103 protein-coding genes, 2 tRNA genes and 2 pseudogenes (1 of these 107 cut by a window edge) are annotated in these 113,866 nt (G+C 72.3%); 45 read left to right on the top strand and 62 right to left on the bottom strand.

Annotation, left to right across the window (positions count from 1 at the left end; all coding sequences use genetic code 11):
- Both Q5425_RS35130 and Q5425_RS35125 read right to left on the bottom strand, forming a co-directional pair.
- Positions 1-699, bottom strand: the start of a protein-coding gene (locus tag Q5425_RS35130; RefSeq protein WP_308676690.1) for a GAF domain-containing protein. Its footprint begins 804 nt before the window's first position; 699 of the gene's 1,503 nt are visible here — the first part of the coding sequence; its start codon is at positions 697-699; its stop codon lies off the left edge, out of view.
- Positions 700-865: 166 nt separating this feature from the next.
- Entirely contained in the window at positions 866-1,273 is a 408-nt protein-coding gene (locus Q5425_RS35125; RefSeq protein ID WP_308676667.1) for a pyridoxamine 5'-phosphate oxidase family protein, read from the bottom strand.
- Between the two features lie 238 nt (positions 1,274-1,511).
- Here Q5425_RS35125 and Q5425_RS35120 point away from each other — a divergent pair, with 238 nt between their 5' ends.
- From Q5425_RS35120 to Q5425_RS35110, 3 genes are all read left to right on the top strand, one after another.
- On the top strand, positions 1,512-2,129 hold the full coding sequence (locus Q5425_RS35120) for a sigma-70 family RNA polymerase sigma factor (RefSeq protein WP_308676666.1): 618 nt from the start codon (positions 1,512-1,514) through the stop codon (positions 2,127-2,129).
- 33 nt (positions 2,130-2,162) lie between these two features.
- The gene (locus tag Q5425_RS35115) at positions 2,163-2,681 is read left to right on the top strand and encodes an AAA family ATPase (protein ID WP_308676665.1); all 519 of its coding nucleotides are present in this window, start codon (positions 2,163-2,165) and stop codon (positions 2,679-2,681) included.
- A gap of 460 nt (positions 2,682-3,141) precedes the next feature.
- A complete protein-coding gene (locus Q5425_RS35110) occupies positions 3,142-4,572 on the top strand; it encodes a DUF1996 domain-containing protein (protein ID WP_308676664.1) in 1,431 nt (476 codons plus the stop codon).
- Here the strand turns inward: Q5425_RS35110 and Q5425_RS35105 are convergent.
- Positions 4,520-5,269, bottom strand: coding sequence for an HAD family hydrolase (locus tag Q5425_RS35105; RefSeq protein ID WP_308676663.1), 750 nt, complete (start codon positions 5,267-5,269; stop codon positions 4,520-4,522). The two genes, Q5425_RS35110 and Q5425_RS35105, sit on opposite strands and share 53 nt — an antisense overlap.
- A 38-nt stretch (positions 5,270-5,307) precedes the next feature.
- Here Q5425_RS35105 and Q5425_RS35100 point away from each other — a divergent pair, with 38 nt between their 5' ends.
- Positions 5,308-6,132: a protein phosphatase 2C domain-containing protein gene (locus tag Q5425_RS35100; RefSeq protein WP_308676662.1), complete on the top strand. Its 825-nt coding sequence runs from the start codon at positions 5,308-5,310 to the stop codon at positions 6,130-6,132.
- Here the strand turns inward: Q5425_RS35100 and Q5425_RS35095 are convergent.
- The 3 genes from Q5425_RS35095 to Q5425_RS35085 are packed head-to-tail and all read right to left on the bottom strand — an operon-like array spanning position 6,093 to position 8,789.
- A complete protein-coding gene (locus Q5425_RS35095; protein ID WP_308676661.1) occupies positions 6,093-6,566 on the bottom strand; it encodes an NUDIX hydrolase in 474 nt (157 codons plus the stop codon). The genes Q5425_RS35100 and Q5425_RS35095 overlap by 40 nt on opposite strands.
- Positions 6,563-7,831: an MFS transporter gene (locus Q5425_RS35090; protein ID WP_308676660.1), complete on the bottom strand. Its 1,269-nt coding sequence runs from the start codon at positions 7,829-7,831 to the stop codon at positions 6,563-6,565. Before Q5425_RS35090 ends, Q5425_RS35095 begins: the two co-directional genes overlap by 4 nt.
- A gap of 4 nt (positions 7,832-7,835) precedes the next feature.
- Entirely contained in the window at positions 7,836-8,789 is a 954-nt protein-coding gene (locus tag Q5425_RS35085; RefSeq protein ID WP_308676659.1) for an NAD-dependent epimerase/dehydratase family protein, read from the bottom strand.
- Positions 8,790-9,234: 445 nt separating this feature from the next.
- Between Q5425_RS35085 and Q5425_RS35080 the strand changes: the two genes are divergently transcribed.
- A complete protein-coding gene (locus tag Q5425_RS35080) occupies positions 9,235-10,377 on the top strand; it encodes an N-acetylmuramoyl-L-alanine amidase (protein WP_308676658.1) in 1,143 nt (380 codons plus the stop codon).
- A gap of 70 nt (positions 10,378-10,447) precedes the next feature.
- On the top strand, positions 10,448-11,497 hold the full coding sequence (locus Q5425_RS35075; RefSeq protein ID WP_308676657.1) for a phospholipase effector Tle1 domain-containing protein: 1,050 nt from the start codon (positions 10,448-10,450) through the stop codon (positions 11,495-11,497).
- Between the two features lie 136 nt (positions 11,498-11,633).
- On the opposite strand, the gene Q5425_RS35070 is transcribed toward Q5425_RS35075, so the two are convergent.
- The 9 genes from Q5425_RS35070 to Q5425_RS35030 all read right to left on the bottom strand — a co-directional run bounded on the left by Q5425_RS35070 (position 11,634) and on the right by Q5425_RS35030 (position 21,669).
- The gene (locus Q5425_RS35070) at positions 11,634-12,392 is read right to left on the bottom strand and encodes a hypothetical protein (protein ID WP_308676656.1); all 759 of its coding nucleotides are present in this window, start codon (positions 12,390-12,392) and stop codon (positions 11,634-11,636) included.
- 106 nt (positions 12,393-12,498) lie between these two features.
- On the bottom strand, positions 12,499-13,938 hold the full coding sequence (locus Q5425_RS35065) for a glycoside hydrolase family 3 N-terminal domain-containing protein (RefSeq protein ID WP_308676655.1): 1,440 nt from the start codon (positions 13,936-13,938) through the stop codon (positions 12,499-12,501).
- A gap of 3 nt (positions 13,939-13,941) precedes the next feature.
- Positions 13,942-14,772, bottom strand: a complete 831-nt coding sequence (locus Q5425_RS35060; protein ID WP_308676654.1) for a carbohydrate ABC transporter permease — start codon at positions 14,770-14,772, stop codon at positions 13,942-13,944.
- The gene (locus tag Q5425_RS35055) at positions 14,769-15,755 is read right to left on the bottom strand and encodes a sugar ABC transporter permease (RefSeq protein ID WP_308676653.1); all 987 of its coding nucleotides are present in this window, start codon (positions 15,753-15,755) and stop codon (positions 14,769-14,771) included. Before Q5425_RS35055 ends, Q5425_RS35060 begins: the two co-directional genes overlap by 4 nt.
- Positions 15,752-17,053, bottom strand: coding sequence for a sugar ABC transporter substrate-binding protein (locus tag Q5425_RS35050; protein ID WP_308676652.1), 1,302 nt, complete (start codon positions 17,051-17,053; stop codon positions 15,752-15,754). The genes Q5425_RS35055 and Q5425_RS35050 overlap by 4 nt, the downstream gene beginning before the upstream one ends.
- A gap of 685 nt (positions 17,054-17,738) precedes the next feature.
- Positions 17,739-18,110 (bottom strand): hypothetical protein, encoded by a 372-nt coding sequence (locus Q5425_RS35045; protein WP_308676651.1) that lies wholly within the window; start codon positions 18,108-18,110, stop codon positions 17,739-17,741.
- The gene (locus tag Q5425_RS35040; RefSeq protein ID WP_308676650.1) at positions 18,111-18,887 is read right to left on the bottom strand and encodes an FHA domain-containing protein; all 777 of its coding nucleotides are present in this window, start codon (positions 18,885-18,887) and stop codon (positions 18,111-18,113) included.
- 234 nt (positions 18,888-19,121) lie between these two features.
- Positions 19,122-21,221, bottom strand: coding sequence for a (Fe-S)-binding protein (locus Q5425_RS35035; RefSeq protein ID WP_308676649.1), 2,100 nt, complete (start codon positions 21,219-21,221; stop codon positions 19,122-19,124).
- A gap of 31 nt (positions 21,222-21,252) precedes the next feature.
- A complete protein-coding gene (locus tag Q5425_RS35030; RefSeq protein ID WP_308676648.1) occupies positions 21,253-21,669 on the bottom strand; it encodes a hypothetical protein in 417 nt (138 codons plus the stop codon).
- Positions 21,670-21,890: 221 nt separating this feature from the next.
- Here Q5425_RS35030 and Q5425_RS35025 point away from each other — a divergent pair, with 221 nt between their 5' ends.
- Together Q5425_RS35025 and Q5425_RS35020 are read left to right on the top strand one after the other, a co-directional pair.
- Positions 21,891-22,553 (top strand): nitroreductase family protein, encoded by a 663-nt coding sequence (locus tag Q5425_RS35025; protein ID WP_308676647.1) that lies wholly within the window; start codon positions 21,891-21,893, stop codon positions 22,551-22,553.
- Positions 22,554-22,573: 20 nt separating this feature from the next.
- Positions 22,574-22,696, top strand: a pseudogene (locus tag Q5425_RS35020) (transposase); the annotation flags it as partial.
- A 60-nt stretch (positions 22,697-22,756) separates the two neighbouring features.
- Here the strand turns inward: Q5425_RS35020 and Q5425_RS35015 are convergent.
- Positions 22,757-24,856 carry a diguanylate cyclase domain-containing protein gene (locus Q5425_RS35015; RefSeq protein WP_308676646.1) on the bottom strand — a complete coding sequence of 700 codons (2,100 nt, stop codon included), beginning with the start codon at positions 24,854-24,856 and terminating at the stop codon, positions 22,757-22,759.
- 385 nt (positions 24,857-25,241) lie between these two features.
- Positions 25,242-28,193, bottom strand: coding sequence for a glycoside hydrolase family 3 C-terminal domain-containing protein (locus Q5425_RS35010; protein WP_308676645.1), 2,952 nt, complete (start codon positions 28,191-28,193; stop codon positions 25,242-25,244).
- A gap of 350 nt (positions 28,194-28,543) precedes the next feature.
- On the opposite strand from Q5425_RS35010, the gene Q5425_RS35005 reads away from it, so the two are divergent.
- The 5 genes from Q5425_RS35005 to Q5425_RS34985 all read left to right on the top strand — a co-directional run bounded on the left by Q5425_RS35005 (position 28,544) and on the right by Q5425_RS34985 (position 34,701).
- Positions 28,544-29,557, top strand: coding sequence for a LacI family DNA-binding transcriptional regulator (locus tag Q5425_RS35005; RefSeq protein ID WP_308676644.1), 1,014 nt, complete (start codon positions 28,544-28,546; stop codon positions 29,555-29,557).
- 129 nt (positions 29,558-29,686) lie between these two features.
- Complete coding sequence (locus Q5425_RS35000) at positions 29,687-30,928, top strand: sugar ABC transporter substrate-binding protein (protein ID WP_308676643.1); 1,242 nt, start codon at positions 29,687-29,689, stop codon at positions 30,926-30,928.
- Entirely contained in the window at positions 30,925-31,866 is a 942-nt protein-coding gene (locus tag Q5425_RS34995) for a sugar ABC transporter permease (protein ID WP_308676642.1), read from the top strand. The genes Q5425_RS35000 and Q5425_RS34995 overlap by 4 nt, the downstream gene beginning before the upstream one ends.
- Complete coding sequence (locus Q5425_RS34990) at positions 31,863-32,678, top strand: carbohydrate ABC transporter permease (RefSeq protein ID WP_308676641.1); 816 nt, start codon at positions 31,863-31,865, stop codon at positions 32,676-32,678. Before Q5425_RS34995 ends, Q5425_RS34990 begins: the two co-directional genes overlap by 4 nt.
- Before the next feature lie 22 nt (positions 32,679-32,700).
- On the top strand, positions 32,701-34,701 hold the full coding sequence (locus Q5425_RS34985; RefSeq protein ID WP_308676640.1) for a glycoside hydrolase family 31 protein: 2,001 nt from the start codon (positions 32,701-32,703) through the stop codon (positions 34,699-34,701).
- Here Q5425_RS34985 and Q5425_RS34980 read toward each other — a convergent pair.
- On the bottom strand, positions 34,688-35,635 hold the full coding sequence (locus Q5425_RS34980) for a pentapeptide repeat-containing protein (protein ID WP_308676639.1): 948 nt from the start codon (positions 35,633-35,635) through the stop codon (positions 34,688-34,690). The genes Q5425_RS34985 and Q5425_RS34980 overlap by 14 nt on opposite strands.
- Before the next feature lie 44 nt (positions 35,636-35,679).
- Between Q5425_RS34980 and Q5425_RS34975 the strand changes: the two genes are divergently transcribed.
- Positions 35,680-36,285 carry a TetR/AcrR family transcriptional regulator gene (locus Q5425_RS34975; protein ID WP_308676638.1) on the top strand — a complete coding sequence of 202 codons (606 nt, stop codon included), beginning with the start codon at positions 35,680-35,682 and terminating at the stop codon, positions 36,283-36,285.
- A gap of 21 nt (positions 36,286-36,306) precedes the next feature.
- Here Q5425_RS34975 and Q5425_RS34970 read toward each other — a convergent pair whose 3' ends face one another.
- A complete protein-coding gene (locus tag Q5425_RS34970; RefSeq protein WP_308676637.1) occupies positions 36,307-36,864 on the bottom strand; it encodes a YceI family protein in 558 nt (185 codons plus the stop codon).
- 107 nt (positions 36,865-36,971) lie between these two features.
- Here Q5425_RS34970 and Q5425_RS34965 point away from each other — a divergent pair, with 107 nt between their 5' ends.
- From Q5425_RS34965 to Q5425_RS34945, 5 genes are all read left to right on the top strand, one after another.
- A complete protein-coding gene (locus tag Q5425_RS34965) occupies positions 36,972-37,448 on the top strand; it encodes a MarR family winged helix-turn-helix transcriptional regulator (RefSeq protein ID WP_308676636.1) in 477 nt (158 codons plus the stop codon).
- Between the two features lie 8 nt (positions 37,449-37,456).
- The gene (locus Q5425_RS34960) at positions 37,457-38,449 is read left to right on the top strand and encodes a glutathione S-transferase C-terminal domain-containing protein (protein ID WP_308676635.1); all 993 of its coding nucleotides are present in this window, start codon (positions 37,457-37,459) and stop codon (positions 38,447-38,449) included.
- 157 nt (positions 38,450-38,606) lie between these two features.
- Positions 38,607-39,560, top strand: a complete 954-nt coding sequence (locus tag Q5425_RS34955; RefSeq protein WP_308676634.1) for a carbohydrate kinase family protein — start codon at positions 38,607-38,609, stop codon at positions 39,558-39,560.
- Between the two features lie 122 nt (positions 39,561-39,682).
- On the top strand, positions 39,683-42,220 hold the full coding sequence (locus tag Q5425_RS34950) for a tetratricopeptide repeat protein (protein WP_308676633.1): 2,538 nt from the start codon (positions 39,683-39,685) through the stop codon (positions 42,218-42,220).
- 148 nt (positions 42,221-42,368) lie between these two features.
- On the top strand, positions 42,369-43,853 hold the full coding sequence (locus Q5425_RS34945; protein WP_308676632.1) for a helix-turn-helix domain-containing protein: 1,485 nt from the start codon (positions 42,369-42,371) through the stop codon (positions 43,851-43,853).
- A 69-nt stretch (positions 43,854-43,922) separates the two neighbouring features.
- Here Q5425_RS34945 and Q5425_RS34940 read toward each other — a convergent pair whose 3' ends face one another.
- The gene (locus tag Q5425_RS34940) at positions 43,923-44,435 is read right to left on the bottom strand and encodes a lytic polysaccharide monooxygenase (protein WP_308676631.1); all 513 of its coding nucleotides are present in this window, start codon (positions 44,433-44,435) and stop codon (positions 43,923-43,925) included.
- Positions 44,436-44,709: 274 nt separating this feature from the next.
- On the opposite strand from Q5425_RS34940, the gene lexA reads away from it, so the two are divergent.
- Positions 44,710-45,369, top strand: a complete 660-nt coding sequence (lexA, locus tag Q5425_RS34935) for a transcriptional repressor LexA (RefSeq protein ID WP_308676630.1) — start codon at positions 44,710-44,712, stop codon at positions 45,367-45,369.
- 6 nt (positions 45,370-45,375) lie between these two features.
- Here the strand turns inward: lexA and Q5425_RS34930 are convergent, their stop codons facing one another.
- Positions 45,376-46,581 (bottom strand): cytochrome P450, encoded by a 1,206-nt coding sequence (locus Q5425_RS34930; RefSeq protein WP_308676629.1) that lies wholly within the window; start codon positions 46,579-46,581, stop codon positions 45,376-45,378.
- Between the two features lie 137 nt (positions 46,582-46,718).
- Here Q5425_RS34930 and Q5425_RS34925 point away from each other — a divergent pair, with 137 nt between their 5' ends.
- Positions 46,719-48,170 carry an MFS transporter gene (locus Q5425_RS34925; protein WP_308676628.1) on the top strand — a complete coding sequence of 484 codons (1,452 nt, stop codon included), beginning with the start codon at positions 46,719-46,721 and terminating at the stop codon, positions 48,168-48,170.
- Positions 48,171-48,304: 134 nt separating this feature from the next.
- On the opposite strand, the pseudogene Q5425_RS34920 reads toward Q5425_RS34925, so the two are convergent.
- Both Q5425_RS34920 and Q5425_RS34915 read right to left on the bottom strand, forming a co-directional pair.
- Positions 48,305-48,418 (bottom strand): annotated as a pseudogene (locus Q5425_RS34920) (DUF4287 domain-containing protein); the annotation flags it as partial.
- 77 nt (positions 48,419-48,495) lie between these two features.
- The gene (locus tag Q5425_RS34915) at positions 48,496-49,278 is read right to left on the bottom strand and encodes a class I SAM-dependent methyltransferase (protein WP_396135310.1); all 783 of its coding nucleotides are present in this window, start codon (positions 49,276-49,278) and stop codon (positions 48,496-48,498) included.
- Positions 49,279-49,356: 78 nt separating this feature from the next.
- Here Q5425_RS34915 and Q5425_RS34910 point away from each other — a divergent pair, with 78 nt between their 5' ends.
- Entirely contained in the window at positions 49,357-49,956 is a 600-nt protein-coding gene (locus Q5425_RS34910) for a TetR family transcriptional regulator (RefSeq protein ID WP_308676627.1), read from the top strand.
- A gap of 165 nt (positions 49,957-50,121) precedes the next feature.
- Here Q5425_RS34910 and Q5425_RS34905 read toward each other — a convergent pair.
- Positions 50,122-50,193: transfer RNA gene (locus Q5425_RS34905), tRNA-Val, on the bottom strand.
- 37 nt (positions 50,194-50,230) lie between these two features.
- Positions 50,231-50,305 (bottom strand) — tRNA-Val (locus Q5425_RS34900).
- 168 nt (positions 50,306-50,473) lie between these two features.
- Here Q5425_RS34900 and Q5425_RS34895 point away from each other — a divergent pair.
- Positions 50,474-51,922: a DHA2 family efflux MFS transporter permease subunit gene (locus Q5425_RS34895; RefSeq protein WP_308676626.1), complete on the top strand. Its 1,449-nt coding sequence runs from the start codon at positions 50,474-50,476 to the stop codon at positions 51,920-51,922.
- Between the two features lie 443 nt (positions 51,923-52,365).
- Here the strand turns inward: Q5425_RS34895 and Q5425_RS34890 are convergent, their stop codons facing one another.
- The 14 genes from Q5425_RS34890 to Q5425_RS34825 all read right to left on the bottom strand — a co-directional run bounded on the left by Q5425_RS34890 (position 52,366) and on the right by Q5425_RS34825 (position 70,876).
- Positions 52,366-55,677 carry a serine hydrolase gene (locus Q5425_RS34890; RefSeq protein ID WP_308676625.1) on the bottom strand — a complete coding sequence of 1,104 codons (3,312 nt, stop codon included), beginning with the start codon at positions 55,675-55,677 and terminating at the stop codon, positions 52,366-52,368.
- Positions 55,674-56,630 carry an ABC transporter ATP-binding protein gene (locus tag Q5425_RS34885; protein WP_308676624.1) on the bottom strand — a complete coding sequence of 319 codons (957 nt, stop codon included), beginning with the start codon at positions 56,628-56,630 and terminating at the stop codon, positions 55,674-55,676. Before Q5425_RS34885 ends, Q5425_RS34890 begins: the two co-directional genes overlap by 4 nt.
- Entirely contained in the window at positions 56,627-58,510 is a 1,884-nt protein-coding gene (locus Q5425_RS34880) for a dipeptide/oligopeptide/nickel ABC transporter permease/ATP-binding protein (protein ID WP_308676623.1), read from the bottom strand. The genes Q5425_RS34885 and Q5425_RS34880 overlap by 4 nt, the downstream gene beginning before the upstream one ends.
- A 1-nt stretch (position 58,511) precedes the next feature.
- Entirely contained in the window at positions 58,512-59,492 is a 981-nt protein-coding gene (locus Q5425_RS34875; RefSeq protein ID WP_308676622.1) for an ABC transporter permease, read from the bottom strand.
- Positions 59,489-61,081 carry an ABC transporter substrate-binding protein gene (locus Q5425_RS34870; protein ID WP_308676621.1) on the bottom strand — a complete coding sequence of 531 codons (1,593 nt, stop codon included), beginning with the start codon at positions 61,079-61,081 and terminating at the stop codon, positions 59,489-59,491. The genes Q5425_RS34875 and Q5425_RS34870 overlap by 4 nt, the downstream gene beginning before the upstream one ends.
- Positions 61,078-61,968, bottom strand: a complete 891-nt coding sequence (locus tag Q5425_RS34865) for a serine hydrolase (protein WP_308676620.1) — start codon at positions 61,966-61,968, stop codon at positions 61,078-61,080. The genes Q5425_RS34870 and Q5425_RS34865 overlap by 4 nt, the downstream gene beginning before the upstream one ends.
- Positions 61,965-63,350, bottom strand: a complete 1,386-nt coding sequence (locus Q5425_RS34860) for a serine hydrolase domain-containing protein (protein WP_308676619.1) — start codon at positions 63,348-63,350, stop codon at positions 61,965-61,967. The genes Q5425_RS34865 and Q5425_RS34860 overlap by 4 nt, the downstream gene beginning before the upstream one ends.
- An 18-nt stretch (positions 63,351-63,368) precedes the next feature.
- On the bottom strand, positions 63,369-64,472 hold the full coding sequence (gene menC, locus Q5425_RS34855; RefSeq protein ID WP_308676618.1) for an o-succinylbenzoate synthase: 1,104 nt from the start codon (positions 64,470-64,472) through the stop codon (positions 63,369-63,371).
- Positions 64,469-65,359 carry a GNAT family N-acetyltransferase gene (locus Q5425_RS34850; protein WP_308676617.1) on the bottom strand — a complete coding sequence of 297 codons (891 nt, stop codon included), beginning with the start codon at positions 65,357-65,359 and terminating at the stop codon, positions 64,469-64,471. Before Q5425_RS34850 ends, menC begins: the two co-directional genes overlap by 4 nt.
- Before the next feature lie 23 nt (positions 65,360-65,382).
- Positions 65,383-66,504 (bottom strand): M20 family metallopeptidase, encoded by a 1,122-nt coding sequence (locus Q5425_RS34845; RefSeq protein ID WP_308676616.1) that lies wholly within the window; start codon positions 66,502-66,504, stop codon positions 65,383-65,385.
- On the bottom strand, positions 66,501-68,018 hold the full coding sequence (locus Q5425_RS34840; protein WP_396135308.1) for an amidohydrolase family protein: 1,518 nt from the start codon (positions 68,016-68,018) through the stop codon (positions 66,501-66,503). Before Q5425_RS34840 ends, Q5425_RS34845 begins: the two co-directional genes overlap by 4 nt.
- A 248-nt stretch (positions 68,019-68,266) precedes the next feature.
- A complete protein-coding gene (locus Q5425_RS34835) occupies positions 68,267-68,908 on the bottom strand; it encodes a TetR/AcrR family transcriptional regulator (RefSeq protein ID WP_308676614.1) in 642 nt (213 codons plus the stop codon).
- A 52-nt stretch (positions 68,909-68,960) separates the two neighbouring features.
- Entirely contained in the window at positions 68,961-69,851 is an 891-nt protein-coding gene (locus tag Q5425_RS34830; protein ID WP_308676613.1) for an alpha/beta hydrolase, read from the bottom strand.
- Positions 69,848-70,876 carry an SDR family NAD(P)-dependent oxidoreductase gene (locus Q5425_RS34825; protein WP_308676612.1) on the bottom strand — a complete coding sequence of 343 codons (1,029 nt, stop codon included), beginning with the start codon at positions 70,874-70,876 and terminating at the stop codon, positions 69,848-69,850. The genes Q5425_RS34830 and Q5425_RS34825 overlap by 4 nt, the downstream gene beginning before the upstream one ends.
- A gap of 124 nt (positions 70,877-71,000) precedes the next feature.
- On the opposite strand from Q5425_RS34825, the gene Q5425_RS34820 reads away from it, so the two are divergent.
- The 3 genes from Q5425_RS34820 (at position 71,001) to Q5425_RS34810 (ending at position 73,179) form a co-directional block, all read left to right on the top strand.
- Positions 71,001-71,414, top strand: coding sequence for a DUF6010 family protein (locus tag Q5425_RS34820; protein WP_308676611.1), 414 nt, complete (start codon positions 71,001-71,003; stop codon positions 71,412-71,414).
- A 1-nt stretch (position 71,415) separates the two neighbouring features.
- Positions 71,416-71,616, top strand: a complete 201-nt coding sequence (locus Q5425_RS34815) for a hypothetical protein (protein ID WP_308676610.1) — start codon at positions 71,416-71,418, stop codon at positions 71,614-71,616.
- A gap of 66 nt (positions 71,617-71,682) precedes the next feature.
- A complete protein-coding gene (locus Q5425_RS34810) occupies positions 71,683-73,179 on the top strand; it encodes a hypothetical protein (RefSeq protein ID WP_308676609.1) in 1,497 nt (498 codons plus the stop codon).
- Positions 73,180-73,254: 75 nt separating this feature from the next.
- Here the strand turns inward: Q5425_RS34810 and Q5425_RS34805 are convergent, their stop codons facing one another.
- The 3 genes from Q5425_RS34805 to Q5425_RS34795 form a co-directional block, all read right to left on the bottom strand.
- Positions 73,255-74,502, bottom strand: a complete 1,248-nt coding sequence (locus Q5425_RS34805) for a hypothetical protein (RefSeq protein WP_308676608.1) — start codon at positions 74,500-74,502, stop codon at positions 73,255-73,257.
- 81 nt (positions 74,503-74,583) lie between these two features.
- Positions 74,584-76,794, bottom strand: a complete 2,211-nt coding sequence (locus Q5425_RS34800) for an FtsX-like permease family protein (protein ID WP_308676607.1) — start codon at positions 76,792-76,794, stop codon at positions 74,584-74,586.
- Between the two features lie 424 nt (positions 76,795-77,218).
- Entirely contained in the window at positions 77,219-78,076 is an 858-nt protein-coding gene (locus tag Q5425_RS34795) for an NAD(P)H-binding protein (RefSeq protein ID WP_308676606.1), read from the bottom strand.
- Positions 78,077-78,156: 80 nt separating this feature from the next.
- Here Q5425_RS34795 and Q5425_RS34790 point away from each other — a divergent pair, with 80 nt between their 5' ends.
- Together Q5425_RS34790 and Q5425_RS34785 are read left to right on the top strand one after the other, a co-directional pair.
- Positions 78,157-78,819, top strand: a complete 663-nt coding sequence (locus Q5425_RS34790; RefSeq protein WP_308676605.1) for a TetR/AcrR family transcriptional regulator — start codon at positions 78,157-78,159, stop codon at positions 78,817-78,819.
- Positions 78,820-79,085: 266 nt separating this feature from the next.
- Entirely contained in the window at positions 79,086-81,332 is a 2,247-nt protein-coding gene (locus Q5425_RS34785; protein WP_308676604.1) for a PQQ-dependent sugar dehydrogenase, read from the top strand.
- Between the two features lie 31 nt (positions 81,333-81,363).
- Here Q5425_RS34785 and Q5425_RS34780 read toward each other — a convergent pair whose 3' ends face one another.
- Positions 81,364-82,695, bottom strand: a complete 1,332-nt coding sequence (locus tag Q5425_RS34780; protein WP_308676603.1) for a sigma-70 family RNA polymerase sigma factor — start codon at positions 82,693-82,695, stop codon at positions 81,364-81,366.
- 317 nt (positions 82,696-83,012) lie between these two features.
- Between Q5425_RS34780 and Q5425_RS34775 the strand changes: the two genes are divergently transcribed.
- The 5 genes from Q5425_RS34775 (at position 83,013) to Q5425_RS34755 (ending at position 88,308) form a co-directional block, all read left to right on the top strand.
- Positions 83,013-84,413, top strand: a complete 1,401-nt coding sequence (locus tag Q5425_RS34775; protein ID WP_308676602.1) for an alpha/beta hydrolase domain-containing protein — start codon at positions 83,013-83,015, stop codon at positions 84,411-84,413.
- 137 nt (positions 84,414-84,550) lie between these two features.
- The gene (gene surE, locus Q5425_RS34770) at positions 84,551-85,528 is read left to right on the top strand and encodes a 5'/3'-nucleotidase SurE (RefSeq protein ID WP_308676601.1); all 978 of its coding nucleotides are present in this window, start codon (positions 84,551-84,553) and stop codon (positions 85,526-85,528) included.
- 131 nt (positions 85,529-85,659) lie between these two features.
- On the top strand, positions 85,660-87,270 hold the full coding sequence (fadD8, locus tag Q5425_RS34765) for a fatty-acid--CoA ligase FadD8 (RefSeq protein WP_308676600.1): 1,611 nt from the start codon (positions 85,660-85,662) through the stop codon (positions 87,268-87,270).
- Positions 87,271-87,354: 84 nt separating this feature from the next.
- Positions 87,355-87,744, top strand: a complete 390-nt coding sequence (locus Q5425_RS34760) for a nuclear transport factor 2 family protein (RefSeq protein WP_308676599.1) — start codon at positions 87,355-87,357, stop codon at positions 87,742-87,744.
- Between the two features lie 6 nt (positions 87,745-87,750).
- The gene (locus Q5425_RS34755) at positions 87,751-88,308 is read left to right on the top strand and encodes a PadR family transcriptional regulator (protein ID WP_308676688.1); all 558 of its coding nucleotides are present in this window, start codon (positions 87,751-87,753) and stop codon (positions 88,306-88,308) included.
- Positions 88,309-88,311: 3 nt separating this feature from the next.
- Here Q5425_RS34755 and Q5425_RS34750 read toward each other — a convergent pair whose 3' ends face one another.
- The 4 genes from Q5425_RS34750 to Q5425_RS34735 are packed head-to-tail and all read right to left on the bottom strand — an operon-like array spanning position 88,312 to position 90,525.
- A complete protein-coding gene (locus tag Q5425_RS34750) occupies positions 88,312-88,956 on the bottom strand; it encodes a response regulator transcription factor (protein ID WP_308676598.1) in 645 nt (214 codons plus the stop codon).
- Positions 88,953-90,074, bottom strand: coding sequence for a histidine kinase (locus tag Q5425_RS34745; protein WP_308676597.1), 1,122 nt, complete (start codon positions 90,072-90,074; stop codon positions 88,953-88,955). The genes Q5425_RS34750 and Q5425_RS34745 overlap by 4 nt, the downstream gene beginning before the upstream one ends.
- 5 nt (positions 90,075-90,079) lie before the next feature.
- Positions 90,080-90,235 (bottom strand): hypothetical protein, encoded by a 156-nt coding sequence (locus Q5425_RS34740; protein ID WP_308676596.1) that lies wholly within the window; start codon positions 90,233-90,235, stop codon positions 90,080-90,082.
- Between the two features lie 56 nt (positions 90,236-90,291).
- Entirely contained in the window at positions 90,292-90,525 is a 234-nt protein-coding gene (locus Q5425_RS34735; RefSeq protein ID WP_308676595.1) for a PLDc N-terminal domain-containing protein, read from the bottom strand.
- Between the two features lie 153 nt (positions 90,526-90,678).
- On the opposite strand from Q5425_RS34735, the gene Q5425_RS34730 reads away from it, so the two are divergent.
- The 4 genes from Q5425_RS34730 (at position 90,679) to Q5425_RS34715 (ending at position 93,738) form a co-directional block, all read left to right on the top strand.
- Positions 90,679-91,869 carry a hypothetical protein gene (locus Q5425_RS34730; protein WP_308676594.1) on the top strand — a complete coding sequence of 397 codons (1,191 nt, stop codon included), beginning with the start codon at positions 90,679-90,681 and terminating at the stop codon, positions 91,867-91,869.
- A 120-nt stretch (positions 91,870-91,989) separates the two neighbouring features.
- On the top strand, positions 91,990-92,859 hold the full coding sequence (locus Q5425_RS34725; protein WP_308676593.1) for a helix-turn-helix transcriptional regulator: 870 nt from the start codon (positions 91,990-91,992) through the stop codon (positions 92,857-92,859).
- A gap of 77 nt (positions 92,860-92,936) precedes the next feature.
- Positions 92,937-93,386 (top strand): MBL fold metallo-hydrolase, encoded by a 450-nt coding sequence (locus Q5425_RS34720; protein WP_308676592.1) that lies wholly within the window; start codon positions 92,937-92,939, stop codon positions 93,384-93,386.
- Positions 93,387-93,477: 91 nt separating this feature from the next.
- Positions 93,478-93,738: a GlsB/YeaQ/YmgE family stress response membrane protein gene (locus Q5425_RS34715; protein WP_308676591.1), complete on the top strand. Its 261-nt coding sequence runs from the start codon at positions 93,478-93,480 to the stop codon at positions 93,736-93,738.
- A 41-nt stretch (positions 93,739-93,779) separates the two neighbouring features.
- On the opposite strand, the gene Q5425_RS34710 is transcribed toward Q5425_RS34715, so the two are convergent.
- Positions 93,780-94,886, bottom strand: a complete 1,107-nt coding sequence (locus Q5425_RS34710; RefSeq protein WP_308676590.1) for a S1 family peptidase — start codon at positions 94,884-94,886, stop codon at positions 93,780-93,782.
- A gap of 424 nt (positions 94,887-95,310) precedes the next feature.
- Here Q5425_RS34710 and Q5425_RS34705 point away from each other — a divergent pair, with 424 nt between their 5' ends.
- Together Q5425_RS34705 and Q5425_RS34700 are read left to right on the top strand one after the other, a co-directional pair.
- Complete coding sequence (locus Q5425_RS34705; protein ID WP_308676687.1) at positions 95,311-95,592, top strand: hypothetical protein; 282 nt, start codon at positions 95,311-95,313, stop codon at positions 95,590-95,592.
- Positions 95,593-95,679: 87 nt separating this feature from the next.
- Entirely contained in the window at positions 95,680-96,084 is a 405-nt protein-coding gene (locus Q5425_RS34700; RefSeq protein WP_308676589.1) for an ATP-binding protein, read from the top strand.
- On the opposite strand, the gene Q5425_RS34695 is transcribed toward Q5425_RS34700, so the two are convergent.
- The 6 genes from Q5425_RS34695 to Q5425_RS34670 form a co-directional block, all read right to left on the bottom strand.
- A complete protein-coding gene (locus Q5425_RS34695; RefSeq protein WP_308676588.1) occupies positions 96,081-96,707 on the bottom strand; it encodes a hypothetical protein in 627 nt (208 codons plus the stop codon). The two genes, Q5425_RS34700 and Q5425_RS34695, sit on opposite strands and share 4 nt — an antisense overlap.
- Positions 96,704-97,831 (bottom strand): hypothetical protein, encoded by a 1,128-nt coding sequence (locus Q5425_RS34690; protein WP_308676587.1) that lies wholly within the window; start codon positions 97,829-97,831, stop codon positions 96,704-96,706. The genes Q5425_RS34695 and Q5425_RS34690 overlap by 4 nt, the downstream gene beginning before the upstream one ends.
- Positions 97,828-98,163: a hypothetical protein gene (locus Q5425_RS34685; protein ID WP_308676586.1), complete on the bottom strand. Its 336-nt coding sequence runs from the start codon at positions 98,161-98,163 to the stop codon at positions 97,828-97,830. Before Q5425_RS34685 ends, Q5425_RS34690 begins: the two co-directional genes overlap by 4 nt.
- 11 nt (positions 98,164-98,174) lie before the next feature.
- Positions 98,175-98,669 carry a YbaB/EbfC family nucleoid-associated protein gene (locus tag Q5425_RS34680; RefSeq protein WP_308676585.1) on the bottom strand — a complete coding sequence of 165 codons (495 nt, stop codon included), beginning with the start codon at positions 98,667-98,669 and terminating at the stop codon, positions 98,175-98,177.
- A gap of 88 nt (positions 98,670-98,757) precedes the next feature.
- Positions 98,758-99,060, bottom strand: a complete 303-nt coding sequence (locus Q5425_RS34675) for a DUF1905 domain-containing protein (RefSeq protein WP_308676686.1) — start codon at positions 99,058-99,060, stop codon at positions 98,758-98,760.
- On the bottom strand, positions 99,057-99,662 hold the full coding sequence (locus Q5425_RS34670; RefSeq protein ID WP_308676583.1) for a hypothetical protein: 606 nt from the start codon (positions 99,660-99,662) through the stop codon (positions 99,057-99,059). The genes Q5425_RS34675 and Q5425_RS34670 overlap by 4 nt, the downstream gene beginning before the upstream one ends.
- 138 nt (positions 99,663-99,800) lie before the next feature.
- Here Q5425_RS34670 and Q5425_RS34665 point away from each other — a divergent pair, with 138 nt between their 5' ends.
- Entirely contained in the window at positions 99,801-101,462 is a 1,662-nt protein-coding gene (locus tag Q5425_RS34665; protein ID WP_308676582.1) for a glutamate--tRNA ligase family protein, read from the top strand.
- A gap of 25 nt (positions 101,463-101,487) precedes the next feature.
- On the opposite strand, the gene Q5425_RS34660 is transcribed toward Q5425_RS34665, so the two are convergent.
- Positions 101,488-101,883, bottom strand: coding sequence for a hypothetical protein (locus Q5425_RS34660; RefSeq protein ID WP_308676581.1), 396 nt, complete (start codon positions 101,881-101,883; stop codon positions 101,488-101,490).
- A 151-nt stretch (positions 101,884-102,034) separates the two neighbouring features.
- Between Q5425_RS34660 and Q5425_RS34655 the strand changes: the two genes are divergently transcribed.
- Positions 102,035-102,427, top strand: a complete 393-nt coding sequence (locus Q5425_RS34655) for a hypothetical protein (protein WP_308676580.1) — start codon at positions 102,035-102,037, stop codon at positions 102,425-102,427.
- A 24-nt stretch (positions 102,428-102,451) separates the two neighbouring features.
- Here the strand turns inward: Q5425_RS34655 and Q5425_RS34650 are convergent, their stop codons facing one another.
- Positions 102,452-102,856 (bottom strand): ChaB family protein, encoded by a 405-nt coding sequence (locus Q5425_RS34650; RefSeq protein WP_308676579.1) that lies wholly within the window; start codon positions 102,854-102,856, stop codon positions 102,452-102,454.
- A gap of 517 nt (positions 102,857-103,373) precedes the next feature.
- Here Q5425_RS34650 and Q5425_RS34645 point away from each other — a divergent pair.
- Positions 103,374-105,356: an amino acid transporter gene (locus Q5425_RS34645; protein WP_308676578.1), complete on the top strand. Its 1,983-nt coding sequence runs from the start codon at positions 103,374-103,376 to the stop codon at positions 105,354-105,356.
- A 462-nt stretch (positions 105,357-105,818) separates the two neighbouring features.
- On the opposite strand, the gene Q5425_RS34640 is transcribed toward Q5425_RS34645, so the two are convergent.
- Positions 105,819-106,100, bottom strand: a complete 282-nt coding sequence (locus tag Q5425_RS34640) for a hypothetical protein (RefSeq protein ID WP_308676577.1) — start codon at positions 106,098-106,100, stop codon at positions 105,819-105,821.
- 254 nt (positions 106,101-106,354) lie between these two features.
- Here Q5425_RS34640 and Q5425_RS34635 point away from each other — a divergent pair, with 254 nt between their 5' ends.
- Entirely contained in the window at positions 106,355-108,382 is a 2,028-nt protein-coding gene (locus Q5425_RS34635; RefSeq protein ID WP_308676576.1) for a glycosyl hydrolase family 65 protein, read from the top strand.
- Here the strand turns inward: Q5425_RS34635 and Q5425_RS34630 are convergent.
- From Q5425_RS34630 to Q5425_RS34610, 5 genes are all read right to left on the bottom strand, one after another.
- Positions 108,379-109,170: an FkbM family methyltransferase gene (locus tag Q5425_RS34630; RefSeq protein WP_308676685.1), complete on the bottom strand. Its 792-nt coding sequence runs from the start codon at positions 109,168-109,170 to the stop codon at positions 108,379-108,381. The genes Q5425_RS34635 and Q5425_RS34630 overlap by 4 nt on opposite strands.
- Positions 109,171-109,349: 179 nt before the next feature.
- Entirely contained in the window at positions 109,350-110,159 is an 810-nt protein-coding gene (locus tag Q5425_RS34625; protein ID WP_308676575.1) for a cytochrome c oxidase assembly protein, read from the bottom strand.
- Complete coding sequence (locus Q5425_RS34620; protein WP_308676574.1) at positions 110,156-110,599, bottom strand: DUF2243 domain-containing protein; 444 nt, start codon at positions 110,597-110,599, stop codon at positions 110,156-110,158. The genes Q5425_RS34625 and Q5425_RS34620 overlap by 4 nt, the downstream gene beginning before the upstream one ends.
- Before the next feature lie 47 nt (positions 110,600-110,646).
- A complete protein-coding gene (locus Q5425_RS34615) occupies positions 110,647-111,108 on the bottom strand; it encodes a hypothetical protein (RefSeq protein WP_308676573.1) in 462 nt (153 codons plus the stop codon).
- Positions 111,083-112,006, bottom strand: coding sequence for a DMT family transporter (locus Q5425_RS34610; protein WP_308676572.1), 924 nt, complete (start codon positions 112,004-112,006; stop codon positions 111,083-111,085). The genes Q5425_RS34615 and Q5425_RS34610 overlap by 26 nt, the downstream gene beginning before the upstream one ends.
- A 109-nt stretch (positions 112,007-112,115) precedes the next feature.
- Here Q5425_RS34610 and Q5425_RS34605 point away from each other — a divergent pair, with 109 nt between their 5' ends.
- Complete coding sequence (locus Q5425_RS34605; RefSeq protein WP_308676571.1) at positions 112,116-113,108, top strand: SDR family oxidoreductase; 993 nt, start codon at positions 112,116-112,118, stop codon at positions 113,106-113,108.
- Positions 113,109-113,144: 36 nt separating this feature from the next.
- On the top strand, positions 113,145-113,866 hold a 722-nt coding region (locus Q5425_RS34600; RefSeq protein ID WP_396135306.1), incomplete at its 3' end, for a DUF2231 domain-containing protein.

Here is a 113,866-nt window from a genome sequence, read left to right as displayed (position 1 = left end):
GATCGCCGAGTCCAGGTCCTTGACCATCGCCGGCATCGGCCCGGCGTGGTTGCGCTGCTGCTCCTGCACGTGCTCGCCGTAGTCGCGCACCACGACCGGGCGCCGGGTGGTGAACGCCATCCCGGTGGCGGTGCCCTCGGCCGGCACGGTCAGCCCGGTGAGGCGGTCGGCGTCCTCGCCCGGTGGCTCGACGACGTCGAACACGAGCCGGCCGGGTCCGTCGGGCCGCGCGATCGCGCCGGCCGTCCCGCCGGCGACGACGCGGGCGCGCTCGGCGACGAGCCGGAGCGTGGCCCGCAGGTCCTGGGCCGAGAGCAGCGCGCGGGTGACGTCGTAGGACGCCTCGAGCCAGCGTTCGCGGCGGCGCATCCGGTCGACGAGCAGGGCCTTCTCGACGGCCATCCCGGTGGCCGCGGCGAGCGCGCCGAGCACCTCGCGTTCGCGGCGGCCGAACCCGCCGCCGTCGCCCGGTGCCACGGCGAGGGTGCCGAACGTCCGGTCTCCCACGCGGACCGGCAGCTCGACCGCGCCGTCGCCGAGCGGACCGCGGCCGTACTCGGCGGTGCCGTCGCCGGCCAGGTCCAGCCGGCCGCGCGGGGCCCCGAGCAGCTCGCACGTCGCCGTGACCGCGCGGTCCAGCAGGGCGGGCAGCTCGAGCTCGCGGGCGATGCCGCCCACCGCCGCGAGGATCGCCGGCATGCTGAGTTCGTCCGCCACTTACCGTCGACCCCGCTGGTTCCGCCCGAATCCCGGGCCTGCCCCGGGCCGTCAAGGGTCCCACAGGCCACTGCCCGTGCCGGCCCAATCCGGTTCGTCCATCCGGTGGGTCGATGGCGGGCGCCGCTCCGTTACGGCGATCGCGGGCTCACTCGGCGTGGCAGGCGATGCGGTGACCGCTGATGGTCTCCGCGGGGACGCGCAGGTAGCGGCGGCCCGTCCCGCTGGGCGCCGGGCACGCGCAGCTGAGCTCGCCGAGGTCGACGGCACCGGATTCGGTGGCGCGGCCCAGCAGGCTGACGTACCAGCCGGCGCCCAGATCGGCGGCGAATTCGTCGACCTCGAACGCGACGACGGCGTCACGCGCGCCCGCGTACAGCGGGCTCCCGGCCGGCACGGCGAACACCACGGCGTCGTCGACGACGGTGAAGCGCACCGGACGCACGGCCGGCATGGCCCGGTGGGTGAAGATCACCCGTCCGAGGCTCGCCGTCCGGAGCAAGGCGAGGCACTGCTGCCGGTCCAGCAGCAGCCCGAAGCCCACGTCGTCCACCATCGCGTCCCTGTGTTTCTCCTGTGAAATCCCCGGTCACCAGCGTGATCGGTTCGCCCGGTTCGCCGATAGGGCCGTTCGGCCCGGCCAGGGCCGCGGGCCCGGCACACACATCCCGGCGCGGCCCGCCAGGGCCGGAAGACCCGGTTCGCGACGGCCGCCCGGCCGGTGTGACGGCCACGCGCTGTGACCTAGCGTCGTGACCGTCCGTTGCTGCAAAAAGAAAGAGGGGGTGAGCCCGATGCCGCCGCACTCCGCCGACGGTGGTTCCGCATCCACGGCGACGTTCTCCCTCGACCCGGCGCTCGTCCGGTCCGCGGTGCAGGGCAACCGCGCCGCGGTGGCCGGGCTGCTGCGCGCGCTGCGGCCGATCGTGTTCCGCTACTGCCTCGGGCGGCTGCGCACCTGGCAGGACGGTTCGTCGGACGCCGAGGACTGCGCCCAGGACGTGCTGCTCGCGATCGTCGGCGCCCTGCCGGGGTACCGCCTCACCGCCGACGGCTTCGTGCCGTTCGTCTTCGGCATCGCCGCGCACAAGGTGGCCGACTTCCACCGCCGCCGGGCGCGCGACCGCACCAACCCGGTCGCCGAACTCCCCGCCGGCCGGGCGGGCGGCGGGGACCCGACGAGCGAGGAGGTCGAGCGGTCCGCCGCGCTCGACTGGTCGTCCGGGCTGCTCGACACGCTCCCGCCGCGCCAGCGCGAGATCCTCGTTATGCGCATCATCCTCGGCATGACGGCCGAGGAGACGGCCGCCGCGGTCGGCCTCGGCAGCGCCGGCGCGGTCCGCGTCGCCCAGCACCGCGCCCTCGCGACCTTGCGGCGCAGCCTGGCCGGCCACAAAGAGGCGGCTTCCTGAGGCTTGCGGCGCAGCGCGTGCGACGATGCCCCGATGACCCCGCTGCTGATCGTCGTCGGCGGTCTGCCCGCGACCGGGAAAACGACGGTCGCCGCGGAACTGGCGCGCCGCACCGGCTTCGCCTTCCTGCGCGTCGACACGATCGAGCAGGCGATCCTGCGCAGCACGGAGCTCGGCCGGCCGCTGGGGCCGGCCGGCTACGTCGTCGCCCGGGAGGTGGCCGCCGACGTGCTCCGCACCGGGGTGAGCGTGATCGCCGAGTGCGTCAACCCGCTCGCCGTCACCCGGGACGCCTGGCGGGCGACGGGCACCGACGCCGGGGCCCGGGTGCTGGAAACCGAAATCGTCTGCTCGGACCCGGTCGAACACCGGCGGCGGGCGGAAACCCGCGATAGCGGCATCCCGGGGCTCGTTCCGCCCACCTGGGCGGAGATCGTCGCCCGCGAGTACGAACCGTGGAGCCGCGACCGGCTCGTCGTCGACACTGCGGGGCGGACGGTCGGCGAAGCGGTGTCGATCGTCGCCGCGGCTTTCGGCGATCCGAAAGCCTGAATGGGCGCGCGAAGCCGCCATTCTTCCCATTCCGAGGCAATTCCCGGCACGCCTCCGGCCCACAGGCATTCACCAGGCCTCACCGAGGGATACGGACGCCGGTTCACTTCGGTTCAAACTTTTTTCGACGAACCTCTCGACCCAGGAGAACTCGCAGGTCAAGGCCGCCTTTCGTCACGGAAACGCCAACCCGGCCTGACGGTTCGTAACGACCGAAAAGAACATCTTGCCCGGTGTCAAACGCCCGTGTAGCGTCCATAACGGAACGATAACCAGCCGGTTGACGGCGCGGCCACGGGCAGGTGACCGTGCGACCACTGATGTCGGGTCAGTGGACCAGCCGGACGTCGTTCCTTGCCGACGTAATCTCGCTAGAACCCCGCCTGTCCGGGACGAGCCTGGGCTCGTACCCGTTCAGTGTCGCGCGTTCCCGCCAGCCCGACACCCGGAGGATTTTCCCATGTCCCGCACCCAAGGACGGCATCGTCTTTCCCGCAGAACGAAGATCGCGACCGGCGGCCTCGCCCTCGCGATCGCGGTCGGCGGCATCGTCGTCGCGACGACCACCGGCAACACCGGGGAAGCCAGCGCCGACGAAGCGAACCCCGCCTTCTTCGTCGACATCCTGAAGGTGAAGCCGAACCAGTTCGACCCGCGCCCGGTCACCGGCGCGGCGACGGGCACGTTCACCGTCGACTGCGGCCGCAACGAGAACCAGCACTTCAACCCGGACAACTTCATCGCCCAGCCCGGCGTCCGCAACGGTGCCCAGCACCTGCACGACTACGTCGGCAACCTGTCGACGAACGCCGACTCGAACAACAAGAGCCTGGTGAAGGCCGGGACCACCTGCCGGAACGGCGACAAGTCCGCCTACTTCTGGCCCGTGGTCCGCATCGACACCGGCGAAGAAGAGGAGAACGAGCCCGCCAAGGTGCCCGACGGCGACCGGGCGCAGGCCGACCGCGAGGCGAAGACCGCCCAGGTGGCGTGCCCGGACGTCGCCAGCAAGCTGGCCGACATCCCCGACCAGGCCATGGCCGAGGTCGACGGCAACCTGGACCAGCTCGACTCCCAGACCGACGAGGCCAACCAGCGCATCGCCGCGACGCAGGGCCAAGGCGGCCAGGACTTCGTGCGCAACGCGATCCTGAACCCGCTCAAGGACCGGCGCAGCGCCATCATCGACCGGATCGCCACCGCGATCGGCCGGTTCACGCAAAAACCGCGTGACCTCGGCGACCTCGCGCCGTGCGCGACGAAGCCGGGCAAGGACACCGGAACGCCGACGCCGCCGCCGAGCACCACGGCCGGTGGCGCGCTGCCCGGGCAGGACGAGAACAACGAGCTGCCCGGCAACGACGGCCAGATCCTGCGGCCGCAACGGGTCCAGCTCACCTTCCGCGGCAGCCCGGTCGGGAAGGTCGTGGCGATGCCGCGCTTCCTGCGCGTGCTCTACGGCGACGCGAAGGTCTCGACCAACGGGCCCGCCAACGCCAAGGCGAGCTGGACCTGCACCGGCTTCGAGAACCGCCTGGTCGACAAGTACCCGATCTGCCCGGAGGGCAGCAAGGTCAAGCGCGTCCACACGTTCCCGAGCTGCTGGGACGGCAAGAACACCGACAGCGCCAACCACCGCACGCACATCGTGTTCCCGGACCGGTTCGGCCGGTGCGGCAACGGGTTCAAGGCGGTGCCACAGCTGCAGATCTCGCTGACCTACGACATCCCGCGGGACATCCAGCTCAAGAAGCAGTACAAAGTGGACGCTTTCCCGCAGGAGAAGCACAACCCGCTGTCCGACCACGACGACTTCGCCAACGTGATGTCGCAGCGGATCATGAACGGCCTGGTGAACTGCGTGAACCGCGGACGGACCTGCCGGGCGTGACCCCGGCTCCGGCGGCGCACCCGGGGATGGTGCGCCGCCGGCCCGCGGCCAGTGCGACCTCGACCGCCTCTCCCAGTCCGGCGACGACCGGCACGGACCGGGCGTCGAGGCTTTCCCTCGTGTGCAACGCATCCTCTCCGGCGTCGTAGAGCACACACCTCGCGCCGCATTCTTCCGCGGCCACCGCGTCGTCGACGCTGTCGCCGATCAGCAGCACTTCCGCCGGATCCACCCCGAGCCGCCCGAGATGACGCGCCAACCGAGGCGCCTTGCGGCCGGGGCCCGGTTCCCGCGCCCCGTCGATCAGGACGAAGAACTCCGCAATGCCCTTCTCCGCCGTGAGGCGCAGCAGTTTCCCGTGGTCGTACAGCGACAGCAGCGACTGGCTCCGTCCGGTTCGCTGCCAGCGGGACAACGCGGCGGCGGCGTCCGGAGCCAGCTCGGTCCGGCCGAGGTATCCGGTGTACCGCCGGCGGAAGTCCCCGAGCAGCCGCTCGTGCTCGGCCGCGGTGAGCGTCCGCCCGGCCAGCCGCTCGAAGAACACGTTCACCGCCTTGGTGTGGTGCTGCCGGTAAAGCGTTCTGGTGACCGGGAACCCCGCGGCGGCGAAAGCTTCGAGCGTCGCTTCGATCAGCGCGCGGTTGTCCGCGAACAGCGTCCCGTTCCAATCCCAGACGAGGTGGGAGATCCCGTTCACGCGCGGCCCCTCCCCCGGCGGGCCGATAGGATCACGGCATGCCCGAAATTCGTGTGGCCGAAGGTTCCGGTGTCGGGGTGCTCGGTCAGGGACGTCCCAGTGAAGACCGCGTCGTGGTGCTCGACGACGCCGTTGTCGTCCTCGACGGCGCCACCAACCTCACCCCCGGGCTGCCCAGCGGCGGCTGGTACGCCGACCGGCTCGCCGAGCAGCTCGGCGCCGGCCTGCGGGCGGCACCGGACCGCGATCTCGCCGCACTGCTCGAAGACGCGATCCGCGAAGTGGCGACGGCGCACGAGCTGGTGCCCGGCGCGTCGCCCTCCAGCACGGTGGCGATCGCGCGGTGGACCCAAGACCGGGTGGACGCGCTCGTGCTGGCCGACAGCCCGGTCGTCGCGTTCGCCGGCGGGCAGGCCCGGCCCCTCGTCGACGACCGGCTGAGCCGGCTGCCCGCCTCCCGGCACACCTATCCGCAGCTGCTGCGCAGCGGCGCGGGGTACGGGGAAGAACTCGCCGGCGCGCTGCGCACCGGGATGGCCACGACCGCCCAGCGGTACCGCAACCGCGAGCACGGCTTCTGGGTGGCCGAAGCCGATCCGGCGGCCGCGGGCCAGGCCGTGCAGGCGAGCTGGGACCGCCGCGAGCTCGACGGCCTGCTGCTCGCCACGGACGGGGTGTCCTGCGGCGTCGACGAATACGGCCTGTTCGACTGGCCGGAGGCGTTCGCGCTGGCGCGGGCCGAAGGGCCCGGCGCGGTGCTCGCCGCCGTCCGGCACGCCGAGCTCGAGGACCCCGACGGGCTCCGCTGGCCCCGCCCGAAGCGTCACGACGACCAGCTGCTGGTCCTGGTCGACGGGCTCTGATCCGGCGCCGCGCCCAGCACCGTACGGCCGTCGTGGGCGCGGACGCGCACGTCCGATCCGCCCAGCGCGTCGAAGACGCGCACCGCGAACACCTCGGTGAGCAGCGCCGGGACTTCCTCCGGCCGGATCCACCGGAAGTCGCGGACCTCGTCGTTCACGGTGAGGGTGCCGCCCGCGGGCCGTCCGCGGAACATCAACGCCACCACGGCCGCCTCCATGTGCTTGTAGACGCCGGTGAGCCGCTCGACGTCGAGGTCGAGACCGGTCTCCTCCCGCACCTCGCGGCGCACGCCGGCGTGGATGTCCTCGGCCAGTTCCAGCACCCCGCCCGGGGGTTCCCACGCTCCGTTGTCGCGCCGCTGCGTCACCAGGATCCGGCCGTCGGGCCGCACGATCGTCGCGGCCACGCTGACCGAGTGCCGGGGAGTCGTCACCGGGGAGCCTCCTGTTCTGCCGGGGAAGGTTCCGGCGGGGACTGTTCTGCGGGGGACATCGGGACGTCGCCGGTCCTCGTGATGCCGGCGGCCAGCACGAGGAGCAGGGCGGCGAACGTCAGGAAGGCCACGGTGAGCCCGGCGACCTGCGCGGCGAGCCCGCCCAGCAGGGAACCGCCGAACTGGCCGGCGAAGGCGAAGATGAAGTAGACCGCGAGCAGGCGGCCCCGCGTCCCCGCCGTCGAACGGGTGTTGACGGTGGAGTTGGTGATGCTGATCGCGCCCAGCCAGCCTGCCCCGCACAAGGCCGCGGCGACCAGCGCGACGACGACGTGCGGGGCGAACGCCAGCAGCGCCATGCCCCCGGCGGCGGTGACGCTGCACAGCGCGATGAACCGGTTGTAGCCGGTCTTGGCGGCGAGACCGGCGACGAACGGCCCGGCCAGGATCGCGCCCAGGCCGAACGCGCTGAGCAGGCCGCCGAACGCCAAGGCCCCGCCGTGGAGCGAGTCCCGTGCCGCGATCGGCAGCAGGGACATGGCCGGCATCGCGAAGAGCGAGAACAGGAACGCGGTGCCGTAGAGCTTGCGCATCACCGGCAGGCGCAGCGGCTTGACCGGCTCCGCGACCTTGGTCCCCGGCTTCGACGGCGGCAGCAGCCGCCAGACGAGCGCCGCCATGACGGCGAAACTCGCCGCGTCGACGAAGAACGCCGTCGGCGCCCCGGCGGACACCAGCAGCCACGCCCCGATGGTCGGCCCCAGTGTCCGCGCCGCGTTGTAGCCCGTGCTCACCAAGGCGACGGCGCCGTGGACGTCGGCGTCGGGCACCTGGCGGGGCACGGTGGACTGCCACACCGGGTTGTCGAGCGCGACGAAGGCCCCCAGCAGGGCGGTGAGCAGGAACAGCACCGGGATCCGCAGGTGGCCCACCGCGGCGAGGACGCCGAGCGTGCCCGACACGACCATCAGGCCGAGGTTGATGGCGACCAGGACCTTGCGGCGGTCGCGGGTGTCCGCGAGCTTCCCGGCCGTCACCGACAACAGCACGATGGGCAGGGCCTGCAGCGCGTCGACCACGGTGACCAGGAACGGCGAGCCGTCCTGGCTCGCGACCGTCCACCGGGCGGCGACGTTGTGGATCCACGTCCCGAAGAACGACACCACGCCGACCGCCCACAGCCAGCGGAACCGGCTGTGGCGCAGGGGGCGCAGGCCCACCGGCAGGCGGTGGCGCGGTGGCTCGGGACGGTTCGGGGCAGGCATCGGCTCAGCGGCCGGCGGACGCCGTCGCCCGGGACCGCTCGCGCCATTCGACGAGGCTGCGCAACCCGTCCTCGAGCGAAACGCCGGTGGAGAAGCTGAGGAGGTCGGCCGACTTGTCGGGCCCGCCGATGCGCTTGGTCACGAGGTTGGCGGGAATGGCGGCTTCCCGGTATTCCGGCTCGATGTGGATGCCCGTCAGCCTGCTGAGCATGGCCACCACTTCGCGGATCGTCGTGCCCACCCCGGAACAGACGTTGAAGAACCCGCTCGCCACGTCGGACTCCATGGCCCGCACGTTCGCCTTGGCGACGTCGGTGACGTGCACGAAGTCCATCATCTGCGAGCCGTCACCGAAGATCACCGGTGGCTCGCCCGCCTCCAGCCGGTCGAGGACCTTGTGCAGCACGGAGGTGTAGGCGCCCTTGGAGTCCTGACGGGGGCCGTACACGTTGAAGTACCGCAACGCGGCCCACTCCAGCGGGTCCAGCTCGCCGCACGCCAGCAGCAGGTGCTCGGCGGCGATCTTGTTGGCGCCGTACAGCGTCCGGTTGTGGTACGGGTGTTCCTCCGTCATCGGGACGATCTGCGGCTGCCCGTAGACGCTGGCGGACGAGGAGTGCACGATCTTGCGCACCCCGGCGCGGGCCGCGGCGCGGAAGACGTTCCAGTTGCCGGTCACGTTGATCGTGAAGGCGTCTTCCGGCGATTCGTTGCTGGCCACGATGCCGATCGCGGCCAGGTTGAAGACGCCGTCGACCCCGGTCATCGCCGCCGAGAGGCGGTCGAAGTCGCGGATGTCCGGGTGGTCGTCGAGCACCGTCAGCCGCGGATCGGCCGAAGCCTCCGCCAGGTTCCGCAGCGAGCCGCGGACGAGTGAGTCGTAGACGACCACTTCGGCGACCTGCGTCTTCAACAGCCGGTCGACGACGTGGCTTCCGATGAATCCCGCCCCGCCCACGACAAGAATTCGCTTACCCGTCAGATCCATGGCTGTCCCAGCCCTCCCAGTCGGATTGCTTCCCCCGTGATCCCGTCACGCCTACCCCGTTTCCGGGTCGCTAAACATGGGATTCGGAAGTTTTTTCGGCGGCGGATTCGCCGCCCGGATATCCGAGGATACCGGCGCCTATTCCCGCTCTGTCAAGCCGATTCCGGTCCGGCGAAACGTTTCGGCCAGGACATCAACATAGCCCGTACGCAGTAGTGTTACGACCTTGTGTCACCGCTCCAGGCAGCCTCCTTCACCGTTTCAGCCGTATCCGGACCCCTGCACCCCGTCGTCTCTCACCGAACGTGAACACAGTCCCGCAATGCCGAGACATCGATTACCCGAACGCCTGTGCGGTCGGTCCGATTTGTGTTAGAACTAATCGGGCCTCGGTGCCGAAACAAGGGGGAAACACATGCGGATGCTTCGCCGCGGCGACATGGGAGCCGATGTCGCCGATATCAACGCACTGCTGCAGGCGCTGGGGCTCCTCGGCCCGGACGGTGAAAAGGACGGTCCCGCGGTATTCACCGCCGAAACCGAACGCGCGGTGCTCGCTTTCCAGCAGGAACGCGGCCTCCGCGCCGACGGCACGGTCGGCCGCGCGACGTACCAGGTGCTGCGGGGCGCCCAGTTCCACCTGGGCAGCCGCCCCCTCGCCTACATCTTCTCCGCACCCCTGTACGGCGACGACGTCCTCGCCCTGCAACGGCAGCTCAACGGGCTCGGGTACGACCTCGGCCGGTGCGACGCGTGCTTCGGTCCCCGGACGCTGAGCGCGGTGCGCCGGTTCCAGCACGACACGGGCCTGGACCCGGACGGCGTGTGCGGGGCCGAAACCGTGCGCGCCCTGCGCCGCCTGGTCCGCGCGCCGGCCGGCGGCGGGCGCCCGGTCCTGCTGCGGGAACAGGAAAAGCTGCGGACCTCCGGCCGCCGCCTGCGCGGCAAGCGGATCATCATCGACCCCGGCCACGGCGGCCCGGACCCCGGCGCGGTGCACGGCAGCACCACCGAGGCGGACCTGATGTGGGACCTGGCCAGACGGCTCGAGGGCCACATGGTCGCGGTCGGGATGGACGCGCTGCTCTCGCGCGGCCCCCGCAACTGCCCGCCGGTCGCGAACCGGGCCGAGCTGGCCAACGCGGCCGACGCCGACCTCCTGCTGTCGCTGCACTGCGACAGCAACGAGTCGGCGAAGGCGAGCGGGGTGGCCGGCTTCTACTTCGGCACCGGCGACGTGACGACCGCGACGGCGGGCGAGCTCCTGGCCCGGTTCGTCCAGCGCGAGCTGGTGGCCAGGACCGGCCTGCCGGACTGCGGCACCCACCCCAGGACGTGGGACATCCTGACGCGCTGCCGGTGCCCGGCCCTGCGCGTCGAGATCGGCTACCTGTCCAACCCCCTGGACCGGGCCCGCCTCGAGGACCCCGCCTTCCGCGACCTCGTGGCCGAAGGGATCCTCGTCGCGGTGAAACGGCTGTACCTGATGGACGCGGTGGACCAGCCGATGACGGGAACGTTCACCGTCGACGACGTCCTCCGCCACGAACTCGCCTGACCGGGCGGCTCCCCGGCGTAACGCGGCACCGGACTGAGGCGACTCACGAAGGTCCGACCGGGGAGGAAGCATGGCGAAACGTCTGGTGATCTGCTGCGACGGCACCTGGAACACCCTTCGCCAGCCGGCGCCGACGAACGTGGGGCAGGTCCGGAAGGCCGTCGCGCCCGCCGACCCGGCCGGGGTGGAGCAGCGGGTGTACTACCGCGAAGGAGTCGGTACCGGGAAGCTGTGGGACCGGCTCATCGGCGGCGCTTTCGGCGTCGGGCTCTCCGCGAACGTGCAGGACGCCTACCGGTTCGTCGTCGACCACTACGAGCCCGGCGACGAGCTCTTCTTCTTCGGCTTCAGCCGCGGCGCCTACACCGCGCGCAGCACCGTGGGCTTCATCCGCAACTGCGGCGTCCTGCGCCCCGCCGAGGCCGGGCGGCTCGAGGAGGCCTACCGGCTCTACCGCGACCGCGACCGGATCGCCTCCGGCCCGGACAGCCCGCGGGCTCGTGACTTCCGCGCGAAGTACGCCCGCGAAGACCGCACGCCCATCCGGTTCGTCGGCGTGTGGGACACCGTCGGCGCGCTGGGCATCCCCCTCAGCGGCGGCCGGCTGATCCACCGGCTGAACAAGCGCTGGCAGTTCCACGACATGGAGCTGACCTCGATCGTGGAAGCGGCCTTCCAGGCGCTGGCGGTGGACGAGCACCGGAAGTCGTTCAGCCCGGCCGTCTGGCACCCGGCGAAAGCGGCCGGCGGCCGGATCCGCGAACAGGTCTGGTTCGCCGGCGCCCACTCCGACGTCGGCGGCGGATACCGCCAGCCGGCCCTGTCCGACCTCGCTCTGCGGTGGATGGTGGACCGCGCCGAGCGGTGCGGCCTCGCCTTCGCGCCGGACGCCTTCGCGCACCTGGCCGCCCGCGACGAACTCGGCGAGCTGCACAATTCGCTCAAGGCGCTCTTCCGGTGGTTCGGCTCGGCGGACCGCGAGCTCGGCCGGGTGGACCCGGCGACGGAGTTCGCGGGGTCCTGCGCGCTGCACCGCCACGAGCAGATGCAGCCGCCGTACCGGCCCGGGAACCTGCTCGGCTACCTCGCGGATCCGGCGCACCAGATCATGAAGGTGTGACCCGGAATTCGTCGTCGGTCCGATTCGGACGTCCGTTGTGGACCAAGACGGCTATGTGTTCGGCTCCTGCTCGCCGGGGCACGCGAACCGGCCCCTGTCCGGGAGAGGTGGACAGGGGCCGCGCGCGTTCAGGTGATCAGTGGTTCACCTTGAACCACGGCTGCGACCAGCCGAGGTAGGTCTGGCCCCACTTGCTCTTGATCTGCGCGATCGTCGTCTCGGTGTAGCTGCCCGTGCCGTTGATGTCGTTCGACAGGAACTTGCCGTCGCCGATCGAGATCATCGTGTGGCCGGCGCCGCTGCTCTTGAAGAAGGCGAGCCCGCCTGCCGGGACCTGGTAGTCACCGGCGTGCTTGAACGAGGCCGGGATCTGGGTCCAGTGGATGTAGGCCGTCTCCGAGCCCGAGGCGGGGAAGCCGTAGTTCTGGGCGTTGATCCGGTCGCACCAGCCGTCGTACGAGTCGATGTTGCCGGTGTGGACGCGGGTCTTGGCGTACGCCACGGCCTGCGCGCAGGTCTTCGGGGTGCCGGTGCCCGCGGTGGTGCAGGACAGCGTGGAACCCTCGCAGTCCGGGGCGACCCGGCCGTCGGAGCCGGTGTAGACGTAGGCGTCGCTGACGTAGCCGTCGCCCACCTTGTCCCAGATGTCCGAGGTGCCGTACTTGCCGTCGACCGTGGATCCGTTGGTCTGGCAGGTGATGGTCACCGCGGCGCCGTCGGCGATGCTGCCGACCGAGCCCGCGGTGGCGCTCGGGCTGGACCGCACGGTCAGCGCCGCACCCGAATCGGTGTGCACGGTGCCCGTGGCCGCGAACGCCGGACCCGCTCCGACGACCACGATCGCCGCGGCGATACCGGCCGCCCCGGCCATCCGTTTCACGATCCCCATGTTCATTCTTCCGTCCTCCAGTTTTGCGGTGTGCGGACAGAATGGCGGCCGCCGGTACAAGCCGCGTACAAAAGCCGGTGCGGCGCATGGAGATGCGGCAAAGCGGACGAAATCAGGCCAGGTGCTCGGCCGCGGCGCGCAGGCTGACGTACGAGCCGCTGAAGGTGTCGATCCGGGGACCGGCGTCGCCTTCGGGACCGGGCACCCCGGTCTCCACGCGGATGAAGTCCAGTCCCGACAGCGCCGCGAGCAGCTCACGCACCCGCGGGTGCCGGTGCGCCTCCCGCGTGACCACGACGACGCTGCGGAACCCCCGTGCCGCCGCCAGCACCGCATCGGCGTCGTCGGGGGTAGCGGTGAGCGCCCGGGTGCCGGGGACGAGCTCGGCCAAGTGCGCGCCGAGGCCCCACGGCATCGGCCCGGCCGCGATGGTCGGCTCCGTCTGGACGTCGACGACCAGCGGCGGGCCGGCCAGCCGGGGCTCGCCGCGCACCCGCAGCGCCTTGCGGGCCGCTTCCAGGCCGAGCCGCCGGTCGACCGGGCCCAGCTTCGCCGGCGCCGGGTCGGTGCCCAGCGCCGCCGTCCGCGAAGCCGCGTCTTCGAGCCGTTCCAGCGGCAGTTCTCCCGCGGCGACCGCGGCCACGATCGCCGCCACGCACGCGTCCAGGTGCTCGGCCTCGAAGGCCGCGCCGCCCAGGCACAGCGCGTCCGCGCCCGCGGCCAGGGCCCGGACGGCCGAGCGGCCGAGGCCGTCGTGCTTGCCGTACGCGCCCGAGACCGCGCCCATCTCCAGTGCGTCGGTGATCACCGCGCCGGTGAAGCCGAGCTCGCCGCGCAGGACGTCGGTGAGCGCGGTGCGGTTGAGCGTGGCCGGCTCGTCGCCCCAGGCCCGGACGACCAGGTGACCCGACATGACCGAGCGCACGCCGGCCCGGATCGCCGCGGCGAACGGGACCAGCTCGATCTCCCGCAGCTCTTCGACGGTCCGCGGCAGCACCGGCAGCGCCACGTGGGAGTCCTCGGTCGCCGCGCCGTGGCCCGGGAAGTGCTTGGCGCACGCCGCGACGCCGTACTTCTGCAGCCCGGTCACGTACGCCGCGACGTGCGGCGACGCCTTCACGGGGTCGGAGCCGAACGCCCGGACGCCGATGATCGGGTCCTCGGCGGCCAGGGTCAGGTCCGCGCAGGGCGCGAGGTTCACCGTGACACCGCAGGCGGCCAGCCGTTCGCCGAGCGCGGCGGCGACGGCCGCGGTCAGCTCCGGGTCGTCCGCCGCGCCGAGGGCCAGGGGCCCCGGCACGAACGACCCGGTGTTCACGTCGAGGCGGGTGACGTCGCCGCCCTCCTCGTCGATCCCGACCACAACACCGTCGCGCTCACCGCGCAGCTGCCCGGTCAACGCGGCGACCTGCTCGTCGTCGACGACGTTGCGGCCGAACAGGACCACCCCGCCCAGGCCGCCGGCGATCCGGCGGCGCAGCCAGTCGGGCGCGGTCGTCCCGGCGAACCCGGGCAGGAGGACGGCTTCGGCGAGCTTCTCGGGCGAGGACAACGGCTACCCCTTCACGGCGCCGGCGGTCGTGCCGGCCACCAGCTTGCGTTGCACGAGCAGGAAGAAGATCAGCGCCGGGACGGCGTAGATGACCGAAGCGGCCATCACCCCGCCCCAGTCGGTGGCGAACGCCGTGCGGAACGACGCCAGCCAGACCGGCAGGGTCTCCTTCGGCTTGTCCCGGATGAAGACCAGCGCGAACAGGTACTCGTTCCAGGCGGTGATGAAGCTGAACACCGAGGTGGTGACCAGGCCCGGGCCGAGCAGCGGCAGCGTGACGCGCCGGAAGGCGCCGGTCTGGCTGCAGCCGTCGATCATCGCGGCCTCTTCCAGCTCGTACGGGATCCCGTTGACGAAGCCGTAGAGCATCCACACCGTGAACGGCAGCGTGGTGGCGAAGTAGATCAGCAGCAGCGACGGCAGGGTGTTGAGCAGCCCGGCGTCCCGCATGAGCAGGAACAGCGGGATGAACAGGGCCGACACCGGCGCCAGCTGCGCCACCATGACCAGGACCAGGAAGCCCTTGCGGCCGGTGAACCGCAGCCGCGACAGCGGGATCGCCGCCAGCGTCCCGGCGACCAGCGCGCACAGCACGGACCCGACCGTGACGATCAGGCTGTTCATCAGGTAGGTCGGGAAGTTGTCCTTGCCCAGCGCGGTGGCGAAGTTGCCGAACGAGAACGACGTCGGGATCAGGTCGTAGTCGGGCGACAGGATTTCGCCGGGCGTCCGCAGCGAGGTGACGAACATCCAGTACGTCGGGAAGAGGATCAGCAGCGCCACGACCACGCCGACGACCGAGAGCGCGATGCGCTGCGGCAGCGACTTCCTCACTTGAGATCACCTTCCGGGGTCCGGACCAGCAGCTGGATGTACCGCCCGGTGATGAGCGCGAGCACGATCAGCATCAGGGTCGCGATCGCGCCCGCCGCGCCGAAGTGGTTGCCCGCGATGCCCTTGAGGTACAGCACGACGGCCAGCGTGGTGCTCCCGCCGTCCGGGCCGCCTTCCCGGATCGCCCAGATCTGCGCGAAGGCGTTGAAGTCCCACAGCACCGACAGGAACGTCACCATCGTGGTGATCGGCCGGATGGCGGGCCAGGTGACCGCGCGGAACGTCTGCCACGCGCTGGCGCCGTCGATGCCGGCGGCCTCGTACTGCTCGCGCGGGACGCCGATGATGCCCGCGTACAGCGAGAACGTCACGAACGGCACGGCCTGCCACACGATGAGCAGCCCGATCACGGTCAGCGTGCTGGCGCCGCTGGAAAACCACGAGAACCCGATGAAGCTGTGGAAACCGAGCCGGTCCAGGGTCTTGTTGAGGATGCCGTACCGCTCGTCGAAGATCCACTGGAACACCGTCGTCGTGGCGATCACCGGGGTCGCCCACGCGAGCACCAGCGTCACCTGGACCATGATCCGCACGACCGGGCCGAGGTGGCGCATCAGGATCGCCAGGAGCAGGCCGCCCACGATGGTGGCGGCCACGATGGCGGCGGTGAAGACCAGGGTCCGGAGGGTGATCGCCCAGAACTCCGGGTCGGAGAGGGTGTTCGTGTAGTTGTCGAACCCGATCCAGATGGTCTTGCCCGAGACGAGCTGGCCGATGTCGAGCTTGCGGAAGCTGATCGCGAGCACCTGGACCAGTGGCCAGGCCAGCAGGACGAGAATCGCGGCGAGCGCGGGCAGGAGGAGCACGTACGGGAGCACCCGGTCGCCGAACCGGCCGCGTTTGCGCCTCTTGACCCGCGTGTCGCGCGGCGATGCCGGCGGGGTCGCCCCCGCCGGCATCGTCACATTCGCGGTCGCGGTCATCCGCCGATGAGCTTGTTCAGCGCTGCGTTGGCGTCGGCGGTCGCCTGGTCGAGCGTCTTCTTGCCGGTGAGGTAGGCGGTCAGCATGTCCTTGACCGGGTTCTGGCCGGACTCGACGTCACCCCACTTCGGGCTGGCCGGGACGGCCTTGCCGTTGGCCGAGGCCTTCGCCATCACGCTGCCCAGCGGGTCCTTGTCCAGGCCGGTGAGGTCGGTCGACGTGCCGGGCACGACGCCGGCGGCGGCGAGCTGGCTCTGGTACTTCGCGCTGGAGAGCAGCTTGATGTACTCCTTCGCCGCGGCCACGTTCTTGCTGTTGGCCGGGATGGCCAGGTTCGACCCGCCCAGGAAGACCGGGGCGCTCTGGCCGGCGGTCTTGCTCGGGATGGCGAAGGCGCCGGTCTTGCCGGTGAGGCTCGCGTCGGTCTTGGCCGCGGTCGCCAGCTCCCACGGGAGGCCGATCATCATGGCCACCTTGCCGGCACCGTAGACGGTCGCCTGCTGGGGCTTGGCCTCGTCGGCGTCCTTCGGCGCCTTGGTGCCGGAGGTGTCAACGAGCTTCTTGTAGAACTCGAGGCCGGCCTTGGCCTCGGGGGTGTCCAGGCTGGCCTGGTAGTTCTTGCCGTCGGCCTTGGCGATGTCCCCGCCGTTGTCCCAGACGAACGACAGCAGCGCGTACCAGTTCTGGCCCGGCATGTACAGCGCCTGGAAGTCGGGGTCGGAGCCGAACTTGGTCTTCAGCTTGCCGATCGCGTCGATCCACTCGTCGTTCGACGCCGGCGGCTTGGCGATGCCGGCCTGCTCGAACATGTCCTTGCGGTAGATGACCTCACGGTTGGCCGCGTAGAACGGGACGCCGTAGGTCTTGCCGTCGTAGCTGCCGGAGTCCGCGAGACCCTTGAGCCACTGCCCGCCGTTGAAGCTGTCCTTGTCGGCGGTCAGGTCGGTCAGCACGCCCTCCTGCGAGGCGAACGCCGCGGTCTGGGTGTTGCCGACCTCGATCACGTCCGGCGGCGCGCCACTGGCCAGCGCCGTGGTCAGCTTCTGCTGGATGCCGTCCCACTGCTGGATCTCGTACTTGACCTTGACGCCGGGGTGCGCGGTCTCGAACTCCTTGTTCAGCGCGTCGGTCAGGGTGGCCGGCGCGGAGCCGGTCATCAGCCAGACCGTGACGGTCCCGCTCAGCGGTGCGTTGCCGCTCGACGAGGCCGCGGTGTCCGAGCCGCTGGAGCCCGCGCAGCCTGCCGTCGCGAGCGTGAATGCGGCGGCGCCCGCCGCCAGCTTGAGCCAGCGTTTCACTCGATGCCGTCCTTTCCATGCCCGGCCACCGTGGCCAGGCGCCCCAAATGGTGTAGACCAATGTTGGGGTTAGAGTGGTACGTACCACAGGCGCTGTCAAGGCGGTTGCCGGAACGTTGTAAACGCATGCGGGGAGTAGCCGGTCGGTTACGCGCGACCGGAAGGGCGTGGTGGAAGTCGTCCGAATAGGAAGGCGTCCCGCGCGTTTTTCACCGCCGGAGAACCGGAATCCCCGCGCCGGCCGTGGCCCGCCACGACAAAAACCGTCCCGGGAAAGACTTCCTGGGGCGGTGATGGTGATCAGGGCGGTGTTTTCCCCGGCGGGGCCGCATGTCGCCGGGCGCGGGAGGGGCGGGCGTCCGCACCGGCGCGTCGGCGCCGCGGTACCAGCCGATCCCCCGGCCCGAGGATGGTCCAGCAGCGGTGCGCCCGCGCAGGCGAACGCCACGTGCTGCGGTTCGGGGACCGTCGGCGCCCGTTCGCCACGGCGGGCTCCAGCGTCAGCCGGACCGCCCCCGCCACCACCGGGCGGCTGCGCGCTCTTCGCGGTTTCCCGCTGTCTGTTAACTAACTAGCCCGTACATCGCTTCTGCTCGCCCCGGTCCTGCTGGTCGTGCTCCGCCTGCTCCAAGGCCTTTCGGCGGCCGGCCGGCGCGTTGTCGACCAGCTTCACCATGAGCGGCAGTCAGAACGGCACCCCCACCGCGGCGGCGAGCGCCCGCACCGCGGTCCACAGCCCGGCGCCGGCGGTCGCGAGGCCGCCGGCGTCCCGGAGCAGGTCCCGGGCCCGGCGCACCTTCGCGCCCGCACCCGGCCCGCCGTGCACGACGTCCCGGTCGACTTCGTCGAGGGCGCCGTGCACGGCTTCCTTCGTGGCCGGCGGCAGCCGGGCCGCGTCCAGCTCGCCGCGGACCGCCCGGACCAGCTCGGCGACCTGCCGCGCGTCCAGGCCGCGGCGGATCTCCTGGTGGCCACCGCGGACGGTGTTGATGTCGCCGCGGACGGCGTTGTTGACCGTCCCCGCCCGGACTTCGCCGTGGAAGTGGATGCCGTCCATCTAACGCCTCCCGCTCCGGCGCCGCCGTTCGCGCGCCGCTTTGGCCATCACCAGCCCGATCGACGAGACCACGCCGCCCAGCACGAAGAGCCCGAAGCCGAGCGCACCCAGCGGCACGCCGCCGAACACCTCCGGCCCGAGCAGCGACGGCGGCGCGGTGAACGAACCCGCCGACATCGCTTCCGAGCCCGCCTTCATGAACCGGAAGACCACCGACGCGAACAACCCGAACCCGACCAGGCTCATGAGCGTCCCGAGGAGCATGATCGGCCGGCCGAGCCCCTTCCCCGTCGCCATGAGGGAAAGCGCCTCGCCTTCCGGCGTGGTGAACTCGTACCGGTGGTGCTGCCGGTTGTCGTAGCTGTTGTTGACGTCGCGCCCGGCGTTGTTGATCGTCCCGGCCGAGACATCGCCGAAGGCAACACCGCCGGACGAGGAACGCTGCCAGGTCCTGGTGTACGCGGCACCGGAATCCCCGTCGGAGTAGACGGCACCGACCGGCCCGAATTCGAGCCGGTCACCGTGGCGCAGGGGGTGGTCCTGCCCGGCGGCCAGCCGCCGGCCGTTCACCCAGGTCCCGTTGCGCGAACCGGCATCGGACACCCAGGTGCCCCGCGCATCACGACGGACCCAGGCGTGCCGCAGCGACACCTGGTCCGAGTGCAGCCGCAGGTGCGCATCGGGCCCCCGCCCGACCAGCCACGAGCCCCGCCGCACGGCCAAGCGCGCCACGGCACCGTCGACCGTCTCGATCCTCGCCTCGCCCGCCCCGGCCATCGGCACTCCTCCCGCCGCACGGCGCTGTGCTCCTCCAAGGAAGAGCCGCCCGGCGGCCCGGGGATATAGAGCGAACGGGTGAACCCGTTCAGACCTTCGGCGCCGCAGCCGGCCTCACACACCTCCCTGGTACTCGACCCACGAGGGGACGTGACCGTTCCCGGTCCGCACCTCGCCGCGACCTAGCCGTGCTGTGGTGGGGCGCCTTCGTGCACTTCGGCCGCTAGCGGCTGACTAGACCTTCGGCGAGGGGTCCGGCGTCTTCACCCGCTCCAGCAGCAGCTGTGCCACGTCGCGGACGTCGACGTTCTCCGCCTTCTGCTCGCTCTGGCGCTGGACCAGCCCGTCGGTCAGCATCACGCGGCAGAACGGGCAGCCCGTTACGATCGTCTCCGCGTCCGTGGCGATCGCCTCGTCCACGCGCTCCAGGTTGATGCGCTTGCCGATCTGCTCCTCCATCCACATCCGGGCTCCGCCGGCGCCGCAGCACAGGGCGCGGTCCGCGTGGCGGGGCATCTCCGCCAGCGAAGCGCCCGTGGCGCCGACCAGCTCGCGGGGCGGGGTGTAGACCTTGTTGTGCCGCCCGAGGTAGCAGGGGTCGTGGTAGGTGACGCGGGGGCCGTCTTCGACCGGCTTGACCGGGGTCAGCCGGCCGCCGCGGACCAGGCGGTTGAGCAGCTGCGTGTGGTGGACCACCTCGTAGTGGCCGTCCAGCTGGGGGTATTCGCGGCTCAGCGTGTTCAGGCAGTGCGGGCAGGTCGTGACGATCTTGCGCAACCGGGGCTCGCGGCCCTCGAACACCGCGTTGAGCGTCTCGGCCGTCTGCTGGGCCATCATCTGGAACAGGAACTCGTTGCCCGCCCGGCGCGCCGGGTCGCCGGTGCAGCTCTCCTCCTTGCCGAGGACCACGTACTTCACGCCGGCGATGTGCAGGAGCTCGGCCGTGGCGCGGACCGTCTTGCGCGCCTGGTCGTCGAACGCGCCCGCGCAGCCGACCCAGTACACGTACTCGACGTCCTCGGCCAGCTCGCCGTCGAACACCGGAACGTCGAAGCCGATGTCCTTGGTCCAGGTGAGGCGCTCGGCGTTGTTCTGGCCCCACGGGTTGCCCTTGGTCTCCAGGTTCTTGAACAGCCCGCCCAGCTCGGTCGGGAACGCCGACTCGATCATCACCTGGTAGCGGCGCATGTCGACGATGTGGTCGACGTGCTCGATGTCCACCGGGCACTGCTCGACGCACGCGCCGCAGGTGGTGCAGGACCACAGCACGTCCGGGTCGATGACGCCGCCGTCGTCCTCCGGCCCGACCAGCGGGCGCGCGCCTTCGTGCTCGGTGCCCGCGAGGATGTAGGGCGCCTCCTCGAACAGGTTGTCGCGGAGGTTCATGATGACCAGCTTGGGCGACAACGGCTTGCCGGTGTTCCACGCCGGGCACTGCGACTGGCAGCGGCCGCACTCGGTGCACGTGGTGAAGTCCAGCATGCCCTTCCACGTGAAGTCGCCGATCTTGCCGCGGCCGAACGTGTCGTCCTCGCCCGGGTCCTCGAAGTCGATCGGCTTGCCGGCGGACTCCATCGGCAGCAGTGGGCCGAGCGCGTCCGGCAGCCGCTTCGCCGAGACGTTGATCGGTGCCACGAAGATGTGCAGGTGCTTGGAGTAGAGCACGATCGACAGGAACACGAGCATGACGCCGATGTGCAGCAGCAGGCCGACCGTCTCCAGCACCTCCGTCGCCGAGTGCCCGAGCGGCTCCAGGAGGTTCCCGACGCCGAGCGAGACGTACGCGCCCGAGTCGTACGGGAAGTTGCCGGACGCCGAAGAGGCGCCGCGGAAGAAGAACATCGTCCAGACGACGTTGAAGATCATCAGCAGGATCAGCCACGCGCCGCCGGTGTGCGAGCCGTAGAACCGGGACGCGCGGTCCTTGCGCGCGGGGGCGTTCCGGATCCGGATCATCGTGAAGACGCCGAGCGAAACGGCCACGGCGACGGCGATGAAGTCCTGCAGGAACCCGAGCACCGCCCAGTGGCCGATCCACGGGATCGCGAACTTCTCGTCGAACAGCGCGCCGTACGCCTCGAGGTACACCGAAGCGAGGATCACGAAGCCCCAGAACGTGAAGAAGTGCGCCAGGCCGGGCACGGACCACTTCAGGAGCTTGCGCTGGCCGAAGACCTCGCGCACCTGCGCGAAGACCCGGGCCCCGAGGTTGTCGGACCGCTTGGCGTCGGGCTGGCCCGCCTTGATCAGCCGGTACAGGAAGGCCACGCGCTTGCCGGCGACGGCGAGGCCGACGACGGTCATGAGCAGGCCGAGGATGAGACGAACGAGCACGAGTCCTCCGCGTCGTGATGGAAGGACCGGCTCAGTGCGAGCCGGTGTAGTACCGGCACGCCTTGCACGCGTACCGCATCTTCGCGACCCGCCAGTGTTTCCGGTACAGATCGAGGTCGGGCGACCGCCGGACGCCGAGGCGCTGGTAGCGCCCGGGCCGCCGGCCGGTTTCGTACTGCTCGGTCGCGCGGCCGAGGTGGGCGCGCCGCAGCACGCACCCCCGCGTCCGGCAGCGGCCGAGCGCACTGCGGCAGAACCGGTGCAGCAGCACGAGTTCGCCGCGCACTTCTTCGACCACGCCGTACCCGGGGTGGTCGCCCGGGCCGGCCAGCCGCACCGGCAGCGCGCAGTACGCGCACTTGAGCGTGCAGGGAAGGCAGCCGGTGAGGTGCCGGATCCGCAGTTCGCGCCGCTCTTCCGAGCCGGGTCCCCGGACGCGCGACGCCATGAGGCCTCCTGGAACGACTGTGATCGGCACCACTGTCTGCTACTGGAGGGTAATGAGGAGATCACTTCGTGCGACAGGACCGGACGGCCGAGTTTCCCTGGGCTGTTCAGGGCAATTTTCTAAGCAAGGATGACCTTACTGTCCGTAGATCGGACGCTCAACACCGCGAATCGTACGTTCGGCCCTGCTGCGGCCTCCGTGTTCCCCGCCAGAATCCGGGCATGACCTACCACCCGGTCCCCTACCGGCCAGCGCGGCTCTCCGACGACGAAGCACTCGCCCGGGCGGCGGTGTTGCGGCGGCGGATGGAAGCCCGGCGCTCGGTGCGCATGTTCTCCTCCGACCCGGTCCCCGAACGTGCGGTGCTGGACGCGATCGCGGTGGCCTCCACCGCGCCGAGCGGGGCGCACCAGCAGCCGTGGACGTTCGTTCTCGTCACGGATCCGGCGGTGCGCCGCAGGATCCGTGAAGCCGCCGAAGCCGAGGAACGGATTTCCTACGAAGGCCGGCTCGGCGACGCGTGGCTCGCCGCGCTCCGGCCGCTCGGCACGGACGCGGTCAAGCCGCACCTGACGGACGCGCCCTACCTCATCGTCGTGTTCCAGCAACGGTTCGCCCTCGACGACGACGGCGGCGTCCGCAAGCACTACTACGTCGACGAGTCGGTCGGCATCGCGGTCGGCATGCTGCTCACGGCGTTGCAGGTCGCCGGCCTCGCCGCGCTGACGCACACGCCGTCGCCGATGCGGTTCCTCGGGGAGGTGCTGGGCCGCCCGCGCAACGAAAAGGCGTTCGCGGTGATCCCGGTGGGCTACCCGGCCGACGACTGCGTGGTACCGGACCTGCAGCGCAAACCCCTGGACGAGGTCCTCGTCCGGATCTGACAGTGACAATGGGGAGGACGGGGTCGCCCTCCGACCGGCTCCACAGCGATCCCGCCTTCGCCAATCTCTGCGGGGTGGCACCGCTTCCCGCCAGCAGCGGCAAAACCACCGGCCGCCACCGGCTCAACCGCGGCGGCGACCAAACGCTACGTCGCCCGCCAAGTCCGTCATGCCCTCCTGGCTTGACGATCCAGAGGAGCATCTCAGCAGGCGGGCAAGCCGTCCGGGACGTCGGGGAACGCCGGGCCCGTCAGCAGGTCCGCGCCCCGGTCCTGCCACCACGCCGCCTCGTCCGGGGTCCGCACCCCGGCGACCGAGACCGAAGCTCCGGCCGCGTGGGCCGCGTCGACCAGCGCCGACAGCGGCCCCGTCACCAGCGGGTGTTCCCGCTTGGCGGCCAGGTTCGCCGCGATCCGGACGGTGTGGGCCGCGAACTCCGTCAGGCACGTGACGTCGCCGAAGCCGTGGATCTCCGCGCGGACGCCGATTTCCGCCAGCACCTTGAGGTTGTCGGCCGCGTCGGCGGTGGCTGCCAGGGCCGCGGCCGGGAAGCCGGGCCGGAGGCGATCCGGCGCCAGGCCCGTGTCTCCCAGAACGCGGCGGATCTCGCCGACCAGCTCGGGGTCCGCGGCCTGCTGCGCCGTCAGCTCGACGACCAGCGGCACGCCGATCCCGGACGCCGCCAGCCGCTCGGCCGCCGTGCGCAGGAGCCACGTGCCCAGCGGCAGGGCCAGCCCGGCCTCGGTGGCCAGCCGCACGCACGCCTCGTGCGTCAGCACGCCTTCGGCCGGGTGGTTCCAGCGCAGCCGCGCCTCGACGGCCTCGATCGCACCGCCCGTCGAGGACACCAGCGCGCGGTAGCCGGCTTGGACCTCGCCGGTCTCCCACGCGCCCGCCATCGACGCCGCCAGGCCGAAGTCGTGCCGGTCGCGCCGGTCCTGCTCGCGGTCGAACAGGCCCCACTGGTTGCCCGTCCGCTGTGCGCGCCGCAGGGTCAGGTCCGACGCGCGGAGCAGCTCCGCGGGCGTGATGTCCCGCGGCGGGCGGTGGACGACACCGACGGCGGCCGACACCGCGACGCCGCGCTGCCCGTCGACGTACTCCGCTTCGGCGAGCTCGTGGGTGATCCGGCGGACGAGCGTCACCACGCCCGGGGTGTCGGCCGTGTTCTGCACCAGCACGCCGAATTCGTCGCCGCCGAGGCGCGCCACGAGCGCCTTCTCGTTTTCGAACACCGTCTTCAGCTTCGCGGCGACCCCGCGCAGCACCCGGTCGCCGAGTTCCTGGCCGAGGCCGCCGTTGATCTGCGAGAAGCCGTCGAGGTCGAGGTGGAACAGGGTGACCCCGCGGCCCGGGTCCGCGTCGCGCAGCAGGGTTTCGAGGCGGGTGCCGAAGAACTGCCGGTTCGGCAGCCCGGTGAGCACGTCGTGCAGGGCCTGGTGGCTCAGCCGCCGCTGCAGCAGCGACACCTCGGTGTCGTCGTCGACGATCGTGAGCAGCTGCCGGGGCGCGCCGACCGCGTCGCGGATCACCGACGCGGCGAACGTCGCCCACATCGGCTCGCCGTCCCGGCCGATCAGGCGGCGGCCGGCGCGCAGCCGGTGCAGCCGCCCGGCCGCCAGTTCGCGGTAGCTCGCCCGCAGCTGCTCGACGTCCTCGGGGTGGATCAGGTCGAACAGGCTCATCGCGGCGATTTCCGCCGGCGTGCGGTTGAGCGTCTTGGCGAGCGCGGGGTTGGCCCGCAGCACCCGGCCGTCGAGTTCGGTGAGGGCGACGCCGCTGGCCGAGCCGGCGAACACCTCCTCGAACTGCGCGCGGGTGATGACCTGCTTCTGCCGCGTCTCCTGCTCGACCTTCAGCAGCGCGCGGCTCAGGCCGTCCTGCCGCTTCTGGATGTCTTCGCGCAGCATCTCGCCGTAGCCGGCACCGAGCGCGCCGAGCACCAGCACGACCCGTTCGGCGAGCCCGTCGACCCCGCGCAGTTCCGGTTCGCTCAGCAGCGCCTTGGCCAGCAGCTCCAGGCTGCGGCGCAGGCTCTCCGCACCGACGCACCGCAGCTCGACGAGCCGCCCGCCCGCCGCCGCGGCCGCCTCGAGGTCCGGCGGGTCGCTCACGACCGCTTCGAACAGCCGCCCGGCCAGCGCCGCCAGCTCGCGTTCGATCTCCTCGGGCGCGTGCGGCAGGTAGGCCGTGGTGCCGATCAGGTAGCCCCACTTGCGCGCGAGCGTGCCGAGCCGGCGTGCCGCGCGGTCGGCGGACGGCTTGTCGCGCGGGGCGTCGCCGCGGGGATGAGGAGCAGTCACCTCAGGCTGTCCAAAGGTCGAGGGCGCGCCCCGGTTCGGGGCAACCGATCCATCTTGGCCCGGAATGGTGCGACACGCACGGGTTCAGTTACGTCCGATCGAGTGATAACCGTGCGGAGCAACCGCCGAGGGGAAACGAAGGGCACTGCGGTATTCGTCGGCGTTCTTGTGCAGCGCCACGGAATGGACCGCGGCAGTCCACCGAAATGGACCTGCTTTTCTTCGGTCACCCGGAAAACCGGCGCGGCGATTACTCACCCCGGAACACTACACCCGGTAGCGGCACCGGCACCGCCGTGGGCACAGTGCTGTCCGGCAAGGCTGTCCGGCAAGGCTGTCCGGCAAGGCTGTCCGGCAAGCCCCGCTTGCCGGACAGCACCTCCGGTCACCGCAGGGAGAACGTGGCCAGGTTCACCGGGCCGTCGAACGTCAGGTACACGTCGTGCCTGCCGCTGGCCTTGGCCAGTGCCGCGGACACCGTCGCGTACGCGTAGTGGTCCCCCGTGGACGGCACCGCGGCCGTGCCCAGCACCCGGCCGGTCGGCGAGCCGAGGCGGACGGTGACCTTCGTCGTCCCCGCCTCCGCCTTGGCCACCGAAGCCGTGAACTTCGCCGGGCCGTTCAGCACGACGTCCTTGAACGCCAGCCAGCTCCCGGCCGAAGCCGCGACGGAGGTGCCCGCCGTCTTGGCCGTGTCCGTCAGCGTCGTGTTCTCGTAGGCGTCGAAGTTCTCCGCCGGCGTCGACCGGGTCAGGTCGCGGGCGGGGATCCGCTCCCCCACGACGAACACCGGCTGCGAGCCGGCCACGTCGGCGGCGTTGCGACCGACCGAGAAGTCGTAGACCCCGGTCTCCACCACGGACTTGCCCCGCGTGACGTCCCAGAAGGCCAGGTCCGCCACCGGCACCTCGAACCGCACGGTGCGGGTCTCCTTCGGCGCCAAGGTCACCTTCGAGAAGTCACGCAGCTGCTTCACCGGCTGCTGGACGCGGGACTGCCGCGCGCTCGAGTAGAGCTGGACGACGTCGGACCCGCTGCGGGCGCCGGTGTTCGTCACGTCGACGCTGACCTGCACCTTCCCGTTCAGCTGGGAAGTGCGCACGTTGCCGTGGCGGAAGCTGGTGTAGCTCAGCCCGTACCCGAAGGGGAACAACGGCTTCCCGCGGTAGTACTGGTAGGTCATCCCGGTCTTCGCGATGTCGTAGTCGAGGATGCTCGGCAGCCCGGCGTCGGAGGCGTACCAGGTCTGCGTCAGCCGCCCGCCCGGGTCCTTGTCGCCGAAGAGCACGTCGGCGACCGCGTGCCCGGTCTCCTGCCCGGCGTGGCTGGTCCACAGGATGCCGGGCACGGACAGCGTGTCCCAGCCGGTCGTCGGGTAGCTGTTCTCCACCACGACGACGGTGTGCGGGTTCGCCTTCTGCACCGCCTCGATCAGCGCGCGCTGCGCCGGGGCGAGCTCGGTGCTCGTGCGGTCGTTGGCCTCGCGGCCGTTGATGAACGGCATGCTGCCGACCACGACGACGGCGGTGTCGGCGTCCTCGGCCGCGGCAACCGCGCTGGCGACGCCGCTGGTCAGCACGTCACGGCCGAACTTCGTCGCGTGCGCGGCGTCCGGGGCGGAGATCGTCAGCACCCCGTCGGCGCCGACGACGGCGAACTTGTTGGGCCCGAACCACGGCTCGTTCACCTCGTTGCCGGCGTACTCCAGCACGTAACTGCCGTCGGGCTGGGCGTCGAGCTTCAGCTGCTGCTGCACGAACCAGCCGGCCGGCTGGTCGACGTCGTTCACCAGGGCCCCGCCGGAGTAGCCGATGAACTTGCCGTTCGCGGCCGCGCGCAGCGTGTTCTTGCCGGCGCCCCAGTCGTAGACGTCGAAGGACTCGGCGGTGCCCGCGACGGTCCCGCCCGCGGTCACCTTGCCCGTGGTGGCGGGGGCCGTCAGGTACCGGCCCGTGGAGAGGTCCTTCAGCGCGATCCGGTCCACGCCTTCGGACGACGCGACCGTGCCCGCCGAGCCGAGCCGCTCCTTGATGCCCTGCACCGGCGTGACCTTGTACTGCATCGCGCCGGCGTACCAGTCTTCGTACAGCGTGTTCGAGAGCGGGCCGACGACCGCGACCTTCTTGTTCTTCGCGGCGTCCAGCGGCAGCGCGTTGCCGTTGTTGCGCAGCAGCACCATCTGCTCGTCGGCCGCCTTGCGGGCCAGGGCCTGGTGCTCGGGCGAGCCGATGACGGCCGGGGTGATCTTCGCGTAGGGGTTGCGGCCCGGCGGGTCGAACTCACCGAGCCGGAACCGCAGCGAAAGCAGGTGGCGGTCGGCGTTCTCGACGTCGGACATGGCCAGCAAGCCCTTGGCCAGCGCCTCCTTGACCGCGTTGACGGTGATCGAGCCGTCGGTGTCGTTGTCGGTGAAGCTGTCCAGCCCCGCCTTGATCGCCGCCGCGTCCCCCTCGGCCTTGGTGGCGTAGTACTTCTCCGAGTTGACCAGGTTGGACGGCGCACCGGCGTCGCTGACGACGGCGATGTCCTGCGGCGCCCACTTCCGCAGCGCGCCGTCGAGGTCCGGGCTCACGTGGTTGGGCCGCCCGTTGACCAGGTTGTACGACGGCATGACGGCGTTGGCCGCGCCCGCCTGCAGCGGGATCTTGAACGCCTGCTCGTCGTAGTCGTGCAGGATCTTCGGCGGCACCGACGAGTTGCTGGTGTCGCGGTTGACCTCGTTGTTGTAGGCGAGGAAGTGCTTCAGCGTCGGCGCGGCCTGCAGGTACCGGGGGTCGTCACCCTGCATGCCACGGCCGTACGCGATCGCGACCTCGCCGGTCAGGTGCGGGTCCTCGGAGTAGCCCTCTTCGTTGCGGCCCCACCGCGGGTCGCGCAGCAGGTTGACCACCGGCGCCCACAGGTTGAGGCCCCAAAGCGTCGGGTTGCGGGCGTTGAAGCCGCGCGCCTCCTGGCCGACCGCCGCGCCCACCTGCTTCACCAGTGCCGGGTCCCAGGTCGTGGCCAGGCCGATGGCCTGCGGGAACACCGTGCCGTCGGCCTTGACCACGGCCCCCTTGTTGTCGTAGTCGGTCGACCAGCCCATACCGTGCAGGGCTTCGGTGCCGGTCTTGAAAACCCCGATGCCGAGCCGCGGGATGGCCGGCTGGTACTGGTGCAGCAGCGAGATCTTCTCGTCCGCGGTGAGCCGGGACAGCAGGTCGTCGATCCGCGCGGCCAGCGGCAGCGCGGGATCGCGGAACGGCGGCGGAGGGGCCGCGAGCGCCGGCGACGGGGCCAGCAGCAGGGTCGCGGCCGCCACCGGGACGAGGGCACGGCGGAACAGGGACAAGCGCACGGACGGCCTCCGGAATCGTCGAATCGTTTCGACGGCGCGGCGCGGAACATTCGCGTCGAAGGGTGGGGAGCGTGACGACTATTACAGCCGTGTGAGCGCGAGGTCAAGGCTTCCTGTGAGCGCTCCCAGAGGTCGGCCGGCGAAGCCCCGCCCCCCGCCTTGAGCTGCGAGAAAAACCCAGAACAGGCGCTTTCGACAATTTCGACCAACACGGCTGTCGTCGAATCCGAATCGAATGCGGGCGAACGGCGAATGACGCTTGTGTTTCGGGCGGGTGTCACTTACCTTCGTGCCATCGTCGATGCGCTTCGACACCGTCCCTGCTCCTCCCCGTCCCCAGGAGGCCGCCCGTGGTCACGATCAACGACGTCGCCAACGCGGCCGGGGTGGCCCCCAGCACGGTGTCGTACGTGATCAGCGGCAAACGTTCGATCTCGCCGAAGACCCGGCGTTTGGTCGAGGACAGCATCCGCAAGCTCGGCTACCACCCGCACGCCGGGGCGCGGGCGCTGGCCAGCAGCAAGACCAACGTGCTGGCACTGGTCGTGCCGCTGCGCACGGACCTCAACGTCGCCGTCGTGATGGAGTTCGTCGCCTCGGCGGTCACCGCGGCCCGCGCGTACGACCACGACCTGCTGCTGCTCACCAAGGACGAAGGGCCCGCCGCGCTGCAGCGGGTGGCGTCGTCGGCGATCGCCGACGCGCTGATGGTGATGGACATCGAGACCGCCGACCCGCGGGTGCCGATGCTGCTGGCCCTGGACCTGCCGGTGGTGCTCATCGGCGTGCCCGACCACCCGGCCGGGCTGAGCTGCGTCGACCTCGACTTCACCGCGGCCGGCTCGGCGTGCGTCGCGCACCTGGCCGAACTCGGCCACCGCTCGATCGCCTTGATCGGCCCGTCCCCCGCCGTCTACCGGCGCGGCACGAGCTACGCGACGCGGTTCCTGCGCGGGTTCGACGAAGCCACAAAAAGCCGTGACGTGCGCGCGGAATCCCGGGCGTGCGCGCACTCCTACGAAGCGGTGAGCGCCTGCCTAGACGACCTGCTCACCGCCGATCCCGGCCTGACCGGCCTGGTCGTGCACAACGAAGCCGTGCTGCCCGGACTGCTGTCGGACCTGCGCCACCGCGGCCTGCGGGTGCCCGAGGACATCTCGGTCATCGCCGTGTGCCCGGACAGCATGGCCGAGCAGCACGCGGTCGCGCTGACCAACGTGGCCATCCCGGCCGAGGAGGTCGGCACCCAGGCCGTCGAGATGACCATGCGCCGGCTCGCCGGCCACACCACCCCGGAGGTCCGGTTGCTCGGGCCCCGCCTCACCCGGCGCGAGAGCACCGCCTCGCCGCGCGCCCCTTACTGATCCGGCCAAAAGCAGGCCGACCCCACGCCGGCACGTAACCGTTGCCACTAAGCCATTCGGCCGTGACTGTGGCCGGATTGGCAAGAATCAACACAGCCGGTTCTGCTCCGCCGCCGAAGGAGAATCACCATGTCCGTAGTCCGTCGCGCCCTTCTGCTGACCGCGAGCGCCACGAGTGCCACGCTGCTGGCCGCGTGCAGCCCCAGCCCGGCGCCGTCCGCGCCGTCCGGCTCCGACGCCCCGGCGGCCACGTCGATCACCGAACTCGACTACTACGCCGACGAGCAGGGGTCGGCCGCCTGGCAGAAGATCCTCGACACCTGCGCCACGCAGACCGGGATCAAGATCGAGCGCCAGAAGGTGCCGACCAGCCAGATGCTGCCGAAGGTCCTGCAGAGCGCCAGCTCGAAGACGCTGCCGAACCTGCTCTTCACCGACAACCCGACGCTGCAGCAGGTCGCCGCCACCGGCGCGCTGACGCCGCTGTCCGACTACGGCATCACCACCGACGGCCTCTACCCGAGCATCGTCAAGGCCGGCACGTACCAGGACAAGGTGTACGGGGTCGCCCCCGGCGTCAACGGCCTCGCGCTGATCTACAACAAGGACCTCCTGCAGGCCGCGGGCGTCGAGCCGCCGAAGACGTGGGACGAGCTGAAGGCCGCCTCGGCGAAGCTGACCAAGGACGGCAAGTACGGCCTCGCCTTCTCCGCGATCCCGTCCGAGGAGGGCACCTGGCAGTTCCTCCCGTTCTTCTGGAGCAACGGCGCCGAACTGTCCCAATTGGACTCCCCGCAGTCGGCCCGGGCGCTGCAGTACGTCACCGACCTGGTGAACTCCGGGTCGGCGTCGAAGTCCGTGGTGACCTGGAACCAGAACGACGTCGCCGACCAGTTCGTCGGCGGCGGCGCGGCGATGATGATCAACGGGTCGTGGAACATCGCCCGGCTCGACGAGCAGAAGTCGCTGCACTACGGCGTCGTGCCGATCCCGGTGCCGCAGGCCGGCGGCAAGCCGGTGGTCGCGCTCGGCGGCGAGGTCGGCACGATCCCGGTGACCAGCGGGCCCGCCCAGCAGGCCGCCGGCAAGGTGCTCTCCTGCATCCTGTCCGAGCCGACCATGCTCGAGTGGAGCAAGGCGCACGCCTACATCCCGTCGAAGACCGCCACGGCGCAGAAGTTCGCCGCGGAGCAGCCGTCGATGCAGGCGTTCGTCGAGGAGGTCGGCACAGCTCGCTCCCGCACCGCCGAGCTCGGCGAAAAGTACCCGAAGGTCTCGCAGGCGCTCGCCGACGCGCTCCAGGCGGCGCTGACCGGCAAGACCCCGGTCGACCAGGCCCTCAAGGCCGCCCAGCAGGCGAGCGGCTCGTGACGCTCGCCGCCGCCCCGACGATCTCGGCACCATCCCGCGCGAACCGGAAGTCCCACCGGGACAACCGGTTCGCCGCGTGGGCGTTCCTGCTGCCCGCCTTGGCCTACGTCGTCGTGTTCTTCGGCTATCCCCTGGCCGCGAACCTGGTGATGAGCACGCAGAACTACACGGTCAAGTCGTTCTACACCGGCGAAGCGCCCTTCGTCGGAATCGCGAACTACTCCGCCGTGCTGGGCAGCCCGCTGTTCTCGACGGCGGCGCTCAACACGGTGCTGTTCACCGCCGGATCGATCGTCTTCCAGTTCGGCATCGGCCTGGCGCTCGCGGTGTTCTTCAACGGCCGCTTCCTCGGCAGCGCGCTGCTGCGGTCGCTGCTCCTGCTGCCGTGGCTGCTGCCGCTGGTGGTCAGCGGCGCGGTCTGGCGGTGGATGTTCGACCAGGACCACGGCGTGCTCAACGCGGGCCTGCGGTTCCTGGGCTTCGACGCGGTGCCCTGGCTGAGCAGCACGAGCTGGGCGCTGCCGGCGGTGATCCTGACCAACATCTGGATCGGCATCCCGTTCAACCTGGTCATCCTGCACGGCGGGCTGCGCGCGATCCCGGCGTCGCTCTACGAAGCCGCCGAGCTCGACGGCGCGGGCGCGTGGCAGCGGTTCCGGCACGTCACCTGGCCGCTGCTGCGCCCGGTCACCGGGATCGTGCTCATGCTCGGGCTGGTCTACACGATCAAGGTGTTCGACGTGATCATGGTCGTCACCGGCGGCGGGCCGGCCAACGCGACGCAGACCCTGACCACGTGGTCGTACCGGCTGTCCTTCCAGGACTTCGCGTTCGGGCAGGGCGCCGCGGTGGGCAACGTCCTCATCGTGGTGGCGATGCTCTTCGGGCTGCTGTACCTGCGCTCGGCGAAGGCGACACTGGCGGAGGCGGCGGCATGAAGACGTCGAACTGGCCGCGGACGGTGTTCGGCGTGCTGATCGTCGCGGTGCTGCTGTTCCCGCTGTACTGGATGGTCAACGCCTCGCTGCAGCCGAGCGGCGCGCTGCTGAGCCCGGACCCGGCGTTCTTCCCCGTCGGCGGCACCCTGGACGGCTACCGGAAGGCCGTTTCGACGCAGGGGCCGAACCTGTTCTCCAGCGTCGTCGTCGCGCTCGGCACGGTGGTCGTGTCGCTGCTGGTGGCGGCGCCCGCGTCCTACGCGCTGGCCCAGCTCAAGGTGCGCGGCGGCCCGGCACTGGTGTTCGTGCTGCTCATCGTGCAGATGATCCCGGGCATCGTGATGGCCAACGCGCTCTACACCGTGTTCAGCAACCTCGGCCTGATCGACAACTACCTCGGGCTGGTGCTCGCCGACTCCACCGCGACCATCCCGTTCGCCATCCTGCTGCTGCGGGCGTTCATGATCTCCGTGCCGAAGGAGCTCACCGAGGCGTCCCGGGTGGACGGTGCGGGGTACTGGCGCACGTTCTCCTCGATCATCCTGCCGGTCAGCCGCAACGCGCTGGTCACCGCCGGGCTGTTCTCGTTCCTGTTCGCCTGGGCGGACTTCCTGTTCGCCGTCACCCTCACCACGGGGCAGTCCTTCGAGCCCATCACCGTGGGCATCTACCGGTTCGTCGGCAACCAGTCCGCCGACTGGAACGGGATCATGGCCACCGCCGTCCTCGCCGCGATCCCCGCGGCCGTGCTGCTCGTCGTCGCCCAGCGCTACGTCGTCGCCGGGTTGACCAGCGGCGCCGTCAAAGACTGAAATTCTGGCAAGGAGACACCGCGTGATCACGACCGAAGACGGCCGCTCGCTCGAAGTCAGCGTGCGGCACGAGGTGCTGCGCATCGAGCCGTGGGGCGACGGCAGCCTCCGCGTGCGCGCCGGACGGCACCGCATCCTCGACGACGTCCCGGGCGCGCTGCTGCCCGCGAAGCCGTCCGCCGCCACCGCGGAGACCGACGGGCGCCACGGCCGGGTGGTCAACGGCGCGCTCACCGCGATCGTCGAGATCGCCGACACCGACACCGGGATCGACGCGCAGCTCAAGTTCGTCCGCACGGACACCGGCGAGGAGCTGCTGTCCGAGCAGCGGGCGCACTTCTGGTGGCCCGGCGCGCGGCTGTTCATGCCCTCGCGCAACGGCTACGGCCGGCTGGAACAGCGCTTCAGCGCCTACGACGACGAGCGGATCTACGGGCTCGGGCAGCACACGCACGGCCGGCTCGACCAGAAGGGCCTCGTGCTCGACCTGGTGCAGCGCAACGCCGAGGTGTCGGTGCCGTTCCTGCTGTCCAGCCGCGGCTACGGCTTCCTGTGGAACAGCCCCGCGGTCGGCCGGGTCGAGCTGGCCGCCAACGGCACCCGCTGGGTCGCCGACGACGCGCGCCAGCTCGACTACTGGATCACCACCGGCGACGGCCCGCGGCAGATCCTCGGCCACTACGCCGACGCGACCGGGCACGCGCCGATGCTGCCGGAGTGGGCGGCCGGGTTCTGGCAGTCGAAACTGCGCTACCGCACGCAGGAGGAGCTGCTTTCCGTCGCGCGGGAGTACCACTCGCGCGGGCTGCCGCTTTCGGTGATCGTGGCGGACTTCTTCCACTGGACCCACCTCGGCGACTGGAAGTTCGACCCGGCCGAGTGGCCCGACCCGGCCGGGCTGGTGCGCGAGCTCGACGGCCTCGGCGTCAAGCTCATGGTCTCGGTGTGGCCGTCGGTCAGCCCGCTTTCGGAGAACTACCGCGACCTGCACGAGCAGGGCCTGCTGGTCGCCGCCGAGAGCGGCGTCCCGGCGCACGCGCCGTGGAAGGACAAGGGGTTCGGCGTCGAGATGCCGGTGGCGTTCTACGACGCGACCAACCCGGAGGCACGCCGGTTCGTCTGGAACAAGGTCAAGGAGAACTACTACGACCTGGGCGTGCGCGCGTGGTGGCTGGACGGCGACGAGCCGGAGATCCAGCCGGGCCACCCGCACAACCTCGGCTTCCACGCCGGCCCGGGCGCGGAGGTGTTCAACCTCTACCCGCAGGTGAACGCGCAGACGTTCCACGACGGCATCCGCGGCGAGGGCGACGACGAGGTGGTGCTGCTCAGCCGCTCGGCGTGGGCGGGCAGCCAGCGGTTCGGGGCGGCGCTCTGGTCGGGTGACGTCGGGGCGACGTGGGCGTCGCTGCGGGCGCAGGTGCGGGCCGGGCTGAACGTGGCGCTGGCCGGCATCCCCTGGTGGACCACGGACATCGGCGGCTTCCACGGCGGCGACCCTTCGTCGCCCGAATATCGCGAGCTGATGGTCCGCTGGTTCTCCTACGGGGTGTTCTGCCCGCTGTTCCGCCTGCACGGCTTCCGCGACCCGCGGCCGGCGTTCGGGCCGGAGATGACCGGCGGCCCCAACGAGGTCTGGTCGTTCGGCGAGCCCGCGTACGAGGCGATCACGGCGTCGCTGCGGCTGCGCGAACGGCTGCGGCCCTACCTGATGGAGCAGATGCGGGTGGCCCACGAACAGGGCATCCCGCCGATGCGGCCGGTGTTCGTCGACTTCCCGGCGGACAGCGCGGCCTGGGACGTGGACGACCAGTTCCTGCTCGGACCGGCTCTGCTGGTGGCGCCGGTGCTGGAGCCGGGGGTCACTTCGAGGCGGGTGTACCTCCCGGCGGGGGCCACCTGGACGGACGCGGTGACCGGCACCCGGCACGACGGCGGCGACTGGGTCGAGGCGCCGGCGCCGGCCGAGCGGATCCCGGTGTTCCTCCGCGACGGTGCGGACGTGCCGATCAGGGGCGAGTGAGGTCGGCCCAGTGCCCCGGCTTGCGCGGCCGGGGCGGGCCGAGCTCCCAGCCCGGTGGCCAGGTCCGCCGCACGTGCGCGTCCGTCCGGGCGCTCGCCCCGGTGAGGGCGAACTCCGAAGCCGCCGCTCCCGCGAAGTCCGCGTGACCGCTGAAGCGCGCCCCGCCGAACAGGACGTCCGCGGCGCTCCGGGTGTCCCGGAACGTCGTGGGGCCCGCGAAACCGGCGCCCTCGAACGTCACGTCGTCGCCGAAGGCAGCGCCCGTGAAGTCCGTGCGAGCCGAGAACCGGGCGTTGTCGAACCACAGCTGTCCGTGCGTGATGATCCGGGGAAAGGCCGCCGTGCCGGTGAACGTGGTGCGCTCGAAGTCGGTGTCCGCCTCGAACCGCGCGCCGGCGAAGGAGGCGTGGCGGGCGAAGCAAGATCCTTCGAAGCTCGACGGCCCGGTGATGACCGCGCCGTCGAAGCGGGCGTCTCCGACAAAACGGACGGTATCGAAGCGCGCGTTGCGGACTTCGCAGCCGCGCAGATCCACCTCGTGCAGCACCATCGACTCCGGGTGGAGGTCCATCTCCGGCCAGAACTCCGGTGACTCGCGCCGCAGGCGCGTGAGCAGCACGGGCCAGAGCTTCGCCTGCCAGGCCGCGGACTCGCGCCACCCGTAGCCCAGCTGGACGAAGAACTGGTCGACGAAGTTCTGGCGCAACGAGGGATCGTGGTCCGCGAGCTCGGCGAACTCGTGCAGCCCGGCCAGCCGCACGTCGAGCTCGTCGGCGACCAGCTGCCGCACCACTTCCTCGTCCATCGGCTCCGGCGGCGCCGACGGGGTGAGCACCTCCGCCGGACGGTCGCGGCGCAGGAGCAGCCACGCCGTGACCGAGCCGGACACGGCACCGATCAGCGCCAGGATCGCGAACGGCGTGACAGTGGACATACCCGTGATTCTCCCGGGCACGGCCAGCGGATTAAAGTGGACCTGTGAGTCCAAAGCTGACCCCGAAAGGCGCCGCGACGCGGCAGCGGATCGTCGAAGGCGCGGCGGCGCAGATCCGCGAGCACGGTGTCGCCGTCACGACGCTCGACGACGTCCGGGCGCGGACGGGGACGAGCAAGAGCCAGCTCTTCCACTACTTCCCGGACGGCAAGGACGAACTGCTGCTGGCGGTGGCCCGCTTCGAAGCGGACCAGGTCATCGAGGTCCAGCAGCCCCAGTTGGGCGAGCTGACGTCGTGGGCGGCGTGGGAACGCTGGCGCGACACGGTCGTTTCGCACTACGACAGCCGTGGCCGGCACTGCCCGCTCAACGTGCTGATCTCGCAGCTGGGCCGCGCGACCCCGGGAGCGCAGGCGGTGGTGACCGAACTGCTGCGGCGCTGGCAGGACGAGATCGAGGCGGGCATCCGCCATCTGCAGCGGGCCGGCGAGGTCGGCCCCGGCGTGGACCCCGGACGCACGGCGGCCGCCCTGCTGGCGGGGATCCAGGGCGGCGTGGTGGTGATGCTGTCGACCGGCCGCATCGACCACCTGGAAGCGGCGCTCGACGTCGGCATCGGGAACCTGCGGGCGAGCGGGAACCGGCACTGAGGCCGGCCCCCGCCCGGAGGATCAGGCGGACTTGATCGCGGAGATCTCGAACTCCAGCGTGACCTTGTCGCTCACCAGCACGCCGCCGGTCTCGAGCGCGGCGTTCCAGGTGATGCCGTAGTCCTTGCGGCTGATCGTGGTGGAGCCTTCGAAGCCGATCCGGTCGTTGCCGAACGGGTCCTTCGCGGCGCCCTCGAACTCGAACGGAATGGTCACCGAACGGGTGACGTCCTTGATGGTCAGGTCGCCGGTGACGTCGAAGCTCGTGTCGCCGGTCTGCTTGACCTCGGTCGAGGTGAAGGTGATCTGCGGGTACTCGTCCATCGACAGGAAGTCGTTGCTCTTCAGGTGCCCGTCGCGGTCGGCGTTGCGGGTGTCGATGCTGTGGGCCTGGATGGTCACCTGGACGCTCGACTTCTCCGGCACGTCACCGTCGATGGTCGCGGCGCCGGTGAACTCGTTGAAGCTGCCGCGCACCTTCGTCACCATGGCGTGCCGGGCGACGAACCCGATCCGCGAGTGGGCGGCGTCGAGGGTGTATTCGCCGGTCAGCTGGGGGTAGGTGGTCGCGCTGGTCATCGCTGTTCTTCTCTCCTCGTGGTGGCTCCCCCAGGTGATTGAGGGCTCAACGACACTGTACTCACTTTTACTGGTTGCGCAAGCAAGCTTTCGGTAGAGTCGCCGGTATGGGTGATCTGTCCGCGCTCGACCTCGAGGAATCCGCGTTCTGGCGGCCGCTGATGCGCATCATGACCGCGTTGCCACGAGCGCTCGAGGACCAGTTCCTGCCCGAAACCGGCCTCGCGATCACCGACTACGGGGTGCTGGTCGCGCTGTCCGAAGCGCCGGACCACCTGCTCCGCATCTCGGCGCTGGCCGCGACCACCGGGCTGTCGCTCAGCCGGATCAGCCGGGTGGTGGACGACCTGACCCGCCGCGGCCTGGTCGAGAAGCGCCGGTGCGCCGAGGACGGGCGCGCGTCCAACGCCGTGCTGACCGAGGCCGGATTGGCCAAACTGGAGGCGGCCTACCCGAGCCACCTGGCCCGCGTGCGGGCTTCGGTGTTCGACCACCTGAGCGCCGAGGACATCCGCACGGCCGGGCCGGTGCTGGCCCGGCTGGCCGCCGCACTGGAAGCCACTCCCCCGACCGACGACTGCTGAGGACGCCGATGAGCGACAAGGGCGAATACAACCGGGACCTGAACTACCTCCCGGACCGCATCACCGCCGACGGCCGGGACGGCTGGCCGGTCGAGCCCGGCCGCTACCGGCTGGTGGTCGCGCGGGCGTGCCCGTGGGCGAACCGCGCGGTGATCGTGCGCCGGCTGCTCGGCCTGGAGCCGGTGCTGTCAATGGGGATCGCCGGGCCGGTGCACGACGAACGGAGCTGGAGCTTCGACCTCGATCCGGACGGTCGCGACCCGGTGCTCGGCATCGAGCGGCTGCAGGAGGCGTTCTTCAAGCGCGACCCGGAGTATCCGCGGGGCATCACGGTGCCGGCTTTCGTCGACATCCCGAGCGGCCAGGTCGTCACCAACGACTTCGCGCAGATGACCCTCGACCTCTCCACCGAGTGGACGGCCTTGCACCGCGACGGTGCGCCCGAGCTGTACCCGGCCAAGCTGCGCGACGAGATCGACGAGATCGCGCAGAAGGTGTTCACCGACGTCAACAACGCGGTGTACCAGTGCGGGTTCGCCCGCTCCCAGGAGGCGTACGAGCACGCCTACACCAAGTTGTTCACGCGCCTGGACTGGCTGTCGGACCGGCTCGCGGACCGGCGCTACCTGGTCGGCGACACGATCACCGAAGCCGACATCCGGCTGTTCACCACGCTGGTCCGGTTCGACGCGGTGTACCACGGTCACTTCAAGTGCAACCGCCAGAAGCTCGCCGAGCTCCCGGTGCTGTGGGCCTACACCCGCGACCTGTTCCAGACACCCGGGTTCGGCGACACGATCGACTTCGCCCAGATCAAGGAGCACTACTACGTGGTGCACAAGAACGTGAACCCGACCGGCATCGTGCCGCTGGGCCCGGACGTGACGGGCTGGCTCACCCCGCACCACCGCGAGCAGCTGGGCGGCCGCCCGTTCGGCGACGGGACCCCGCCGGGCCCGCCGCCGGCCGGGGAGCGGGTGCCCGAGCTGGTTCAGGCGTGATTTCCGGGCCCTTGAAGTAGCCGGTGAGGGGCGGTCGCGCCGACACCCGCGGCAACCGCCCTTCACCGGCTGACCCACCTCCCCGGACATCACACCCCGAGGATCGGCCCCAAAACCTGAACGTGACTTTGATTCACATTCGGCTTAGGCTGAGCCGATGACGCAGACGGTGATCACCCTCGGCGCGCACGTGTTCGACGTGCAGGTCCGGCCCGTCGAGGCCATCCCGCCCGGGCAGGGCGCGGCCCTGGTGGAGCAGATCCGGTTCGGCCCCGCCGGCACCGCGGCCGGCACCGCGCTGACGCTGGCCAAGCTCGGCGCGACCGTCCGCACCGCCGGCGCGGTCGGCACCGACCCGATCGGCGACCTGCTGCTGGCCATGCTGACCCGGTACGGCATCAACACCTCGCTGGTGGTCCGCCGCGAGGACGTGCAGACCTCGGCCTCGGTGCTGCCCATCCGCCCGGACGGCAGCCGGCCCGCCTTCCACGTCCCCGGCGCCAACCTCAGCTACGGGCCCGGCGACATCGCGGAAGCCGAGCTCACCCGGGCGACCCACCTGCACCTGGGGGCGCCCGAGCTGATGGGCGGGGACAACGCGGCGAAGATCCTCTCCCCCGCGCGGGCGGCCGGCGTGGTCACCTCGGCCGACCTGCTCGCCCCCGGCGATCCCGGGGTACTGTCCTGGATCGCCCCCGCACTGTCCTTTCTGGACTACCTGCTGCCCAACGAGCAGCAGGTGCTCGGGCTCACCGGCGCCGGAACCCTCGAGGACGGCGCCCGCGCGTTGCTCGGCCGTGGTGTCGGCTGCGTCGCGGTCACCCGGGAAGCCCGCGGCGCCCTGGTGATCACGGCGGACGAGGTGATCGCCGTCCCGGCGTTCGCGGTCGAGGTCGTCGACACCACCGGCTGCGGCGACGCGTTCTCCGCGGGTTTCCTCCGCGGCATCGGCCTCGGCCGGTCCCCGCGGGAGGCCGCCGTGCTCGGCTCCGCCGCCGCGGCCCTGGTCGCCCGGGGGCTGGGCAGTGACCACGGCGAGTTCGACCTGGCCGCCGCCGACGCCTTCGCCGCGTCGACGCCCACGCTGGAGAACACCGGCACGTCGCATTGACCCTTGCGCCCCTTCGGCTCGGTCTACTGTGGGAGCCCGAGCGAGGGAGGCGAACCCTGGACGAGCAGTTTTCGGCGCGCAACCGGGTCCACGACTCGTCCGGCCCGATTCTGCAGGCCGGGGTGGTCAAAGGCGATGTCCACCTGCATTCGCCGGCCCCGCACGGGCCGGCGCCGGGCCCGGCGCGGCCGATCACCGCCTGGAACCCCTTCGATCTCGGTGTCCACCGGGCGATCACCGTCGGCGGCGCCCCGGCCGGCGACCGGCTGCCCGCCCTGCCCGGCTACCTCCGCCGTCCCCACGACGACGAACTGGCCGACCTCCTCGACGACGTGTCCACGAACGTGATGGTGGTGCTCAGCGGGGAATCGTCGACGGGCAAGACCCGCGCGCTCTACGAATCGGTGCTGACCAGCCGAACGCTGCGCGACTGGCCGCTGCACTATCCGCGCACCGCCGACGACCTGCTGCGGCTGCTGCACTCCGGCGGAATTTCCGCCAGGACGGTGTTGTGGCTCAACGAAACCCACAACCACCTGTCCGGACCGACCGGTGACCTCGCCGCCGCGGCGCTGCGGGACCTGCTGGACGGTTCCCACGGCGGCCCCTTCGCCGTCGTCGGCACGCTTTGGCCGCAGTTCTGGGCCGAGTTCGTCGCGCAGCCGCGCAGCGGGCAACGGGACGAACACGCGAACGCCCGGGCGCTGCTCCAGCACCGGGCCCGCCGCATCAGGGTCGCCGAACAGCTGAGCTCGGCGGAGATGGCCCGGGTCTGCGCCACCGCCGCCGTCGACCCCCGCCTCGCGGCCGCCGCTTCGGCCTCCGGTGACGGGCGCCGGGTGATCCAGACGATGGCGGGCGGCCCGATGCTCGTCGAGCGCTTCGAGCACCCCGACGACGAAGACGACCGGTACGCCACGGCGATCCTCACCGCCGCCGTCGACGCCCGGCGCCTGGGCCACCTCCAGCCGCTCCCTCGGGTGCTCCTCGACGAAGCCGCCGTCGGCTACCTCGGCGAACGCGACCGGGTGAACGCGCCCGGGGACTGGTTTACCCGCGGCCTCAAGCGCGCCGCGGACGAGGCGTTGCTGGGCGTGACCGCGCTCGTCGCCCGGCGGAAGCAGCCGGGCACCGGGCCGCCCGACGGCTACGAGCTCCACGACTACCTCGACCAGCACGGCCGCACGGCCCGGCGGTGGGCTCCCGCACCCGCCGAGCTGTGGGAGGCGTGTGTCGCGCACACCGAGCATCCCGAGGATCTCGTGCGCCTCACCGAGAACGCCTACCAGCGCCTGCTGTACCGCTACGCGGATCCCTTGGTGGAGCGGACCCTCGCGCTGGCCGACCCCGGCTATCAGAGCCATCTGGTCGATGTCCTCGCCGAGTACGGAAGGGTGGAGCGAGCCACCGCAGTTCTCCGTGCTGCCGACGAACTCGGTTTGCTCTTCCGGGTGTCCCGTCATTCACACGAGAGCACAACCACCTTGCTCATCGAGTCCGGCCGGCTCGCCGAAGCCGAGCTCTTCCTCGAAACGCTGGCCACCTCCGCGGCGGACACCCGCTGGGCATGGTGGACGCTGACCACCCTGCTGGTCGACACCGGGCGGACCGAGGAAGCCATCGAGCTACTGCAGCGCCTCCGTACGAGAGGCCGGGAAGCGGTCGACACACTCGCCGACGAGGTAACCACCGGACGGTTGCCGGCGATTACAGCGGCAAGACATCTGAAGCTGGCAGCGGACGCGATCGAGGAGCGGCTGGCCGACCTGCTGGCGGACGCCGGCCGATGGGGCGAGGCCTTGGACGTGGTGCAAACCGGCACTGGGGATTGGCCTTGCGCTTGGTTAGCCCGTAAGTTCGCGGACCACGGACGGCTGGACCGGCTCGAAGCTCTCGCGGAAGTCGGTGACGCCGACGTCTCCCTCATTCTCGCCGAGAAACTCCTCGAAGCAGACCAGGTGCCGGAGGCTCTCCGGCTGGTCGACGGAGCAGGCAGCGGTGACCCGAGCCCACGCTTGCTGGAACTGCTCGTACAGCACGGCCGGCACGAACTGGCCATCAGCACGGGTATCCCCCGGGAGGGGCCACGGTCCGCGAAGCTGCTCCGCGCGCTGGCCGCCGCCTTGCTCGCGCACGGCCACCGTGACCGCCTGAGCAGCTTGCTGAAGCAGCTCGGCGAGGCGGCGGCAGTCTCGTTCAGCTACACCGCGGAGGAGATCCCGGAAGCGGTCGCCGACTTGCTGGCCGACCTGGACTGCTGGGACGAGGCGCTCAAGATCGCGCGCCGGGACTCGGCGTGGGCCCGGCGGTGGGTCGCGCACCGCCTCGCCGCCGCCGGCAACCTCGTGCAGGTGCGGCGGCTGGCCGAAATGGGCCACGAACACGCAGGCGCGGAACTGGTCCGCCACCTCGTCGGCCGGCGGCGTTCGCGGGAAGCGTTCGCCCTGCTCGGCGAATTCGCCGGCGCCGGCCTGGATTGGGCCGATCGGGAACTGGCGGTCCTCCTGGCGGAAGCCGGACGCTGGGACGAGCTCGTCACCCGGGCGACCGCCGGTAGCCCGCACGCGGCCCGCACTCTGCTGGCCTCGGCGCACCAGGCGCTGCTGCCCGACGCCGGACGGCTGCTCGACCGGGGCCTGTCCCCGCACGGCCGGGCCTGAGCCGTCCGGGCGGTCACCGCCCGCATCGATCCGGTCACCCCCGACCGGCCACGGGTGACCGGTCGGCGACCTGGTCTCCGGCGGTGCTCCCCCGGCATCATGGAACCCGCGTCAGCGCAGCGGACTGCCGGACGAACGGGGAGGTCGGTTGACCGAGCAATGGGGGGCACTGCTTCGCCGGTACCGGACCCGGGCCGGCTTCACCCAGGAGCACCTGGCCGACGTCGCCGGCGTCTCGATCCGCACCATCCGGCGGTGGGAAACCGGTCACCGGCCGCAGGCGCACGGGCCGTCCGTGAAACGGGTGGCGCAGGCCCTCGGCTTGACCACCGACGAGTGCGAACAGCTGCGGGCGATGGCCGCCGATCCGGCGGCGGAGCAGCAGCCGGGCGCCGGGCGCGCGGTCGCGCCGCCGCGGCAGCTCCCGCTCGACCCGGAACCGTTCGCCGGCCGGGCGGCGGAACTCGGCGAGCTGACGGCGAAACTGGCCGGGACGGCCCGCGGGATCGTCGTGGTGGACGGTCCCCGCGGCGTCGGCAAGACGTTCCTCGTCCTCCGGTGGGCCGCCGGGCACAGCGCGCAGTTCCCCGACGGGCAGCTGTACGCCGGTCTGCGGGGGTTCGGCACGAACGCCGGTGCGCAAGCGCCGGCCGACGTGCTGAGCCAATTCCTGTTCGCCCTGGGGTTCACCCCCCAGGAGGTGCCCGGGGACGTCGAAGCGCGGGCCGCGCTCTACCGCGGTGCCGTGGCCGGGAAGCGCCTGCTCGTCGTGCTCGACAACGCCCGGGATTCCCAGCAGGTGCAGCCCTTGCTGCCGCGGAGTCCCGGGTGCGCCGTCGTGGTCACCAGCCGGCACCGGCTCAACGGCCTGGTCATCGGCTCCGGCGCGGAAAGCCTGACCCTCGGGCCGATGCCGGACACCGAGGCCCGGGAGATCCTGGCCGCCGCGATCGGACCGCGCCGGGCGAGCGCCGACGGAGCGGACGAGCTCCTCGGCTTCTGCCGCGGGTTGCCCCTGGTGCTGGGGGCGGTCGCCGCGCGGGCGGCCGCGCACCCCGATCGCGGCCTGCGTGAGCTGACGGAGGAACTCCGCGAGTTCGTGGCGTCGTCCCCGGCGAACCACGACCGGACGTCCGGTCTGGCCGCCATCCTCGGCGAACACCACCCGGACGTCGAGCTGTTCGAACTGGCCTCCAGGCTGGTGCAGCAGGCGCACCAGCTCAACGAGCTGGGCCGTCCGGAAGACGCGCTGTCGGCGATCACCGACGCGGAGGCCGTCTACCGGCAGCTCGACCGGCAGACCCCCGGTTTCTACCGGGCCGGGCCGCTCGCCGAATGCCTGGTGACCAAGTCGCTCCAGCTGCTCGACCTCGGGTTCGGCGAAGAAGCGGTCAAGGCCAGTGCCGAGGCCGTGCAGCTCCGCCGTCCGCACGACGACGAGCGGGGGCAGCCCGGGGTGCCGACCGCCGCCGTGCTGAGGATGCTGGCCGGCAGTCTCGGCAACCACGCCGTGCTGCTCTGCACCACGGGGCGCCAGGACGAAGCATTGGCCGCGCTGACGGAAGTGGTCGAGCTGCGCAGGCGGTTCGCCACCGCGAGAAAGGCCGGGCGGACCGTGTCGTCGAGGGGGTGACACGGCCCGCACCGGCCACAGTGGACGGTGCGGGCCCGGGAGCCGCGCGCTCCCGGGCCCGCACCGGGTTCAGCTCACCTGCAGGTCGATGCAGGCGTAGAACGCGTTCGCCGTGTCGGCGATGTTCCACACCGCCAGCACCGTCTGGCGGCCCGTGCGGCTGCCCAGGTTCACCTGGTGCGCCACCGTCGCCGGCGGCTGCTGGTCGTTGCCGCTCACCTCCGCGATCTTCGTGCCGCCGATGAAGTACTGGTAGTTCGACGTGCGGTGGCGGGCGGTGAACGTCCAGGTGAAGGTCACCGTCCGGCCCACCGAGGCGGCGCGCCAGCCCTTGTTGTTGTCGTTGAGCTCGGCGAACTGGGCCACGCCGCCGTTGCAGGACCGCAGGCCCTTGGGCCCTTCGACGCTCTGGGGTTCGTACTGGACCTGCCCGCACTGCACGATGTGCTGGGCGCACTGCGCCTGCCGGCTGGCCGGCGAGCTGACGTAGCCGTGCGCGCTCGCGATCCCGGCGGGGTTGAGGACCACCAGCACCGGGGCCAGGAGAGCACCCACCGCGGCCGCCACCAGTTTGCGGTTCATACCAGCTCCTTCGGGGACAGGCTCGCCTCCCGCCGCCGGGCACGGCGAGGCCGCGGCCCCGGCCTCCACGGGAGGTCCGCCGCGACGGGAAGGGTTACGAGCGAAGGAAAATTGTGGTCTAGACCATACGTCGATTCGTTACCCAGGTCAACGGCTGGCCAAGTCACGGTTGATGTTGGTAAGGCGCCAACTGTCACGCTTTGTTCCGGTCAGCGGGACCCCGGCGGCGAGACCGCCCGTCGCGCGCGGGGCGCGTGCCTCTAGGATCACGCCGGTGACCACCTACGACGACACGTTCGAGCACCTCGACGCCGCGGCCCTGCCGGAACGGCAGCAGAAGATCCTGCTCGCGATCCGGGACTGGGTGGTCCAGCACGGGTACTCCCCCAGCACGCGGGAACTCGGCGAAGCGGTCGGCCTGCAGTCGACGTCGTCGGTGTCGAAGCACCTGGCGAGCCTCGAAGACAAGGGCTTCCTGCGCCGCGGCAGCGGGGTCTCGCGCCCGATCGACGTGCGCGCCTTCCTGCACGGCTCCGGTTCCGGTTCCGCCGGTGACGGCGACTCGGTGACGGTGCCCGTCGTCGGCGACATCGCCGCCGGCACACCGATCTCGGCGATCGAGCACACCGACGACGTCCTCAAGCTGCCGCGCGACCTCACCGGCCGCGGCACGGTGTTCGGGCTGCGCGTCCGCGGCGACTCGATGATCGACGCGGCCATCTGCGACGGCGACATCGTCGTGGTCAAGCAGCAGTCCGAAGCCCACTCGGGCCAGATCGTCGCCGCGATGATCGACGAAGAGGCGACGGTCAAGGTGTACCGCCGCCGCAACGGGCACGTGTACCTCGAGCCCCGCAACCCGGCCTACGACGTCATCGACGGCGACCGCGCGGTGATCCTCGGCGCGGTCGTGTCGGTGCTGCGCAGCGTCTGAGCCGCCTCACCAGGTGACCGGCAGCTCGTAAACGCCGTACACGGATCCGTCGTGCTTGAACGGGATCCGGTCGGCGCCGGTGGCCAAGGCCAGCGTCGGAATCCGCTTGTACAGCGTGCTGTAGACGACCTGCAGCTCGAGCCGGGCCAGCGGCTGGCCGAGGCACTGGTGGACGCCGAAGCCGAAGGCCACGTGCCGGTGCGCGTCGCGGGTCAGGTCCAGCCGGTCGCCGCCGGGGAAGACCTCCGGGTCGCGGTTGGCGATGTCGTTGGCCATGATCAGGCCCTCGCCCGCGCGGATCACCCGGCCGCCGACCTCGATGTCCGCCAGCGCGACGCGGCGGCGCCCGTTGTGCGTGATGTTCAGGTAGCGCAACAGTTCTTCGACCGCCGACGCGGCCAGGGCCGGGTCGTCGCCGTCGCGCAGCAGGGCCAGCTGGTCCGGGTGCTCCAGCAGGGCCAGTGTGCCCAGCGCGATCATGTTCGCCGTCGTCTCGTGTCCGGCGATGAGCAGCAGCACACCCATCTGGGCCGCCTCGGTCCGGGTCAGCTCGCCCGCCCCGACGCGGGCGGCGAGCCCGGAGAGCAGGTCGTCGGCGGGGTGGTCGAGCTTCGCCCCCACCAGCCGGTCGAGGTAACCCACGAGTGCCTGGTGCCCGGCCGCCCGCTCTTCCGGCTTCGCGTCGCGACGGATGATGACCTTGCTGTTCTCCTGGAAGAAGCCGTGGTCGGCGTAGGGCACCCCGAGCAGCTCGCAGATCACCAGTGACGGCACCGGCAGCGCGAACGCCTCGACGAGGTCGACCGGCTTCGGGCCGGCCAGCAGCTCGTCGATCAGGTCGTCGACAATTTTCTGCACGGCCGGGCGCATCGCGGCGACCCGGCGGATGGTGAACGGCGCGGTCACCATCTTGCGCAGCCGCGCGTGCTCGGGGTTGTCCATCAGGATGAAGCTGATGCCGGTGCCGCCCTTCGGCAGCGGCGCGGGACTCGGGTACCCGGGCCGGGTGATGTCGGCGCTGATCCGGGGATCGGCCAGCAGCGCCCGCTGCTCGGCGTAGCGGGTCACCAGCCACGGCGTGCTGCCGTCCCACAGCCGGACGCGGGCGAGCGGAGCTTCTTCTTGCAGCGCGCGGGCGGCCGGCGGCGGGTCGAACGGGCAGCCCGCCGCACGGGGCATCGGGAACTCGGGGATCTCGGCGGTGCTCGTCATCGTTCCTCCGCGGTGGCCGTCAGTTCGTGATCAGTCAACCGAAGACTGCTACGCTAAGTCAAGCGACTGATTTAATTCGACTGTTCAATCCCCCAGTTCAGTTCCACTGCGCCACTCGACCGCCCGGAGGACCGCTCGTGCCCCAGCCATCCGCCCCCGCCGGGGAGGCGTCGCCGCGCGCGAACCTCGTCGTCGCGGTCCTCGCCCTCGCGGGAATCACCGTCTCGCTGATGCAGACGCTGGTCATCCCGCTGATCCCGGCGCTGCCCGGGCTGCTGCACGCCTCCGCCGCCGACGCGACCTGGGCCATCACCGCCACCCTGCTCGCGGGCGCGGTGGCGGTGCCGACCATGGGACGGCTCGGCGACATGTACGGGAAACGGCGGATGCTGCTGATCAGCCTCGGCGCGCTGGTCGCCGGCTCGACCGTCGGCGCGCTCTCCGACAGCCTCGTGCCGATGGTGGCCGGGCGGACCCTGCAGGGCCTCGCCGCCGGCGTCATCCCGCTCGGGATCAGCATCATGCGCGACGAGCTGCCCGCCGAGCGGCTCGGTTCGGCCACCGCACTGATGAGCGCGTCGCTCGGCGTCGGCGGCGCGCTGGGCCTGCCCGCGGCGGCGCTGCTGGCCGAAAACGCCGACTGGCACGCGCTGTTCTGGACCGCGGCCGGCCTCGGCGTGGTCGTCACCGCGCTGGTCGTGACGTGCGTGCCCGAATCGCCGGTCCGCACCGGCGGCCGGTTCGACGTCCCGGGCGCGGCCGGGCTCTCGATCGCCCTGGTGTGCCTGCTGCTGGCCATCTCCAAGGGCGCCGACTGGGGCTGGGGCAGCGCGGCGACGCTGGGCCTGATCGCGGCCGCCGTCGTCGTCCTGCTGCTGTGGGGCCGCTGGGAGCTGCGGACGCCGCAGCCGCTGGTGGACCTGCGGACGTCCGCGCGGCGCCAGGTGCTGCTCACGAACATCGCGTCGGCGGTGTTCGGCTTCGCGATGTTCGCGATGTCGCTGGTCCTGCCGCAGCTGCTGCAGCTGCCGACGGCCACGGGGTACGGGCTCGGGAAGTCGATGCTGGCCGTCGGCCTGGTGATGGCACCTTCGGGGCTGGTGATGATGGCACTGGCGCCGGTGTCCGCGCGAATCACGGCGACGCGCGGCCCGAAGACGACGCTGATGCTCGGCGCGGTGGTCGTCGCCGTGGGCTACGCCCTCGGCATCGGCCTGATGAGCGCGACCTGGCACCTGGTGCTGGTCTCGAGCATCATCGGCGCCGGCATCGGGCTCGCCTACGGCGCCATGCCCGCGCTCGTCATGGGCGCCGTGCCGGTGTCGGAGACGGCGGCGGCCAACAGCCTCAACACGCTGATGCGCTCGATCGGCACGTCGGTCTCCAGCGCCACCGCGGGCCTGATCCTGGCCCGGCTGACGATCTCGTTCGGGCCCGCCAGCCTGCCGTCCCAGAACGGTTTCCGGCTCGTGCTGGGCATGGGGTCGGCCGCCGCGCTCATCGCGCTGGCCGTCGCCGCGTTCCTGCCCCGGCACTCCCCCGGCATCACGGCGGCGCGCCCGGAACCCGCCGCCGCGGCCCGCCGCTGACCGCCGGCGGCCCGGGCGTCGAGGTGGAGCACGCCGTCCGCGTGGTGTTCGGCGACGAATTCGGGTCCCTTCGTGACCAGCCGGGCGATCGCCGTGGCGTGGCCGTGGCCGAGGCCGTGCTCGGCCTTCAGCCAGTCGACGATCTCGCCCGCCTTCGTCAGGTTCTTCTCGGCCGCCAAGTCGAGGAAGCCGCGCGGGGTGATGCCGGTCTGCTTCTCGGCGTTGTCGAGGTAGGCCTGAAAAGACATGGTTGCTCCCGGGTTCGGGCCGAAGGAAGTTCGGTTCGTCTTGCTCCGCACCAACTTCTCACCGACAACTTTTTTTGTCAAGCCTTCTTCGCGACCACCGCCAGCGTTGTGTACGGCAGCACGAAGCTCCCGCCGATCCCGTGAATGACCGCACCGACACCGGCGAGCACGTCCGCCAGCGCGTCCGGGGCGAGCCGGGTCAGGCCGCCCGTCGTCGGCAGGAAGTCCAGCCACTCCTCGCGCGTGTAGGACCGTTCCCAGGCGAAGCGCCACCACTCCGGCTCCCCGAAGCCGCCCGCCTCCCGGATGCCGTCGGCGAACCTGGTGAACATCACGTCGTAGAGGTCCGCGGCACTCCGGGACTCCTCCGCGAACGGCGAACCGGGCAGCACGCGCCGGATGCCCGCGGCCAAGGCGTCCGCGACCTCGGCGGGCGGCTGGAACACGTGGGCGAACACGGCGAGCAACCCGTGGTCCCGCAGGACCCGCGCCGCCTTGGCCGGGCCGGCGACCGGGTCGACCCAGTGCCAGGCCTGCCCGGCGACGACGGCGTCGAAGGTCCGCCCGGCCGGGTCCCAGTCTTCGAACGTCGCAACCTCGACGTCGACCCCGCCGCGGCGCGCGAAGGCGGCCATCCGCGCATCGGGATCAACGCCGAGCACCCGGCGGCCCGCGGCGCGGAACTGCCGCGCTTCGATGCCGGTGCCGCAGCCGACGTCGAGGAAGTCGGGACCGGGGCTCGCGGCGACGACCCGGTGCACCAGTTCGGCGGGATACTCGGGCCGCGCCCGGTCGTAGCGTTCGGCGTCGATGCCGAAGGATTCGGCCATGCGGCGGGCTTCGTGAGGCTGAGTGGGCATGCGCCCACTCTAATGGGCACTTGCCCACTCGGGCAACCGGCTGGGCGTTCGCGGCGGGCGTAACGGAGAATGGGCGCCATGCCGACCGGGGTTCACCTGCGCGACGTGCGCAAGCAGCTGTTCCAGGCGGCCGAGCGGGTGTTGCTCCGCGACGGCCCGAACGCGCTGACCAGCCGCGCGGTCACCACCGAGGCCGACGTCGCGAAGGGCGTGCTGCACCGCCACTTCGCCGACTTCGACGACTTCCTCGCCGAACTGGTCCGCAACCGGATCGCCCGCACAGCCGACCAGGCGGCCCTCTTGCACGCCTCGGCCGGAACGCGGACCGTGGCCGAAAACCTGATCGACGCACTGACGGAGCTGTTCGACCCGGTCTCGCTGGCCCTGATGAGCTTGGTGTTCTTCCGCGACGAACTCCGCACCCGCGTACGCCGCCACGACAACGCTTTACCACTTTTGACGGAAGCGCGGGAAATGTTGACGGCCTACCTGTCAGCCGAGCGTGAACAGGGCCGCATAGCCGCGGACGCAGAGGTGAATTCCCTATCCTTGTCCCTGATCGGCGCAGGCCACCTGCTGTTCGCGGGCCGCCGCCGAGGAACCCTCCCCGAAGCCAAAGAACTGCAAAAGATGGTCCACACGCTGATCGCGGACGTCGTACAACGACGCTTGCTCTAAAGACGCTTACCGAAAGTCCCAGCCGCACGTCACCACGCACGGGACCGAACGCGGGGGTCCGGGGGCGTGCCCCCGGCGGGGGTGTGGGGGCTCGGCCCCCACAAGACACAGAACGAGAAAGGCCCTGTTCGCGCGTTCCGCGAACAGGGCAAACCCCGCATCGAGTGGGCGATACTGGGATCGAACCAGTGACCTCTTCGGTGTGAACGAAGCGCTCTCCCCCTGAGCTAATCGCCCGCGGTACGAACTTCCACGATATCCGGGGGTGGACTCGTGGTGCGCGATACTGGGATTGAACCAGTGACCTCTTCCGTGTCAGGGAAGCGCTCTCCCGCTGAGCTAATCGCGCGCTGCGGAACTTCGTACTGGCGGAAGCATATCGGACGCCGGAGGCGGTCGCGCAGGGGGTCCGGTGTCCGGAAAACCGCCTGACAGGGGCGCCCGGAAACGGGCACACTGCGAAGGACGTCCCGCGTGCATCGCGGCCGTCCCGGCCGAGCAGGAGAGTCCCACCCCGATGACCGAAACCGTGTCCACCCCGTCCGCCGACGTGCCCCGCGCCCCGGCGCGTTCGGGACTCCTCATCGGGGTCCTGGTGCTTTCCGCGTTCGTGATGATCCTCAACGAGACGATCCTCAGCGTCGCGCTGCGCGACCTGACGGTCGACCTGCGGGTGCCGACGACGACGGTGCAGTGGCTGACCAGCGGGTTCCTGCTGACCATGGCCGTCGTCATCCCCACGACCGGGTTCCTGCTGGAGCGGTTCTCGCCGCGGCAGGTGTTCCTGTTCTCGCTGTCGGCGTTTTCCCTGGGCACGTTGCTGAGCGCGCTCGCGCCGGGGTTCGGGGTGCTGATGGCCGGGCGCGTGGTGCAGGCGTGCGGCACGGCGGTGATGCTGCCGTTGCTGATGACGACGGTGATGCGGCTGGTGCCGCCGGAGCGGCGGGGCGCGACGATGGGCACGATCACGATCGTCATCGCGGTCGCGCCGGCGATCGGGCCGACCATCGGCGGGGCCGTGCTGTCGTCGCTGGGCTGGCGCTGGATGTTCTGGATCGTGCTGCCGCTGTCGGTCGCCGCGCTGGTGGCCGGTGCGCTGCTGCTGCGGCTGGGCGGGGAACGCCGCCGGGTGCCGCTGGACGTGCCGTCGGTGCTGCTGTCCGCGATCGGGTTCGGCGGGGTGTTGTACGGCTTGTCGTCGGGCGGGGAGCAGGCCGGGGCCGCGCCGCTGGTGCCGGGGTGGGTGCCGATCGTCGTCGGTGTCGCCGCGCTGGTGGTGTTCACCTGGCGGCAGCTGCGGCTGCAGCGCCGTGACCGGGCCCTGCTCGACTTGCGGCCGTTCACCCACCGGAGCTTCGTCGTCGCGCTGGTGCTGACGGCGTTGCTGTTCGTCTGCCTGATCGGCGCGGCGGCGATCCTGCTGCCGCTGTACCTGCAGACGGTGCTGCACACGAGCACGTTCGTCAGCGGGCTGGCCGTCCTGCCCGGCGGGCTGGTGCTGGGTTTGCTCGGCCGTCCGGTCGGCGCGTTGTTCGACAAGTTCGGCGGCCGCCCGCTGGTCATCCCGGGCGCGGCGGCGATGGCGGCTTCGCTGTGGCTGTTCGCGGTGCTGGGGCCGGATTCGCCGCTGGTGGCGGTGATCGGCATCCACGTCCTGATGATGGCCGGCCTGGGCCTGATGATGACGCCGCTGTTCACCGAGTCGCTCGGCGTGCTGCCGGAACACCTGTACTCCCACGGCAGCGCGATCCTTTCGACCCTGCAGCAGGTGGCCGGCGCACTCGGCACGGCGGTGTTCATCAGCGTGGCGACGCTGGGCAGCCACGACACGACGGCGGCCAGCCCGGACGCGTCGGGCCTGCGGGCCGCGTTCGTCTTGGCGGGGATCGTCGGGCTGGTCGCTTTCGCGGGCAGCTGGCTGGTCCGCCGGGGCCCGGCGGTCACACCGTCCACTTCGGCACACTGAGGGAAGTTGCGGTTCCGGCCGGCGCTACCGCATTCGGCGGCGCCGGCCGCGCGGACACTGAGAGAAAGTCCCCTTTCGGCGGCCGGCCCGGGGGGCTCACGGCCGAATCGGCCACACGCCCGGGAAACGCTTCGCCCGACACCGCCGCCTCCGGCACCGGCGACAGTCCCCATCCAGCACCCGTGAAGGCGCTACCGCATTCGGCGGCGGCCGGCGGACACTGCGAAAAAGTCCCGCTTCCGCTCGGCGAAGGCTGGGGGGAGACCTGCGAGCGGAAGCGGGAGTTGTAGGCCGGTACGGGGGTCGCCTCGCGGCGAAAGGCACAACACGGCTCCAGCATTACCGGTATTCCGTGAAGGCAAGGGGTGAGGCCCGGGGACACCGCCGTACCGACACCCGTTACAACGCCCCCGGCCCGCCGGTGTTCCCCGACGTGACCCGGCTCATGCCTGGACCTTCGGGGTCGCCCGGACGCCGCTGTGCAAGTACCGCTCCCCCGTCGGCAGGGTGTAGAACGTCGCCGAGATCCACGACCGTGCGCCCGGCTCGCGGAACGCGAACCGGTCGTCGCCGATCGGGAGCAGGTCGTGTTCCGTTGTCGGCTCCGGGACCAGTGCCGCGATCGGGCCCGTGATCGTCTGCCGCATCCGCAGACCCGCTTCCCCTTCGAAGACCTCGATCCGCATCGACGCGCGCTCGTAGACCCCGAGGTAGTCCGCGAAGCCGACCGACGGCGGCACCGCGGGCGGCGAGAGCGGGCTGGGCAGAGCCACCCCCGCCAGCTCGGCGAAGATCTCCCGGTACAGCTCTTCGTACAGGTCCCGCGTGTTGCCGCCGTTCGTGAGCAGCGTGACGGCCAAGCCGTGCGATGGCAGGAGCCGGAGGAACGCCGACTGCCCGATCGTGTTGCCGTCGTGGCCGATGACGCGGTGGCCGTCCCAGTCGAAGCGGATCCAGCCGAGGCCCCACGAGTCGCCCAGTGTGTGCTTGTCGGGCATGTCCGCCTGCCACTCGGTCATCGCCGCCGCCGATGCCGGCGAGAGCACCTCGCGGCCGCCGTCCAGGTGCAGCCGGGCGAAGGCCAGCACGTCCGCCGCCGACGCCGTGATCAGCCCGGCCGGGCCCGCCGAGCGCGGCAGGCCCCAGGCCGGGGCCGGCTGCGGTTCGCCGTCGCCGGCCGCCACGTGGCCCATCGCCGCGCGGTGCAGCAGGGCCTCCTCCGGCAGCGTGCCCGTGCGGGTCAGCCCGAGCGGGGTGAACAGCCGCTCGCGCAGCGCTTCGTCCCACGTCCGGCCGGTCAGCTTCTCGATCACCCGCCCGGCCAGCACGAACCCGGAGTTGCAGTAGGACAGCGTCGCCCCGAGCGGGTGGTTCTGCGCGACCTCCTCCAGCAGACCGACGAACTTTTCGATGCAGTCGTCGCCGCGGCCGGTGTCGGTGAAGACGTCGCCGTCGATGCCGCTCGTGTGGGTGAGCAGGTGCCGCAGCGTCACCTGCTTGGTCACGTCCGGATCGGCCAGCCGCAGCTCGGGCAGCACGTCGGCGATCGGCGCGTCGAGCTTCACCAGGCCCTCGTCGACCAGCTGCATGGCCACCGTGGCCGTCCAGACCTTGGTGATGGAGCCGATCTGGAACACCGAATCGTCGGTGACCTCGACCCCGGTGGCGGTGTTCAGCACGCCGTGGCTCGCGAGCACCTGGTCGTCGCCGCGCAGGATGCCCAGCGCCGCACCGGGAACGCGGTGCTTGCGCGCGAGCGCGGCCAGGCGCCGCCGCCAGTGCGCGGCGTCCAGCGGCACCCGCGCCGGCCGGCCCGGCTCACCCGCGTACTGCTCGACCCAGTCGACGATGCGGCGGTTGAAGTCCGTGCGGTGCGACGGCTTCCCGCCGAGGATGAACAGGTGCGACGCGCCGGGGTAGAGCACCAGGCGGGTCGGCACGCCCTGCTCGCGCAGCGCGGTGAACCACTGCTCGGCCTGCCCGGCCGGGCAGCGCTCGTCGTCGGCGCCGTGCACCACGAGCGTCGGTGTGCGCACCTTCTCCGCCTGGGCCAGCGGGGACAGGGCCGCGTAGTGCGCCCGGTTCTCCGCCGGGATCGCGCCGAGTTCGGCGACGCCGAGGTAGTGGCCGCTGTCGGACGTGCCGGCCATGCTGACCACGTCGCTGACGACACCGCCCGCGACCGCCGCGGCGAAGCGGCCGTCCCGGCTGGTGAGGTAGCACGTCATGAAGCCGCCGTAGCTGTAGCCGGCCACGGCGAGCCGCCGCGCGTCGGCCACGCCCTCGGCGACCAGTTCGTCCAGTGGCTCGAGGAAGTCGCGAGCGTCGGCCACGCCCCAGGCGCCGACCGCCGCGGTGTAGAACGCTTCGCCGTAGCCGTCGCTGCCGCGGGGGTTGAGCAGCAGCACCGCCCAGCCGCGCGCGACGAGTTCCTGGTGGTAGAGGTGCACGGCGTCGGCGGTGCCGCTCCACGCGTTGTGCGGGCCGCCGTGGATGTCCAGCAGCAGCGGCCGCGGGCCGGTCCGGGCGGGGTCGCGCAGCAGCCAGCCGGCCACGACCGTGCCGTCGGAGATCGGGAACTCCCGTTCCTCGGCGACGAACGGCTCGAGGTCGCCGACCGTGTGTGCGGTGCGCATCTCTATCTCCCCGCCGGGCAGGCCGACCGTGGCGATCTCCCCGTACGACGTCGGCGTGACCAGCACGATCGCCGCCGTGTCGCCGGCGACGGACATCGCGGCCACGGTGTTCCCGGTGCCGCCGACGGCGAGCCGCGGCTCGCCGCCCTCGGCGTCGACCGCGTACAGGTGGGTGTAACCGCGGTCGCGCACGCAGAAGAGCACAGTGGAGCCGGAGACCTGCGGGAGCGCGCCGGGGTAGCCCGGGCCGCCGGGCATGACGTTCCGGTTCAGCGGGGCGGCCAGGTCGGTCGTTTCTCCTCCGTCCAAAGGAATCCGCAGCAGTCCCAGGTGCCCGGGCGCGGTGTCCCGGCGGCCGACGGCGAGCAGCGCGGTGGCGTCGGCGGTCCAGGTGACCGTGCCGCACATGCCCTCGCCGGAGCCGATCAGCCGGGGGTCCCCGCCGGGCTCGACGACGTACGCGCCGGAGCGGAACGTCAGGTCGGAATCGGCGTCCGGTCCCGCGGGGAAGGCCAGGAGCGAGCCGTCAGGCGACCACGCGGGGTCGCCCGCGTGCCAGTCCCCCGCCGTCACCTGCCGGACCTCGCCGGATGCGATGTCGAGGACGTGGACGTGCTTGCGCAGCGTCCGCAGCAGCCCGGCGCCGTCGGCCTTGAAGTCGAGCCGGTCGGCGACCACCGGGGCGCCCGCACGGCGGGCCCGCGCCGCGTCGTCGTCGCCCTCGTCCGCGGCGAGGTCGACGGGGGCGGCGAACGCGATCTCGGCGCCGTCCGGCCGCCAGACTGGGGTGCCCGCGCCGAGCGGCAGGCTGGTGACCTGCTCGGGCTCGCCGCCGTCCGCGGGGAGCAGCCACAGCTGGGGCGGGCCGTCCTGGGCGCGCAGGAACGCGATCCGCGTGCCGTCCGGCGACCACGCCGGCTCCAGATCGGCCGGGCCGCGGGTGAGCCGGCGGGTCTCGCCGCCTTCGGTGGGGACGAGCCAGAGCGAACGGGTCTCGGTGTCCTGATCGCGGTCGGCGGTGCGCAGCACGTACGCGATCCGGCCGCCGTCGGGCGAAATCGCCGGCTGCTCGGGGAAGGCGAAGGCGTACAGGTCGTCGATGCCGGGACGTCGGGTCATGCGGATCTCCTCGTGGGATGGCTCGCGGCGAAGTGGCACGCGGCGGAGTGGGGCCGGCCCGAGGCGTCGCCTGCCGGGTCGGCGGTGACGCAGACGGTGCGGTCGGCGTGCACGAGCGGCCCGATCGGGCAACGCGGGTGGTAGCGGCAGCCGGACGGCGGGTGGTGCGGATCGGCGGGCTCGGTGTCGGCGAGCGCGTCGGCGCCGGTGCCGTCGAGCAGACCGCGGTGCGCCGACGGCGCGGCCGCCAGCAGGTCCCGCGTGTAGGGGTGCTTCGGATCGGTGAGGACCTGCTCGGCGGGCCCGGCCTCGACGATCCGGCCGAGGTACATCACCGCAACGACGTCGCTGACGTACCGCACCACGGCGAGGTTGTGCGAGATGAACAGCATCGACAGCGCCAGCCGCCGCTGCACGTCGCGGACCAGGTTGAGCACCGCGCCCTGCACCGAGACGTCGAGGGCCGAGGTGATTTCGTCGGCGATCAGCACCTTCGGCTGCCCGGCGAGCGCCCGGGCGAGCGCGACGCGCTGGCGCTGCCCGCCCGAGAGCTGCCCGGGCAGCATCCCCGCCCGCTCGGGGTCCAGGTTGACCAGTTCGAGCAGCCGGGCGACCTCGGCGCGCCGGGCCGCGCGGGACGTGCCCGGCGGCATCGCCTCGGTGATCGACTCGCCGATCGCCATCCGCGGGTCCAGCGACGAATACGGGTCCTGGAACACCATCTGCAGCGGGCGCCGCCGGGGCAGCTTCCGCACGTCGGTGCCGTCGAGCAGGACCCGGCCCGCGCCGACCGGCGCGAGCCCGGCCGCCGCCCGCGCCAGCGTCGACTTGCCGGAGCCGGACTCGCCGACCAGGCCGACGACCTGTCCGGAAGGGACGGTCAGGCTGACCCCGTCGACCGCGGTCAGCTTGCCGTAGCGGACGCTCACCGCGTCGAACTCCAGGGCACTCACGCGGCCCCCTCCTCGTGCGACGGTCCGGAAAGGACACTGACCTGCGGGTGCCAGCAGGCGACCCGGTGGCCGCGGTGATCCGGGACGTCGAGCACCGGGTCTTCGGTGCGGCAGCGGTCCGAGGCCAGCGGGCAACGGGCGGCGAACGCGCAGCCGGCGGGCACCTGGTCCGGGTCCGGCGGGCGGCCGGGGATCACTTCCAGCGGCCGGTCGCGGTCGGTCTCCAGGTCCACCGTCGTGGCCAGCAGCGCCCGCGTGTACGGGTGCCGCGCCGGGCTCCCGGTCGGCAGGTCCTCGACGATCCGGCCGGCGTACATCACCAGCATCCGTTCGCACGTCTGGGAGACGACCGCGATGTCATGGCTGATCAGCAGGATCGCCGCGCCCTCGGCTTCGCGCGTGCGGGCCAGCAGGCGCAGCACCTGCCGCTGCACGGTGACGTCGAGCGCGGTCGTCGGCTCGTCGGCCACGATCAGCTTCGGGCGGCCCATCAGCCCCATGCCGATCATCGCCCGCTGCCGCATGCCGCCGGAGAACTCGTGCGGGTACTGCCGCGCGCGCCGCTCGGCGGCCGGGATCCGCACCGCGGCGAGCCGGTCGACCGCGCGGGCGAACGCCTGGCGCCGCGACAGGCCGTGGTGCTGCTCGGACACCTCGGCCAGCTGGCCGCCGACGCGGCGGGCCGGGTTGAACGACGTCATCGGGTCCTGGAACACCATGGCCAGCGACGTGCCGAGGTCCCGGTCCGATGCGGCGGCCAGGGGTTTGCCGTCGAACTCGAGCCGGTCGGCGGTGACCACGCCGGGGGCTTCGACGAGCCGGGACACGGCCAGCGCGGTCAGGCTCTTGCCGGAGCCGGACTCGCCGACCACGCCGATCGCTTCACCGGCGCGGACGCTGAAGCTGACTCCGCGCACCGGAACCGTCCAGCCGGACGGCCCGGGGAACGCCACCCGGAGGTTGTCCACCACGAGCACCGCGTCCGCGGGCTGCTCGAGAGGAGCCGGCTGCGGCGCCGGGAGAGGAGGCGCTCCGCGCCGCGCCGCGCGCGTCCGGACCCCGACCACCGCGGCGACCGTCTCGCCGACCAGGTTGAACGCCAGCCCGGCGAGCACCACGGCCGCGGCCGGGGCGAGGGCGGCCACGGGGGTGACGTAGATGCCGTCCAGGCCCTCCCGGAGCAGCCGTCCCCAGTCGTAGTCCGGCGCCTGCACGCCGATCCCGAGGAAGGACAGCCCGGCGAAGGCCAGCAGCGCCGAGCCGGCCCCGATGGTCGCGTTCACGACGAGCGGCTCGCCGATGTTCGGCAGCACGTGCCGGGCCAGCAGCCGGATCCGGCCGACGCCGGCGATGCGGGCCGCGGCGACGAAGTCCCGCCTGTTCACCGACGCCGAAAGCGTCTGCACGAGCCGCGCGAACGCCGGCGCCATCGCGAAGCCGATCGCCAGCACCGCGCCGTGGGTGCCCACGCCGAAGATCACCGCCAGGAACAGGGCCAGCAGCAGCCCGGGGAACGCGACGGCGATGTCGACGAGCGTCGTGAGCAGCCGGCCCGCCCGGCGGGGCAGCACGGACGGCAGCGTCCCGAGCACGACACCGGTGCCGGCGCCGATCGCGGTGGCGAGCAGGGCCAGCCCGACCGAGAGCCGGGTCGCCACCAGGGTGCGCAGCAGCAGGTCCCGGCCGAGGGAGTCGGTGCCGAAGGGGTGCGCCCCGGACGGCCCTTGGCCGATGGCGTCGGTGTCGACCGCGGCCGCGCTGTCGCCCCACAGCACCGGCGCCAGCGCCGCCAGGACGACGACCAGGGCCAGCAGCACCGCCGAAGACGCGCCCATCGGCGTGCGCACGGCCGCCGCCCAGACCGAACCGCGTCGCGCCATTTCACGCCTCCCGAATGGCCGAGCGCGGGTCGAGCAGCCCGAGCACGACGTCGACCAGCAGGTTCACCAGCAGCACGCCGACGCCGTAGACCAGCACGATCCCCTGCACCAGCGGGTAGTCCTTCTGCAGGATCGACTGCACGATCGCCGAGCCGAGCCCGGGCCAGGCGAACACGTTCTCCACCAGCACCGTGCCCGCGACCATCCCGGTCAGCATCAGCCCGCCCATCGTGAGCGTCGCGGTCAGCGCGTTCGGCAGCGCGTGCCGGACGTAGACCAGCCGCGCGGGCAGCCGCTTCGCCCGCGCGGTGCGGACGAAGTCGGCGCCCAGCACGGAAAGCAGCTCGACCCGGACGATCCGGGCGAGCACCGCCGACGGGGCGGTGGCCAGGGCCGCGACCGGCAGCACGTACGCGCTCACGTCGTCGCCGCCGGCCACCGGGAACCAGCCGAGGCCGACCGCGAACAGCGCCACCAGCGCGACCGCCACCAGGAATTCCGGGATGGCGGCGAGGAAAACGCTCACCGACGTGAAGGCCAGCTCGCTGCCCCGGCGGCGGCCACCCCGGGTCAGCACCGCGAAGGCCACGCCGACCGGGATCGCGACGGCGACCACGACCGCGAAGGCCGGGATCGCCAGCTGCAGGGTGGCCGGCAGCCGGTCGCCGATCACCTGCGCGACCGGCTGGCCGCTCGCCATCGACGTCCCGAGGTCCCCGGTGAACAGGCCGCGCAGGTAGTGCCCGTACTGCACCCACAGCGGGTCGTCCAGGCCGAGTTCCAGCCAGCGGGCCCGCACCAGGTCGGCCGGGGCGGTCATGCCGAGCGCGGCGCGCACCGGATCCCCCGGCACCAGGTGGATCATCAGGAAGGCCGCGGTGACCAGCGCCCACACGGAGACGGCGAACCGGGCCAGCCGCCGCGCGGCGAACGACGGCCACGGTCCGCCGCGCAGGCGCGCGGGCGCCGCCGCCGTGGTCATCGCGCGTACATCCGGATCGACGACGGGGTGATGCTGCCCTGGCTGACCGCGTACTGCGCGCCGCTCCCGTAGATCGGCACGACGGAGTCGACGTAGGGCACCACGTCGACCCGCTTGACCAGCGCGGTCTCCGCGTCCTGCCACGCGGGGCAGCTGGCGGCGCCGCTCATCGCGGCCGCCTGCTTCACGCTCCGCTCGTACTCCGGGTTGGCGATGTGGCCGAAGTTGGTCCCGTCCGGCGCCGCCGGGCCGGACACGAACGGCACCAGCTGGCTGGGCAGCGTGAGCCCGACCGGGCCGAGCGACACCTCCCACTCGCCGGTGCCGAACAGCACCTGGGACAGCCCCGGACTGTCGACGGCCTTGAGCGTGACGTCGGCGCCGAGGGACTTCCACGTCTGCTGGGCCAGTTCGGCGGTGGGCGCCATCGTCGGGCCGAGCTGGGTGCCGTAGAGGACGGTGAGCGCCAGCCGCTTGCCGCCCTTGGCGCGCACGCCGTCCGGGCCCGCCTTCCAGCCCGCATTGTCCAAAGCGGACGCGGCCGCCGCCGGGTCGTGCGTGGGCAGGTGGCCGGTGACGGTGTCGCCCGAGCACGCCTTCGGCTCGGCGGTGACCAGGCTCTGCGACGGCTTGCCGGTGCCGTTGGTCAGCACCTTGCCGAGCTGGGCGAGGTCGAGCGCCTGGGTCAGCGCGCGCCGCACGGACTCGTCCTGGCCGGGGCGCCCGGCGGCCTGGTTGTAGAAGATCTCCCCGAGCGGGGCGAGGAAGTCCGCGTGGAAGAGCTTGCGCCCTTCGAGCCGCTGGCGGTCCGGCCCGTTGATCTGGCTGGCGCCGAGCTCGCCGGAGAGCAGCAGGTTCGCCGCCGTCGAGGTGTTCGGGACGACCCGGGCGACGACCTTGTCCGGCAGGCCGGCCTGCTGCGCTTTCCAGTCCCCCGGCCCCCACGTGTAGTCCTTGCGGCGGGTGAACGTGTAGTGGTCGTTCGGCACGACTTCGGAGACGGCGAACATGCCGGTGCCGGCGCCGCCCTTCGCGAGCAGCTTCCGGTCGGCCAGGCCGCTGCCGCAGACGATCGGCAGCCCGCCGGCGTTGCGGAGCAGGAACGCGTCGGGGGCCCCGCTGGTCACGGTGATCGTGCGGGTGGCCTCGTCGGCGGTGGCCTTGGTGCCCGGCGCGATGGTCAGGCCGGCGAACGGCGACTTGTTCGCCGGGTCGCCGACGAACGCGATGTTGGCGGCGACGTCCTTCGCGGTCAGCGGGGTGCCGTCCGCGCAGGTGATCCCTTGGCGCAGGGTGAACGAGGCCGTCGTCGTCGTGGCCGACCACTTTTCGGCGAGCACGGGCAGTGGCCCGCCGTCCGGGGTGAGCTCGAGCAGGGGGTCGTAGAGGAACCGGTCGACCTGGCCGGTCACCGCCAGCACCGACATGTGCGGGTCGAGGTTGCCCGGGTCGGAGGCGATCCCGAGGGTGAAGGTCTTGCCGTCCACCAGCGTGCCGCCGGCCGCGCCGGCGCCGCCCGGTCCCCCGCAGGCCGTGGCCGCCAGAGCGAGCGCGCCGCCCAAGACCACCGCTGTCCGGATGTCGGTCATGGAGCTTCCTTCCGCAGGTGATCCACGGCGAGCCGGCCGGCCCGGCCGATCGCCGCGTCGACGGCGGGTTGCCGTTCGGCCAGGGAGTTCGCGCGGGTGAAGACCGCGACGGCGAACCGGCGCCCGTCCGGGAAGGACACGACGCCGGCTTCGTTGCGGACCGCGGGCAGGGTGCCGGTCTTGGCCGCGACGGCGACGTCGGAGCCGAACCCGGACGAGAGGCGGTGCGGCCAGATCTGCCGCGCCATCATCGAGCGGACGCGCTCGCACGCCGCCGGCTCGCCGGCGCGGTCGGTCCACACCGCGTCGAGCAATCCGCTGATCTCCCGAGGTGTGGACGACGTCGTGCGGTCCGGGTCCAGCACCGCGAGCTTCCACGTCTGCTCGGGGGTCGCGCCGGCGAACACGGCGTCGACGTCGGCGTCTTCGGGCGCCCCGGCGTCGGCGAGCACCGAGGCGAAGAGGTCTTCGCAGCAGCCGATCAGCCGGGTGCGGTGCAGCCCGAGGTCGGCCAGCAGCCGGTCGACGGCCTGCTGCCCGATCCGGTGGAAGACGACGTCGGTGGCGGCGTTGTCGCTCATCGTCAGCATGAACAGCGCGAGGTCGCGCCAGCTCATCTCGACGTCGTCGGTGCAGCCCGCGGTACCGATGCCGCCGATGCGGTAGCGCCGGCCGACGCGGGTCCGCTCGGTCTCGTCCAGCCGTCCCGCGGCCACTTCGCGGGCGTAGGCGACGGCGACCGGGATCTTGAACACCGACGCCAGCACCACCGGGTCGTCCGCGCCCACGGCCACTTCCGGCCCGCCGCCGATCTCCCGCGCGTGCAGGAACCCGCGCGCACCCGCTTCGGCGAAGACCCCGGCGATCTCCGCCTCGACGGCGCTCACGCGGTCACCCGCCGATCGGCGCGGCCGGTGTGCAGGTACAGCGCGCGGCCGGTGCCGTCGTCCCCGACGAAGGCGTGCGGCACGTACATGCCCTGCATCGGCTCGGCCAGGATGAGCGTGTCGCCGTTCATCGCGACCAGCTCGGTCTTCTCCGGCTTGGCCAGCTCCGCGAAGATCCCCTTCGGGACGCGCTCGACCCAGACCCGGCCCTCGTCGTCCTGGCTGACCACGATGTCCGCCACCGACGACGAGTACTCCCCCACGTACCGCGAGGCGTCGACGCGCGGGGCGGCCGGGTCGGGCGTCGGCGGCGCCGCGAGTTCGATGCCGGTCAGCTCGCGCAGGACGTGCCCGAGGACTTCGGTGTAGACGGCGATCGGGTCACCGCCGTTGGTCAGCAGGGCAACCGCGACGCCGTGCTCCGGGGCCACGCGCAGGAACGCGGACTGGCCGATCGTGCCGCCGTCGTGGCCGACGACCTGCCCGCTGGGCGAGTCGAACAGCGACCAGCCGAGACCCCACGCGTCGCCGAAGATGCCGAGGTCGGGCAGCTCCACCAGGCGTTCGCGCATGGCGCGGGCGCTGTCCGCGCCGAGCACGCGGGTGCCGTCGGGACCTTCGCCGTCGTTCAGGTGCATCGCGGCGAACTTGACCAGGTCCCGCGGGCGCATCGCGAGCATCGAGCCGGCCGGGGCGTTGGACGGCGTCAGCGCCCAGATGCCCGCGGGTTCCGGCTCGGCGCCGGGCGACGGGGTCAGGTGCCCGAGCGCCGCGCGGAACCGGATCGCCTCGTACGGGCTCTGGGCGGCGTGCGTCAGGCCGAGCGGCGCGAACAGGTGGTCCTGCAGGCATTCGTTGAACTCCTTGCCGCGCAGCACTTCCACGAGCCGGCCGAGCACGCAGAACGCGGCGTTGTTGTAGGAGAACATCTCGCCGGGCGGGAACAGCTGGGGTACGTCACCCAGGGTGGCGACGTACTTTTCGACGCAGTCGGCGCCGCGGCCGGTGTCGGTGAAGATGTCGCCTTCGAACCCGGCGGTGTGGCACATCAGCTGCCGGACGGTGATCCGCGCGGCCGCGTCGTCGTCGGCGAGCACGAACTCCGGCAGGTACCGCCGGACCGGCTGGCCGAGGTCGAGCACGCCGTCGTCGACGAGCTGCATCGCCAGCGTCGCCGTCCAGACCTTCGTGATGGAGCCGATCTGGAACAGCGAATCGACGTCGGCTTCGACGCCGGTGCCCTTGTTGAGCACGCCGGCGGCGTGGTCGATGATCTCGCCACCGGCGTAGACGGCGACGGCGGCGCCGGGGACCTGGTGTTCGGCCAGCAGCGCGGGGAGGCGGCGGTCCAGCCAGGCGGCGAGTTCGGGGAGTTTCGACATGGGGAGCCTCTCGTTTCGCTAGGCGAGCCAGGATTTCGCGGTGGTCACCTCGGCCAGCCGCTCGGGGACCGGGGTGACGCCGAGGCCGGGGCCGGACGGCACCGGCAGCCGCCCGGCCTCGAGCACGAACGGCTCGGTGATGTCGGTGCGGTAGAACCGGTCCGACGCCGAGGTGTCGCCGGGCAGGGTGAAGCCGGGCAGCGACGCGAGCGCGACGTTGGCGGCCCGGCCCAGCCCGGTTTCGAGCATTCCGCCGCACCAGACGGGGACACCGTGCGCGGCGCAGACGTCGTGCACCCGTCGCGCTTCCAGGTAACCGCCGACCCGGCTCGGCTTGATGTTCACGATCCGGCAGGCGCCGAGCCGGATGGCGTCCGCGGCCGACCGCGCCGACACGACGGTCTCGTCCAGGCAGATCGGCGTCCGAAGGTGCTTCGCCAGCTCCGCGTGGCCGAGCACGTCCTCTTCTTCCAGGGGCTGCTCGATCAGCAGCAGCCCGAACGGGTCGAGCCGCTGCAGCTGCGGCACGTCCGAGAGCGTGTACGCCGTGTTCGCGTCGACCTGGAGCAGGATGTCGTCGCCGAAGCGCTCGCGGACCGCCTGCACCGGCTCGACGTCCCAGCCGGGTTCGATCTTCAGCTTGATCCGGAGGTACCCGGCGTCGAGGTAGCCGCCGACGACGTCGAGCAGCTGCGGGATCGAGTCCATGATCCCGACGGACACCCCGCACGGCACCGAGTCCGTTGTGGACCCCAGAGCGGTGCCGAAGGACAGGCCGTGCGCGCGCAGCTCGGCGTCGAGCACCGCCATCTCGAGCGCGGCCTTGGCCATCCGGTGGCCCTTGAACTTCGCCAGCAGCGGCGCGACCTTGTTCGCCGTGAGGTCTCCGGCGGCCAGCAGAGCGGGCACGAGGTAGGTGCGCAGCACGTGCTCGACGCCGTCGCCGTATTCCGACGAGTAGAGCGGGTCGGCCATCGCCCCGCACTCGCCCCAGCCTTCGCCTTCGGAGGTCACCGCGCGCAAGAGCAGCAGTTCGCGCGCGGACTGCGTCCCGAACGACGTCCGGAACGGGGCCACCAGGGGCATCCGCACGCGGAGGAGTTCCACACCGGTGAGTTTCACGACTGCTCCCTCGCGACCACGTACCAGCCGGCACGATCGAATCCGGTGACCGAGGCGCCCTCGGCGAGCAGGCCGCCCAGCACGTCCCGCAGCGCGACCCGCCACGCCCGGCCCCGTTCCGGGTCGGCGCGCCGGAGCGCCTCGATGTCCGGTGGGACGGCGACCAGCACCACCGGCGCGTCCGCGGCACCGGTGACCGGTGCGCCGTCCGGACCCGCCGCCAGCGCGACGGCGGCACCACCGGCCCGCAGCGCCGCCGCGTCCACCCGGTCCGGCCGCCCGGCCGCCGCCGCCCGCACCGGCGGGCTCGCCAGGTCCCAAGCGACCATGAGGCGGTCGGTGTCGCCCGTGCCGTTGATGCCGTCCTGCATCGGGCCGTAGAAGTCCGGCAGGTAGTGCGCCGGGCGGGCGGCGAGCTTGGTGAGGTTGAAGTGGGCGTTGCGGCGCACCAGCGGGTCGAACGTCCACGAGATCACCGCGACCTCCTGGCGCAGCGCCCAGGCGCGCTGGTGCAGCTTGAGCGCGAAGCCGATGCCGCGGCCGTGCCCGGGAGTCGCGACCCCGGCGATGTGGCTGTGCAGTCCTCCCTTCGCGGGCTCGCCGAAGAACCCGAAGCAGGCGCCGAGCAGTTCGGGCCCGTCGAACGCCCCGGCCACGTAGTTGCCCGCCGAGACCATCGCCCGCAGCAGTTCGGCCGTCACGAGCGGGTTTCCCGGGGCAGGCCGCCAGATCGACTCGAAGAGCCGGGACACGGCGGCCAGGTCGGCGACTTCGGCCAGGGTCCGGATCCGGACCCCCGAGGCGCCGGCCGCACCGGCCGCCGCGGCGGCCGCCTCGTCCCGCAGCGGCGGGGCGGTGTTCGTCACGACTTCTGTCACGCCCACCATCCTTTCCGGACGCTCGCGCCGGGTCACCGTTGTCCCGCACCGGATTCGCCGCCCGCGTTCGTCGGCGCGGACGAACTTCCCCGGGACAGGACGGTTTCGGCGAGCGCGGTGAGCAGCGCAGTCCGCCGGGGCAGCTCCGCGACGACGACGTGTTCGTCGTCGGCGTGCGCTCCCCCGCCCACCGCGCCGAGGCCGTCGAGCGTCGGAATACCCAGCCCCGCCGTGAAGTTGCCGTCCGACGCGCCGCCGACCGCGGCCTCGGTGAGTGTCCCGGCCGCGAGTTCGTTCGCGAGCACGAACAGCTCCGAAGACGCTCCCGCGTCCAGCGGTGCGCGGTTGATGCCGCCGGCGATGTGGATCCGGGCCTCTTCGTGCACCGGTGCGAGGCTTTTGATGGCGCGGTCGACGCGCTCTTGTTCGGCCGCGTCCCACACCCGCACGTCGACGGCGACGCTCGCCTTGGCGGGCACGGTGTTCGTCGTGGTCCCGGCCGTCAGCGCGGTCGGCACGACGGTGGTGCCCAGGTCCGCGTCGGCGAGCGCGGCGATCGTGAGGATCTGGTGGGCGACTTCGATCCCCGCGTTGACGCCCTTTTCCGGTTCGAGCCCGGCGTGCGCGGCGCGGCCTTCGACCTCGACGCGGTACCGGGAAACGCCTTTGCGGCGCGTCTTCAGCGCGCCGCCGTCGGCCGAGGCTTCGAGCACGAAGACCGCGTCGCAGCTCTTGGCTTCCTCTTCGATCAAGGTGCGGGACAGCGGCGAGCCGATTTCTTCGTCGCCGGTGACGAGGATCGAGAGGCCGTCGCGATCGGGCAGCGCGGCGGCGGCGTGCAGGGCCATCACGACCCCGGCCTTCATGTCGAAGCAGCCGGGTCCGCGCAGGATCCCGTCGCGGACTTCGAAGGGGTGCGTGCGCAGGGATCCCAGCGGCCACACGGTGTCGTGGTGGCCGAGCAGCAGGACCCGCGGCTCGCCGTCGCCGAACCGCCAGCGCAGGTGCGTGCAGCCGTCGGTGACGATCCGTTCGGGCTCGACGCCGAGCAGGCGGCCGCCGATCCCGGCGACGACCTCGGCGCTGCGCGCAACGGCTTCGTGGTCGGCCGAAGGCGACTCGCACCGGACGAGCGTCTCGATGTCGTCGATCACCGCGGCTCACCTCGCAACGGCTTGCCGGGGAGCGCTTCCGGGTCAAGGTTTCCGTCGCGGACCACGGCGACTCCGGCGACGTAGAGGTGCCGGACCCCCTGGGAGGGCCGGGTGGGGTCGACGTAGGTGGCGGTGTCGGTGACCCGTTCCGGGTCGAGGACGACGATGTCGGCGTCGGCTCCGGCGCCCAGGTGGCCCTTGCGGCGGGCGGCGGGTGCGACGTCGTCGAGCAGCCGGGAGGGGAGGTAGGAGCAGCGCCGGAACGCCTCGAGCCAGCTCCAGGTGCCCGTCTCGCGGACCATCAGCCGCAGGGTCTTGGCGAAGGTGCCCGCGGTGCGCGGGTGCGTCCGGCCGCCGGGCGGCAGCGGCCACGCGGTGCTCTCGGAGCGGCCGTCGGGCCAGGACACCGGCATGGCGTCGCTGGCGACGACGGCGTCGGGGAACGCGAGCGCCCGGTGCAGCAGCGCGCGTTCGCGGGGATTCTCCTCGTCGAGGAACTCCAGGAGGCACGGCGCGGCCGGGTCGTCGCGGCGCAGCTGCCGCAGGCGGGCTTCGTCGCGCACTCTCTCCCCCGTCTCGAGGATGACCACGCTCGACGGGCGGAGCCCCTTGAGCCGCAGGCGTTCCGGCTCGATGAAGGCGGCGCCGACCGCGGTGCTGCCCGCGCCGTAGGGGTAGGCCTCGACGGTGACGCGTGACCCGGCGCGGCGGGCGTCGTCGAGGGTGGCGAGGACGCGGTCGATGTGGTGGCCGGAGGTGCTGTTGACGTGGCAGTGGTGCATCGCGGCACCGGTCTCCCCGGCGGCGGCGGCGATCTCCGCCGAGCCGTCGACCGGGATCGCGGGATCGACCTCGACCAGCTCGCGCACGTGGGTGTAGGCCGGCACCCCGGCCGTCGCGGCGAGGTGGGCGACGGCCAGGAACTCCGCCGGCGCGGTCTGGGGCGCGTATCCCATGAGGACGCCGATCCCCAGGGCGCCGTGCGCGAGTTCGGTGTCCAGCAGGGACAGCCAGGCAGCCAGCTCAGTCGGCGACGAAGACCGTTGCCACGCCGGGTTTCCCAGGACGGCCAGGCCGCTGTCGATGTTCGCGTCGGGCTCGATCCCGGCCAGGACCTGCGCCCGGGCGGCGCCCCAGGAGGCGGAGAAGCCGTAGTGCAGCGGCCGCCCGGCCGCGGCGGCTTCGGCGTAGGCCCGCTCGACCGGCATCAGGCCGGCTTCGAGGTCGAGCGCGGTGGTGACACCGTCCATCGCCTGCAGCCGCTGCCCGGCGATCGAGTGCACGTGGCTGTGCAGGTCGACGAACCCGGGTCCGACGACGAGCCCGGTGACGTCGGCTTCGGTGGCATCCGGCGCCACGAGGCCCGGTCCGACCGCTTCGACGGTGCCGCCGGCCAGGAGCACGTCGGCAACGCCGTCGAACCCGTTGCCCGGGTCGACGACCCGGCCGCCCCGCAAGAGTGTCCGCACCCGCCGCCTCCTCGTCACCGCCGATCGAGGTGACGTTAGGAGCATTTCCGCCGGTGCCGTTCGTGCGCGGCGACGAACTCCGGCGCCCCGGTTGATCCGCGCGGACGAACCACGGGCCCACCCGCACGGACGACACTCACACTCGGGCGGACGACACGCGGACCGGCAACACGGCGGCCGCGTGTCGTCCGGCGGGGGTCCGCGGGCCGGTCAGGAGGCCGGGGTCACCGGGGCCAGGAGCAGACCGGTGACCGCGTCGATCAGACCCGCGTCCCCGGGGTCACCCAGCCAGATCACGAGGCCGGAGTCACCGGCGCCAGCAGCAGACCGGTGATCGCGTCGATCAGGCCCGTGCCCGCGTCGTTCCAGCTCGCCCTCGGGGTGGCCGTGCCTTCGGCCAGTGCGCGCTCGCGCTCCGCCGTCATGTGGATCATCAGCTGGCGGGCCATGTCGCCGCGCTCGGCGCGGACCTCGGGGGGCAGGCCGTCCAGGCAGCGGTTCAGGCCCTCGACCGCGCGGGCCAGCGCCGGGGAGGCCAGCGACTCCTCCGCGACGATCGCCCGCAGCGCCGGGTCGGTCATCACCTGGGCGCTGAACCGCGCGAACCACGTCGGGGCACCCAGCTCGTGCAGGTAGCTCGTGGTCGGGCGGACCAGGCACGCCACCCAGTCGCGCAGGTCGCCGTCGCCGTCGATGGCGTCGACGAGTTCCTCGCGCAACCGCTCGATCCGCCCGAAGTGCTTGCGGGCGATCGCGCGGACCAGGTCGACCTTGGTGCCGAAGTGGTAGTTGACCGCGGCGTTGTTGCCCTGCCCGGCCGCCTCGCTGATGTGCCGGTTGGACACCGCGTGCACCCCGTGCTCGGCGAACAACCGCTCCGCCGTGCCGAGGATGCTCTCCCGCGTGGCACTCGCGCGATCCGCCTTGACGTTCATCCACCCACCCGGTCACCCCGACGTTCTGCCGGCCCCCACCTTACGGAGCCGCTCACCGGAGCCGGCCCAGCCACGCCCGCGCCGCGGCCAGATAGCGGCGGCTGAACTCGGCCGACGGTGCCCAGGCCTCGAACCCGTGCGGCCCGCCGGGCACGACGTGGAACGTCGTGGCGACGCCCGCGGCGCGCAGCCGGCGGGCGTATTCGGCGGCTTCGCCGTGGAAGAGGTCGATGTCCCCGACGCCGATCCACGCCTCCGGCAGCCCGGCGAGGTCGTCCCGGCGGGCGGGCACCGCGTAGAGCGGCACGACCGGCGCGCCCGGCTCGGTCCCGAGGTAGGCGCGCCAGCCGAAGCGGTTGAGGCGGTTGTCCCAGACGCGGTGGCCCACGTCGTCCAGGGCGCGCCGGGCGGCGGTGCGGTCGTCGAGCATCGGGCAGAACAGCCACTGCGCGCGCGGCCGCTCGCCCTCGTCGTGCAGGCGCTGCACCAGGGCGGCCGCGAGCCCGCCGCCGGCGCTCTGCCCGCCGACGACCACCCGCTCCGCGGCGACGTGCCCGCGCAGCCACGTCCAAGCGGCGTGGCAGTCGTCGAGCGCCGCCGGGTAGGGGTCTTCGGGGGCGAGGCGGTACTCGGCCGACACCACGGTGATGCCGAGCTCGCGCGCCGTGCCGGCGCAGAACCGGTCGTCCTGGGCCGCGCCGCCGATGACCAGACCGCCGCCGTGGATCCACAGCAGCGTGCGGTCGGACCGCGGCGTCCGCGGCCGGTACACCCGCAGGCCGGGGTGCAGCTCGACGGCGACGTCCGGCAGCGACGGCGGCCGCATCCGGCCGGTCCCCGCCCGGATCAGGCGCCGCACCCAGGCCCGGTCCAGCGGCAGGCGCGGCATCCGCCGGACCTTGGCGCGCAGTTCGGGTGCGACGGCCGACAGCGGCGTGGTCACTGCACCGACCAGCCGCCGTCGGACGGCAGCAGGGCGCCGTTGACGTTCACGCCGTCGTCGGCGAGCAGGAAGGTGATCGACGCGGCCAGCTGCTCGGCCGTGGCGATCGGCGGGATGAGCCCGAGGAACTCCCCGACCCGGCCCTGCCCGAACGCCGACGGCTCGGCGTGCATCCCCATGCCGGTCGCGACCCCGCCGGGCGCGACGGCGTTGACGCGGATGCCGTGCGGCCCGTACATGAACGCGCAGCTGCGGGTGATGCCGACGACGGCGTGCTTCGAGGCGGTGTAGGCGATCCCGGCGGCCGAGCCGCGCAGCGCCGCCTCCGAAGCGACGTTCACGATGGCGCCGGACCCCGCTTCGAGCATCGCCGGGACGACCGCGCGGATGAGCCGGAACGTCCCGTCGACGTTCACGGCGAAGACGCGCCGCCACAGCTCGTCGCTCACCTCGTGGGCCGGGGAGAAGTCGTCGACGACCCCCGCGACGTTGGCCAGCCCGTCGATGCGCGGGCCCGCGGCGGCGAGGATCCGCGCCACGCCGCCCTCGTCGGTGATGTCGGCCGGCACGGCGACCAGCTCCGGCGAGCCGGCCTCGGTGGCGAACCCGGCGGCGAACCCGGCCAGCCGGTCCGCCGAGACGTCGACCGCGACGACCCGGCCGCCTTCGCGGGCGATGCGGGACGCGGTGGCCCGGCCGATGCCGGAGGCGGCCCCGGTCACGACGACCGTCCGGCCCTCGAACCGGCCGGGCACGATCCGCTCGCGCCACCCCGTCCGCCCGGCCGCGGGCGCCGGGACGACACCGTGGTTGGCCCGGCGCACCAGGTCGTCGACGACGTCCCCGGCGAGCCGGCCCTGGCTGAGGGCCACCAGCTGCCGCAGCGGCAGCAGACGGACCGGTGCGAGGACCGTCTCGTCGACCCCCGCCTCGGCGAGCAGGGCGCGGATCAGCGGGCCGCCGTCGGGGTGCGCGACCCAGTCGCCGATCGGGGTGTCCGCGGTGAGCGGAGCCGTGGTGGTCATGGCCGCAGCGTACCCCGAATTAAGTCAAGCGCTTGAGTTAATTCGGCCACGTGGCGAGAACCAGGCGGAGGACGGCAGCACAGCCACTGGCCGCCCGGCCCGCCGGTTCCTACCGTCGAAGCTCGTGCTCGAGATCCTGGCGCCGATCCTCATCGGCCTCCTCTACGTCCTGCTCGGCTCGCTGTTCCCCGAACCGCACCGGCGGCGGTTCAACGCCGTGCTGGTGGGCGGAGCGGGGGCGGCCTACCTCTCCGGCGGCGCGCTCGGGCCGTGGGAGCTGGTGTTCTGCGCGGTGCTGACCTACGTCGCGTTCCGCGGGCTCGACTCGTGGACGTTCATCGGCATCGGCTGGCTCCTGCACACCGGCTGGGACGTCGTCCACCACCTCAAGGGCCAGCCGATCCTGCCGTTCGCCCACGGCTCGTCGTTCGGCTGCGCGATCTGCGACCCGGTGATCGCGATCTGGTGCTTCACCGGTGGCCGGTCGGTGTGGGCGTGGCGGCGGGTTCGCACGCCGCGGCCGGGGGTACCCGGATGACATGAGCGCCGACGTCGAACGCGCCGCGCACGCCTACTGCCCCCGGTGCCACCCGGCTCCGCGGCCCGGGGACGTCCTCACGGCGCTGTGCGGTGCCCGCCACCCCTACTTCGGCCGCCGCGACCGGCCGGTCAACACCTGTCCCGCCTGCGTGACGCTGGCTTCGGCGAACGTCTACGCGTGCGGGCACCCCGGCGCCTGACCCCGCGCGCACCGGAACCGGGTGTTCCGGAACCACCCGGTGGGCCGACCACCTACGCTGACCGGCATGAAGAGGGTGGGGATCGCCACGGCGGCCGCGGCGGTCGCCGCGCTCGCGCTGGCGCTGGTCCTCGGCCTGCTGGGCGGGACACCGACCGGTGCCGGCGACAACGGGGACGGTTATCGGCTGTTCTGCGGACCCGGGCTCACGCCGGCGACGCCGAACCACAAGGCGAGCTGGCTGGGCGGCGTGGTGCTGGACTTCGGGCGCGTCGCGCCCTGCCCGGACCCGCAGCCCTCCAGCGCCGCGGTGCTGTTCGGGTCCGTCGCCAACGGGCACGGCGCGTTCAGCCTCCTCGAACTCGGCTGGTTGTACGTGCTGCTGGTCTTCCTGGTCACGCTGCTCGCGGCCTGGGCGGTGCAGGCCCGCGGCCCGCGGGGGCTGTTGTTCCTGGTGCCGCCGCTGGTGCCCCTGCTCGAGCCCTCCTTCGCGCGGCTGTTCCTCTCGACGTTCGCCGAACCGGCCGGGCTGTTCGGCGCGTACACGCTGTTGTGCGGGCTCGCGGTGATCGCCGCGACCAAGGCGGGTGACGGCTTCGCGCGGCTGGCGGCCCTCGTCCTCGTCGCCGTCGGCGGCGTCGTGGGCGGGCTGGCGAAGATCGGCTTCCTCCCGCTGTTCGTGCTGGCCGTGCTCGTCTGCGCGGTCACCGCTGCCCGGCCGGGCAGCGGCCGCCGGTGGTCCGGCCGGATCGTCGGGCCGGCGCTCGCGGTCCTGCTCGTGCTGGAGATCATCACCCCGGTCCGCGCGAACCTCGCCTGGCAGGAGCGCAACTACGCCGACGTCAACGCGGTGAACCTCGTCTACACCCTCGCGCTGGCCGAGGTGCCGGGCTCGGCGACCCGGCTCGGCCTGCCCGAGGCGGCGCAGGGCAGCGCGGGATACGCGTACTACCCCCGTGGGCCGGAGTCGCTCGCCGGCTCGGACGTGGTGCTGGCCGACCCCGCGGCGATGAAGCACCGGGCATGGGAACTCCTGCTGGAGCACCCGGGCGCGCTGGTCGGCGCGATCGGCACCGGGCTGCAGGCGACGCTGGGCCGGAGCGTGCCGTACCTGCCGGACGAGCCGTGGACGACGGAGACCCGTCCCCTGGACCGCTCCACCCCGGTCAGCGGCGACATGGGCGGCGATCCGGTCACGTTCCGCGCGTGGCTCGACGGGATGGCTGTGCCGTGGTGGCCGGCGCTGCTGGTCCTGCTCGGCCTGGCGGGCGCGGTGGTCGCCCTGGCACGCCGCCGCCGCTCGACGACCCGATACGGCTTCGTCGCCGGCGTGGCGGTGACCGGAGCGCTGGGCATCGCGGCGATGGCGGTGGTCGGCGACGGGTACTTCGAGATAGCCAAGCACGTGTGGCTGGCGGCGTACCTGCTCGACGTCGCGGCGCTTTCGCTGTGCGTCGTGGTGGCCCCGGTGGCGCTGCGGCGGGGCCGGGAACTGTGGAACCGGCGCCGGGGAAGCGAGGTCGTCGCGGCGGAGGAGCCGCGGGCCGCGGAGCCGATCAACTGACCCTCCGTCCACACCGGACAGCCGTGAAGGCCTTCCCCGGCTCTTGCCCCGGCGGAAGGCCCCCACGGCCCGGAATCACGCAACCAGCGAGGACAGCGGCACCGCGAACACCGACCGCCCGCAGGTCTGGTTCTTCGCCGTGCAGTCGGCCGTCGACCACTCGGACTGGGACCACACCAACCCCGTCGACGAGTCGTAGGTCAGCGCTTCCGGGTGGACCGCCCAGCAGGCCGTCGTGCCGGTGCCGCAGGTGGCGGAGCTGCTCTTCGCCGTCGTTTGGGTCCAGAGCTGGCCATTGATCGTGGCCGAGCTGTGGGCGACGTACCACTTTCCGCCGTTGGACAGCACGCCCTGCATGTTGCCCACCGAGCTGCGGAGCGCCTCGGTCGCCACCACGGTGCCGGACGAGGCCGCCAGCAGGTAGTCCGTGCCCATCGGGTAGCGGTAGAGGCGGCCGTGCAGGCTCTGGTCGGAGAAGTACTCCGTCGTCACGACGCTGGCCGGGCTGGTGCTGCGGTCCAGGGACATCGACGAGAAGCACGGCACGCCCGTGTCGGAGGCCATGCTGCAGGTGCCGCCCGAGTACGTGTAGTAGCCGACCTGCATCATCGCGTACTTGTAGGTGTAGGCGGCGTACCCGCCCGAGGTCTTGCCGATCGTGTTCGAGGTCGTGTCGGTCATCTGCAGGATGTGCTTGGTGCTGAACACCCGGATGGCGGTCGAGGTACTGCCTTCCGCCGTCACGTAGATCTTGTCGCCGTACCAGGCCATCCCGCCCAGGTGGGCCTGCGCGGCGGTGAAGCTGGTGCCGGTGCTGTTCGGCACGGCCAGGTAGAACATCCGGTACGACGGCGAAGCCGGGTCGTTGTAGTTGATCGCCTGGATCCGGGCGTCGTTGTAACGGCCGAGCTCGTCGGTCCCGTGCCAGCCGGACAGGATGATCTTGTCGGCGCCCCACATCCCGTCGTCGTCGGCGTCGCCGGAGGTCGTGATGCCCTGGGGGCTCCACGTCGTCGTGCCGGCCCGGTCGGCGTCCCAGCACATCGACTTGGTGGCCACCGGCGCCTTGGGCAGCGCGGCCTTCTCGGCGCCGGTGCAGCCGGTCATGTCGTAGCTGGTGTCGTTGACGACGGTGTTGAGGCTGACGTTCGGCAGCGCACCGTCCAGTGTGGTCAGCGCGGCGGCCGGCGTGGCGTGCCACACCAGGCTCTGCTTGGCCGTCGTCGTCAGCGGGTCGCTGTAGGCGGCGCTCGCCGTGCCGGGCAGCGCGAGTGCGCCGGCCGCCACGGCCAGCGCGAGCAGGATGACCTTCGGGATTCGCATGGGAGCAGTACGCCAGGCGGCCATCCAATATCCGTACACCGGTGTTGTACGGCTCTTGTACTGCCGCGGCCGGCCAGCGGGTCATTCCTCCCGCAGGTGCTCCAGGCTCGTGCTCCGCCACAGCGCCGGCAGCGTCGCCGCCGTCACGAGCAGCACCGCCGCGGCCGCGGCCGCCGCGAGCAGGCCGACGGCCGCCACGTCGACCACCATCGGGCGGTGCACCACCAGCGTGAGCAGCAGCCAGTCGAGGCCGAGCCCGGTGAGCACGGCGACGACCACCGCCACCGCCACCGGGATCGTCAGCTGCCACAGCAGGGACCGGGCGAGCATCCCGCGCCCGGCGCCGTCGGCCATGAGCGCGGCGAGGCTGCGCCGCCGTTCCCTCAGCTGCTCCCACGCGGCGATCAGCAGGCTGCCCGCGGCGAGCAGCAGCACCAGGACCGAGCCCACCGACAGCACCCCGGTGATGAGCGCGTAGGTGCCGTCCCGTCCGGTGCCCAGCGAATCGACGCTGCCGGTCCAGCCCACGACGTTGCGCACCCGTTCCACCAGGTCCGGACCGGCGGCGGGGATCGTCGCGGTCGAGCTCAGCCCGAGGCCGGTCGCCGTGGCCAGCGCCGCCGTCGTGACGAACAGGGTCCCCGGTTCCTGGCCGCCGGTCCGGTGGTACCGTTCGGCCGGGATCGTCCATTGTGGAGGTCCGGGCGGCCGTGCGGTGCCGAACCAGAGCCGTTCCCCGGGGCCGGGGCCCGCCGCCCCTCCCGCGTAGACGTCGCCGTCCCGGCAGTCCGCGATCGCGAGCGCGGCGCACGTTCCCACGACGACGGAAGCCGTTTCCCCGGCCGCGTTCCGCAGTGTGCCACCGGTCTCCACGCGGACGTCGCCCAGTCCCGGCAGTGCGTGGAGAGCGGTGGTGAAGGCCTGGACGTCGGCGAGGCTCGTGGCGAAGGCGGTCACCAGCACCCGGACGTCCGGTTCCGGCGGCCGGTCGCTCTCGGCGCGGGCGTAGACGCCTTGCAGCGTGATGGATCCGGCCAGCACCACCGCGATCCCGCTCACCAGGCGGGCCGCCGTCGCGCTGTCGAGCTGGAGCCGGCGCACGGCCAGCAGCCAGGCGGGCGAACCGCCGCCGAGCACGCCGGCGACGCGCTCGACCAGCCACGGCAGCACCACGGGAACGGCCGCGAGCACCAGCACCACACCGGCGACGACCAGGGGGTTGCGGGGATCATCGGTGCCCAGCCCGCTCACCACCGACGCGCCGCCGGCGACCGCGGGCAGCAGGCGCCACCAGAGTTTCCGCCGCAGCCGCGTCCCGCGCCGCACGACCCCGAGCGGTTCGATGACCACCCGCCGCAGCGCGAAGACGGCCGCCGCGCACGCCAGCAGCGGCAGGGCCAGCAGGGCCGGGACGCCGAGGCGCCAGTCGGGCACGACGTCGGCGGCGAAGATCCCGCCGCGGAAGGCGGACACGGTGATCGCCGGGACGAGTGCGCGCACCAGCAGGAACAGCCCCGCGCCGGCCACGAGCCCGGCCACCGAGGCGAGCAGGGCCTCGCCCGCGGCGATCCGGCGCACCTGGTCGCGGTCCGCACCGACCAGGCGCAACGCGGCCAGCCGCCGGTCGCGGGTCGCCGCGGCGAGCCGCGTGCTCGTGACGACGAAGACGAACACCGGTACCAGGCACGTCGTCGCGCCCACGACGACCAGCAGCAGCTCGACCGGGTCGAGGTCGCGGCGGTGAGGCGGGCCGCCGAAACCGCTCGCCGGAAAGGCGCGCGGCTGCCCGGCGACGGTGTCGGAGCCGAGGTAGAAGTACAGCTCGTTCGGCCCGGTCAGCCCGGCCTCCCCGATGGTGCCGAGCACCCGCTGGGGGAACCGCGGGCGCAGCAGCTCCCCCTCCGGCGACCGCAGCAGGGCGGCGAGCGCCGGGGACAGCACCACCTCCCCGGGCCCCGGCAGCCGGTCGACCCCGGGCGCGGCGGGCGGGTGCGGCCCGGTCGGCTGCACCAGGTAGCCCTGCAGGCCCCGCCCGCGGAACTCGTCGCTCCGCGCGGCGGCCTGGACGGGATCGACACCGGCGACGGCCGCGGGAAGCGGCGTACGCGCGGCGGCCCGCTCGGCGCGCGCGGCGAGCATGTGCGGCAGCGATGTCGCGGTGAGCAGGACGACGACCCCGAGACCGACCCCGGCGGCGGTCAAGCTGAGCCGCACCAGCGCCGTCCGCGCCCCACCGCCGCCGACCGCGAGCCGCACGCCGAGAAGCAGGTCGGCCGTCCAGCGCCGGATCACGGGGTCGCCTCGGGCCGCGGCGTCCGGGCGTCGCCGGTGCGCACGTGATGCCCTTGGCGGGCCGGTCGAGCCGGGTGGCCACCGCCGGTGCGCACGTGGTCTCCCCCGCCAGCCGGTCGAGCCGGGCGGCCACTGCCAATCCTCACGCGAACTCCTCCGCCGGCCGGTCGAGCCGGGTGGCCACCGCCGGTGCGCACGTGGTCTCCCCCGCCGGCCGGTCGAGCCGGGCGGCCACTGCCAATCCTCACGCGAACTCCTCCGCCGGCCGCTCGAGCCAGGCGGCCGCCGGCTCCAGCCACCGGAAATCCGCCTCCCGGCGGAACAGCGCGCGCTCGGGGGCCACCCGAGCAGGGCGAGCCGATCGACATTCCACCCACTCTACACGGTGTGTATAGCTAGAGTTTATACACCCGGTTCATAGCGATTACCGCTTCTCGACGACCGCCGCCAAAACCGCCCGCAGCGATGTCGCCGGACGGCCCAGCAGGGTCTCCAGATCGGGGCCGGTCGTGGCGAACTCGCCGCGCCGGGCGGCGCGGAACATCCCGAGCAGCAGGTCCGCCTGGGCCGCCGGAACACCGTGCCCGGTCAAGCGGGCCACCCATTCGGCGTCGCCGGTCACGACGCGCCGGATGGGCCGTCCGGTGAGCTCGGTCAGCAGGGCGGCGACGTCCTCGAGGTCGAGGGCCACCGGTGCGGTCAGCGGCGGCGTCGGCCCGTCGAACCGGCCCTCCCCGGCCAGGATGATCGCCGCGGCTTCGGCGAGGTCGGCGTGTGCGGTCCAGGACACCGGCCCGTCGGCGGGGGCGGCCAGCTCGCCGGTCCGCAGCGCCTCACCCAGCAGCAACGGCACCGTGCCGGCGTAAAAACCGTTACGCAGCGCGGTGAACGGCGCACCCGCGAGCCGGCCCTCGGTCGCGGCGTGGTCGGCCATGGGCGCGAACAGCGAATCGGCGGCCGCACCCTGGTGGCTCGTGTAGAGGACACGCTTGGCCCCCGCTTCGCGCGCGGCCTCGATCGCCGCGACGTGGTGCGCAACCGCCGCTCGGCCCGTCTCGTCCGTCGAGACGACGAGGACCTGCGCCGCGCCCTCGAACGCCTCGGCGAGCGAGCCCCGATCGGCGAAGTCGCCGCGCCGCACGCGGACTCCCCGGGCGGCGAGCCCGGCCGCCCGGCCGGGATCACGGACGCTGACGCCGACCTCGCCGGCCGGAACCCGCTCGAGCAGCCGGTCGACGATCTGCGAACCGAGCTTGCCGGTCGCCCCGGTGATGACGATCATGGTGCACCCCTTCTCGACGTTTACACTGATACTAACCAGGTTATCACCATCGATAGCAATATTGCGTTACCATCGGAACCATGGTGAACCGGGCCGAAGTGCGGGAGAAGATCGTCGAAACGGCGGCCCGGCTGCTCCACGAGCGGGGCGCTGCGGCGGTCACGATCCGCGGGGTCGCCCAGGCGGCCGGGCTCCAGCCACCGGCTCTCTACCGCTTCTTCGAGGACAAGGACGCGCTGCTCGACGCCGTCGCCGAGCACGTTTTCACCACCTACGTCGCCGAGAAGTCGCTCGACGCCGCGAGCGCCGACCCGGTGGCGGACCTGCGGGCGGGCTGGGCCGCGCACATCGGCTTCGGCCTGGCCAACGCGGCGCTGTTCGGCCTGCTCGTCGCCCCCGGCCGCGTCTCGCCCGCGGCGGAGGCCGGGCTGGCGGTCCTGCGCGCCCGGATCCACCGCCTCGCCCGGACCGGGCGGCTGGCCGTTCCCGAGAGCCGCGCGGCCGGGATGGTCCACGCCGCCGGCACCGGCACCGTCCTCACCCTGCTGGCCACGCCCCCGGAGAGCCGGGATCCCGGTTTCGCCGACGCGATGTTCGAGGCCGTGGCGCGGCAGATCCTCACCGGCCCGCCGGCGGCTGCCCCGGACGGCACTCCGGCCGCGCTGCCCGCCCCGCCGACGCTCACCGAGGCCGAACGAGCCCTGCTGGCGGAGTGGCAGAACCGCCCCGCGCCCACCGGCTGAGCTCGTCAGCCGGGCCGCAGCTCCCCGGCGCCGGGCTCCCTGGATGGCCGCACCGCGGTGACCGCGCGAGCGGCGGTAAGTTATTCCCGCCCAACGGGATTGAGCTGTTCGTGCACATTCTTGCCTGCGACGTAACAACTTTCGGGCTTCGCGCGCCATACCGGACGGCGTTCGCGCCAGTCCGGTCCCCGCCGCACGAGGAGTTCGTGATGGGTTATCGCCGTTGCACGATCCAACGAAGATCAAGACGCGCGCTGGCGGCAGGGGTGGTTGTGCCCCTCGCCGGTGCCCTCGCCGTGGCCGTCGCCGCCGCGGCTCCGGCCGCCGCCGTGCCAACCGGGTTCACCGACACGGTCGCGATCGGCGGGCTCAGCTCGCCGACCGCCGCCGCGTTCGCCCCCGACGGGCGCGTGTTCGTCGCGGAGAAGAGCGGCCTGGTCAAGGTGTTCGACTCCCTCGCCGACCCGACGGCGACCGTGTTCGCCGACCTCCGCACCCCGACCCAGGACTTCTGGGACCGCGGCCTGCTCGGGCTGGCGGTCGACCCGGCCTTCCCCGCGCGGCCGTACGTCTACGTCTCCTACACCCTCGACGCCCTGCCGGGCGGCACCGCGCCGAAGTGGGGCGACACGTGCCCGACGCCGCCGGGCGCGACCGACTCCGGCTGCGTCGTGACCGGTCGCGTCTCCCAGCTGACCATGGGCGCCGCCGGGACGGCGGTCAGTGAAAAACCCCTGGTCACCGGCTGGTGCCAGCAGTACCCCAGCCACTCGGTCGGCTCGCTGGCCTTCGGCCCGGACGGCGCCCTGTACGCGGGCGGCGGCGACGGCGCCAGCTTCAACTTCACCGACTACGGCCAGGTCGGCAACCCCTGCGCCGACCCGCCTTCCCCCGCCGGCACGAACCTCGCCCCGCCGTCGGCCGAAGGCGGAGCGCTGCGTTCGCAGTCCCCGCGGCGCCCGGCCGGGCAGCCCGTGCTGCTCAACGGCGCACTCCTGCGCATCGACCCCGACACCGGCGACGGCCTGCCCGGCAACCCGTTCGCGAGCAGTTCCGACGCCAACGCCCGGCGCGTCATCGCCTACGGCGCCCGCAACCAGTTCCGGTTCGGCTTCCGGCCGGGCACCGGGGAACTGTGGGCCGGTGACGTCGGCTGGAACACCTGGGAAGAGATCAACCGCGTCGCGAACGCCGGCGACGGGGTCGCGGAGAACTTCGGCTGGCCCTGCTTCGAAGGCACCGCGCGCCAGGCCGGCTACGACGGCGCGAACCTCGACCGCTGCGAATCGCTGTACACGGCAGGCGGGCAGACCGCGCCGTACTACGCCTACAACCACAACGCCAAGGTCGTGGCGACCGACCCGTGTCCCACCGGCGGCTCATCGATCAGCGGGATCGCCTTCGAATCCGGCAGCAACTACCCGGCCGACTACGCCGGCGCGCTCTTCTTCGCCGATTCCTCGCGCGGCTGCATCTGGGCGATGCAGGCGGCCGGCGGCCAGCCCAGCCCGAGCAAGCTGGTGCCCTTCGTGACCGGCGTCAGCACACCCGTGCAGGTGCTCACCGGCCCCGGCGGCGACCTCTTCTACGTCGCGCTGGGCAGCGGCGAACTACGCCGGGTGAGCTACGCCGGCGGTACCAACCGGCCGCCGGTGGCCGTGGCCACGGCGACGCCGTCCAGCGGGGCGGCCCCGCTCGCCGTGCAGTTCGACGGCACCGGCTCCACCGACCCGGACGCCGGGGACACGCTGTCGTACGCGTGGGACCTCGACGCGGACGGCGCCTACGACGACTCGGTGGCCTCGCGGCCCACCTGGACCTACACCACCGCGGCGGTCGTCGACGCCGGGCTGCGGGTGACCGACTCCCACGGCGCGACGGCGGCCACGACGGTCCGGGTGACCGTCGGGACCCCGGCCGGGCTCGACCCGGTGCCGGTCATCGACACCCCGAGCCCGGCGCTGACCTGGTCCGTCGGGCAGACGGTGGCCTTCTCCGGCCGCGCCGTCGACGCCCAGGACGGCGAACTGCCGCCCTCGGCGCTGTCCTGGCGGCTGGCCATCCGGCACTGCGCGGCCAACGGCACCTGCCACACCCACAACGTGCAGGACTTCCCCGGCGTCGCCGCGGGAACGTTCGTCGCGCCGGACCACGAGTACCCGTCGTACCTGCAGCTCACGCTGACCGCGACGGACTCGACGGGCCGCACCGGCACGAAGACGATCGACCTCCAGCCGAAGACGGTGACGCTGAACTTCACCTCGAACCCCAGCCAGGCGATGCTCACCGTCGGCGGGACCCAGCAGCGGACGCCGTTCTCCCGGACGGTGATCGCCGGATCGACCAACTCGATCAGTGCGAACAGCCCGCAGAACCTGCCCCCGTCGAACCTGAAGTACGCCTTCACCAGCTGGGCGCACGGCGGGCCGCGGACGCAGAACATCGTGGCGCCGTCGGCGACGGCCACCTACCAGGCGAACTACCGGCTCTGCTGGCTGCTGCAGCCCTGCTGAGCGGGATGACCCGGCGCCGCGTGGCGCCGGGTCATTCCCCGGGGTTCTTCGTCTTCTCGGCCTTCTTCGAGGCTTTCGAGGATTCCTTCGCGGCCTTCGACGACTCCTTGGCCGCCTGCTTGGATTCCTTCGCGGCTTCCTTGTCCGGGTTGTTCCCGACCCCGTTGCCGTTGTTCCCGTTGCCGTTGTTCCCGTTTCCGTTGTTGCCGTTCCCGTTGCCCGCCGCCGCCGGTGACCCGGATTCCGCGGCCCCGGCCGCCGGCTGCGTTCCGGTCGTTTCCACGCCCGGAACCGCGGGCCCGGACGCGCCGGCGTCCGACGTCGGCGCGACGCCGCCCGGCGGGACACCGGCGCGGGAGCCGGCCTGCGGCCCGGTCCGCACGGGCTGGGTCGTCGTGCCTTCGCCGCCGGAGAGCGGCGGCGGAGCGTCGGGGGAGCTGCTCGCTCCGATCGTCACCGTCGTGACCAGGGCCGCGCCCGCGGCGGCCACCTTCGCCGCCGTGGCCCACGACAGCGCGGACGCGCTCGTGCCGGTGGCGGCACCGGAGGTGGCCAGCGAACCGGTGGTGGACAACCACTGCGAGACGATCGGGACGCCCAGGATGAGCGGGGCCACCGCGGCGGGCAGCTCCTCGTTCAGCTGCCGGAGACCGGCGGCCAGCTCCCGGCAGTCCGGGCAGCGGTCGAGGTGGGCGGCGATCCGGTGCGCCTTGTGGTCGGAGATGCCGTCGCGCACCCACCGGGCCAGCTGGCCGGTGACGTTCCGGCAGTTGCGCCGCCGGGCGGCGGGAACGTGCTGGTCCAGGTAGGCCTGACGCAGGCCCTCCCGGGCCCGGTAGGCCAGCGCGGCCACCCCGTTCGGCGTCATCCCGAGGTCCTCGGCGATCCGCGCGGGCGGTTCGCCGTCGATCTCGGTCCGCCACAGCACCGTCCGCCACCGCTCGGGCAGGCTCGCGAACGCGTCCGCGGCGACCGTGGCGTGCATCCGGCTGCCCACCGGCTCGTCGCTGCCGGCACCCGGCAGGACGTCCGGCACCTCGGCCACCAGCGAAACGGCCGAGTCGCGCCGGCGCCAGCTGATCATGGTGTTCCGGATGGTCGTCAGCAGGTACGGCCGGAAATCCTCGTCCGGGCCGTCGCCGGAACGCAGAATCCGCAGTACGCGGGTGAATCCTTCGGCGATCAGGTCCTCCCGCTCCGCCCGGTCGGCCGCGATCGCGGCCGCCACCCGGCGGGCGGCGGCGAGGTGCCGGTCGTAGAGCTCGCCGTACGCCGCGATGTCGCCACCGCGGACCGCCGCGATCAAGGCCGCGTCGCTCGGGACGTCCGTCGTCCCGGCCACCGCCGGCGCCACTTCGGTCACCACACCCCCTCGCCGTGCGGATGCACGTGCAGAACGTCCCGAGATAGTCGCGCAACGAGTGACCCCTGCGCAAGGTTGCGGCCCCGAAAGCACTTTCCCGGATTTCGCGCGCGGCGAGTGCCGGGCACGTGGACTTGTCACATCCCTGAGCGTTCCCGGGTGGGTTCCGGCCGGTTCGCGGGCCCGGCGTTGCCCTCGTCATTACCGTCGAGTAGAAGACAAAGGCGGTGGCCGGACCGGTCACCGCCCATTGTCCGATGTGGACGGTGGCGAGGCTGGAGCCGCTCGCCGCCGTCGACCACCAGAAGGGTTTACCCATGCGCAGAGCCCTGCTCGTGCTGCTGACCGTGCTCCTATCGGTCCCGGTGCTCACCGGGACCACGGCCCAAGCCGCGCCGTCCGCCGCGGCGCCCACCGTGGCCGCGGTACCCGCGAACGCCGGACGGGGCTGGCCGGTCAGCGGCGCCCAAGGCGTCCTCGACCTCGCCTCCCGCGGGTACGTCGAGGAGGAGTACCTTCTGTCCGGTCAGGCCGACACGTTCGACCAGGTGGGTCTGTGGACCGAAGACGGCCGCTGGGCCACGCGCGTGGCCACCACCGGCAACCCGTACACCACCCGGCTGGTCGTGGTGCGCCCGCGCGATGCCGCGCGGTTCACCGGCACGGTCGTGGTCGAATGGCTCAACGTCAGCTTCGGCGTCGACATCCCGGTGGACTTCTCGCAGTCCTACGAGCACTTCATCCGCGAGGGCTACGCCTACGTCGGCGTCACGACCCAGAAGGCCGGGGCCGACAAGCTCAAGAGCCTCGACCCCGCCCGGTACGGCGCCGTGAACCTCAGCAGCGACGCACTGTCCTACGACGTCTTCGCCCAGGCCGCGCAGGCGATCCGGGCGACCCCGCAGCTGCTGGGCGGCCGGACGCCGTCGGTCGTCCTCGGCACCGGGCACTCGCAGTCCGCGCTCCGGCTGACCACCTACGCGAACGCGATCCAGCCCGTGCGGCGCAACCACGACGGCTTCATGATCCACGGCCGGGCCGCGCTCGCGGCCCCGATCGGCGACGGCGTCGTCGGCCCGCTGTCGGCCCGGATCCGCACCGACCTCGGCGTCCCGGTGTTCGTCCTGCAGTCGGAGACCGACGTCATCGCGTCGGCTTCGGTCCGGCAGGACACCGCGCTCGTGCGCACGTGGGAGGTCGCCGGCACCGCGCACGCCGACCAGTATGGCCTCAACCTGTACAACGCGGCCAACGCCCGGGACAAGTCGATCAACGGCGGCGCCCCGACGACGTGCGACAAGCCGGTCAACAGCATGACGTTCCGCTATGCGGAAAACGCCGCGTTCCGCTACCTGGACCGCTGGGCGCGCGGCGGCGCGGCCCCGCCCACGGCCGCGCCGATCGCGATGCTGCTCAACCTCATCATCCTGCGCGACGGCGACCAGAACGCCCTCGGCGGCGTCCGGCTGCCCGACCTGGACGTCCCGGTGGCGTCCTACTCGCCCAACAACAGCGGCGGCAACGTGCCGGGCGCGTGCCTGCTGCTGGGCACGACCACGCCGCTGACGCCGGCGCGCATCCGGCAGCTCTACCCGGACCACGCCACCTACGTCGCCAAGTTCACCGCGGCGGCGGACCGGGCCCTGCGGGCGGGCTACCTGCTGCAACCCGACCGCGACGAGGCCGTGGCCAGGGCCCAGGCGGCCCCGGTGCCGTAACCGTCCACAATGGAATTTTTGTGGTGAGCCCGCCCCGCACCGGGGCGGGCTCACCGTCGAAACCACCGAAACACCTCCCCGCCACCGCGGTTCTCGCTACCCTGGCCATCCGATTCCGAACAGATGAGGAGGTGGCGATGCGGTTCAAGGGTTTGCGCGTCGCGGTCGCAGCGCTGGTTGCCCTGGCGCTGGCCGTGCCCGCCCAAGCCAGTCCGCGGCCCGATCAACCGGTTTCGCTGGGGGGCAAGAAGGTTCTGCTGGTCAACGACGACTCGGTGCAGGCGGCGAAGCCCGACGGCTCGGACGGCCGGGGCATCTACGTGCTCCGGCAGGCGTTGTGCCGGGCCGGAGCCGATGTGGCGATCGTCGGCCCGTGGGCATCACAGGGCGCGAAGAGCCGGTCGACGGCGGGGTCACCGGCGGCGGCCGTGGCGACACCGCTGGCGGTGCCCGCCGAGTTCGCGGCCGACTGCGCGAACGCGCCGGGGCACGGCTTGGTGCTGGGCGCCTGCCAAGGCAGCGTCCCCTGCGTTCCCGGCAGCCCGTCGATCACCCCGGCGGACGTGGTCGAGCTCGCGCTGACCGGCGTCCTGCCGCAGCGGCTCGGCTGGACCAACGGCCCGGACCTGGTCGTTTCCGGGGTCAACGCGGGCCCCAACACCGACGTCTCGATCAACCTGTCGGGCACGGTCGGCGCGGCCACCGCGGCGGTCGAGCGGGGCGTGCCGACGGTGGCGGTCAGCGCCGGCACCCGCGTGGCACCCCCGCCGTCGACCGAGACCTACGCGGCCGCGGCCGACGTCGTCGTCCGGTTGCTCGCGTCGCCCCGGGTGTGGTCGCTCGTGCGGGACATGGTGCTGGTGAACGTGAACCAGCCGGACGTCACGCCGGGGTCCGGGCCGTCGCCGGTGCGCTGGACGTCGGTCGGCCGGGTGGCGCAGGGCTGGGTGACGTACGTGCCGTCGGGCGACGGGACGTACCAGCTTTCGTACAACCCGGTGACACCGGCGCCGCAGTTCGAAGAAGGCAGTGACACGAAGGCCTTGTTCGACGGGTACGTGAGCGTGTCGGCGGTCGCGGTCAACCGCGGTTACACCGGCCGGCTGCCCGGCTGAGGCGGATCCGGGGGACGCGCGGCGCGTGTCCCCCGGATCACTGAAACCTGTTCCACTTCGTCGTCAAGCTGACAAACCCGTCCCGATCGCCGTATCTTGTCCAGAACAGTAACGTGTTCTAGCGTGGCGCCGTGAAAGGGACCGGGATGGACGAGCAGGCGATGCGGTATCCGAACCACCTCGGCCACCTGGTCGTCTCGGCCTTGAAACGGCACCGGGACAAGCCGGTCATGGTGCTGGGCGACACCACGATGACCGGCGGCCGGACCGCCGAGCAGGTCAGCCAGTACGCCCAGGCCTTCGAGGCGCTCGGCGCCGGCACGGGCGCGCCGGTCGCGCTGCTGTCGCTGAACCGGCCGGAAGTCCTGCTCATCATCGCCGCCGGTCAGCTGCAGGGCTCGCGGCGCACCGCGCTGCACCCGCTGGGGTCGCTCGACGACCACGCCTACATCCTCGCCGACGCCGGCATCACCACGCTGATCATCGACCCGGTGCCCGCCTTCGTCGACCGCGCGCTCGGCCTGCTCGAAAAGGTCCCCGGCCTGACCCAGGTGCTCACCATCGGGCCGGTGCCCGAGCCGCTGGCCCACGTCGGCAAGGACCTGACGGCGGCCGCCGCGACGTTCGGGCCAGAGCCGTTGGAGCCCGTCGCGCTGCCGCCGGACCAGGTCGTTTCGATCACCTACACCGGCGGGACGACCGGCAAGCCCAAGGGCGTCATGGGCACCGCGCAGGCGATGACCACGATGACGCAGATCCAGCTCGCCGAGTGGGAGTGGCCTGAAGCGCCGAAGTTCCTCATCTGCACCCCCCTTTCGCACGCCGGCGCGGCGTTCTTCGCCCCGACCCTGCTCAAGGGCGGCTCGCTGATCGTGGTGCCGAAGTTCGACCCCGCCGAGGTCCTGCGGATCATCGAAGAGCAGCGGATCACCGCGACCATGCTCGTGCCCACCATGCTCTACGCGCTGATGGACCACCCCGACTCGCGCACGCGCGACCTGTCTTCGCTGCAGACGGTGTACTACGGGGCCGCCTCGATCAACCCGGTGCGCCTGCGCGAGGCCATCAACCGGTTCGGGCCGATCTTCGCCCAGTACTACGGCCAGTCCGAGGCGCCGATGGCGATCAGCTACCTCGCCAAGGGCGACCACGACGACGCGCGCCTGGCGTCCTGCGGCCGTCCGTCGGCCTTCCTGCGCACGGCGCTGCTCGGCCCGGACGGCACCCCGGTCGCGCCCGGCGAGCCGGGCGAGATCTGCGTGGCGGGCCCGCTGCTCGCCGGCGGGTACTGGAACCTGCCGGAGGTGACGGCGGAGACGTTCCGCGACGGCTGGCTGCACACCGGCGACGTCGCCCGCGAGGACGAGGACGGCTTCTGGTTCATCGTCGACCGGGTCAAGGACATGATCGTCACGGGCGGGTTCAACGTGTTCCCCCGCGAGGTGGAGGACGTCGTGGCCGAGCACCCGGCGGTCGCCCAGGTCGGCGTGATCGGCACCCCGGACGACAAGTGGGGCGAGGCGGTGACGGCGGTCGTGGTGCTGCGGGAGGACGCGGACCACGACGACGCCGCGATCGAGCGGCTCACGGCCGAGATCCAGGCGGCGGTCCGCGAGCGCAAGGGCCCGGTGCACGTGCCCAAGCAGGTGATCGTGGCGGCGTCGCTGCCGATGACGGGGCTGGGCAAGCCGGACAAGAAGGCGCTGCGTGCCCGGTACGAGCCTCGCAGCGCCGACGTGTAGGGCGTTATACGGCAGCCGGCCTTTGGCGAAAGGAGGTACGCTCACGGCGACATAGTCAACAAATTGAGTACATGAGGTGAGGGTATGAGCAGCTTCCGCAAAGCCGTCGAGGCGCGCGATCCCGACGCCATGGCCGCGACGCTGGCGGAGAACGTGGTCTTCCGCAGCCCGGTGGCGTTCCGGCCGTACCCGGGCAAGGCGATCACGGCCGCGATCCTGCGCGGCGTGCTGCGCGTGTTCGAGGACTTCCGTTACGTGCGCGAATTGACCGGCGCCGAGGGCCGCGACCACGCCCTCGTCTTCGAGGCCCGCATCGGCGACGTGCGGGTCGAGGGCTGCGACTTCCTGCACCTCGACGGCAACGGCCTGATCGACGAGTTCACCGTGATGGTCCGGCCGCTGTCGGCGGCGCAGGCGCTGGCGGAGGCGATGACCGCGCAGTTCGACCGGATCCAGCGCGAAGCAGTCAACTAGTTGAGCATGGCACTGCGGCACGCGCTGCTGGCCGCGCTGCTCGAGGGCGAGGCGTCGGGCTACGACCTGGCCAAGGGGTTCGACGCGTCGGTGGCGAACTTCTGGGCGGCCACCCCGCAGCAGCTCTACCGGGAGCTCGACCGGATGGCGGCCGACGGCCTGGTCCGCGCCCGGGTCGTCCACCAGGAGCGGCGTCCGGACAAGCGGCTGTTCTCGCTGACCGAAGCCGGGCACCGGGCACTGCACGGCTTCACGGCGCGCCCGCCCCGCCCGGGTGTGATCCGCGACGAGCTGCTGGTGCAGGTCCAGGCCGTGGACGCGGGCGACGAGGCGGCGGTCCGGCGCGCACTGGCGGAGCGGATGGCCAGGGCGGAGGCCAAGATCGCCGGCTACGAGCGGCTCCGCGCACGGCTGCTGGACGGCCGTTTCGAAGACGACTACCTCGCCGAAGCCGAGCGGATCGGCCCCTACCTGACGCTGATGCGGGGCCTGTCGTTCGAGCGGGAGAACCGGCGGTGGTGCGAGCAGTCGCTGAAGGTCCTCGACCGGCGGGCGGCGCGCTAGCGGTCAGCTCAGGCCGGCGTCGTGGACGAGGATCGCCACCTGGGTCCGGTTCGCCGCCTCGAGCTTCGCCATGATGTGTCCGATGTGGACTTTCACCGTCGACTCGCTGACCACCAGCGCCCGCGCGATCTCGGCGTTGCTCAGCCCGCGTCCGATGTGGACGGCCACGTCGTGCTCGCGCGGGGTCAGCACCGACAGCCGGGCCCGTGCCCGCGAAGTGCCGCCCCCGGCGGCGAATTCGGCCAGCAGCCGCTTGGTGATCTTCGGTGACAGCATGGCCTCGCCGCGGGCCGCGACCCGCACCGCGGTCACCAGCTCCCGGGGCGGGGTGTCCTTGAGGAGGAAGCCGGCCGCGCCGTGGCGCAGGGCCGTGTAGACGTACTCGTCGACGTCGAAGGTCGTCAGCACCACCACCGCCGGGGCCGCCGGGTGGCCGGCCAGCCGCTTGACCACCTCGAGCCCGCCGAGCCGGGGCATCTGGACGTCGGTGAGCACGACGTCCGGCCGGTGGCGGTCGGTCAGTTCGACCGCGCGCGAGCCGTCGGTGTCCTCGGCGACCACCTCGACGTCGCCCGCCGACTCGAGGATCATCCGGATGCCGCTGCGGACCAGCTCTTCGTCCTCCAGCAGCACGACCTTGACCGTCACCGCGGGTCCTTCCCCACCGGGAACCGCGCCAGCACCCGGAACCGGCCGTCGCCGGTCGGCCCGGTCCGCAGTTCGCCGCCGGCCAGTTCGACTCGTTCGTGCATCCCGACCAGACCGTAGCCGGACCCGGGGACGGCGCTGCCGTGCGGGGTCAGCCGGTTGACCACCTCGACCGCCAGCCGGCCGCCGGAGACGGCCAGCCGGACTTCGACGGCCGCGTGCGGGGCGTGCTTGCCCGCGTTCGTCAGGGATTCCTGCACAACCCGGTAGACGGCCCGGCCGACCGGGCCGGGCACCGCGGGCAGCGGGTCCGGCAGCGTCAGCTCGACCCGCGCCCCGGTGGCGGCGGCTTCGTCCACGAGATCGGCCACCGACGCGAGCACGCCCGGGTTCGCGGCGTCCGGGGCGTCGTCGCGCAGCACCCGCAGGATGCCGCGCAGTTCGTCGAGCGCGAGGGCGCTGGTGGCCCGGATCGTCTCGGCGGCCTGCTCGGTCCGTTCGTCCGGCGCCCGCAGCGACAGCGCACCGGCCTGCAACGCGACGGCGGTCACGCGGTGGGCGACGACGTCGTGCATCTCGCGCGCGATCCGCCGCCGCTCGGCGAAGACGGCCCGGTCGGCCAGCAGCGTCCGGGTGCGCTCGGCTTCCTCCGCGCGTTCGCGCAGCACGGCCAGCAGCGCCGCGCGCTGGTGCATCCACAGGCCGGCCAGCACCGGGCCGAGCACAAAGGCGCCCAGCGCGACCACGACGAGGGTGAAGCTCGCCGGGTGCCACAGCACCTGCAGCACGTTCCCGGCGATCCCGGCGACGACCACCGCCACCCCGGTCACGACGCTCACGCCGTGCCGGACGGCGACCGAGTACTGCGCCACCACCAGCGGCAGCAGCGTCACCCCGGCCGGCATGCACGCCACCGCGACCAGCAGCACGAGGAACGGCCACCGGCGCCGCGCCAGCAGGGCGACCCCGGAGACGACCACGGCGGGGACGTAGAGGGCGGGGTGCGGGTCACGCGGATCACCGCCGGCCAGGGTCACCACGATCACCACCGCGGCCACCCCGGCGTCGAGCGCCAGCAGGGCGATGCGGCCGTCCCACCAGCTCAGCCATCGCTTCATCGTGATCAGGGTAGGCCGGTCAGGCCGTCTCGGCGGGTCGAGGCGAACACGGTGGCCGCCGGCACGCGGACGAGCACGGCCAGGGTGGTCGGCACCACCCCGCCGAGCAGCTCGAGCCCGGCGGCGACCCGCGCCCGCGCAGCGACGATCCGCGACCGCACCACGAGTTCTTCACGGCAACCGTCGCGATAGGACTTCGCTGGTCCTTCGCCGACGATCACCGCCGGACCGCCGCGGCGGCGTCACGCCGGCCGACCAGGAACCACAGCAGGCTGCCCAGGAACGGCGCGCAAAAGGCGAAGAGCACCCAGACGATCTTCATGCCCCCGGTCAGCGGGGAGCGCAGGACGCTGACGAGCGCGGACAGGAACAGCACGACGAAGGCCAGCACGGCCGCACCGGCCACGCCGATCCCGAGCCACGACAGCGTCGTTTCGTGGTCCACGGACATGAGCTCTCTCCACTTCGGACTCGCGGGGGGATGGCTCCACGATCGCCGTCGCGGCGGGTGCGCACATCGGAACTTCGGACGTCACGGGATAGGCGGAAAGTATTAACCCGCGGTTGTACGGCTCTTGTACGGCCCCGTCCGACGATGGGTCCCATGTCATTGCACCGTCTCACCAAGGCCGCGCTCGCCGCCGGCGTGCTCGCGGGGCTGTTGGCCGCGCCGGCGGCGGCGGCCGCCGCCGCGCCGTCCACCTTGCCGGCCGACCAATACACCCTGACCGCCAACTACAACCAGTTCGACGCGGTGAACAGCGCTTTGGTGTCGACGCTGGGCACCGCGGCCGTCCACACCGTGATGGACAACGCCAACCACGACCGCACCGCGTTGCCGTCGTCGTTCTCCGTCGCCGGGCTCTCGACCGGCTTCCGGTTCGACAGCGGCGACAACTCCGACTGCACCAACTACCCGCAGGGCATCACCACCAGCCGCGACGCCGTGGGCACGGCGAACGGCGGCAACTACGACGGGCACCAGCTCATCGCGGTCAGCTGGTACACCAAGGACAGCTGCGACGGCGGCCAGGAGCGCAGCCGGATCACCCTGGTCGACTGGGACGCCGACTACCCGAACGCCTACCGCAAGATCCTGCTGGTCGAGCCGACCGGGACCGCGGAGGCGCCGGACTTCAAGGACATCCCGGTCCACGCCGGCGGCATGTCCTGGTACGGCGACTACCTCTACGTCGCCGACACCGGGAAGGGCATGCGCGTGTTCGACATGCGCAAGATCCTCAAGACGAACAGCGGCGGCACGTCCGACCAGATCGGCCACCAGAGCGGCAGCACGTACTACGCCCACAACTACGCCTACGTCCTGCCGCAGGTCGGCACGATCTCCTCGAAGACGACATCGGGAACGAACCTCGCGTGGTCGTCGATCTCCCTCGACCGCGTCAGCAAGTCGATCGTGATGACCGAGTACACCTGCTCCTCCGGCTGCACGGACTACCCGAACCGGGCGCCGCGGGCGATCCGCTACCCGTTCGCTGCGGGCGGCACCTTCGCCGCGACGACGACGGCGAGCCAGGCGCTGCAGCTGCCCTGGTACAAGCTCAACGGCGTGGCCTCGCACAACGGCCGCTGGTGGTTCCAGTCGTCCGGCCAGAAGCAGCTCTACTACTGGAAGCCGGCGGCCGCCGCGCAGACCTTCGCCTGGGTCAGCAGTGGCGAGAGCATCTCCTACTGGGAGGACGACACCGCCGCCGACCTCCTGTGGTCGCTGCAGGAAGGCGCGGGCAACCGCAACGTCTTCGCGGTCACCCAGGCCACCTTCGGCGGTGGCTGAGCCGGCCCGAGCACGCGGGGGCCCGTCCGGGACAGTTCCCGGACGGGCCCCTTTTCGCGTGCCGTGCCTGACCCCGCGAGGGTGTGGTTGCGGCGCCGCACCGCTGCCCATACTGGCCTCATGGAAGCCAGCCGACGCCTCGGCGAGTTCCTCAAGACCCGCCGCTCCCGCCTGCGGCCCGAGGACGTCGGCCTGGCCACCTACGGCGACCGTCGCCGGGTACCGGGGCTGCGCCGCGAAGAGCTCACCCAGCTGGGCGGGGTGCCCTACTGCTCGAGGCTCGAACAGGGCCAGTCGGCCAACGCCTCGCCGGAGGTGCTGGACGCGCTCGCCCGGGCCCCGCGGCTCGACGACACCGAACGACGGCACCTGCACGAGCCGGCGGCCGGGGCCCGGAAGCCGGCCGCGCGCCGCCGTCCGGCACCGGCGCGGGTCACCCCGGCCGTCCGGCAGCTGCTGACCGCGCTGGGCGACGTCCCGGTGGTCGTGCTCGGCCGGTGCAGTGACGTCCTCGCGTGGAACGCCGCCGGGCACGCCCTGTTCGCCGGGCACCTGGACCCGGACGCGCCCGAGCGGCCCGGGAGGCGCCCGAACCTCGCGAAGCTGGTGTTCCTCGATCCGCACACCCGCGAGCTGTACGCCGACTGGCCGGCCAAGGCCCGCGCGGTAGTGGCGACGCTGCGGATGGCGTCGGGCCGGCACCTGGACGACCCGCGCCCGGCCGCGCTCGTCGGGGAGCTTTCCGTCCGGAGCACGCAGTTCGCGGCGTGGTGGGCGGACCAGCGCGTCAAGTCCGGCGGCGACGCCGTTTACGAGATGCGCCACCCCCTGGTGGGCGCGATGACGGTCACGCACCAGGCGCTGCTCACCGAGCAGGACCAGCACGTCGTCGTCGCCACCACCGAACCCGGCTCCCCGTCGCACGCCGCGATGACCCTGCTCACCCACACCACCGCCACCGCGCGCCCCTCATTGCCGGCGCGCGGCTGAAAAAACCCGTCCCGGTCGAGGCACCCGCGAAGGGTGCCGGCTCGAACGCGCCCGGAAAACCCCACAGAGAAGGAAAAATGACCGAAATCAAACTCGGGGACGTCACCGTCACCCGCGTCGAAGAGCAGCACGGCCCGGTCATGCCGGCCCGGGGCTTCTTCCCGGATCCGCCGGAGCGGGCGTGGCGGGAGCACCGCCCGGCCGTTCCCGCCTGGGACCACCTCCGGCTGGACCACCCGGACCGGCTGCGCGAAGCCGGGGTCCGCCCGGAGGACGTCGACCTGGTCGTGCACACCCACCTGCACCCCGACCACATCGGCTGGAACACGCGCCTCGTCGACGGCACGTGGGTGCCGACGTTCCCCCGCGCGACGCACCTCATGCCCCGCGGACTGGGCCGCCGACGAAACCGTCCTGCCGGTGCCCGCCCACTTCGGCGGCCACAGCGCGCTGGAGGTCGAGCGTCGCGGCGGCTCGTTCGCCGTCAAGCAGTGGGGCCCGTTCCCCCACCGGTGACCCCCGGGTGAGATCCGGATCACGTCCGCGTGGTTCGCCGCGACCTCTGGGCGGGTGACTGCCATCCTGTGCCGTCAAGAGAAAGCGACGAGAGGACATCCCGTGGGCATCATCGCCTGGATCGTGCTGGGTCTGATCGCCGGGTTGATCGCGAAGGCCCTCATGCCGGGCAAGGACCCGGGCGGCTGCATCATCACGGTCCTGCTCGGCATCGCCGGGGCGTTCGTCGGTGGCTGGGTGGGCAAGACGCTGTTCCACACCGAGCTCGGCACGTTCTTCGACCTGCGCACGTGGGGATTGGCCGTCCTGGGCGCGCTGATCATCCTGGCCGGCTACCGCCTCATCTTCAGCCGCCGCGACTGAAGCACCGGTGGGGCACCTCGCGGTGCCCCACCGGTGTCCGTTCAGTTCAGGGTGACGCCGTAGGCGCTCAGCGCCTCGCCGACCGGCTGGAAGTACGAACTCCCGCCGCCCTTGCCCGAGGTGATGCCCAGGCCGACGCTGCCGGCGAACAGGCAGCCGCCCGAGTCGCCGGGGTTGACCAGCGCGTTGGTCTGGATGAGCTGGTACACCGAGCCTTCGGCGTAGTTCACCGTCACGTTGGTCCGCTGCACCGAGCCCGAGGTGAGGTGGGTGGTGCTGCCGCTCTTGCTGATCCGCTGCCCGACGGTCGCGGTACCGGCGGAGCTGATCCGCTGGGTGGACCCGTTCCACAGGGTGACCGCGCCGGGCGCGCTGCCGGTGGTGTTGCGGATCAGCCCGTAGTCGTTGGTCGGGAAGCTCGAGCCCTGCGACGGTCCGACGTTCCACTGCGACACCGCGCGAGTGCAGTGACCGGCGTCGACGATGTAGTTCTGGCCGCCGCGGTTGGTGTTGAAGCCCACGGAGCAGCGGGTGCCGCCACCGGTGATGGCTTCGCCGTTGTAGATCGCGGTGTGCATCTCGCCGGCGACCCGCTCCACGCGGACCCGGTCACCCAGCGCCCCGGCCGCCTTGAGCAGGGCTTCGGTGCCCTTGGCCGCGTCGGCCACGGTCAGCACGACCTGGTTGGTCTTGGGGTCGAGCCCGATCGAGGTGTGCGTCACCGCGGGCAGCGCCTGCAGGGCCTCCTGCGCGCTCGCCAGCGCAGCGCTGGAGTGCTTGACCAGCCGGGCCTGCGCACCGGCGGCGACGACCTGGTCGGCGGCGGCCTGGTCCAGCACGTTCACCACGGGCTTGGCGGCCGCATCGAGGTAGCCGTCGGCGGCACGGGCGCCGAGGGATGCGGTGACCTGGTGCAGGGTTTCGACGCTGGCCGCCTGCGTCCGCAACCACGTGACGGCGGCGGATTCGCTCATCCCCGCTTCGGCGGCGAGGGAAGCGACCGCATCGCTCTGGACCGTGGCCGAGTAGCCGTCGATGGTCGTGGCGGTGGCGGTGACCGGGGTGAAGAAGCCGATGGCCGCGGCGGCGGCCACCAGGGTTGTGGCGGAGCGGGCGAGGAGGTGGCGTCCCGGGGACGTTCTGCGCATGCCGGTAACTCACTTTCGCGGTCGCGGGGCGAAGCCGGCGCGAGGGGTGGCCACGCCGGCCACGTGGGGTGAGCCGGCCACGGGCCGGCACCGGTGATCCGGTGGCTCGAGGGTGATCCGCGGCCGGGGCGGGCGGTACCGACTTTCGTCGGACAGGACAAAAGATAGGTACCGGGCAATTCGCCCTCCCGCAGTTTCGCGGACAGTAAACGGCGGCGGCCGGCCCGCCGCTCCGGCGTCCGAGTGGTTCCGGCGCCGGGAGGCCACCCCCGGCGTACCGTTCGAGGCACGGGCACGGCGTGCTCTCCTCCCCCCTCGGAGCGCGCCGTGCCCGCCAGCGGAGATGTTGTCCCGCAGAGGTTTTTGAGCTGAGGTGGACGAGAATCCGCTGTTCGCCCGAAGGTGCCCGCCGCTTCGCGTGTCTATGCTGGACACCGGTAAGGAAGTCGGTTCCGGGAAGACGCGCGATATGAACGACCAGCGGCAGGTGCACGTCCGGGCGGAATCCCGGCACGTCGTCGTGTCCGACACCGACGGCGGCCGCGAGACGCTCACCTACCCCGGCGTCACACTCACGCGCATGACCGCCGGCGTCCCGGACGACCAGATCTGGCTGCCGATGGGCGACCGGCCCAGCGAAGTCGACGACGAAGCCCTCATCGCGGCGTTGCGAGCCGCGTTCCTCTGGCGGATCGGGCAGCCCTAGCCGTCCTCCCCCCATCTGTGCTGTGACCGGCCGGACGAGTAAAGGCCGGATCCCCGGGTACGCCTCTGGAGAAGGAGGCGTCGCACGGTGCAAGTGAACTGGGGCACGGCACCCGAGCCGGGATGGCAGGTGCTGGAAGTAGCCGGGGCGGACCCCGCGGGGCTGGCCGCCGCCCGCCGGTGGGCCGAGGACAAGCTGGCGTCGCTCGCCGAAGCGGACCGCGTCGACGTGGTGATCGTGGTCGGCGAACTGCTGGAGAACGCCTACGTGCACGCCACCGGCCCCAGCCAGCTGCGGATCCACCTCGGGCGCGACCCGTGCGAGGTGACGGTGGCCGTCGCCGACGTCGGCACCGGCGAACCACGCCTGCGGGTGCCGGGCCGCTCCGGCGGCCGTGGCCTGCTGCTCGTCGACGAGCTCGCCCTCGCCTGGGGCGTGAGCCACCACGACGACGGGAAGATAGTCTGGGCCCGCCTCGCCTGCCAGGACTAGCGGCCGTTCCAGTGCACGGTGTCCGGCGGCTCGAGGTACTTCCGCAGGTGCTGCTCCTCGGGACGGCCGTGCAGCGGGAACCGGAAGCTCGACCCGTCCGGCCAGGTCAGCGTGCTCTTGCGGAGGTGCAGCGCCGGAGCCTGCGGTTTGCGCGCTTCCCAGACGATCGACGGCGGGGGCGCGTCGGCCGGGTCGGTGAAGGTCGTCCCGGTGTCCACCACCGCCAGGCACGACGGCGAGCACACCAGCCACGGCCCCTTCACGGACCGGAGCCGGTCGGCCAGGTCGAGCACCATCGCGTTCTCCGGGCCCGTGATCCGGATGTCCCGCTGGAAGGGCCGTCCCGGGGTGCCTCCGTTCGCCAGCGCGAAAACGGAGAACACCGCCGTGCCGATGCCGCGCAGGATGTTCCCGAAGAACCGCCGGACGAGCCGCTTCCCCTCGACGGTGCCGTCCAGGCGACGGCCGGGGACCGCAAAACCCACGTCGAGGTCGCCGAGGCGCAGGACGATGACCGGCTCGTGCCACCGGTCCCGCATCAGCGCCTCGACCCGCTCGCGGAATCCCGGCCGGACCTGGGTCTCGTGCGACCAGCGCTCGGCGTTCTCGGCGAACCCGCTCAAATGTCGAGATCCCTGCGCGTCTCCTCCGGGCTCCGGTCCCCGCCGATCTCGCTCTTGTCGAACCACGGTTCGTCCCCCTCCGGCGTGACGGCCTCTTTGCCTTCGGCGAAGGCGCCCTTCCCTGCCCCGATACCGGCCTTCACGCCCGCACCGGCGAGGAACGGCTTGACGCCGGCCGAAGTGCCGAACATCGTCGTGAGCGCCCGGTTGCTCGGCTGCCAGCCCTGGGCGACCGCGCCGAAGCCGAACTTCGTCTCGCCGGGCATCACACCGATGCGCAGCTTGCGGGTGAACACTTCGAGCTTCCCGGAGTACTTGACCAGGAACTCCATGAACGTGTCGAGCAGCTTGCCGAACTTGCCGAGGTAACGCGTCACCTTCTGCAGCACGCTGGCCGCCTTGGCGATGGACGCGGTCATCGCGGCCGCGACCGAGCCGCCGAAGCTGATCACCGACGCGGCCAGCGCCGGCAGCCACAGCGTGATCAGCCAGGACACCAGCTCGGTGATGATCCCCTTGATCACCTCTTCGATGACCACCATGACCATCGACCACATCTGCAGCACCTCGGCCACCGAGCCGGCGGCCGAGCCGATGCCGCGGATGCCGGAGGAGAAGTCGCCGAGCGCTTCCTTCGCCGCGTTGCCGGCGTCGTCCACCCACTCGGCCAGCGCGGTGTCGCCGGTCTTCTCGAAGTCTTCGGCGAGCGCGACAAAACCCTGCGCGATCGTGACGAAGTTCTCCGAGGCGTGCCCGATGGCCGGGCCGTCGCCGGTGACCTGGTGCAGCGCGTCCTGCAGCGGCTGGACCAGTTCGAGCAGCATGTTGAGGCCGTGGCTGACCAGCCAGCCGATCGGGTCCATGGCGAAGGTGACCATGTCGCCGGCCGCGGCGCCGACGAACGCCGCGCCGTCACCGACCAGCGCAGCCCCCGCGGACGCCAGCTCGCCCGGGCCGTCCGCTTCGGCGGCTTGCTGCGCGTGCTCCCCGATCTTCTTGCCCGCCTTGTAGGCGGTGCCGGCCACCGGCACGAACCCGGCCGCGCGGTCGAGGTTGGCGCCCGTGCTCTCGTCGTAGGCCTCGACGTTCAGCGCGTCGGCGATGCTCTTCTTCGGCTCGGTCATTCGCCCTGCCCGATCGCGTCGATTTCCGCCTCGTGCCGGCCGAAGGCGATCTTCCCGGCGTCTTCCATCCCCTGGTACATCTCCGCGGCCTTGGTGAGCTTCGTGGTGAACCCGTCCACGCCGTCCTTGAGGTCGGTGAGCAGCGAGCGCAGCTCGGCGAGGCGGTCGGTGTAGCCCTGCTTGGCGAACAGGCCGACGAGCCCCCAGGCTTCGTCGGTCACGTCGGCGGCGTCGATCTTGGCGCCGAACTTATCCGCTTCCTGCTCGTAGAACGGCAGCTGCTTGGCGTAGGCGGAGATCGCCCCGATGTTCGTCTGGATTCCGTCTGGCATCGCGGGTTTCCCTAGGATCGGCGGAGGATGGGGCCCTGGTCGAAGTCGTCGTCGTCCCCGGCAGCGGGCCGGCGGGCGGGCCGCGACGGCTGCCGCGGCTGCTGCTCCGACGCGGGAGCGGCCGCCGCGGTTCCGAACGCCTCCGTCTGGGCTTCGCGCACCTGCGCCGTGACGTCGACGCCGAACGCGTCGCCGAAGGTCTCGTCCACGATGCCGGCCTGCTGCTGCGCGGCGCCGGCCACCGCCCGGCGGATGGTGTCCATGATCGTCGCGGCGAGCTGCCCCGCCTCGACGCGCGTGGCCCCGGCGGTGAGCCGCAGGTCGGTGACGGTGCCCCCGGCACCCGCGGTCACCGTCACGGTCCCGTCCGGCGAGGTGACGGTGGTCTCCAGCCGGGCGATCCGCTCCTGCATGTCGCCGACGCCGGCGAACCGGGCCTCGGCCTGCCGCACCTTGCTCCGGAAGTTCTCGAACTGGGCGATCAGCTCGTCCATCTGGGCGGACATCGTGTCTCCCTTGCGCGGTTCGGGGCCCTGTGCCCGGCATCATGGCAGATCCGCCCGGCGGCCGATGACGTTTCCCCGGATCACGCGCTCAGCCGTCGAGGAGCTCCACGGTCACGGTGCAGGTGTCCCCCACCTCGAGGCCTTCGGCCACGCGGACGGCCCGCTTGACGGGCAGGACGTAGGCCCCGCGCGAGCCGTCCGGGAAGATCGAGGTCCGCCAGCCGGTGGCGCCGACGGTCACCCGGACGCGCACCGAACCGAAGCCACGCCGCGGCCCGGCGGTCAGCTCGCGGATGTCGTCCGACGCCTCGGCGGGCAGGCTGACGAAGACCCAGCTGTCGGCGCGCCGGGCCTCCCATTCCCAGAGCTCGGCCTCGAAGGCGACGCTCAGAGACACGGCGGCCGGTAGCCGTCGATGCGCAGGCCGCGGAACTCCAGCTCGTTCGGCGTCTTCCCGACGAACACCAGGCCCCGAGCCTCCGGCAACGCCGAGGCGAACGAATACGACGGCGTCCCCAGCTCCGGCAGCGACGTCCACCGGCGTGGCGAAAAGCTGAAGAACCGCGTCACCAGCCTGCCGCCGGTCGACGGCACCGGCGTCAGCCACTTGTCGCCGCCGCTCCAGTGGGAGGCCGGGCGCAGCTGGACGTAGAGGTCGTCGGTCGCGCGGTAGGTCAGCAGGAACCCCGCCGACCGCGAAAGGTCGGCCTGCGCCTCGAACCGGTTCCCCAGCCACACCACGGCCACGTGCCACTCGGCGTTGAGGAACGTCACCTTGGCCGCGTACCCGTGCTTCCCGGGCACGAGCAGGCTCCCGGTGGCCGGGACCGTCGTCCCCTCGCCGCTGGCCAGCCACTGCTGCAGCCGGTCGATCGACGGGGTCGCGCACTCGCCGCCCGGGCGCGCGGAGGCGGTCGCCGGGGTGGTCAGCGGGAGCACCAGCAGGGCAGCCAAGGCCGAAAGCGTTCTGGCGAAGGGAAACCGACCGCGCATTCCCCGGAAGCTAGCACCGCCACCCGCCCAGCACCACCTACCCGGGTGGGCCGGCGGGCCGCACGGCTAGGCTCTTCGTCGGCGAAAACGACCACTTTCGCCGAGGCAAGCGCACCACGACGCGGGGAGAACACCCACATGCTGGACCGAGCGGTCATCGACGCCCTCTTCCCTGCCGACCTGCCCGAACCCGAGCACTGGGAGCAGCAGTACCCCGCCCGCGACCTCCCCGAAGGCGCGCTGGTCACGCGCCTGGGCCCGTCGCCGACCGGGTTCGTGCACGTCGGCGGCATCTACGTCGCCACCATCGACCAGGACCTCGCCCGCCGCTCCGGCGGCCGCTACCTCGTCCGCGTCGAGGACACCGACCAGTCCCGCGAGGTCGAGGGCGCCCTCGAGCAGTTCGAACGCGGCTTCCGCTACTTCCGCCTCGCCGCCGACGAAGACATCGACCGCGGCGGGGACTACGGCCCCTACCGGCAGTCGGCCCGTGAGCGGATCTACCTCACCTACGTCCGCGACCTCCTCCGGCGGGGCAAGGCGTACCTCGACTTCGCCACCAAGGAGGAGCTGGCCGCCATCACCCAGCGGCAGCAGGCCACCAAGCTGCCGACCGGTTACTACGGCAGCTGGGCGATCTGGCGCGACGCCGACCCGGCCGACGTCCAGGCCAAGCTCGACGCCGGCGCGCCGTACGTCGTGCGGTTCCGGGCCCCCGAGGACGCCACTGCCGCCGGCGCCCGCGCCCGGTTCACCGACGCGATCCGGGGGCCGCTGGAAGCCGAGGCCAACCGCAACGACGTTGTCATCCTCAAGAGCTCCGACCAGAGCCCGCGGCTGCCGACCTACCACTTCGCGCACGCCGTCGACGACCACCTCATGCGGGTGAACCTGGTGGTCCGCGGCGACGAGTGGATCTCATCGGTCCCGGTGCACCAGCAGCTGTTCGACGCGCTCGGCTTCGAGCCGATCACCTACGCCCACATCGCGCCGCTGATGAAGCAGGAGGGCGGCAGCAAGCGCAAGCTGTCCAAGCGCAAGGACCCGGAAGCGTCCGTCGACTTCTTCATCGAGGCCGGCTACCCGGCCGACGCCGTCCTGTACTACCTGCGCGGCCTCGCCAACGGCCGGCTCGCCGAAATGCCCCTCGACCAGGCGCTCACCGAGCCGATCAACCTCGACGAGTGCGGTGTCGCCGGCCCGCTGGTGGACCTGGTCAAGCTCGACGACATCGCCGCGGATCACATCGCGACCCTCTCCGGCGCCGCGATCCTCGAGGCCGTCCGCGACTGGGCCGGCCGGTTCGACCCCGAGCTGCGCAAGGTCCTCGACGACGAGCCCGACCTCGCGCTGCGCGCGCTGGCCGTGGAGCGCGAAGGCGCCGAGAACCCCCGCAAGGACCTGAAGAAGTGGAGCGAGTTCCGCGCCGTCTACGGCTTCTTCTTCCCCCAGCTCCACGCGGCGGTCACCGGCCCCGACGACGAGCGGATCGCCGCGCTCGGCGTCGACCGCGCGGTCGTCCAGGCGGTGGCCCGCGACTTCGCCGCCGACTACCGCCAGCTCGACGACGGCCAGGAGTGGTTCGAGCAGATCCGCGCGGTCGCGGCCAAGCACGGCTTCGCCCGCAACGCCAAGGAGTTCAAGAAGAACCCCGAGGGCTTCCCGGGCTCCATCCGCGAGGCCTCGCAGATCATCCGGATCGCCCTCACCGGCTCGACGCGCAGCCCCGACCTGCACGCGATCACGCAGGCACTGGGCCAGGAAGAAGTCCTCGGCCGGATCGCCGCCCTGACCAAGTAGCGCCGCGGCTCCGGCGGCGCCCGCGTCACGCGCCGCCGTCGGAGCCTTCGGCCGCCTCGTCCTCGAACGGGTGAAAGCCGAAGCGCACCACGCTCGCCGGCCGGGGCCCGCCCACGCCGTCCGGCCGGGCGGTGATCAGGCCGGCCGCGTCCTCGCCGTCCAGCCGCGCGAGGAGGCGGGCCAGCGCCTCCGGCGCCCCCACCGGTTCCGCCGGCGTCTGGATCAGCGTGCGGTGGAGGATCCCGACGTCCCAGCCGTCGCCGCTGCCGCTGCCCGCCGCGGTCCGGATCGTCGCGTCGAGCAGCCAGCGCGGCGGCTTGCCGGTCAGCGCCGGTGTCGCGTGGGCGGTCAGGCCGACGATCTGGTCGGCGCGGAGCAGGCCGTCACTGAGCGTGGTGAGCCAAACCTTGGTCAACCCCATGTGTCAACGGATAACACCCCACCGGCGCCGCCGCAATCACTCGAGCCGGTCGGCCTGCGCTTCCGGCGCGGGGGGTGTCCTCGGTGCCGGCCCCGGGGCGGACGTGAGATGCTCGACCGCGCAGGCAGGCCTAAGGCGGGAGGCGCAGCGGGTGACCAGCTGGATCGACGTGATCAACTTTGTCCGGACGCGGTACGAGGTCCTCGAAGAGTCGGAGGGCTGGCTGCGGTTCCGGCTGGAGGGTCCGCGGGACCGCACGCAGCAGGCGACGGTGCACCACCTCGCCGAGCACGACGGCGGCTCGTGGATCGAGATCTCCTCGCCGGTCGGCTGGGCCGACAAGGTCGACCTGCGCCGGCTGCTCGAGCTGGCCGGCGCTTCGGCCGTCGGCGGCGCGGCGGTGGTGGACGGGGTCGCGCTGCTCAAGCACACCGTGCCGCTGGAGGACCTCAGCATCCAGGAGGAGTTCGAGCGCCCGCTGAAGGCGGTCGTCGCCCGCGCGGACGCCTTCGAGCACGAGCTCACCGCCGCCGACGAATTCTGACCATCCACACCGGACCCGAGGGCGTCACCCGGAGCGCCGCGCCCGGTCGGTGCGACGGCGGTTTTCCTTCTCCAGTGCGGTGACGAGCTCGTCCTTGGACATCCGAGACCGGCCGGGGACGCCGAGCTGCTTGGCGCGCTCGTAGAGGTGCTGCCGGCTCGCGGTCGCGTAGACACCACCGTGAGTCGGCCGCTCGGGCTGCCCGGCCCCACCGGCGGCCTGCTCGTCCGACGGGCCGCGTTCGGGCTTCGGCTCCCAGTGGTCGCCGACCTTCTCGAAGGTGTGCTTCAAGGCCGCGTAGGCGGTCTGCTGGGCCCGCCGGCCGGGTCCGTAGGTCCGAAGGGCGGAGTCGTGCGCGGCCACCCAGGTGTCCTGGGCCTTGCGCGGCGACCGCAGCAGGGTGCTGGGCAAGTCTTCGCGTCCGGGCATGCCGCTTCGGCTACCCGGGGAACCGGGTGGTGAAACGGCGGGGTACGGGTGCGCTTCGACCGCGGCGCCCGCCTCGCCGAGCCCGGTCCGGGACGAGGCGTTGCGCCGCGACGGATGGCAGCGAGGCGCTGCCGCTGGAGTCGCGAATGACTCATTCGGGACGTCCGAGGTCCCCAATGACTCATTCGCGACGCTCGCACGCGACCGCGGGCACCCGGCAACACGGCTCCGCGGGCCCCTGGCCCCCGCGGAGCCCGACGTGCCCGGCAGCGTCTCTGCCCCAGCACCCGCCTCACCGAGCGCCATCCGGCAACACCGCCGGCACCCGCGCCCGGCAACCCACCTCGATCCCCGGCATGGCGCCCCGGGGCTCCACAATCCGAGCCCACTCCCCCTCCCTCCCATCACCGTCCGAACAGGACCGCGCCCTCGAACGGAGCCTCCTGTGCGGCCCGTCGGAGGGTCGGGCATCCTGGGGACCGGTGTTTTCCGGAGACGAGGGGACGAGAGGGCAGAAATGGGTGTTTCACCCGATTTGACCGTACCGGCGAGCGTCGAGAGCCCGGTGTCGCCGAAGCCGCCGGCTTCGGCGGTGGCCCGGTGGCTGCTGGAGCACCGGGTCGCCCCGGTGGGCCGCGCCGGCGGCGAGGACCACGGCACGCCGCAAGCCTGGTGGAAGGTCATGTGCCTGACCGGCGTCGACTACTTCTCCACCCTCTCCTACCTCCCCGGCATCGCCGCGCTCGCCGCCGGGGCGCTCTCCCCGCTCGCGACCCTGCTGATCGTCGCGCTGACGCTGCTCGGGATGCTCCCGATGTACCGCAGGGTGGCCCGCGAAAGCCCGCACGGGCAGGGCTCGGTGGCGATGCTGGAAAACCTGCTGCCGTTCTGGCGGGGCAAGCTGTTCGTCCTCACCCTGCTCGGGTTCGTCGCCACGTCGTGGATCATCACGATCACGTTGTCCTCGGCGGACGCCACCGTGCACATGCTGGAGAACCCCTACCTGCCCGGCTTCCTGCACGGCCACGCGGTGCTGATCACCGTCGTGCTGCTGCTGGTCCTCGGCGGGGTGTTCCTGCTCGGCTTCAGCGAGGCCGTCGGGGTCGCCATCCCGCTCGTCGCGGTTTTCCTGCTGCTCAACGCCGTGGTGACGATCACCGGGGTGATCGACCTGGTGGGCGATTCCGCCGCCCTCTCCCACTGGACGGACGCGCTGACCGCGGGCGGCGGCGGGTTCACCGGCGTCATCGGCCCGGCCGTCATCGCGTTCCCGCTGCTGGTGCTGGGGCTCTCCGGGTTCGAGACGGGCGTCAGCATGATGCCGCTGGTCGCGGCCGAGGGGAAGACCGCCGAGGAGAAGCTGGAATCCCGGATCCGCAACACGCGGAAGCTGCTGACCGCCGCCGCGCTCGTCATGTCGGTGTTCCTGATCGCGACCAGCTTCGTCACCACCGTGCTGATCCCGGCCGAGGCGTTCCAAGAGGGCGGGGAGGCCAACGGCCGCGCCATGGCCTACCTCGCCCACCGCGAACTGGGCGAGATCTTCGGGACCGTCTACGACGTCAGCAGCGTGCTGATCCTGTGGTTCGCCGGTGCCTCGGCGATGGCCGGGCTGATCAACATCGTCCCGCGGTACCTGCCCTCCTACGGCATGGCGCCGGAGTGGGGCCGCGCCGTCCGGCCGGTCGTGCTCGTCTACACCGCGATCAGCGTCCTCATCACCATCGCGTTCGGCGCCGACGTCAACGCCCAGGCCGGCGCCTACGCGACCGGGATCCTCGCGATGATGGTCTCCGGCGCGGTCGCGGTCAGCATCTCGGCGATCCGGCGGCGGCAGCGCGGGGCCGCCGTGGGCTTCGTCGTCCTCACGCTCGTGCTGCTGTACGCCCTCGTCGAGAACGTCATCGAAAAGCCGGACGGGATCGCCATCTCGGGCCTGTTCATCCTCGGCATCATCGTCGTCTCGCTGGTGTCCCGGGTTTCGCGGACGACGGAGCTGCGTGCCGACCGCATCGAGTTCGACGAGCAGGCTCGCCGGTTCATCGCCGACTCACTGGCCCACGACGGCTCCTTGAACATCATCGCCAACAAGCGCCAGGGCGGCGACCTCGCCGAGTACTCCGAGAAGGAAGCCGAACAGCGCGGGATGAACCCGGTGCCCGGGGCCGCCGACATCCTGTTCCTCGAGATCGACGTCGTGGACCCGTCGGAGTTCAGCAACGTGCTCCAGGTGCAGGGCGTCGAGATCGACGGCTACCGGATCCTCCGCGCGGACAGCCCCGCGGCGCCGAACGCGATCGCCGCGATCCTGCTCACCCTGCGCGACGTGACGGGCGTCCGCCCGCGCTGCTACTTCGAGTGGTCCGAGGGCAATCCGCTCGGTCACCTGTTCCGCTACCTGCTCCTCGGCCGGGGCGACACCGCGCCGGTCGTCCGGGAGATCATCCGCAGCAGCGAAAAGGACCCGGCCCGCCGCCCGGCCATCCACGTCGGCGGCTGAGGGGGGCCGGCCGGCCGCTCCGGTGGGCGTGGCCCGCAGGACGACGACCGCGCCCGCGCGGAGCGAGCCGGCGAACTCCGGGAAGGCACGACTTCGCGAACGTCCGCGGGAAGCGCTTTCCAGCCGCACCACGACCGCGCCGGAGAGAGCAACGAGAGCCGCGCTCACCGCCGGTGGTCAGCCGGTCCTCATCGGCCGGACGGGGGCGGTCCTGCTCGCCGGACCGGGGCGCGCGGCGGCGTTCGGGCCGGGCAGCGGTCGCTCACACGGTCAGCACCGAACTACCTCGACGGCGGCGGCCCTGCTCGCCGAACCGGAGCGCGCGGCAGGGTTCGGGCCGAGCAGCGGTCACTCACACGGTCAGCGCCGAACTACCTCGGCGGCGGTGGGCCTGCTCGCCGGACCGGGGCGCGCGGCCGGGGTTCGGGCCGGGCAGCGGTCGCTCACACGGTCAGCGCCGAGCTACCTCGGCGGCGGCGGTCCTGCTCGCCGGACCGGAGCGCGCGGCGGCGTGCGGGCGGGACCGCGGCCCTCCTGGGGGCGGGGTGCGCGGGCGGGGGCCCGGGGTCGTGGCGGGGGTGCCTGGCGAGCGGGGCGCTCGGCCTGCGGGACCGGGCGGGGCCGGTTGACCCAGGAGTCGAACAGCAGGATCAAACCCGCGAACACCGCGCAGCCGATGCCCAGTGCCACGTTGACCAGCGCGCCGAGGATTCCGGCCACGAGCAGCACCGGAAGCACCGCCATCAGGCAAAACGGGTCGATCCGGCCGAATTTCGGACGTGCCGGCCCTTCACGGGGACTCACCGTGCGGTTTCCGGGTTCCATCGCGCCATTCCAGCAGTATGCAACGGCGGAGCCCCACCCTGCCACCTGGCCGGCGGCGGGCCGGCCGAGATCACCTCCGGTGACCGGGCGGACAGAAACGGACAGGATCCGGGCGTATCCGGGGAGCGACCGCCGTTCCGTGGTGCAATGGCGCGGCGGAAAGGGGTATGCGCATGAAAAACGGCTTGCCGCTGCGGATCGGTTACGCCCTTCTGGCCCTGGTGACGGCGGGCGGCACGCTCGCCGGTGCCGCGACGGCGACGGCGAGCCCGGCGCCGCCGGCACTCGAGTTCGCCAACCCGGACAGCCAAGCCCGGTACGGCACCGCCTACGCCGCCGCGCTGCAAAACCTGTTGCGCACCAACACCATCGCCTATGACGCCCGCTACAACCGCAGCGGGTTGCTGGATCCGGGCACCGGTCTCGTCCGCGCGGGCGGCGGTTACGACCAGCCCTGGACGCGCGACGCGTCGATCAACAGCTGGAACGCCACCAGCCTCCTCGACCCGGCGCTGGCGAAGAACACGCTGTGGGCCGTGGTCGACCAGAACGCCGTCGTGCAGCAGGACGACCAGCAGTGGGACCAGGTGGTCTGGGTCACCGCTGCCTGGCACCACTACCTCGTCACCGGCGACGGGAACTTCCTCGGCAACGCCTACCGCACGGCCACCGCCACGCTGACGATCCGCGAACACGCCACCACCGCGGGCTTCAACCCGACGTACGGCCTGTTCACCGGAGCCTCGTTCTTCAACGACGGCATCGCCGGCTACCCCGCGCCGCCCGCCGACGCGACCGAGTCGGTCAGCACCGGGAGCATGCCGTGGCCCGGGGTCGCGACCGGGATGTACCTGAGCACCAACGAGCTCTACTACGCCGCTTACGTCAACGCCGCGAACATGGCCGAGAAGCTGCGCCGCCCCGCGCAGGAGGTAGCCGGGTACCGGACCAAGGCCGTCGCGCTCCGGACGGCGATCAACCGGCACTTCTGGAACCCGGGCACCGGGCTGTACGACTACCAGCTCCTTGCCGACGGCTCCCGCGGCGCCTTCCAGGAGGGCACCGGCCTGGCGTTCGCGCTGCTCTTCGGCATCGCGAACCCGGCGCAGGCCCGGTCGATCGTCACCCGCGCCCGTGAGCTGCCCTGGGGCATGCCGGATACCTTCCCGCACTGGGCTCGCTACAGCGACGCGCAGCCCGGCCGGCACAACGCCATCGTCTGGCCGCTCGTCCAGGGGCTGTGGGCGAAAGCGCTGGCCGGGCAGGGTGAGGTGAACGCGTTCGCCGCGGAAACCGCGCGCCTGGCCAAGCTGGCCGGCAGCAACAGCGGCTTCTGGGAGATCTACAACGGGACGACGGGCGTGGTCGACGGCGGCTGGCAGCGGCTGGGCGACACCGTGAAGTTCCACTGGGGTTCCGAACCGGACCAGACCTGGTCGGCCACGGCGTTCCTCGACATGGTCCACACCGGACTGTTCGGGCTGACCTTCACCGACCGCGGGCTGTCCTTCGCGCCACGCCTCCCGGCGGGCTGGGGTGACGTCACGCTGCGGAACCTCCGTTACCGCGCGGCGAACCTGACCATCGCGCTGCACGGCGCGGGCACCACGATCCGCTCCTTCACCGTCGACGGCAAAGCCGCTCCCGCCGAACTCCCGGCCACGCTCACCGGCGACCACACGATCGACATCACCCTCACCGGCGCGCCCGCCGGCGACCGGGACGGCGACGGCGTGGCCGACGCCCAGGACCGCTGCGCCGACACCACGGGCCCGGCCGCCCTCGGCGGCTGCCCCGACCCGGCGCACCTCGAAGCCGAGGACGCCCGCAACACCGGCGGCGTGAAGACGAACGTGAACCACACGGGCTACTCGGGCCGTGCGTTCCTCGACGGGCTCTGGGCGCAGGGCGCGTCGTCGTCCTTCACCGTGCACCGCGCGGCGAACGCGGGGCCGGAACGCGCCACGTTCGCCGTGCGGTACGCCAACGCCAACAGCGACACCCGGACGATGACGCTGTCGGTGGACGGGCAGGTCGTGCGGCAGGTCGGGTTCCCGAAGGTCTCCGACAGCTGGGACGCCTGGGGCACGACGACGTTCGCCGACGTCCCGCTCACCGGCCGGGATCCGGTGGTGTCGCTCTCCTACGGGCCGGGCGACACCGGCGCGATCAACCTCGACTGGCTCGAATACCGCCGTTAGCGGACCGCGAACACCATCCCGATGTCGGCGGCCTCCTGGACGGGGTCCTGCACGGCTTCGACCGCAAAACCGCGCGCGGCGAAGACCTCGCGGACGGTGTCGCGGTTCCGCCGCCACCCTTCGACCTCGACGACGGCCTGCCGCACCAGCGGCCAGTGCCGGTCGTCGAGGCCGCGCAGCACGTCCAGCTCGGCGCCTTCGACGTCGACCTTCAGCAGGTCGACGCGCTCGATGCCCTGCTCGTCGAGCACCACCGACAGCGGCCGGACGCGGACGCGGTGGGTTTCGAGTTCGCGCATCACCCGCAGCTTGCGCCCGACGATCCCCCGCAGGATCGGCGCCGGTACGCGGCGCAGCGCCGCACCCAGGCCGCCGCGGCGGATCATCTCGACGACGCTGGCGGTGACCCGCCGCCGTTCGGCTTCGATGTTCGCTTCGTCCCGCCACGACGACGAGAAGATGGTCGCCGCCGGGAAGTAGCTGAAGTCGAGTTCGTCTTCGCCGGCCGCCAGCCCGTAGGGCAACGCGGTCAGCCGGCCGCCGAAGAAGTCGCGGCCGTTGCGCTCCAGCGTCGCGTGCAGCGGCGGGAGCGGCTCGAACGCGTAGATCCGCACGTCGCCGTCCAGCCGTTCGTACACGGCCGCGGAGAAAACCCCGATGTTGGCGCCGACGTCGAGGACGGTCGCACCGGGGGTGAGCTCGACGCCGTGGGCGAAGTAGGCGCCCACCTCCTCGCGCAGGAAGGACACCTCCCACGGGTTGATGCTGTGCAGGTCGATCGTGTCCATGGTCACGCGCAGAGGCTTATCAGGATCAAGCCGCCCGGGGCACCCCCGTTCGGCGGCTACGCTGTTCGGCCCGGTCTCCCCCGGCAGCAACTCGCCGACGCGGCCGGCGTCGAACAGACTGAGCGGGGCCGGCCGCGGGAGATGACCGGCGCGACGCAAACGACACGGCGAGCCGCCGGTCAGACAGCGTTCCCGCGCGCCGCCCGGGGCGCTGCCGTTCGGCGGCTACGCTGTTCGGCCCGGCCCCGGGCGGCGTACCACTGCAGCGCGACGATCAGCGCCAGCCCCAGTTCGACGACGTCCCCGCCGTAGTACATGAGCTGGGCACCGGCCTGCCGGTCCGCGACCGCGAGCAGCGCTCCCGGTGGCGCGGTGGCGTACAACGTCTTGGCCAGCACGGCGTGCGCGGCGGCCGCGCCGATCAGGGCGCCCGCGCGGACGCCGAGCCCGGCCCGGTGGCGCAGCGGGTCGAGCCGGCACACCGCCGCCGTGAACAGCACCCCGGTCAGGAAGACGTGGAGGTGCACGAAGGCGTGCAGCAGCGGTTCCCGGCCGCTCGCGGCGTACAGGCCGGTCCGGTAGAGCAGCCAAAGGCTGCCCGCTTCCAGGACGGCCGCGACCGGCGGGAAGACCAGCACCGCCGCGGGCCGCGACGCCAGCACCGGCTTGAGACGGCGGCGAGTCGCGGCCGGGACCGCGCGCAGCAGCAGCGTCACCGGGCGGGCGAGCACCAGCAGGACGGGCGCCAGCATGCCGAGCAGCAGGTGCTGCACCATGTGGCCGGTGAACGAGGACGCGCCCGGCAGCAGCAGGGCACCGGCGGCCGCGGCGGTGCCTGCCCCGAACACGACGTCCCGCACCGGCGGCCACCGGTCACCGCGGCGCCGCAGCCGCCACGCGCCCGCTTCGTACGCCGCGAACACCACGACGGCCGGTCCCACGGCGAACAGCCCGGGCCCATGGTGCCCGGCGTGGGCCAAGGCGCTCACGCAGCCGCCCGCGAGCGGCGCAGCAGGACCACGCCGGCCACGACCAGGAGCACCGCGACGACGTTCCACGTCCAGTCGTACGGCGTGAGGTCCACGGCGTAGCGGATCTGGTGCAGGCCGAGGAGTTTGTGCTGGATGGTGCCGTCGTAGAGCTGGAAGGCGCCGGCCCCGGTCAGGATGCCGCCGGTGAGGGCGCGGCCGGACAGGCGGTCACCTCGGCGCAGGTCGGCGACGAGCACCAGGCCGAACACGACGGCGAAGAAGCCGAAGGCGTGGAAGATGCCGTCGGAGACGAGCCCGGCGTCCGTCGTCGAGCGGTCGTAGAAATGGTGCCAGTGCAGCAACTGGTGGAACACGGTCTCGTCGACGAAGGCCGCTACGCCGATGCCGGTGAGGACACCGGCCCATGCCGAACGTGCGGTGGGTCTCGCTCCCGGCACCCGCACCACCTCCGGTCCCCGGGCCGACGCCCGGAAGTCGTTGCGGCTCAGCGTTCTCCCTCGATGTGCATCGCGGCCTGTTCGGGACCGGCGGCCACCGCGGACGGGGCCTCCACGCCCACCTGGTCGGGCTCGGTGTCGAACGGCGGGCCGTCGCCCTCGACCGGCTCCAGCTGCATCGGCTGTTCCGGGGCCGCGCCCGTGTCCGGGTCTTCGCCCTCGCCCGCCCGTGGGTCGATGCCGAGTGGCACCTCGGCGGCCGGGTCCGGGTTCTCTTCCCCGATCCGGTCGCCCAGTCCGCGCGGGTGCGCCTGCTCCCACGGGGTCATGCCGTACTTCGTCACGCCCGACCAGTCCTCCGGGGGATCCATGCCCTCTTCGAGCGGGTCGGCGCGGATCCGGTCCTCGTCGAGGTCCTCGGCGCTGTTGAGCGCGGCCGGGTCCGTTTCGACGGCGTCGGGCCGGCCGGTGTCCTGCGGCGGGTCATAGCTCTGGTCCGGTTCGCTCATGTTCCCCGGGCTTCCCGCTGACGCGACGGCGAAACACCGGCCGGCGGCAGCTTTCCCCGGTCCGGGACAGCAGGACCACGCCCACGACGGCCACCACCGCGGCGGGCACCCACACGAAAGCGTGACCCGGTTCGAGGCGCTCCCCGGTGAGGAGCCGGGCGGCGGGCACGGCGGCCAGGGGGTCGAGCAGCACCAATGCGGGCATCGACCACGACAGCGCGCCGCGGGCGTAGGCCTGCTGGCTGCCCAGCTGCGCGACGACGGCAACGACGAGGGCCGCCCACAGCGCGCTGCCGCCCAATGTGGGCAGCAGCCCGCGTTCGCCGAACGTCTTCACGGCCGCGGAGATCAGCACCGCCGCGACGCCCGCGGCGATCCCGGCCGCCGCCCCGCACGCCAGCGCGCCCCACGGCCCGCGCCCGCTCCGGCTGCCCGCGGCGACCACGCCCACGGCCACGAGCACCGCGGCGACGACGGCGAACCAGGGTGGCAGGTGGTCGCCGGTGCCGGCGGCCGGGCGGGCCGCCACCAGGAACACGGCCAGGCCGCCACAGGTGCAGACCGCTCCGATCCCGTCGAGCCGGGACGGCAGGCACCGGTCGCGCACCGACCGGATGGCCAGCGCGACGACCAGGCCCCCGGCGAGCACCGGCTGCACGATGGCGACCGGGGCCAGTGCCAGCGCGACGACCTGCAGGACGGTCCCCAGCACGGTGGCGCTCTGCCCGACCATCCACTTCGGACGCGTCACCAGCAGGCGCAGTCGGAGGCCGTCGGCGTGCGCGCTGCTCGAAGCGGCTTCGTGCTGCAGCACCGATCCGACGGCGAACATGACGGCGGCGGCCGCGGCGACCGCCGTTCCGGGGAGGAAGGCGGAAATTCCGGCGGGGAGGGGCACCCGGCCCGGGTACCCCGGGCCCGCGGCGGTTATCCCCGCCGCGTTTGTGCGACGGCGCAGGCGGTATCCGGGTGATCCGGGACCGCCCGCGCGACCACGAGGAGATGTCATGCCCCGACCGGTGTCCGACCAGGTAGTCGTGCTCATGGGCGCCTCGAGCGGGATCGGGCGCGCCACCGCGCTCGCCTTCGCCGCCCAAGGGGCGCGTGTCGTCTGTGCCGGCCGCACCGCGCGGGCCCTCGACACGCTGGTCGAGCAGATCACGGGCGCGGGCGGGACGGCCTTGGCGGTGCCCACCGACATCGCCGATCCGGACGCCGTCCGCGCGCTGGTCCGCGCGGCGGAGGCGGAGTTCGGGCGGATCGACACCTGGGTCAACCTCGCCGGGGTGTCGGTGTTCGGCCGCGTCGAGGACATCACCGACGAGGAGTTCGACCGCGTCCTGCGGGTGAACTTCCTGGGCCACGTCCACGGCGTCCGCGCGGTGCTGCCCGCCCTGCGCCGCGCCGGCGGCGGCTCCGTGATCGGCGTGGCGTCGGTCGAGGGGGTGCGGGCGGTGCCGCTGCACGCGCCCTACACGGCCAGCAAGTTCGCGCTGCGCGGCTTCTACGACTGCCTCCGCATCGAGCTCGCGCAGGAGGGCGCCCCGATCGCGGTCACCACCATCCTGCCCGGCGCCATCGACACGCCGTTCTTCGAGCACGCGCGCAGCAAGCTCGGTGCGCTGCCGAAACCGCCGCCGCCGGTGTACGCGCCCGAGACGGTCGCCGACACGATCGTGTTCGCCTCGACGCACCCCCGCCGCGAGATCCCCGTCGGCGGAGCCGCGGCCGGGTTCTTCCTGGGCCAGCGGCTCTCCCCGGGCCTGACCGACGCGCTGCTTTCGCTGCGCCGGGTCGGCTCGCGCAGCTTCCGCAGCTCCTTGCCGGACAACGGCACGGACAACGTCGACTCCGCGGTGGACGAACCGGGGCAGGTCCACGGCAGCCACCCCGGCAAGGTGGTGCGGCGCAGCGCCTTCACCCGGCTGTTCGGCACGCTGCCCCGGCCGGGCGACCTGCTCACCGCGGCGGTGTCACGGCGGCATCGCACGACCGGCTGAGGGTTGCCCGGCGCGCGGCGGGGTAGCCGTCGCGGTATGGATCCGACGCGCGACGGTCACGCCCGGTCGAAGCCCGCGTGGGCGCACCGGGCACTGCGGAAAGCCGAAAACGCCCCAGGGCTCGACGGCCTGGCCACCGGCCTCAAGCGGTTGCTGGACGGTGTCGCGGGAGGCGGCGTGGCACGGCAGCTGCGCGGCCACGGGCTCGGTCACCCGCTGCACCCGCTCGCGGTGACGGTCCCCATCGGCGCCTGGCTCTGCTCGACGGTGTTCGACCTGCGCCCGGACGGCCGGGACACGGCCCGCCGCCTGGTCGCGGCCGGCCTGCTGACCGCTCCGGCGGCGATGGTGCTCGGCCTCGCCGACTACACGGAGCTGGACGTGCAGCAACGCCGGGTCGGCTTGGTGCACGCGGCCGCCAACGCGACGGCGACCGCCCTCTTCGCCGCGTCGTACCTGGCCCGCCGCCGTGGCCGCAGCGGACGGCTGCTCGGCGTATTGGGCCTGGCCGCGACGAGCCTGGGCGGCGCGCTCGGCGGGCACCTGGCCTACGCCCAGGGCGCCGGGGTGTTCCGCTGGCAGCCCCCTGGACGACCTGGCCCCGGCCGAGCTCGCGGGCGAAGACCCGGCCGCGCCCCGCAACCCGGCTTGACCCCACCGCACCGGGTCGCGAATGACTCATTCGGGACCCGGTCGCTTCCCCCGTCGCGTCGTCGCACGGACGGCCTCCCGGGCCGCGCGCGCTGCTGCCAAGCTCC

The organism is Amycolatopsis sp. A133, from assembly GCF_031082405.1.
In the GTDB taxonomy this organism is placed as follows: domain Bacteria; phylum Actinomycetota; class Actinomycetes; order Mycobacteriales; family Pseudonocardiaceae; genus Amycolatopsis.
The sequence above is the reverse complement of the archived record's forward strand: the minus strand, read 5'-3'. Positions and strand labels throughout refer to the sequence as shown.

Coding starts and splice junctions, on each gene's coding strand:
- Q5425_RS35125 (WP_308676667.1), bottom strand. CDS start 1,273: ATGGTGGACGACGTGGGCTTCGGGCTGCTGCTGGACCGGCAGCAGTGC.
- Q5425_RS35120 (WP_308676666.1), top strand. CDS start 1,512: ATGCCGCCGCACTCCGCCGACGGTGGTTCCGCATCCACGGCGACGTTC.
- Q5425_RS35115 (WP_308676665.1), top strand. CDS start 2,163: ATGACCCCGCTGCTGATCGTCGTCGGCGGTCTGCCCGCGACCGGGAAA.
- Q5425_RS35110 (WP_308676664.1), top strand. CDS start 3,142: ATGTCCCGCACCCAAGGACGGCATCGTCTTTCCCGCAGAACGAAGATC.
- Q5425_RS35100 (WP_308676662.1), top strand. CDS start 5,308: ATGCCCGAAATTCGTGTGGCCGAAGGTTCCGGTGTCGGGGTGCTCGGT.
- Q5425_RS35090 (WP_308676660.1), bottom strand. CDS start 7,831: ATGCCTGCCCCGAACCGTCCCGAGCCACCGCGCCACCGCCTGCCGGTG.
- Q5425_RS35080 (WP_308676658.1), top strand. CDS start 9,235: ATGCGGATGCTTCGCCGCGGCGACATGGGAGCCGATGTCGCCGATATC.
- Q5425_RS35075 (WP_308676657.1), top strand. CDS start 10,448: ATGGCGAAACGTCTGGTGATCTGCTGCGACGGCACCTGGAACACCCTT.
- Q5425_RS35070 (WP_308676656.1), bottom strand. CDS start 12,392: ATGAACATGGGGATCGTGAAACGGATGGCCGGGGCGGCCGGTATCGCC.
- Q5425_RS35055 (WP_308676653.1), bottom strand. CDS start 15,755: ATGACCGCGACCGCGAATGTGACGATGCCGGCGGGGGCGACCCCGCCG.
- Q5425_RS35045 (WP_308676651.1), bottom strand. CDS start 18,110: ATGGACGGCATCCACTTCCACGGCGAAGTCCGGGCGGGGACGGTCAAC.
- Q5425_RS35040 (WP_308676650.1), bottom strand. CDS start 18,887: ATGGCCGGGGCGGGCGAGGCGAGGATCGAGACGGTCGACGGTGCCGTG.
- Q5425_RS35030 (WP_308676648.1), bottom strand. CDS start 21,669: ATGGCGTCGCGCGTCCGGGGACCCGGCTCGGAAGAGCGGCGCGAACTG.
- Q5425_RS35025 (WP_308676647.1), top strand. CDS start 21,891: ATGACCTACCACCCGGTCCCCTACCGGCCAGCGCGGCTCTCCGACGAC.
- Q5425_RS35000 (WP_308676643.1), top strand. CDS start 29,687: ATGTCCGTAGTCCGTCGCGCCCTTCTGCTGACCGCGAGCGCCACGAGT.
- Q5425_RS34990 (WP_308676641.1), top strand. CDS start 31,863: ATGAAGACGTCGAACTGGCCGCGGACGGTGTTCGGCGTGCTGATCGTC.
- Q5425_RS34980 (WP_308676639.1), bottom strand. CDS start 35,635: ATGTCCACTGTCACGCCGTTCGCGATCCTGGCGCTGATCGGTGCCGTG.
- Q5425_RS34970 (WP_308676637.1), bottom strand. CDS start 36,864: ATGACCAGCGCGACCACCTACCCCCAGCTGACCGGCGAATACACCCTC.
- Q5425_RS34965 (WP_308676636.1), top strand. CDS start 36,972: ATGGGTGATCTGTCCGCGCTCGACCTCGAGGAATCCGCGTTCTGGCGG.
- Q5425_RS34960 (WP_308676635.1), top strand. CDS start 37,457: ATGAGCGACAAGGGCGAATACAACCGGGACCTGAACTACCTCCCGGAC.
- Q5425_RS34955 (WP_308676634.1), top strand. CDS start 38,607: ATGACGCAGACGGTGATCACCCTCGGCGCGCACGTGTTCGACGTGCAG.
- Q5425_RS34940 (WP_308676631.1), bottom strand. CDS start 44,435: ATGAACCGCAAACTGGTGGCGGCCGCGGTGGGTGCTCTCCTGGCCCCG.
- Q5425_RS34930 (WP_308676629.1), bottom strand. CDS start 46,581: ATGACGAGCACCGCCGAGATCCCCGAGTTCCCGATGCCCCGTGCGGCG.
- Q5425_RS34915 (WP_396135310.1), bottom strand. CDS start 49,278: ATGCCCACTCAGCCTCACGAAGCCCGCCGCATGGCCGAATCCTTCGGC.
- Q5425_RS34910 (WP_308676627.1), top strand. CDS start 49,357: ATGCCGACCGGGGTTCACCTGCGCGACGTGCGCAAGCAGCTGTTCCAG.
- Q5425_RS34895 (WP_308676626.1), top strand. CDS start 50,474: ATGACCGAAACCGTGTCCACCCCGTCCGCCGACGTGCCCCGCGCCCCG.
- Q5425_RS34890 (WP_308676625.1), bottom strand. CDS start 55,677: ATGACCCGACGTCCCGGCATCGACGACCTGTACGCCTTCGCCTTCCCC.
- Q5425_RS34880 (WP_308676623.1), bottom strand. CDS start 58,510: ATGGCGCGACGCGGTTCGGTCTGGGCGGCGGCCGTGCGCACGCCGATG.
- Q5425_RS34875 (WP_308676622.1), bottom strand. CDS start 59,492: ATGACCACGGCGGCGGCGCCCGCGCGCCTGCGCGGCGGACCGTGGCCG.
- Q5425_RS34870 (WP_308676621.1), bottom strand. CDS start 61,081: ATGACCGACATCCGGACAGCGGTGGTCTTGGGCGGCGCGCTCGCTCTG.
- Q5425_RS34860 (WP_308676619.1), bottom strand. CDS start 63,350: ATGTCGAAACTCCCCGAACTCGCCGCCTGGCTGGACCGCCGCCTCCCC.
- Q5425_RS34850 (WP_308676617.1), bottom strand. CDS start 65,359: ATGGTGGGCGTGACAGAAGTCGTGACGAACACCGCCCCGCCGCTGCGG.
- Q5425_RS34840 (WP_396135308.1), bottom strand. CDS start 68,018: ATGCTCCTAACGTCACCTCGATCGGCGGTGACGAGGAGGCGGCGGGTG.
- Q5425_RS34835 (WP_308676614.1), bottom strand. CDS start 68,908: ATGAACGTCAAGGCGGATCGCGCGAGTGCCACGCGGGAGAGCATCCTC.
- Q5425_RS34825 (WP_308676612.1), bottom strand. CDS start 70,876: ATGACCACCACGGCTCCGCTCACCGCGGACACCCCGATCGGCGACTGG.
- Q5425_RS34815 (WP_308676610.1), top strand. CDS start 71,416: ATGAGCGCCGACGTCGAACGCGCCGCGCACGCCTACTGCCCCCGGTGC.
- Q5425_RS34810 (WP_308676609.1), top strand. CDS start 71,683: ATGAAGAGGGTGGGGATCGCCACGGCGGCCGCGGCGGTCGCCGCGCTC.
- Q5425_RS34805 (WP_308676608.1), bottom strand. CDS start 74,502: ATGCGAATCCCGAAGGTCATCCTGCTCGCGCTGGCCGTGGCGGCCGGC.
- Q5425_RS34795 (WP_308676606.1), bottom strand. CDS start 78,076: ATGATCGTCATCACCGGGGCGACCGGCAAGCTCGGTTCGCAGATCGTC.
- Q5425_RS34790 (WP_308676605.1), top strand. CDS start 78,157: ATGGTGAACCGGGCCGAAGTGCGGGAGAAGATCGTCGAAACGGCGGCC.
- Q5425_RS34775 (WP_308676602.1), top strand. CDS start 83,013: ATGCGCAGAGCCCTGCTCGTGCTGCTGACCGTGCTCCTATCGGTCCCG.
- surE (WP_308676601.1), top strand. CDS start 84,551: ATGCGGTTCAAGGGTTTGCGCGTCGCGGTCGCAGCGCTGGTTGCCCTG.
- Q5425_RS34760 (WP_308676599.1), top strand. CDS start 87,355: ATGAGCAGCTTCCGCAAAGCCGTCGAGGCGCGCGATCCCGACGCCATG.
- Q5425_RS34755 (WP_308676688.1), top strand. CDS start 87,751: ATGGCACTGCGGCACGCGCTGCTGGCCGCGCTGCTCGAGGGCGAGGCG.
- Q5425_RS34745 (WP_308676597.1), bottom strand. CDS start 90,074: ATGAAGCGATGGCTGAGCTGGTGGGACGGCCGCATCGCCCTGCTGGCG.
- Q5425_RS34735 (WP_308676595.1), bottom strand. CDS start 90,525: ATGTCCGTGGACCACGAAACGACGCTGTCGTGGCTCGGGATCGGCGTG.
- Q5425_RS34730 (WP_308676594.1), top strand. CDS start 90,679: ATGTCATTGCACCGTCTCACCAAGGCCGCGCTCGCCGCCGGCGTGCTC.
- Q5425_RS34725 (WP_308676593.1), top strand. CDS start 91,990: ATGGAAGCCAGCCGACGCCTCGGCGAGTTCCTCAAGACCCGCCGCTCC.
- Q5425_RS34720 (WP_308676592.1), top strand. CDS start 92,937: ATGACCGAAATCAAACTCGGGGACGTCACCGTCACCCGCGTCGAAGAG.
- Q5425_RS34710 (WP_308676590.1), bottom strand. CDS start 94,886: ATGCGCAGAACGTCCCCGGGACGCCACCTCCTCGCCCGCTCCGCCACA.
- Q5425_RS34705 (WP_308676687.1), top strand. CDS start 95,311: ATGCTGGACACCGGTAAGGAAGTCGGTTCCGGGAAGACGCGCGATATG.
- Q5425_RS34690 (WP_308676587.1), bottom strand. CDS start 97,831: ATGACCGAGCCGAAGAAGAGCATCGCCGACGCGCTGAACGTCGAGGCC.
- Q5425_RS34685 (WP_308676586.1), bottom strand. CDS start 98,163: ATGCCAGACGGAATCCAGACGAACATCGGGGCGATCTCCGCCTACGCC.
- Q5425_RS34680 (WP_308676585.1), bottom strand. CDS start 98,669: ATGTCCGCCCAGATGGACGAGCTGATCGCCCAGTTCGAGAACTTCCGG.
- Q5425_RS34670 (WP_308676583.1), bottom strand. CDS start 99,662: ATGCGCGGTCGGTTTCCCTTCGCCAGAACGCTTTCGGCCTTGGCTGCC.
- Q5425_RS34665 (WP_308676582.1), top strand. CDS start 99,801: ATGCTGGACCGAGCGGTCATCGACGCCCTCTTCCCTGCCGACCTGCCC.
- Q5425_RS34660 (WP_308676581.1), bottom strand. CDS start 101,883: ATGGGGTTGACCAAGGTTTGGCTCACCACGCTCAGTGACGGCCTGCTC.
- Q5425_RS34650 (WP_308676579.1), bottom strand. CDS start 102,856: ATGCCCGGACGCGAAGACTTGCCCAGCACCCTGCTGCGGTCGCCGCGC.
- Q5425_RS34645 (WP_308676578.1), top strand. CDS start 103,374: ATGGGTGTTTCACCCGATTTGACCGTACCGGCGAGCGTCGAGAGCCCG.
- Q5425_RS34640 (WP_308676577.1), bottom strand. CDS start 106,100: ATGGCGGTGCTTCCGGTGCTGCTCGTGGCCGGAATCCTCGGCGCGCTG.
- Q5425_RS34635 (WP_308676576.1), top strand. CDS start 106,355: ATGAAAAACGGCTTGCCGCTGCGGATCGGTTACGCCCTTCTGGCCCTG.
- Q5425_RS34630 (WP_308676685.1), bottom strand. CDS start 109,170: ATGGACACGATCGACCTGCACAGCATCAACCCGTGGGAGGTGTCCTTC.
- Q5425_RS34615 (WP_308676573.1), bottom strand. CDS start 111,108: ATGAGCGAACCGGACCAGAGCTATGACCCGCCGCAGGACACCGGCCGG.
- Q5425_RS34605 (WP_308676571.1), top strand. CDS start 112,116: ATGCCCCGACCGGTGTCCGACCAGGTAGTCGTGCTCATGGGCGCCTCG.